Here is a 115,343-nt window from a genome sequence, read left to right as displayed (position 1 = left end):
GTTAATGCTCTAGCAGCATCAAGTTCAGTGGTAGAACGTTGACCATACATAAAACTGATGGCAATACATTCATAACGTGCTTGCGCCCAAGCCAAACAAGTTGTTGAGTCCAAGCCGCCAGATAACAAAACTATGGCACGAGAGCGCATATCCAAATCTCCAAACAAATATAGGTATTCAAGAATAGAAAAATTAACGACCAGTTTCATCGTTCCAGAGTAATTTATGCAATTGCAACTGGAAACGAACCGGGAGATGGTCTTCTAAAATCCATTGTGCTAAATCACGCGCAAGTTGAGGCAAACGAACCACACCTTTTTCAACTGCAAATGCAGGAGAGAACCACACGGTGCTGACCTTGTCGGCAAGTTTGTATTGTTCAACTTGCTGTTTTGACCATTCATAGTCCTCACGATTACAAATCACAAACTTGATTTGGTCGTGCTGAGTTAAGTGATCAAGATTACTAAGCAAATTTCGTGCAACTTCACCAGAAGTTGGGGTTTTTAAATCGAGTACTTTGGAAATGCGCGGATCGACTTTAGACACATCTAAAGCACCACTGGTCTCAAGTGAGACCTCACAGCCCAGATCGGCTAAACGTTGCATTAGAGGTAGGGCATTTGGCTGAGCAAGCGGCTCACCACCCGTTACGCAAATATAGGGGGTTTTAAAATCTAGCGTCGTTTTAATAATGTCGTCTAATGATTGACGTTCGCCACCTTCAAAAGAATAAGTGGTATCACAATAAGTGCAGCGTAAAGGGCAACCGGTTAAACGAATAAACACCGTCGGTAAACCCGCAGCGTTGGCTTCACCTTGTAATGAATAGAAAATCTCCGTGATGCGTAAACCCGCAGACGGATCAGAAACAGGAATAGCAGAAGATCGAAGAGTATTCATAACAAAAAATTACCGCATCAAAAAACAAGAGAGTACAAAAAACAAAAATCTCTACGATCATGTCTGACCGTAGAGACGAGGAGCGACTAAAGCTCCGAGGAACACAAATGTTCCGTGTAAATTAAAGACTTAATCTTCGCGTAATAAATCGTTCAAGCTGGTTTTTGCACGCGTTTTCGCATCAACTTTTTTCACGATGATTGCAGCATATAAGTTGCAAGTACCATCTTTAGAAGGAAGGCTACCAGAAACGACTACAGAGCCTGCTGGTACACGACCATAGTGAATTTCACCAGTTGCACGGTCAAAGATTTTAGTCGATTGACCAATGAATACGCCCATTGAAATCACAGAACCTTCTTCAACAATCACGCCTTCAACGATTTCAGAACGTGCACCAATGAAGCAGTTGTCTTCAATAATCGTTGGGTTTGCTTGTAATGGCTCAAGAACGCCACCAATACCTACACCGCCAGACAAATGCACATTTTTACCAATTTGTGCACATGAACCTACAGTTGCCCATGTGTCAACCATTGTACCTTCGTCCACATATGCACCAATGTTGACATAAGATGGCATCAATACAACATTCTTAGCCTGGAAGCTGCCTTTACGTGCAACTGCAGGTGGAACAACACGCACGCCAGCAGCTTTAAACTGTTCTTCAGTCCAATCGCCAAACTTAGTATCTACTTTATCGTAGAAACGAAGATCACCAGACTCAATGGCTTTGTTATCGTTTAATTTAAAAGATAATAAAACTGCTTTTTTAAGCCATTGGTGAACAATCCACTCACCATCAATTTTTTCAGCTACACGAAGTGAGCCGTTATCTAAGCCGGCAATAGCTTCTTCTACAGCACTACGAACTTCAGCAGGGCAATCAGCCGCTGTAAAATTTGCACGATCTTCAAAAGCCTGTTCAATGATTGTTGAAAGCTGAGACATGATCTTCCATTTCCAAAAAAAATTTTCCAAGATTTTACACTATATTGAGATAAAAATAGATGAAAAAGTGACTTTAGATCGGAATTAATTATTAAAGATCCATAAATGGCTTTGCTAATCAAAATGCCAGGGGCTTATTTGAGAGGTTTGTAAAGTATCCATGCGTTAACACAACGCAAACAATACAGTGAATAATGCAATATCTTATTAAGCTAAATATATCGATTTAATCGAATAATATAAAATTTCATATAAAAATAATTATTATTAATCAATGATGAATAGCATTTGTATCAAAATTTAACAAAAGTAAGCAAATCTTGAATAAAACATAAACTCTTTATATTTTATAGTTTAAATACGAAAAAAACATTAATGATGAAATAAGCCTATTTTGAGGAGAGACACGATGAAAACTTTAAGTACGATTTTAGCAGCAGCTGTATTGACTGCTATTGCTGGTACAGCGATGGCTGACGATGCAGTAATACAAGATGGTTATGCATTTGATCGCAATCAACTTATTCCAACTGGTGTTCGTGCTGAAGTAGGTACAACAGGTTATGGTGGTGCGTTACTTTGGACTGCAAACCCATACGTAGGTTTAGCGCTTGGTTATAACGGTGGTGACATTTCTTGGTCTGATGATTTATCTGTAGATGGCGTAAAATATGACGTTGATATGGATAACAAACTTGCATATTTAAATGCAGAAATTCGTCCTTGGGGTGCAAGTGAAAACCGTTGGGCACAAGCTTTCTATATGGCTGCAGGTGTAGGTTATCTAGATAATGAATACGAGCTAAACTCTAGAACCGGCTCAGGCACAATTGAAATTGATGGCAATCCGACTAGCTTTAGTTCGGTAAATGGTAATGTGTCATATGAAAATGATATTGCTCCATACCTAGGTTTGGGTTTCGCTCCAAAAATCAATAAAAACTGGGGTGTGTTCGGTGAAGTCGGCGCTTACTATACTGGCAATCCAAAAGCAAGCTTAACAGGTGTTGGTGGTACACTTGCAGACCAAGCTTTATTAGCTGAACATGAACGTAATATTGAACAAGATGATGAATATGAATGGTTACCTGTCGCTAAACTAGGTGTTAGCTACCACTGGTAATTTAAAGTTACCATTCTTTAAAAAAACGAGCTTCGGCTCGTTTTTTGTTTTCGAAGATTAAGTTCGAAAAATTAATTTCGGAAGATTAGTTTTAAAAATTCCATCCCTTTAATTAAAAGCGATAACCCAGTTTGATGCCATAAGCAAATGAATCATTATGGTTTACCAAAGCTAAAGGCCCAAACAAACTGCCTGAACCATTTTGATCTTGTTAAATCTTGGCTTTATTAAATTTTAAGTATTTTATGCCGCTAGCAATAAATAAATCTGCGTAAACGTTATAGAAATTCCCCAAACCAAAACTATAAAAACCTTCTGTATGACTCAGCGTAGAAGCAGGATTACCACTAGCTGAATCTAGTCCCATATCCATCGTTGAGGTGAATTTGTTATTAAAGACATGGGCAATACCTAAAGTGGTGCTCGATTGATCTGTTTGATAACCCACTAAAGGGACAGGCGCATCGCTATTTGAACTCATCAAGGGTGAAACAATTTTAAAATTTTGCCAATTGACCCAATGTGCTGATCCATAAATTAAATTATTAGCCGTTATGTCAGATTGAAACTCAGGGTTAACGGATTGAGGGGTTTCTATAGCCGTGTTTTGGTCGGATGCTAAATTGAATAAAGGGATAATTGAAACTGTGCTTTCTTGCTTATGAAATTGTTGCGTATGTCGAATTTTAGAACGATAAGTCAGAAAGGTTTTAAGTGCATATTCAAGTCGTTAATCACTTCTCCCAGTAAGCCAACCACTCGCCGGAATCTTTTTTTATGTCCCCGATATGACTTGGCTGGTAGCCGACAAGAGCCGTGAGATTGTTGCTATCTAATTTAAAGCGTACTGCATTGTAAATTATTTGGACTTGTGGCAATAGGATCTAAAACCTAACTGACATCCGTACCAAAAGGTTAGTCATAAATTAGACCTACGGACCAATTGGAATCGAGCTGTAATTTTAAGGCCGCATTGGACAGATAAAAGTGATTCACGAAATCTTGGGTAGAGGTTTTGGTATATATCGCGGGATTGTTCGCTTCAGGCCGATAGGTATTTTCTGAAATATGAGCATCAATAATGACAGTTGAAAATTCAGCATAATTGTTGGGTTCTAAAAATAGAGCAATACTTTGGTTTGGCGTTTCAAGTGCTGCGGAAAATACTTGCGTAGGCAAAAAAAATGCAGACACTGCTGCCAAAGGCCGAAGCTTTCAGGGATAACTCCAAATTAAATGATGATTTTGTTTATGTATTTTGTGTGTAAAACCTGTTGGCTCACTCGGTATTTGAATTTTTTTTATTCAGTATGAATACTTTATGTTGTTTTATTCAGAATGAGCAAGCCTAATTTAAGATTATTTATGCTTTAATTTTTTAATGGATAAAAATCTTTATATGACTGATAAGTAATAAAATAGATAACTTGCATATATCAAAAAATGTTCAATATTCGATTCTTTAAAACCAGCACTGCCTCAGTTTATTGATTCAATTCTTATGCCTTTGCATAGGCATTACCTCAACTTTTGAAAGGTCAAAATGAGGATCTCAAAATATATTTTGAGTCCCTGCAAGAAAAACCTTTCTCCCCATAAACGACATCCTGAGCAAGTTTTAATGCACTGCTTTAAAATGCAGCGCAAGGATGGAAAACATGTGGCACCCATGCCACACTCATGAATCTCAGGCTTTCTAAAATTTATTTTTTTATTTTAGCTTTACGAACGATTTGTATTGATCAAAAAATGATTGGTGAAAGAAGTCTAATAGAAACAGTTAATTAAAATTAAAAAAGGGATATTATGATATCCCTGATCTAAATAATTATGTGATTTTTAATCTTCTGGATAAGCCAATCTTTTTAGGGCTTTAATATCCGCTTCTGGTGAGCAGAGTGAAATAAACTCATAACCGTAGCCGCGAAGTAAATGACCTTTACGTACAGCAATCCAGGTGGTATTCACTCCAAAAATATCAGTTGGGATTTGTTTTAAACGGTAGTCACGTTCTGCATCATAAGCGACATTATTGACAATACCGACACCCATATTCAGTTCAACATAGGTTTTGATAACGTCGGCATCAAGTGCTGACATCACAATATCAACATCAATTCCTGCTTCGTCAAAGGCTTTATCAATTTTTGAACGGCCAGTGAAACCGCCATGATAAGTAATAAGCGGGTATTGCGCCAAGTCTTCTAAAGTAATATCGGTTTTGCTGGCTAGCGGATGATTTTGTGGGGTGAGAATACTGTGTTGCCAAGTGTAAAAAGGCACACTTGCAAGGTTATCTTCAGTGGTTAAAGATTCGGTTGCAATACCGATATCCGCTTCGCCCTGAAGTAGCATTTCAGTAATTTCAACCGGACTTGCCTGTTGTAAAATCAAATGTACTTTTGGAAATTCTTTTTTAAATTGATTTACAATCGGCGGTAACACATAACGTGCTTGAGTATGTGTAGTTGCGATCGTGAGCGTGCCTTCATCGACACGGTTAAAGTCATCTGCAAGACGTTTAATGTTGTCTGCATCGACCAGCATGCGTTCAACAATACCCAGCAAAGACTGACCCGGCTCAGTTAAACCTAACAAACGTTTACCTTTACGGATAAACAGTTGCACACCCAGTTCATCTTCTAAATCTTTAATGTGTTTACTCACCCCCGATTGGGATGTATAAAGTGCTGCTGAAGCTTCAGTTAAATTAAAATTTTGTCTAACGGTTTCTCGAATAATTCTTAATTGTTGGAAATTCATAATTCTGTATACCTTAAAAGGGGATGGGGCTGTTTTGCCCCATCTGTTTGTTCTTAAGCGACGTCATTGGCAAATAAATGCAATGCGGTTGGGCTTAACCACACAGTTTGATTCGGTTTAAATTGATGCAGTTTCGCCTCTTCAGAGCTAAGCGAAATTTCAATTAAATTACCTTGGCGATCTTGAAGTTCTGCAAGCACTTTACCGGCAATCCAGATTTCACGTAAGAAAGTGGCTTGAATGGCATTTTCTTGCGGAGCGGCATGAATGCTGAGTTCGTTTGGACGCGCAAATGCAATAATTTCACCTTGGGGTGCATCTTTCACTTGTGGCAATTGAATGCGGTCTTCACCAAGATGAATAATACCTTGCTGATTCTGACCTTCGAAACGATTCGCTTGACCCAGGAAGTCGAAAACAAACGGTGTTGCCGGTTTTTCATAAACTTCACGTGGTGAACCAATTTGCTCTACATTACCTTTGTTCATCACGATAATTTGATCCGCCACTTCTAAGGCTTCTTCCTGATCGTGGGTTACAAAAATAGAAGTGATATGCAATTCATCATGCAACGTACGTAACCAGCGACGCAGTTCTTTACGCACTTTGGCATCGAGTGCACCAAATGGTTCATCCAGTAATAGTACCCGAGGTTCAACAGCGAGTGCACGAGCCAATGCAATACGTTGACGTTGACCACCCGATAACTGAGCCGGGAAACGATCTGCCAAGAAACCGAGTTGAACCAGATCCAGCAAACGGGTTACACGTTTTTTAATTTCAGCTTCAGAAGGACGCGTCGAGCGCGGACGAACACGTAAACCAAAAGCAATGTTGTCAAATACGGTCATATGACGAAACAAAGCATAGTGTTGGAAAACGAAGCCCACTTGACGTTCGCGAACATGCACATCAGTTGCGTCTTCACCTTCAAGAATCACCTGACCGCCATCAGCGGATTCTAAACCAGCGATGATGCGGAGCAGGGTGGTTTTACCGCAGCCTGATGGACCCAATAATGCCACCAACTGACCATCTGGAAAATCCAGTGAAATGTTGTTAAGTGCATGGAATGCACCAAAGTGTTTTTCAATATTTTTAACTTGAATACTCATGATGTCATTCCTTAAGAAACTTGTGAATCTTCATTACGTTTGTTTTGCTTTTCTTGGCGTATTTCAACCCATGTTTTTAAAATCAGGGTCACAATGGCAAGTAAAGCCAACAGCGAGGACACCGCAAACGCAGCACTAAAGGTATATTCGTTATAAAGAATTTCTACGTGTAACGGTAAGGTATTGGTTTCACCACGAATGTGACCAGACACCACCGATACTGCACCGAATTCACCCATCGCACGGGCATTACACAGAATCACTCCGTAAATCAGACCCCATTTAATATTCGGTAAGGTCACTTTACAGAAGGTTTGCCAGCCTGAAGCACCGAGTACAATCGCGGCTTCTTCTTCTTCAGTACCTTGCGCTTCCATTAAAGGAATCAATTCACGCGCCACAAAAGGAACGGTAATAAAGATGGTGGCAAGCACAATGGCAGGAACGGCATATAATACTTTAATATCATGATCCATCAGCCAGCTGCCCATCCAGCCTTGAGTACCAAAAATAAGTACCAACATCATACCTGCGATGACAGGTGACACAGAGAAAGGGATGTCAATAATGGTGGTTAAAATGGATTTACCACGGAAGTTGAATTTTGCAACCGACCAGGCAGCAGCGACACCAAACACCACGTTTAATGGCACGGCAATCGCAGCGGTTAATAAAGTCAGTTTTACTGCAGATAAAGTATCTGGATTGATCAAGGCTTGGAAATAAACCGCAACACCTTGTTTAAAGGCCTCAACAAAGACCAAAATTAAAGGCAGAATCAGGCAGCTTAAGAAAAAGATCAGCGCAATGATAATCAGAAGATTACGCACCCATGTCGGTTCACGGGTTGCATCACGAGATTGCAGTTTTTCTGCTAAAGCATTGCTATTGGTGATTAAGCTCATGGTGCAGTTCTCCCTGTACGACGGCTTGCCCATGCTTGTAGCAAGTTAATCAGGAATAAAATCGCAAATGACAGCACCAACATCACAACCGCAATCGTGGTTGCACCTGCATAATCATATTCTTCTAAACGAGAAATAATCATCAGGGGCGCGATTTCAGTTTCATATGGCTGGTTACCGGCAATAAAGATGACTGAACCATATTCACCGACTCCACGTGCAAACGCCAAGGCAAAACCAGTCAGTAGTGCAGGAAATAGAATCGGCATAATGATTTTGGTAATAACCTGAAAACGGTTGGCACCCAATGCAGATGCAGCTTCTTCCAGTTCGGTTTCTAGGTCACTTAAAACTGGTTGTACCGTACGAACCACGAAAGGTAAACCAATAAAAATTAGCGCAAGCGTGATCCCGATCGGGGTGTAAGCCACTTTAATACCAATCGGTTCTAGGTACTGACCAATCCAGCCTGTAGGTGCATATAAAGACGTTAATGCAATACCTGCAACTGCTGTTGGCAGGGCAAAAGGTAAATCCACTAAAGCATCAATAATCCGTTTACCAGGAAAGCTGTAACGAACCAAGCACCATGCCAGTAATAAGCCAAATACCACATTGACTAAGGCTGCAATAAGTGCGGCACTAAAACTTAACTGCAAAGATTTTAGAATACGTTCTGAACTTAAAATTTCCCATAAACCGTCCCAGCCAATTCCCAGCGATTTAATAAACACTGCAGAAAGTGGAATAAGAACAATTAATGACAAATACGCTAGGGTAAAGCCTAGAGAAAGACCAAATCCTGGCAGCACTCGGGATCGCTGCGACATGATTACTCCTCAAAAGAGAAAATGCTGACCAATAAAGTCAGCAAAAATAAAAATTTAATTCGGCACAAGCATAATTTGCAGACTTCAAATTGCAAATTTAAAATAATACTTGCTCTCATCAGAAAAATTGATATGTTGCAGTACATTTTCTGAAATCAAATAATCATAAATTTCAGGAAACGGACCAAAACCGGAAGCAACATTAATATGTCCGACTTGACCCAGGTTAACCGGATTGAGCTTCCATGCTTGGGCTAAGCATTGGGCATCTTCAAAATTTAACCAAGGATCATTTTCACTAATCAGTAGAGTGGTCGGTACGGCAATTTTCAGTTGGTGGAAATACGCGCTGTAATCTGATTGACTATCACGTGCGAAACCCGCTTCACCAAAACGTGCAGGATTTGCTGGGGCAACCAAAATCAAATTTTTAATTTTTTGATTTAATTCCGGATGCTGAGTCAATGCTGCAACGGTGGTTAGGCAACCAAAGCTATGCGCAACGATTTGGATCTGACCTTGAATCGGAAGAACCATATTTACAAATTCGCTTATCCAGTCTTCAAGTACCGGGTTATTCCAATCCTGTTGCTGTACACGAGAGCATGACATGAGTTGTCGTTGTAACCAGGATTGCCAGTGAGCATGTTCACTGCCACCTACGCCCGGAACAATTACGGTATGAATCATGTCGGTGCTCCTCTATCTTTGCAGCACGATTATTTCGCGCTATTTGCCTTTACGATTTGGTCAAAGATGCCACCATTTTCAAAGTGAGCTTTTTGAACTTTATCCCAACCGCCAAATTCCTGGTCAATGGTGACAAGTTTAAGTGGCTTGAATACATTGCTATATTTTGTTAACACTTTTGCATTACGTGGACGGTAAAAGTTACGTGCTGAAATTTCTTGACCCAATGGAGAGTACAAGAAGTTCAAGTAACCTTGTGCCAAGTATTTGTTGCCTTTTTTCTCGGCATTTTTTTCTACAATCGCAACGGGTGGCTCAGCCAGAATAGACAAGCTTGGTGTTACGATTTCGAATTTACCCGGTTGTTCACGAAGCGCTAAGTGCGCTTCGTTTTCCCAAGCCAGTAATACGTCACCAATGCCGCGTTCAGCAAATGTGGTTGTTGCGCCACGTGCACCAGAATCGAGAACTTTGGTATTTTTATAAATTTTACGCACAAATTCTTGAGCCATTTTGTCGTTACCACCGGCTTGGTGTTTCGCCCAAGCCCAAGCTGCTAAATAGTTCCAGCGTGCACCGCCAGACGTTTTAGGGTTTGGCGTGATAATGCCGACACCTGGTTTAACCAAGTCGCCCCAGTCTTTTAGACCTTTAGGATTGCCTTTACGTACCAAGAATACGATTGTAGAGGTATAGGGGGTTGAGTTGTGAGGAAGTTTCTTTTGCCAATCAGCTGGAAGCAGTTTTGTTTTTTGTTCAATCACGTCAATATCAGCAGCCAAAGCAAGCGTCACGACATCAGCATCTAAACCATCAATCACTGCACGTGCTTGTTTGCCAGAACCACCGTGAGATTGTTTGAAGTTGATTTTTTGACCTGTACGGCTTTCCCAATATTGGCCGAACTGTTTATTGACATCTTCATAAAGTTCACGCGTTGGGTCATAAGAGACATTTAAAAAGTCTTTTGCCAGAGCGCTAAAAGATGTTGCAGAGATAACTGCGGCTAAAACCCCTAACTTTAATTTTGCTGAAATACTCATACCAACCTCAATATTCTTAACTATTTTTTAACATGAGTGCAGAATAGCGCCATACTTTATGCATAAAAAATAATAAAAAATGAATTTTATATGAATAAAAGAGATAAATCAGCCCTGTTCTGTACCCAAAGCACTGGCCTTATGAATAAAGCCAGTACTGCTCTCGGACTTCTAAGATTATTTCGTGCTATTGGCTTTCACGATTTGGTCAAAAATGCCGCCATTATCAAAATGTTGTTTCTGAACTTTGGTCCAGCCACCGAATTCTTTATCAATGGTCACCAGCTTCAAAGGTTTGAATATGGATTTGTATTTTGCCAATACAGCCGCATTGCGCGGACGATAAAAGTTGCTGGCAGCAATGGTTTGGCCGGCAGGTGAATACAGATAGTTTAAGTAAGCTTTTGCTATGTTCAGATTGCCATCTTTCTGTGCATTCTTTTCGACAATCGCTACAGGCGGTTCTGCCAAGATAGACAAGGATGGTGTGATAATTTCAAACTTGCCCGGCTGTTCACGTATCGCCAAGTGTGCTTCATTTTCCCAAGCCAGTAATACATCGCCAATACCACGTTCAGCAAATGTTGTGGTTGCACCACGTGCACCAGAATCAAGAACTTTGGTATTTTTATAGATTTTGCGTACAAATTCTTGGGCTTTGGCATCGTTGCTACTCGGTTGGTGTTTCGCCCACGCCCATGCTGCTAAATAGTTCCAGCGTGCACCACCAGACGTTTTAGGGTTGGGTGTGATAATGCCGACATCGGGTTTAACCAAATCGCTCCAGTCTTTAATGCCTTTCGGGTTGCCTTTATGTACAAGAAATACGATGGTTGAGGTATAAGGGGTAGAGTTATTGGGAAACTTTTTCTGCCAGTTTTTTGGCAGAAGATTTGTATTTTCTGCAATGGCATCAATATCTGCAGCCAGTGCTAAAGTCACAACGTCTGCATCAAGGCCATCAATGACTGAACGTGCCTGTTTGCCGGAACCGCCGTGTGATTGCTTGAAGTTAATCTCTTGACCTGTGGTTTTCTTCCAATATGCACCAAACTCTTTATTATAGTTTTCATACAGTTCACGGGTTGGATCGTAAGAAACGTTTAAAAAGTCTTTTGCAAGCGCACTAAAAGATGTTGCCGAAATAAGTGCTGCTAAAACCCCGATTTTTAATGAGCGCATTTTTACTATCCTTTACATTTGAATTATTAATGTTTTGTAACAAGACAAAGGATAGCGTCATCTTTTTTATTAAAAAAATAATAAGAAACGAATTTGATATGAATAAAAAAGCTATCAATCTAAGGCTGCTGTTTTAAACTAAGTCATCATTCACAGGATGTTTTGATATGCCATGTTTTAAGAATGCACAGGAAATAAACGAAATTTCATTACTGGATCGGGCCTTCCATTATGGTGATGGTTGTTTTACGACTGCGCGGGTTCGGCATGGCAAAATTGAGCTTGAAGCATTACATATGGCACGGTTGCATCTAAGTTGTGAACGACTGTTGTTAAAAGCAGATTTAAGTCTGGTTCAAAAAACTTTGGTTTTACTGCAACGGCAATTTCTAGAAGTGAATGGCACACTTAAAATCATCATTAGTCGTGGTGAAGGGCAGCGCGGATATAGTTTGCCTGAACATTCTGCTGATGTATGGGTGTTTTTTTATCCTAAGGTTGTTGATGATTTTCAAATTGAAAAAATTAAATCGGGTGTACTACAACAGGCACTAGGACTCAGCATGCCAACCTTGGTTGGTTTAAAAAGCCTGAATCGTTTGGAGCAGGTATTATTAAAAAATGAGGCCGATCAAAAAGGATGGGCGGAAGCACTGGTGACTGATGTGCAAGGCACTGTTGTTGAAGGAGTAAGCAGTAATTGTTTCATTCGTTTAAACAATACATGGATTACTCCAGAACTTCGTTATAATGGCGTCCATGGCGTGATGCGTTCAGAAATTTTATCTCGTATGCAACAACAGCGTATTCATTGCGAACAGCGCTTTATTGATATGGAAGAAATTTCAAAATTTGAAAGTCTGTTTTTCTGTAATGCCTTAAGTCCAATGAAAGTTGTGACTGAACTTAATCAGCAAACTTTGAATGTTCAAGCCTGTATTGAACTGTTTAATATCCTTCACTTGAATCAGATTCGTTAATATGTCCACCACAAAGAAAAATTCAAAAAAGAAAGCCACAAAAGTATTTCCATTGAAAGGTTTCATCATTCTATTCATGGGTGTTGTGGTCATGGCTTTAGTCATCTTATGGTCAAGCTTATTTAAGGCTTACCCAGTTGAAGGCAAAAAGCAGATGCTGGCAATTGGAACTGGAGATACCTATTCCGGCTTTATTGATCGTTTAGTTAAGGAAGATAAAGTCAGTTTCCCAATTGTATTGAAGCTTTATCAAAAAATTATGATTCATGACACCATGAAAGCCGGTGTATATGAAGTGCGTCAGGGCATGACGATTCGTCAAGTGATGGATATGGTGGCGAATTCTGAAAATGCGCAAATGAATCGTATTTTAGTGATTGAAGGAACAACCTTTAAGCAGTTAATTGAACTTCTAAAGAAAGATGATTTAGTCACGAAAGAAGTGCTGAATCTTCCTCAAGATCAAATGCTGCAAGCGTTGAATATTCCGTTTAATCATCCTGAAGGCCTGTTTGCTCCAGATACGTATTTCTTTGCCAAAGGCGAAACAGATAAAAAGATTCTGACAAATTTGTATAATCGTCAAATGAAAGCTTTAGATGCTGCGTGGGTAAGTCGTTCTTCTAACCTACCTTATAAAGATAAATATGAAGCTCTGATTATGGCTTCAATTGTTGAAAAAGAAACCAGTCTCGACCGTGAACTTGAACAAGTTTCTGGTGTGTTTGTACGCCGTTTAAAAATGGGCATGCGTCTGCAAACAGACCCGACCGTGATTTATGGTATGGGCAATAATTATAAAGGTAATATTACCCGCACAGACTTGCGTACACCGACTTCTTATAACACTTATACCAATAATGGCTTACCGCCAACTCCAATTGCGTTACCCAGTCAAAAAGCCATTGAAGCTGCAATGCATCCCGATGCATCAAATAATATCTATTTTGTAGCGACTGGAAATGGTGGACATAAATTTACGGCAAGTTTAGATGAGCATAATCGTGCAGTGCAGGATTACTTGTCAGTTTTAAAATCGAAGAAGGAGTGATGGATGTTTATTAGTTTTGAAGGCACTGAAGGTGTCGGGAAAACCACACTCATTCGTAAAATTTATGACTATTTAGAACACCAAGGCCAGCAAGTCGTGCTTACGCGTGAGCCGGGTGGCACTCCGATGGCAGAACAGATCCGTTCGTTACTGTTGTCGGTTAATCATGAAGAAAACATGTCTCATGATACCGAGCTGCTTTTAATGTATGCAGCACGTGCACAACATTTACAGCAAGTGATTGTGCCGGCACTGACTGCAGGTAAAACCGTACTCTGTGATCGTTTTACCGATGCCAGTTTTGCTTATCAATGTGCGGGGCGTGGCTTAAATAAAGAAAAATTGCAGTTATTGAATGTAAATTTTGTCTCACATATGCCAAATATCACCTTTTGGCTGGATGCCCCGACGGAACTGGGAATGTCGCGTGCACGTGAGCGTGGGGCACTGGATCGTTTTGAACAGGAGAAAGCCACTTTCTTTGAGAAAGTACGTTCGGGTTATCAGGAACTTTGGGAAAAACAAGGTGAACGGATTAAGCGCTTAGATGCTACACAAACGCCAGAACAGGTATTTGAACAGGCAGCAGCTTATCTGAAATAACTTTTTGAAATTGAAAAAAAGATCAAAAAGATCAGTGCTTAAGGTAGGTTATTCTTTTATATTCAGCATCATCAGGGATGAAGATAAAATATAAATGAAAAGTACCAAGGCAGAAATCATTGCTTTTTTACAGGCTGAATTTCCACAAAGTCTGGAAAAATGCGAAATAGAAACAGTGACTGAAAAAGCTGCATCCATTATTTATCATGTGGGGGCTGCTGATTTAAGACCGGGTGGAACGGTGTCGGGACCAACCATGATGACCGCTGCCGATTATGCGTTGTATATTGCAATACTGGGTGAGATTGGCATTGTCGCGTTGGCAGTCACCACCAATTTATCCATCAATTTTTTAAGAAAGCCTACAGCAGAACAGGATATTCGTGCGGTTTGCCAATTAATGAAAGTCGGTAAGGCACTGATAGTTGGGGATGTATGGTTATATTCTATTGATTCGGAAGAACCGATTGCGCATGCTGTAAGCACCTATTCCATACCGCCTCAGCGATAAATAGACGTTATGCAGCGTTAAAAAAGCCGAACAAACATGTTCGGCTTTTTACTGATTTTACAATTTTTAAAAATTAGGCTTCAGCATTCACCAAAGGTGTTTCTACTTGAAAGCTAGGTGGGATTAGAATGGTTTTACGCAACTCATCTGACAATTCCGGATAGTCTAAGGTGAAGTGCAGACCGCGTGATTCTTTACGCTCCATGGCACAGCGCACAATCATCTCAGACACCAAAACCAGATTACGCAGTTCAATCAGGTTTTTACTGACTTGGTAATCGTGATAATACTCGGTGATTTCCCGTTTCAGCATTTCAATACGGTGTAGCGCACGTTCCAAACGTTTCGTGGTACGAACAATGCCGACATAGTTCCACATGGTCTGCCGCAGTTCATCCCAGTTTTGTAGAATGACTACATCTTCATCCGGATGCATCGCCTGAGAATCATCCCAAGCGGGTACATCGGGAGATTTATATGGGGTATCAAACTGACTTTCAATATGTTTTGCAGCACTCATGCCATACACAAAACATTCTAAAAGTGAGTTACTGGCCATTCGGTTAGCACCATGTAAGCCAGTATACGAGGTTTCCCCAATCGCATATAGTCCTTCAATATCCGTCTGGCTGTGTTCATCGACCACCACACCGCCGCAAGTATAGTGTGCAGCAGGAACGACCGGAATCATTTCTGTGGTGATGTCGATGCCCAGTTCTAGTAGACGGGCATATAAGGTAGGGAAATGTTCCTTCACAAACTCGGCTGGCTTATGCGTGATATCCAGCCAGACATGTCGAATCCCCAAACGCTTGATTTCATAGTCAATAGCACGTGCCACAATATCGCGTGGAGCAAGTTCTGCACGCTCGTCAAAACGCAGCATGAAACGTTCACCATCCGGTAAACGTAAATAAGCACCTTCACCCCGCATGGCTTCAGTAATTAAAAATGAACGCGCTTGAGGGTGATAAAGACAGGTCGGATGGAACTGGTTAAATTCCATATTGGCCACACGACAGCCAGCACGATAAGCCATGGCAATACCATCACCGGTGGCAATATCCGGATTAGATGTATATAGATAGGCTTTCATGGCTCCACCACACGCCAAAGCAGTAGCGGGAGCTAAAAAGGTATGCACTTTTTCAGTTTTTTCATCTAAAGCGTATAAACCCAGAGCACGGTTGTCTTGATCTTTCAGCCCTAATTTTTGGGAGGTAATCAAATCAATGGCAATGTAATTTTCAAAAATAGTAATGTTCTGTTTTTCTTGGGCTCGTTCAACGAAGGTAGTGGAAATGGCACGACCGGTTGCATCTGCCGCATGAATGATACGGCGCTGTGAATGACCACCTTCACGGGTCAAATGCAGTTGCTCTTGTTCGTCTAAGGTGAATTGCACGCCATGCTTTAAAAGGAAATCAACTGAGGGCTTGCCACCTTCTACCGTTTGTTTGACCGCCTCAATTTCACATAACTGCGCACCTGCAATCATGGTGTCATCAATATGCTGTTCAATTGAATCGGTTTCATCTAAAACAGCCGCGACACCGCCTTGCGCATAAAAAGTACTGGCATCGGTTAGAGTCGATTTTGCCAAAACTGCAATATTGAAATGATCGGGTAGCGATAAAGCCAGACTTAGGCCAGCACCGCCACTTCCCACAATGATCACATCAAAATGATGCGTAGTGTTTAAATTAGACATGTCCATTAGCTAATTCGAAAAAAAAGTTTGGTAATGACAACGCTTTTTTGATCAAAAAACAAGAGCTAATATGCTAATGTATGATGAGAAAAAGTAATAAATCAACAAACTTTTAAGGAATCTTTAAGCTGTTGTTTATACAAATATAATCAAACATCTTATTACACCAGCTAAACAATGTTTATGCTAAAAAACTGTCTACACATATTTATAACGAAATGGAGCGAAGGCTTTATATGAAAAATCGCTATGTACAAAATGGAATTTATACTGCGGTATTTACGATGGTGGCAGTGCAAACCCAAGCAGCATCGTCAGTAGACTTTTCTAATTTAGTTGAGCAAGTCAGTCCTGCAGTTGTCAGTGTAAATGTCGTTAAAAAAATGACAGAGCAAGAATTGCTGCAGCAGCAAGTTCCTGAAATATTAAAACGTTTCTTTGGTAACCGAGTAATTATTCCTCAACAACAGGCACCACAGGATAAAACGGCTTTTGGCAGTGCGTTCTTTATTAGCAAAGATGGTTATTTATTGACGAATCATCATGTGGTAGAAGATGCTTCTAAAGTGACCATTATGTTAAATGATCGCCGTGAAATTGATGCGACTGTTGTTGGAAGCGATGAGCGTACAGATGTTGCGCTTCTGAAAGTCAATGGCTCGAATTTCCCTGAATTACGTACGGGTAATGTTGATCGACTCCGAGTAGGAGAGCCAGTACTGGCCATTGGTTCACCATTTGGCTTTGACTACTCTGCATCTGCCGGCATTGTTAGCGCGAAAATGCGCAACATGATGGGGGAAACTTCAGTTCCATTTATCCAAACCGATGTGGCTTTAAACCCGGGGAATTCGGGTGGTCCATTATTTAATCAAAATGGTGAAGTGGTTGGGGTGAACTCGCGGATCTTTAGTGGTACTGGCGGATATATGGGCCTGTCATTCTCTATTCCGATTGATGTGGCGATGGATGTGGCAGAGCAGTTGAAAAAGAATGGTAAGGTGACACGTTCATACTTAGGCGTAATGCTGCAAGATATTGATCGTACCCTTGCAGAATCTTATAACTTATCTAAACCTGAAGGGACACTAGTGACCCAGGTGGCACCCAATTCACCAGCAGCCAAAGCAGGCTTTAAGTCAGGCGATGTAATCTTGAAATATAATGGTTCACCCATTTCAAGAACTTCGGATTTGCTCAATTACCTAAACCGAACCACACCGAATCAAAACATTCAATTACAAATTTTACGCGATGATAAAACCCGTAATATCTCAGCAACATTAACCACTGCTCCAGATGACACGCCTGCAAAAGTGGAACAAACTGCTGAACAAAAAGGTCCCGTTATAGGGGTTAGCATTCGTAATTTAACTGCTGCAGAACAAACGCAGTTGAATATTAAAGGTGGTATTTTAATAGAGGAAGTTAAACGCGGCGGTGTTGCTGCACAATCGCGTATGACTGCCGGAGATATCATTACTCAAATCAATAATAAAACTATTCTGAATAGTAATGATTTTATTAAATCTGTGTCTGAATTGAAAAAAGGTTCAATTGCACGTGTTTCGATTATTCGTCAAGATCAACGTGCCATTTTAGGTATGCGTATTGATTAACCTAAACGAAGCAAGCTCTAAACCACTCTGAAAATGAGTGGTTTTTTTATATTTTGCAATTTTACTTGATCTTGAAATTACGTAGACTGTGTTTCCTTGAACGAAATTTTTGCAACGACTAAGGATTTAAAGAATAGATGAGCACAGTTTTTGATTTAGAAATGACCGTTCAAGCAGATCATATTGACAGTTTGGGGCATGTGAATAATGTGGTGTATATGCAGTGGATACAGGAAGTGGCGACTGCCCATATTGAAGCCTTAGGTTTGGGACTCAAGGAATATCTTGAGCTGAAGCATGCAATGGTGGCAATTGAACATCATGTACAATATCGAAAAGCGGCCTTTGAAGGCGAAAAAATTATCTTGCGTACTTGGTTGAGCGATATCAATGCTCTCTATTCTTTCCGCCAATACGTTTTTTATCGTCCTCAAGACCAAAGCGTTTTATTCACGGGAAATACCAAATGGGCGTGTATTGAAATCGCAACAGGTCGACCAAAACGCATGTCACCGACATTTACCCAAGCCTATCAACCCATAGCTGCTAATATTAATCTGCTGGATTTCACTCATATTAATTCGAAAGGTGAATATTGATCTATCTATTTCTATCCACTAAAGCTTAAAAGACCTGAGTTAATTACTGTCATTACATTCATGGATCAATAGTTGGATGAATAGGATTTATAGCAAAGTTTTGTAGAAGAAACGGACTATTTTTAAAAGCTCTCTGTATTTTTAACTATCTACTGCTTATACTGTGCAACATCTTCGGAATATCCTTTTTTGCACGTCATAAATACTTTGTTCATTCAAGTATGTGATTGTGTGTTTTGATTTAGAGTAGTTTATGGCAGTTGCTAAAAAGTCAGTTAATATCAATAATATACGAAATTTTTCGATTATTGCACATATCGATCACGGTAAGTCGACGCTTGCAGATCGATTTATTCAAACCTGTGGTGGTCTACAAGCCCGCGAAATGCAAGCGCAAGTCCTTGACTCTATGGAGATTGAGCGCGAACGTGGCATTACCATCAAAGCGACTTCGGTAACGCTTTATTATACCCATCCCAATGGTGAAGAATATCAATTGAATTTCATTGATACACCAGGACATGTGGATTTTTCATACGAAGTTTCTCGCTCTCTTGCCGCCTGTGAAGGTGCGTTGCTGGTGGTTGATGCTGCACAAGGTGTAGAAGCTCAATCAGTAGCAAACTGTTATACCGCCCTTGAACAAGGGCTTGAAGTCCTTCCGATTTTAAACAAGATTGATTTACCTCAAGCTGAACCTGAGCGTGTAATTCAAGAAATTGAAGATATTATCGGAATTGAGGCGACAGAAGCTCCTACATGTTCTGCAAAAACAGGTCTAGGTGTTGAGGGCGTTTTAGAAACATTGGTGAATGTGATTCCGCCACCAGTCGGCGATCGTGAAGCGGCCTTGCAAGCCTTGATTGTCGATTCTTGGTTCGATAATTATTTAGGCGTGGTCTCGCTGGTTCGTATCAAACATGGCCGTATCCGTAAGGGCGATAAAATGCTGGTCAAATCGACCGGACAAACCCATATTGTGACCTCAGTTGGTATTTTTAATCCAAAACACACTGAAACAGGCGAGTTAGAAGCCGGTGAAGTGGGCTTTGTCATTGCCGGGATTAAAGATATTTTTGGTGCGCCAGTAGGCGATACCATTACTTTGTCTACGACCCCAGATGTTGCTATTTTACCGGGTTTCAAAAAAGTTAAACCGCAGGTATATGCGGGCCTATTCCCGATTGATGCCAGCGATTTTGAACCGTTCCGTGAAGCGCTGCAAAAATTACAAATTAATGATTCAGCATTGTTTTTTGAACCAGAGAGTTCAGATGCCTTAGGTTTTGGTTTCCGTTGCGGCTTTTTAGGCATGTTGCACATGGAAATTGTGCAAGAGCGTTTAGAGCGTGAATATGATTTAGATCTCATCAGCTCTGCACCAACGGTAATTTATGAATCGTTAATGAAAAATGGTGAAACCATTTACATCGACAGTCCATCGAAAATGCCTGATGGTTCAACGGTTGAAGATTTACGTGAGCCGATTGCTGAATGTCATATTTTGGTTCCTCAAGAATACTTGGGTAACGTCATGACTTTATGTGTTGAACGCCGTGGTGTGCAAAAGGAAATGAAATTCTTGGGTAAGCAAGTATCGCTGACTTTTGAAATTCCATTGGCTGAAGTGGTGATGGACTTCTTTGACCGTTTAAAATCATGTTCACGCGGTTTTGCCTCGCTCGATTACAACTTCGTGCGTTTTGAAAGTTCGTCTTTGGTCAAAGTAGATGTACTGATCAATGGTGAAAAAGTTGATGCATTGGCGATGATTGTTCACCGTAATGATGCACGTCACCGTGGTATTGCGCTGGTCGAAAAAATGAAAGAGCTGATTCCACGTCAAATGTTTGATGTTGCAATTCAAGCAGCGATTGGTGCACAAATTATTGCGCGCTCAACCGTAAAAGCCATGCGTAAAAATGTATTAGCGAAATGCTATGGCGGTGACGTTTCACGTAAGAAGAAACTGTTATCGAAGCAAAAAGAAGGTAAGAAACGCATGAAACAAGTGGGCAGTGTTGAAATCCCGCAAGAAGCGTTCCTGGCTGTATTGAAAGTAGAACGATAATAAAATTGAGGATATAAGCCCATGGATTTTGATTTTAATTTAATCCTTGTACCAGCGACGCTAATTTTCTTTTTGCTGTGGTTGTTGGATAAGTTGGTCTTGAAGCAAAGACAAACGCGGGGCAAGGGTAATGAAAATTTCATTATTACATGGGCTTATGATTTTTGGCCGGTTTTGGCTGTGGTCCTGATCTTACGTTCATTCTTATATGAGCCTTTTAATATTCCTTCAGATTCAATGGTGCCGACCTTAGAAACTGGCGATTTTATTCTGGTCAATAAATTTACTTATGGAATGCGATTACCTATCGTAAATACCAAAGTGATTGACGTCGGTGAGCCAGAACGTGGTGATGTGATTGTATTCCGTTATCCACCGCAACCAACGATTAGTTATATTAAGCGTGTGGTGGGCTTGCCAGGCGATCACATTGTTTATGATCACGGGCAACTTTCCATTAACGGTAATAAGGTGGCTAAAGTTCCCGTGGAATTTAGCCGTGAAAAAGATATCTTAGATACCCCAACATCGATTTATCATAAAGAAACCTTAGGTAACCATACCTTTAAAATGCGTGAGCTTGAAGGTGTGAATGTTGCACGCCAAGCCCCATTTATTAATTATGTTGAAAATGGCAAATACTCAGCTGAAAATGGTTTATATTGGGAAGTCAAAGTTCCACAAGGTCATTACTTCGCGATGGGGGATAATCGCGATCAAAGTGCTGACAGTCGTTTTTGGGGTTTTGTACCAGAAGAGAACTTAACGGGCCGTGCATTCTATATCTGGATGCATAAAGAGCCTGGTTTTAAATTACCGTCATTTAATCGTAACGGTAAAATTGATTAAGCATGAATGGAAAATAAAAAATGCGTAAAAATCAACAAGGTGCATCTTATATTGCAATTTTGATTGCAATTATTGGTTTTGCTTTTTTAGTAAAAATTGTTATTGCGGTTTGGGGACCGTATGTAGATGATCGGATGATCGATAATCAGATTACGGAATTAATGCAAAGTAGTCCAAAAAACATTGCACCTTCTGAGTTTGAGACAAAGATGGGGCAGCGTTTCGATATGAATGGCGTACGTGATATCAATTTTAAAGATATTGCAAAAGTCGTCAATATCGATGGACTACAAGTGAAAAAAGAGTATGAGATAAGAAAGCCATTCTTACTCAATATAGATTTAGTATTAAAGTTCGAGAAAAGTTTTGATCAAAGGTCAGTCCAAACCAAGTGATATGCACTTGGTCAGCCGTATCGGTTACCAGTTTAAACAGCCAGAATTATTGCGGCTTGCACTGACACACCGGTCGGTGAGTCATAAATCTAACTACGAGCGTCTGGAGTTTTTAGGTGATTCGTTGTTAGGGATGATCATTGCCCATTATTTGTATCAAGCCTACCCGCATGAAAATGAAGGGCGTTTAACGCGTATGCGTGCCACATTGGTTCGTCAAGAAGCATTAGGCAAAATTGCAAACGATTTGAAACTTGGTCCGTGTTTAATCTTAAGCACAGGTGAGTTGAAATCGGGTGGACATCATCGAGAATCTATTCTTGCTGATACTGTAGAAGCGATTATTGGTGCAATTTATGTCGACTGCAATGATTTAAAAATCTTGCAAGAGATCGTACTGAAATGGTACGTGCCATATTTAGACCATATTGAGCCTACAGACCAACTCAAAGATCCCAAATCACGCTTACAAGAATATTTGCAAGCCCGTAAAAAGCCTCTCCCTGTTTACGACGTTGTGGATATTCAAGGCGATGCCCCGAATCAGCATTTCAAAGTGGAATGTATTATCGAGGGTTTGCCTGTATTATATGGTGAAGGATCCAGTCGTCGCTTTGCTGAACAAGCAGTAGCGGCAGATATTTTAAAACAATTGGAGCAGTAATCTGCATGACTACACATTCTGATCACATTGATGCTGATCACGAGCCGCAAAGCAACGGCAATGACCTGGTTAATGAATTTTTCAGTTCACAAGGCACAACTATTCCTGCAGATTTTAAAAGCGGATTTGTAGCTATTGTTGGACGTCCAAACGTGGGTAAATCTACGTTAATGAACCATATTTTAGGTCAAAAACTTTCCATTACTTCACGTAAGCCACAAACCACACGTCACAAGATTGTCGGTATTGATACGCGTGAAAAATCTCAGGCGGTCTTTGTTGATACGCCAGGGATGCACAAAAAAGAAGTACGTGCCATCAATAAAATGATGAATCGTGCAGCATCTTCTGCACTACGTGATGTGAACTTGGTGTTATTTGTTGTCGATGCTCAAAAGTGGACTCAAAATGATGAGCTGGTTTTGGAAAAACTGAAAAATGCTGAAATGCCAGTAATTTTAGTGATCAACAAAATTGATACTTTTGAAAATAAGAACAGTGCTTTGCCATTGATTCAAGAACGCGCAAAATTAATGAATTTCGCAGAAATTGTTCCTGTTTCAGCTTTGCGTGCTTCAAATCTTGATCATTTGCGTGACACGATTGAAAACTATTTACCGTTCCAACCCCCATTGTATGCCTTGGATCAAATTACCGATCGTTCAGAGCGCTTCCTTGCGTCTGAAGTGATTCGTGAAAAGATCATGCGTCAGTTAGGTGAGGAATTGCCGTATGATTTAACAGTACAGATTGAATCGTTCAAGACTGAAGATGCCACTGTTCATGAAAAAACCGGTCGTCCAAAACCAGCATGTACCTATATTGATGCGACTATTTTTGTTGATCGCCAAGGCCAAAAAGCCATCGTGATTGGTGAAAAAGGCGCGAAGCTGAAAAAAATCGGTATGGATGCGCGTGCTGATATGGAAAAAATGTTTGAACAAAAGATCATGCTGACACTTTGGGTTAAAGTGAAAGGCGGTTGGTCTGATGACGAACGCGCATTGAAAAGTTTAGGTTATAGTGATATCTAAGCATTTAGATAAGTAACTCTTTTATAGGGAATAGTGATGATTAAAGTATTGGCAGTTGTAGCATGTGTTTTATTTCTGCAAGGCTGTATTCATAAACTTGTCACTGTCCCTGTAAAAGTCGCTTATAAAACCACGAAGGGCGTGGTTAAAGGCACTGCAGCCGTCGTAGGTGCCGTCATTCCGGATGGGGATGATGAAGAAACAGACTCTAAAAAGAAAAAAGATTAGACTCGATTATTCATGCGAAATGAAGAGTTGCATGGTTATTTAATCCATCATCGTAAATACCGTGAGCGCAGTCATATCGTGCATTTGTTTACGCAGGAGCATGGCCGTGTTGATGGAATTTTAAGACAAACGCCACCTCCGCAATATCAACCGATTTGCTTGCAGGCTTCTGGAAAGTCTGATCTTAAAAATTTCACTAAACTTGAAATCGTCAATCAGCCGGTTTTTTTCTTTGGTAATGCCTTCTTTTCTGGCTTCTATTTAAATGAACTTATTCTTCGTTTGTGTCCAGTTGAGGTCGAAATGCCACAAACCTTTGTGCAATATCATCAGACCTTACAACAACTGCAACAATTGGCACAGCACGAAAATCCTCATCTTTTTCTCAGACAAATTTTGCGTCAGTTTGAACATGCTTTATTAGAAGAACTGGGTTATGCACTCGACTTTAGCACTGATGCTCAGCAACATCAGATTCAAGAAACCCAACACTATTTTTTTCAGCTCAATGAGGGCTTTATCCCAACCGCACAACAGTCACGCTCAACTTTATCGGGACAGCAAATTCTGTCGATGTGTGATTATGAAAAGGGTAGGGATTTTAACCCGGAGCAGTTACAATTGTTGGCTCAACTGTATCGGCAGATGATCACTTCTCTGTTGGGAGACCGACCGCTGAAAAGCCGTCAATTGTGGGTTCAAAATACTCAATCTAAATCTTAATTTTTAATCATGGTTAGGAAACTGTTATGGCTGCATTGCTTGGTGTAAATATTGACCATGTGGCGACATTGCGACAGGCGCGCGGAACCACTTATCCAGATCCAGTCAATGCTGCATTGATTTGTGAACAAGCGGGTGCAGAAGGGATTACCTTACATTTGCGTGAAGATCGTCGTCATATTCAGGATGATGATGTGCGTCGTATGCGTCCATTGTTGAAAACGCACATGAATCTGGAAATGGCTGTGACCACTGAAATGGTTGAATTCGCCAAAGAAATCAAGCCGCATCATATTTGCTTCGTGCCAGAAAAACGTCAGGAAGTAACCACTGAAGGCGGCCTGGATGTTTTAGGACATTTTGAAGATGTCAAAGCAGCAACCCAAGCCTTAACTGCGATTGGTTGTGAAGTGTCTTTGTTCATTGATGCTGATATTGCACAAATTGATGCTGCAATTGCCTGTGGTGCACCGACCATTGAAATTCATACCGGTGCTTACGCAGATGCAAAAACAGCAGAAGCACAACAGCACGAACTTGAGCGTATTGTTAAGGGTGCAGAATATGCGGCTTCTAAAGGTTTGCTAGTCAATGCAGGACATGGTTTAAACCTTGAAAATGTCACGCCGATTGCAAAAATTCCACAAATTCATGAACTCAATATTGGTCATTCCCTTATTGCCGATGCTGTATTTGTCGGTTTAACGCAAGCGGTTCAACAAATGAAAGCTGTGATTAAAGCAGCAAGATAAGTTTTTAGAATTATGTCGTCAATAAACTATGATGATCTCATGAAGCCCGTTCTGGGCTTTTTGGGATGTGAAACACCTCAAGCATGGTTAGATGAAGCAATGAATAACCTCGAGTTACTCATGCAGGATCATGCCAATTGTGAAAAAAAAGCAGCAGGTACAGCCATGAACCTGATGTTTCGCTATACCTTTTTTACCGATTTGCAGGTTAAATTGGCACAGTTGGTGCGCGAAGAAATGCTGCACTATGAACAAGTGCTTGAACTGATGACCAAGCGTGGTCAGGAATGGCAATCGATTAGTGCCGGTCGTTATGCAGGTGGCTTGCGTAAAGAAGTAAGGACGTATGAGCCTGAAGCTTTAATCGACATTATGATTATTGGTGCTTTTGTAGAAGCACGTTCCTGTGAACGTTTCTATGCACTTGCACCATTTGTAGATGAAGATTTGGGTAAATATTACCGTTATCTTCTGAAATCTGAATCGCGGCATTTTGAGGATTATTTGGCATTGGCCTTAGATGTCGCTCAAACCTCAAAGTTAAAAAACCCTAAAGAAGATATTCAACAGCGTATTGCGCACTTTCGTGAAGTTGAAAAGAGTCTGATTTTAAGTCCAGATGAATTATTCCGCTTTCATAGTGGTGTACCGAGTAAAGCGGCTTAATCTATAGCTTTTCATCTATAATTCTTTAAAAAAATTCTCTATTTGAATAGGGGATTTTTTATATCTGATCATTTTTGAAATCTTAAAAAAATGCCAATCTAAATGGATTAGATTGGCATCACTACATCAGACTAATTTTTTATTTAAAATTAATTAAGCTTCAATGGTTTGAACTGCAATTTTTTTGGCAGGATCGGCTTTACGACGTACCGCTGGAACGGGTTCGCCATAGTATTGACGGTCGGCAAAGTAGCTTGAACGAACCATCGGTGCAGCCCAGATATTTCTGAAACCGAGTTTTTGACCATGCGCTGTATAACGTTCAAATTCTTCCGGTGTTACGAAGCGGTCAATCGGTGCATGCTGCTTGGAAGGCTGTAAATACTGACCGATGGTGATGTAATCCACATCATGTGCACGCAAATCATCAAGTAGAGCCAATACTTCTTCTTCAGTTTCACCTAGACCGACCATCAAACCACATTTGGTTGGAACGTCAGGGCAGTACTCTTTAAACATTTTAAGCAGGTCTAATGAATGCTGATAGTCAGAACCTGGACGCATGGCTTTATATAAACGTGGCACAGTTTCAATGTTGTGGTTGAATACGTCTGGCGGGCATTCCGTCATAATGCGTAACGCCACATCCATACGACCACGGAAATCTGGAACTAGAATTTCAAGTAATGTTTTCGGACTTAACTCACGTGCTTCTTTAATGCAGTCTACAAAGTGCTGAGCACCACCATCACGAAGGTCATCACGGTCAACAGAGGTAATCACTGCATATTTCAGACCAAGATTGGAAATCGTTTCTGCCATATGACGTGGTTCATCAGGATCAAGCGCATTTGGACGGCCATGTGCAACATCACAGAATGGGCAACGACGGGTACAGATATCACCCATGATCATAAAGGTTGCTGTACCGCCACCAAAACATTCTGGCAGGTTAGGACAAGCCGCCTCTTCACACACTGTATGTAGTTTTTGTGCGCGTAACGTGGTTTTAATCCGTTGAACTTCATCAGGAGCCGCCATTTTGACGCGAATCCAGTCCGGTTTGCGTGGCGTTTCAACCGTAGGAATAACTTTTACAGGAATACGAGCGACCTTCTCTGCGCCACGAAGTTTGACACCCTGTTCTGGTTTACGGTTTTCAGACATATTCAACTTTTCCACTGTTTTTGACGGGGGAGGTATTAGCCATAATAGCGCTTTTATTATAACGGACTTGAATCTAAATGGGGTAAAAAGCATATTCATTTAATAAATGTAGTCATCATTTAATATATGTGAGGTAAATACAGCAAATTGCTACCAATTACGTCATAATATAGTGAAGATAGACTAGGATTAAATAGGAGCGTTGAATGCCACGTAAGAAAGAGGTCGTTAGTGGAACTTTCGTCAAGTACGATGCGGTAGTTCTCGGTTCAGGCCCTGCGGGTGAAGGCGCGGCAATGAAACTTGCCAAATCTGGCAAGCGTGTTGCAATTGTTGATATACGTGAGCAGTTAGGTGGTAACTGTACGCATGTAGGAACCATTCCAAGTAAAGCATTACGTCAAACGGTATCGAGCATTTTACGTTACCAGCGTGACCCGATGTTCCAGAAAGTGGGCGACTGGAAACAGTTCACCATGAAACAGGTATTGCGTAATGCCCATAAAGTCATTCAGCAACAGGTTGAAACCCACTCTCGTTTTTACGATCGCAATAAAATTGATATTTATCATGGTCGTGCATACATTCAAGATAAAAATACCGCACTGATTTTCAGTGATGATGGGATTAAAGAAACCATTATTTTTCAACAGCTGGTGATTGCGACAGGTTCGCGTCCATACCGCCCAGCGGCGCTTGATTTTAATCATCCACGTGTATTTGATTCAGACAAAATTTTGGAGCTGGATTTTTCAATCCAAAAAATTATCATTTATGGTGCCGGTGTTATTGGCTGTGAATATGCATCGATCTTTATTGGTCTGGACCATAAAGTTGATTTGATCAATACACAGCATAAGTTACTCAGCTACTTGGATGATGAAATTTCTGATGCGCTGTCTTACCGTTTACGTGAGCAGGGTGTATTGATTCGTCACAATGAACAACTGGATCATCTTGAAACATTTGATGATCACGTGGTCATGCATTTGCAAAGTGGTAAGAAAATTAAAGCCGATGCCATTTTATGGTGTAACGGCCGTTCGGGTAATACCGATGGCCTAGGTCTTGAAAATGTAGGGATTAAGCCAAACAGTCGTGGTCAATTGACGGTGAATGATCAGTACCAGACAGAAGTGGAAAATATCTACGCTGCCGGTGATGTGATTGGCTGGCCATCGCTTGCTTCTGCTGCTTATGACCAAGGTCGTTGCGCCGGTTCAAACATGAGCGGTGAAGAAAATGTTAAACCGGTAAAGGATATTCCGACAGGTATTTATACCATTCCGGAAATTTCATCAATTGGTAAGACGGAACAACAATTGACTGAAGAAAAGATTCCTTATGAAGTGGGTCAGGCATCTTTCCGTCATTTGGCTCGTGCGCAAATTACGGGCGACACTGTGGGCGAGTTGAAGATTCTATTCCACCGTGACACTCTGGAAGTTTTAGGGGTGCACTGTTTTGGTAATAATGCTTCGGAAATTATTCACATTGGTCAGGCAGTCATGAACAGTGGTAACAACACGATTAAATATTTTGTTGAAACGACATTTAACTATCCGACCATGGCGGAAGCCTACCGTGTAGCAACATTGAATGGTATGAACCGTTTGTTCTAAGCCTGATTTAATCCCAAGATTGAAAACCCGTAAGTGAGCTTGCGGGTTTTTTTATAGAAAATATAAAGCGAAATTTTGATAATTATAAAATGAACCTTCTGAATTAGAATTTATCCACTCTGTTTAACATTTCTACTCAATTGTATGGTTTGCAATAACCCACTGGAAAATTAATTTGACCCAATTTCTTGGGGGTTAAATGACAATAGGCATAAATTTTTAATGCTTTTTGCTCATCTCAGATAATAAATCGAGCTGTATTTCTTGTATTTGGGCCAGCCTATCCCACTGATGCATCAACAGATGATCTAATTTTTCATGCAAATGTTGAATTTCAAGTTCGGCTTTTAAGTTAATTTGATAATCATTTTGTGAACGCACTCTATCTTTTGCTTCCTGTCTATTTTGGCTCATCATAATCACCGGTGCCTGAATAGCCGCTATGCAGGACAGGATTAAATTTAACAGGATAAAAGGATAAGGATCAGCAGGACGTGAGACCATAACCACGGTATTCACAATAATCCAAATGGCTAAAAAAATAGCAAAACAAATCAGAAAAGACCAGCTTCCGCCAAAAGACGCAATTTTATCTGCCAGTTTTTCGCCAAAAGTCCAGTTTTGATCTAGCTTGGTTTCAACATTTTTTGTGATAAGTTCCTGCTGTCGCATACTGTTAATTACTTCATACTCAAGATCAGTCACTTCACCTCTTTCGGACTTTAATAATGAATGAACATACTGAATTCGATACTTGGTTAAATCTGCCTGACAAATATAACTATGAGGTGACCATTCTGGAAAATCCTGTGAAATCTCTTCGGTAATGACTTTGCGTACTGTACCCATCGGGATAAGACTTTTTAACGGAAAATGTTTTCCACAAACCATACATATATAACATTCATTTTTTTCATTCATGACTGTTCCCTTTTATAATAATCCGGAATTATTGAATAGATATTTTTGACTGTATTTTAACCGGTTTTGGGGTTTTCACTGTCTATATTATTAATTTTCTATACAGCAAATGTTAGATTCAGTAAGTTTCTTAGAATGTGGTTTAGTCATTTTATGGCAATGGGTAAATTCATTTAAAGCTGGACCATATCCAGTGCATCTCGGGTTGGGGGAAATCTTTGGGATGAGATTCTTTATGTAAAATGTCTTTACCGGCAGTCATCCATTGCATTCTATTTTTACTATAATTGCCTTTAGAATCGTGATGCTCTGACTCACTATCATGAATAATGATTACAGTCTCAAAACTACGATATGGATGCATAATCAAGTAACCGGACCAGGGCAGTTAGCTATAGTGTAAAGTCTGCTGGAATATTGAATTGAACGATTTATATAGTTAGACGTGCAGAATAAAAAATTTGAACATCTTGAATCTTAGTTATTGTTATTTCAAGATGTTCAAAACTGGGTGTTTTTTATTATTTTTATTTACATACTTTTTAGAAAGGACGACCTCCTGCAAGACTGCTGCGTTTGAGTAAACGGCGTTGGTCGGAAGGAAAAGGGCGCCGTGAATGTAAGGTGACCTGATTGTCCCAGAATACGATATCTCCTTCTTCCCATTGATGTTCATAGCGGAATTCAGGTTTCAAGATATGTTCACGTAATGAAGCGATTAATTCACTTCCAGCTTGATCATCATAATTCACCAATTCCACTTCACTTCGTGTATTCAGCCAAAGCGCTTTGCGACCACTTTCCGGATGTGTGCGTACTAATGGATGCGGATAAGCGTGCCCAATAATCGGTTGATCTTTAAAACGATATAAAGGACTTGTGCCATAGCCATTGTTATCATTGTCTTTAAAGTGTTGTCGACGGGCAAAGGGGTTGTAGGTAATCAATTGCAACTCATCAATATGTTTTTGAGTATCCTGGTCTAAAGCCTCATAAGCTTTAATGGTATTAAACCATGAGGTTTGACCGCCATCTTCTGGAAGTTCAATGGCATAGAGTAATGAACCGATAGAAGGTTGTGGCGTCCATTGATGATCCGCATGCGGCGAAAGTTCCCCATGGCCGGTGTAATCACCTTGACCAACGGCATTAGATACAGGAACGACATCGGGTGGAGTGCCCGTATCTGATTGCGTTGCCAGTACAGGATTATCTGCACTTGGACGGAAAATAGAGCCAAAATAACTGGCAAACGCCAAATATTGAAAATCATCTGAAATTACAATAAAAATTATTAAATGAATGATTATTAAACTTTTAATATAAACAGCAAAATAAATCGGTTTTTTTGCTGTTTAAGTGCTGCTTTTTAAACATTAATGTGGACAGAATGCTTGATTGAAATATTCAAACAGTTGTGGGGTTTTGAACCACAATAGAATGGCTAAACTGAGTAATCCAATCACTGCCAAAGCAATCATGGTTTTTAATCCAAGTAGAGAATCAGTCATGAATCACAGCCTCCTCATTGACGAAGAAATGAACCAGTACACCCACCAGACTGAGCACGATCGAAAACGTCCAGACCATATTGTAGTTGCCTGTCATGTCGTGATTGACACCACCGAGCCATCCGCCAAAAAATGAACCGACTTGATGGGTAAAAAATACCAGACCACTCAGCATGGAGAGATATTTCACTCCGAACATATTCGCCACAATACCATTGGTGAGTGGTACGGTAGAGAGCCATAGTAGTCCCATAATCACACCAAAGCCATAAATTGTCCATGTGCTTAAAGGCAGCGCCAAAAAGCTAATAATGGCTATTCCACGTAGGCCATATAACCCCATTAATAATCGAGGCTTGGAATATTTTCCACCCAGCCAGCCTGCACTATAGGTTCCGACAATATTAAATAAACCGACTAAAGCCAGGAAAATGGTGCCAGTGGTGGCATTAAAACCATGATCAATCAGATAGCCGGGTAAATGAATCCCAATAAACACCACTTGGAAACCACAGACAAAAAAGCCCAAAGCCAAGAACCAAAACGGGGTATGATTTTTGGCAATTACCAATATTTTTTTAAAGCTTAAAGCAGGTTTAGTGGCAAGGTTGGATGCATTAGAAGCCACATACATTGGGGCTTTTAACATCCAGGCCAACGGAATAATCAGTGCAATGAAAAGGGCACTCACCACCAAGGCTGCTGACCAACCAATGTTCTGTAAAAGTAAGAGGGTAGAAGGCAACATAATAAATTGCCCAAAAGAACCTGCAGCACTGGCAATCCCCATCGCAAGGCTACGCTTTTCAGGATGTGCGGCACGTCCTACAGCGGAAAGTAATATCGGGAAAGATGTCGCAGATAGGGCCAGACCTAAGATTAAACCCACGCTTAAATTTAGCATTAAACCTGTGGAGCTGACTGCCATGAGCAATAAACCTATGCTGTATAAAGCACCCCCTACAGCCACCACAATTTTACTGCCATATTTATCTGCAAAAGCCCCGGTGATGGGTTGTACTGCACCCCAGATTAAGTTCTGCATGGCAATAGCCAGACTAAAGACATTATGTCCCCAACCAAACTCATGACTCATGGGCACAAGATATAAACCAAAGGCATGACGCACACCGAGGGATAACGCCAGAATCAGCGCACTTCCAATTAACATGTAAATAAGAGGTTTGGAAAAACGTGTGTCTGACATAATTCATCCCTGAGGCAATTGCAATTGTCGCTATGGTATTCGATTTTGAAAAGGGAAACGATTCAATAAAACTTAAACAAACGATAAAATTAAGTTATAGAAAATTTTATAAAATCAAAAAAAAGACGACATAAAGCCGTCATTTTTTCAATGAGAGATTAGAAGCGAATACCTACACCCGCATATGCCAATATTGGGTTGATTTCAATATCGGCTTTAGATCGGATTAGTTCACCGTGGGTCGCATCTGTCACGGTAATCGTGGTTTCATTTTTCATATGCGCATACGAGACTGAACCGACCGCAAACCACTTGTCATTAAAGTCATAGGTGAAACCAAGCGTTGCAATAGGTGCAATGGCATCGGTTGCTTTCAGATCCACTTGAGGGTTGGCTTTACTTTTTTTGCCTTCCAACGAAGCACCTGCATTACCTTCTTTAATATTGGCAATCATATGACCAGCGGCAATCAGGTCCTGTTCAGTACGTGGGTTAATTTCCAGTTCATTAAAATAAGCGTACATAACCCCTAAACCGACATAAGGGCGGAATTTATTGACACCTGTTTTCCCAAAGTGATATTGGAATTCAAAAGCAGGCGTCCAGGCACGTGCTGTGGCGGCAGCGCGATGTGCTTCCAAATCTGTAATAAAAATATCGTTTTGCAAATCAATATTGAGGAATTCTAAAGGTAAATTACCAATTTGTGGTGTGGCTACAGCAGAGAAAGGTGCATAAATTTTGCCTTTACCCCGTAAGTCTACTTTAGGGGGAATACCGGCTTTCATTTCAAAAGAAACGTTATCGGTAAAGAAGTAGTTGGTCATGATACCCAGCGTAGTGACATCATCTGCTTCAAGTCCCGTTCCTTGGGCTTCCCAACTCTCTAAACTATTAATTTTAGAAGAGCCACTGAGTCCACTGTCTAACTCGCCACCAGTAAAAAACCCCAGCACTTTTAATGCCGCTGCAAGACCCTTTTGATCAACATTGGGGTTGAGATTATTTAATACAGTATCGACTTGAATATCGCCATTTTTGGAAACTTCAGCATCTTTAACAGCCGTATTAATTTGGAACGGTTGGGCTTTACCTTGCGGCATAACATGTAGCGCACCGACAGAAATAGAAAAGCGTTTAAAGCCATCTCCGTCTTGTAAACTAAAATACGGTGAATCGGCATAGCTTATGGCAGGAACCACAGCAAGAGACGACATAATACAAAGTAACGACTTGTTCATTCAGGGACTCCATGTCCATTTTACGTTTATAAGTTTTTTTCTGGTTTCGATTATATGGTTGATAAATCATCTAATTGTTACTAAAAAATATAAGTCTGGTTGTATTCATGTAAATAATTAGATGATTTTTTTCAATAAGATAGCAAGATTATCTATTGGTAATAGAAATATTTTTGCAAAATTAATTAGTTTTAAATATAGTTAAATGTTGGATAGTTAAGAAAATATTCTTCTATTTTTAGAATATTTTGGACGTTTTAATAATCAGATTATCGTTATATAAAGTCATTGCCAATACAGTCAGCATGCTTGTTTGAATCTGAAAAAGCAGAACATTAAACTGTTTAAAAAATCCGATCTCGCACTTGCGGGCATTTTTCCGTACAATATGTCTCAGAAATCCTTGAGTGAATCACATGAGCACCCAAAATACTCCCAAGAAAAAACCGTTGGTTAATTTGCCTTTCCCGATTAAAAAAGAGAATGCGCAAAATGCCGATGAAGTGTTAGAAGAACTGCGCCCACGTCCACAGCGCTATGCTGATCGTACATGGATGCCACCTCGCGGTACGCGCCGTTCAATGGGAAAGCGTTAAGCTTTCAAATAAAAAAGCCATGGTTTTGCCATGGCTTTTTTATTTAGGTACTACACTTTGCATAATTAAATATCATTAAGCGTTGGTTTTCTTCTATTGTGCTTAAGGTAATAATTTCTTTTGTTCTGATACATGGCCATGTCAGCACGTTTTAGCATATCTTCCATACTTTCCCCATCTTGGTTGGTGGCAGAGCCAATAGACAAGAGAATGGGTTGGCTGGAGTAAAATTGGTTATCTACTAATAAAAGTTCTTCTAGGCTTTGCAAGCAATTCTGTAGTGCTGCCTCATCGGCACCGGGTAAAAGTACTACAAATTCATCGCCACCAATCCGACATGCAGAATAAGGGGTTTGTTGAACCAATTGATTTAATACGTTGCCTATACGCTGCAATACACTATCGCCCGCATCATGCCCTAAACTATCATTTATTACTTTTAAACTATTCATATCCATAAAAATACAAGAAACAGGACGTTGTCTATTACGTTGTAAGCAGTTTATTTCAGTTGTATAAAAAGAACGGTTATAGAGTTTGGTCAAGACATCATGTTTACCTAAATATTCAAGATATTTTTCCGCTTTTTTACGTGCAGTGATATCTGTGAGGGCAACCTGAACCATGCCCCAATTATCAAGGTAATCGGGGAATACGGTAAATTGCAGAAGGACGTGACGGATGCTGCCGTCAAGGGCATAATTCACGGCTTCACGTTGGTGATGAATATTGCCATTCCACAGTTCAATTAATTGCTCTCGAAAGGTTTGAATCATTTCCTGAGCAAAAAGTTTATGCAGGTTTTTAAATAAAACGTCTTTGGTTGGGGCACCAAATAACTCCAGTGTTGCCTGATTGACATCAATCATCACAATATCTTTGATGCATTCATTGATGAAATCACCATGAACATCCAAAAAAGTACTGAAGTCTTCAATCCCTAAATCCCGTAATTGATCTAATTTAATTTTGATCCGGCTGAAATCTTCCACCCAAAGTGAGGTCGGTGAATAAATAAAACGGGCTTCGGCGAGATGTCGGCTTTTTTCTTCAAGACGGCAGGCTTCAATATAAGGCGTAATGTTTTCGGTGGTAATTAATAGTAACGATAAATCATGTTCATGATGCGGCAGGACAATACCTTTAAGCTGAATATCCAGACGCTCTCCAGTCAGGGTGTAGTTCACTGCAGAATTGGAAAAATGAGTTTCGCCATTCCACAAAGCAAGCAGTTCCTTGACATGGGTTTTGCTCATATCTTCTTTAAAAATTAAATCAAGATTTTGATGCAAATGTTCAAAGTCTTTGGCTTGATACAGTTCAAGGGTTTTAGAGTTTACTTTTAATAATTTTATTTTTCTTGCACATTCAAGAATACGGGATTCATCTTGTTGTAGAAAATCCAACAAATCTTGAACACCCTGGTCGCGCCAGAGATCAAATTGTTTTTTGACTTCACTAAAGTCTTCTAGCCACATGGCAATGGGAGACAGTTCAAAAAAGGGAGAATCCGACATTTCCATTTAAGAAGCTCAGCATATTTATTTAAATTTAAGACTGCAGTATAAAGATAAAAAAATGATTTTAAAATAACGTGATAGGTAAATAATATTTTTGCTTAATGGTGGTTATATCACTAACTACAATTCAGCAGAGCTAAAAAAAGCCAATTCAGAAATTGGCTTTTCAAAAAGAAATATCAAAATTAACGACTTTTTTTACGTGCTTTATTTTCCGGTTTGGGTGCAGGAATTTCCCGTTCGCCTAGCCAAACATCTATAAAATCTTTTTCATTGATATTATATAATTCGAGTAAAGCCAAAATAACGCCACCGAACAGCATTGGACCTTCAGCGTTACTTTGCCATTCAAATATTTTCCCGTTTAAGACATGCAAAATATCTGAAACTTCAAAACTACGATCACGGCCATTACTATCGGTTGGGTAAATTTCTGTATTTAAAATAATTCTTGCAGCACTTTTTTCACTTTCTGATAAATCTAGGTGGGTAATAACGTCATCATCACGGGTTGAAAAAATTACTTCATCGGTAAAAACTGTTCTTAGGAAATGACGGGTCAGTTTGGGTAAGGCTCTTTCTACAAAAGGCCGGAATGAACTTGGGAAAATCACATTATGTGAAATACCTTTAAACATTGGTGCAATTTCTTCGGTTTTATAGCCCGCAATCCCACAGCCAATTGAAGTAATAAAATACTTGGTTTTGGGATGGTTTTTAGTATAAACCTTGAAATCATCAATATAGTGCTGAATTTGCGACAAAGGCATTTGTTGTAAATGCTCATTCATGGTTGGAATGGCATAGCTTTGACCTGACCAACCGCGACCGACACCTGTGATCGCACCAAAGTGCTCAAGCGCAGTGCGTGCAGCTCCACCTGCATGCTGTCCTGCCATATTACTGCCAAAAACAAATACAGTGTCTTCAGGCAAACTTTTTACAATATTTTCATCGTGATAGTGATATGACATAAGCGAATACAATCGTGATGGTCTTTCATTCATGTTGCAATTGAAATAGCAGATGGTCAAGTGAAAGATCAGCATTTTTAAATTTAGAATCAAAGATAAAGTCTTTAATTGCTACAAAGGTGATTTTGCGCGAAAAAAGTAATGCACCACCTCAATCTTGTCCAAGGCTATTTGAGCAAAGCATTTAAAGAGTAAAAGCAAGCGAAGCAGTCTGAGATTTAAAGTTGGGAAATACATAAATATAAATATCCCAATATTGCATGTTGAGCTTTAGCCCTCATATTATTGAAACTGTATTATTGTATAGAAGCTGAAAAATATGTCGGATAGTCAACAACCTTTTGAGTTAGTGACCAGCTATCAACCTGCGGGCGATCAGCCGCAAGCCATTGAGAAATTAGTCAAAGGTATTCAAAAAGGCTATCACGATCAGTTGTTATTAGGGGTAACGGGTTCGGGGAAAACCTATACCATGGCCAATGTCATTGCGCAGACACAACGTCCAACCATTGTCATGGCGCATAATAAAACCTTGGCAGCCCAGTTGTATGGTGAATTTAAGTCATTTTTTCCAAATAACGCTGTTGAATATTTTGTCAGTTATTACGACTACTATCAGCCTGAAGCCTATGTCCCATCTTCCGATACCTTTATTGAAAAAGATTCAGCGATTAATGATCACATTGACCAGATGCGTCTTTCGGCCACGCGTTCATTACTAGAACGTCGCGATGCCATTATTGTGGCTTCGGTTTCTGCGATTTATGGTCTGGGTGATCCGAATGCCTATATGAGCATGTTGCTGCATATTGTGCAGGGTGACCGAATTAGTCGTGATGACATTATTCGTCGTCTGGTTGAAATGCAATATACCCGCAATGAACTGGAATTCTTACGCGGTACCTACCGTATTCGCGGCGAAATTATGGATATTTTCCCGGCTGAATCGGATCAAAATGCCATTCGTATTGAACTGTTTGATGATGAGGTTGATTCCATCCGCTGGTTTGATCCATTAACAGGCAAGATGGTACGTAAAGTACCGCGTGTCACGATTTATCCCAAAAGTCACTATGTCACCCCGAAAGACAACTTGCAGCGTGCCATCGGCACCATTCGTGAAGAACTGAAAGAGCGTTTAGTATTCTTTCGCGAGCATGACAAATTACTTGAAGCGCAACGCATTGAACAGCGTACCCGTTATGACTTGGAAATGATGCAACAACTCGGTTATACCAACGGAATTGAAAACTATTCACGTCATTTGTCTGGTCGTCCATCGGGTGAAGCACCACCAACCTTGTTCGATTATATTCCGGATGATGCTTTACTGATTATTGATGAATCGCATGTCACCGTTCCGCAAATTGGTGCGATGTATAAAGGTGACCGTTCGCGTAAAGAAAATCTGGTCAATTATGGTTTCCGTTTGCCGAGTGCACTGGATAACCGTCCAATGCAATTTGAAGAATGGCAGCGTATTGTTCCGACCACGATTTATGTCAGTGCCACACCGGCAAAATATGAGCTGGAAAGATCTGAGCAAATTGCCGAGCAGGTGGTTCGTCCAACCGGTCTGATCGATCCTGAAATTGAAGTTCGTCCGGTTTTAACGCAAGTTGATGATGTGCTTTCAGAAATCAATCTGCGTAAAGATTTGGATGAACGTGTCTTGGTCACCACACTCACCAAGCGAATGGCGGAAGATTTAACCTCCTATTTAAAAGAATATGGGGTGAAAGTCGCTTACTTGCATTCAGATATCGATACCGTAGAGCGGGTAAAGATTATTCATGAGTTACGTTCCGGTGTGCATGATGTGCTGGTGGGGATTAACTTGTTACGTGAAGGTCTGGATATGCCGGAAGTATCTTTGGTGGCAATTCTGGATGCCGACAAAGAGGGCTTCTTGCGTTCTGAACGCTCACTAATTCAGACCATTGGCCGTGCCGCGCGTAATGTAAAAGGTAAAGCGATTCTGTATGCCGACCGTATCACCGATTCGATGCGAAAAGCGATTGATGAAACTGACCGACGTCGCGCTAAGCAGATCGAGTTCAATACGCTACATGGAATTACGCCGCGCAGCACTAAGCGTCAAAACAATAAAGATATTGATACTGGCGAAGTGCTGACTGATGATCAAATTGATGAAAATATCTCGGATCAGGCCCGTGCTTTAAGTGCAGATGAACGTCATATTCTGGCCGATCCTAAATTGCTGGCGAAGCACATGTCTAAACTGGAAAAAGAGATGTTGAAAGCATCGAAAGAATTACAGTTTGAGCAGGCAGCACGACTGCGCGATGAGATTGTCCGCCTAAAAGCACAGCTGCTAAGTTAAGTAGGAATGAAGTAGAAAATTAATTTTTTACTGCAAAATCATTACATAACACTACAGTATCACTCAGCTGGAATGGTTATTTTTAAATTGAGATTCACTTTATAACTCTTAAATTTTGACTTAAAAGGTAGCTTTATGACAACGAATGATCTTCCTAAAGCCGGCTTTAAACTGGCTAAAATTGCGTTAGGCGGAGCCGTACTCATTGGCTTGGGTATGGCAACCATGGCTTATGCACAAACCAAGCCTTTGCATACTGTCGAGAAAGTCGAATTAGATAAATATTTAGGCGTTTGGTATGAAGTTGCGCGTAAGCCGATGTACTTCCAAAATAAGTGTGATCGGGATGTAACTGCTACTTATACCTTAAATGAAAATGGTAATGTTGGGGTAGATAATCGCTGCTATAGTAAAGATGGAAAATTAAACCATTCTGTTGGTGAGGCATTCATTCAAAATGCGCCATTTAATACCAAGTTGAAAGTCAGTTTCTTACCGGAATCTGTTCGCTGGTTGCCGGTAGGGCGTGGTGATTACTGGATTTTAAAAATTGACGATGCTTATCAAACGGTATTGGTCGGTGAGCCACGCCGTAAATATCTGTGGGTATTGTCTCGTTCAGCACACCCAGATCAAGCGGTGGTCAAGGAATATCTGGATTATGCCCAATCTATTGGTTATGACATTAGTGATGTAATTCATACCAAACAAACCCAGAAATAATCTTAAAACATTGACGGATAAAACCATGCTTCGGCATGGTTTTTTTATTGAATGGTTAAATTGGAGAGTGGATTATAAAGTTTTCTTGGCGTGTAATGTTTATAATGCCAGCGAGATAAATCCAGAGATGCAAGATGTATAAAGGCGTAGCTTTGTCTGTATTGGCATCGGTCACTTTTGGGGTTTTGTATTTCTATACACAATTTTTAAAACCTTTAGATAGCGAACAGACTTTTGCTTGGCGTATGTTGGCCACACTGCCATTTTTAACTTTGTTTATGTGGTGGACCGGAGATTTACAACATGTTGCAGATATTCTTAAACGGATTTTTAAGCAACCGACTTTTTTAATCTGGCTGGTTATCAGTTCAATTTTATGTACCACCCAGCTTTGGTTATTTCTATGGGGACCGATTAATGGCCGGGGACTGGAAGTCTCTTTGGGGTATTTTTTATTGCCACTGGTGATGGTGCTGATCGGTTGTGGGCTCTACAAAGAAAAACTGTCTCGTTGGCAGATTGCTGCAGTTCTTTTTGCCAGTCTCGGTGTTGGGCATGAATTGTGGCGTATTGGCAGTATTGCTTGGGAAACAGTATATGTTGCCGTAGCCTATCCAGTTTATTTCTTTTTACGACGGGCTTTTAAAACTGACCATTTGGGTGGTTTTTGGTGGGATTTATTTTTAATCCTTCCGGTCGCTATCTATTTATCAACAGTGTATAGCGACTCTTTGGCTTTAATTGGACAATTTCCCCACTTAATCTGGGCGGTTTTAGGGTTAGGCTTTTTAAGTGCCTTGGGACTGGGAAGTTATATTCTGGCGAGCCGTTATTTGCCTTTTGTTATATTTGGATTGTTAAGCTATTTAGAACCGGTATTACTTGCCTTTGCATCCATTGCTTTAGGTGAAAGGGTAGAAACGGCAGAATGGTTGACCTATATTCCAATTTGGTTTGCGGTGTTATTGCTGGTATTAGAAGGTTCAATTCATCTGGTTAAGCAACAGCGGAAGCAAAAGGCTTTAGCTCAAAATCTGGGAAATTATCAAGATCGCTTAAAGTAATCAGTTTCATGCTTTGACCGTTGTCGGATAAAGCAACATTTGCACCGAATTTATTGTTTTGGTATGAAATATGAGGGTGTATGACTTTCAATATGAAAATCATAAAAATAATTACAACTATTTTGTCAATTAATAGTGAATATATAGCAAAATTTGCGGGTTAAAATCAGCTTTTGATTCAAACTTCCTGATAATTCCTTTACAATTGTGGGGTTTTGAAATTCATGCCTAGATATACAATTAATTAGAGGACGTATCTGTGAGCAAAGACACTATCATCGCCCTACATGCAGATCACCAAGGTCGCTGGAAAAACCGTGAAGAAATCGCGGAACATATGATTGCCTTAATTGGTCAGTTGTATCGTGAAAAAAATATCGTGACTTCTGTATTCGGTCGTTCTTTAGTTAACCGTTCAGTTATCCAGATTTTAAAAGCACACCGTCGTACACGTGTGATGGATGTTGAACTTTCTGTGGTTAACACTTTTCCAATCTTAGAAGCTTTGGCTAAAGTTGAGAAAATTGGTTCTGCTGAAATCGATCTAGGTAAACTTGCGGTTGAATTTAAAGAAAAAGGCGGCGACATCGATGCATTTGTTGCAGATGCTGTTAAATCTTTAGAAGGCAATCCTGCAAATGTTGAACCTAAAGATGTCGTTCTTTACGGTTTCGGTCGTATCGGTCGTATTCTTGCGCGTTTGATCATTGGTCAATCAGGTTTGGGTCGTGGTTTAAGCCTAAAAGCCATTGTTGTTCGTAAATCATCTGACGGTGATTTGGAAAAGCGTGCATCTTTACTTCGTCGTGACTCAATTCACGGTCCATTTGCAGGCACAATTTCTGTAGATGAAGAAAACGAAGCAATTATTGCCAACGGTAACTTCATTAAAGTCATTTATGCTTCAAGCCCAGCTGAAGTGGATTACACTGCTTTTGGTATCAATAAGGCTTTAGTGATTGATAACACGGGTAAATGGCGTGATGCTGAAGGTCTTGCTGAACACTTGAAATGCCCAGGCGTTGCTCGTGTGGTATTGACTGCTCCAAGCAAAGGCGAAATGAAGAATGTGGTGTATGGCGTAAACCATACTGACATTTTAGATGAAGACAAAATCATTTCTGCTGCGAGCTGCACAACAAATGCAATTACTCCAGTATTAAAAGTGTTAGATGACAAATACAAAGTGCTTAATGGGCACGTTGAAACTGTTCACTCTTTCACAAATGACCAGAACTTGATCGACAACTACCACAAGGCAGATCGCCGTGGTCGTGCTGCGACTTTGAACATGGTGATTACTGAAACTGGTGCTGCGAAAGCGGTTGCTAAAGCTCTTCCTGCGCTTAAAGGCAAGTTGACTGGTAACTCTGTACGTGTTCCAACGCCTAACGTATCGCTTGCTATTCTGAATTTAACCCTTGATAAAGAAGTTGATCGTGAAGAAGTTAACGAATACATTCGTCAAATCTCTATCAACTCAAGCCTTCAAGGTCAAATCGGTTATACAAATTCGACCGAAGTTGTGTCGAGTGACTTTATCGGTTCACGTACTGCAGGTGTATTTGATGCGCAAGCAACAATCACTTCAGGTACTCGCTTAACAGCGTATGTTTGGTACGATAATGAAGTGGGCTATAGCTGCCAGGTATTGCGTATCGCTGAACAAATGTGTGGCGTAAGTTATCCGAAAGTTCCTGCTGAAACAAATGCATAATTTGTAAAGTAGTAAAAAAGAGTCTCATTTGAGGCTCTTTTTTTTGTTTTTCTAAAGTTGAGAATTGAGCTGTTATCTAAGTTTTCTCATTTAAATTAACTCCATTCGCTTTTGAATAAATATGATTTTTCTTTCAAATAGTCATTAGCAGGCTTTGTGATCTAGTCAGAGGTGGTTATGAGTTTCTTTTATGAAATTTGATACACTCAATTGTTTTAAAATAATTACATTTTTTGTTAACCAAGCATTCTTTTAAATCTTATGTCTCATAATCTTTATTCTAAAAAAACAGTAAATTGATGGTTTTATATATTTGAATAACTTATCTTGTTATATTGGCTTGCTTAAGGTAAGTATATATATAAAAGTAAGTTAATAATAAAATTGGAGAACATGGATGAGCACCTACGCAACCAGTCATTTACTTGGACAAGTTTTATCCAATGAGTGTCCTTCACGTAAAATATTGGAACATTTAACCACCAAGTGGTCTGTATTAGTTTTACGCTGTTTAAGTGAGGGAGTGCATCGTTTTAGCGAATTAAGGCAGCGTATTGAAGGGGTAAGTGAAAAAATGTTGGCGCAAACGCTAAAGGTATTGGAAAAAGATGGTTTTTTGATTCGTACGGTTTATCCGGTTGTACCGCCTAAAGTGGAATATCAGCTGACGATATTAGGGGCGCAGGCAGCTGAAAAAATGACAATGCTTACGGGTTGGATTGAACGAAATTTGCCTGAAATTTTAGAAAATAAACCATCTCCTGTTAAATAAAAATACAGAGTCATTTAAATGCTTTATGAGCTATCTAAGTGAAGAGATTTAATCTAAAAGAGTCTATTTGTTGGAATAAATTGAAGGGTGAATTTAAAAAATGATAAAAGGAACCTTACTTTTTTATTAAACTTTTTAAAAATCTAAACGGCAATTTTATACTTCACGAAATATAAGAAGGGAATCTTAAAAGCAGAGGAAAGTTATTTAGAAATAATTAGGTAAAATACCGCTTTATATTTTTTATCAATTTTTTCAAATCTGTGTACTTAAAGTTTGGATTGAGATTTATTTGAATAATTTAAGAAAATACATGAAATTTAATTTAAAAATCAGATTAATAAAGGTAAGTGTATGGTTATTTTTAATTTTATGAGTGAATAATTGAACTCAGCTAAGCAATATGAGCTCAGTTCAAGCCAAATTTATCTGAACAATGCTAAAAATCATGTAATGCTGAATAATTCTATTCGAGAAATTTTGTAAAATATGGCAGAATATGCGGTTTTAAAGTATTTAGAGGATTGGCAGCATGCGCTTTGTTGATGAAGCAGTCATTACCGTAGAGGCTGGCGACGGTGGCAATGGCGTAGCCAGTTTTCGCCGTGAAAAATTTGTACCATTTGGCGGTCCAGATGGTGGTGATGGTGGACGTGGCGGTAACATCTATGTTGAAGCTGGTAACGACACCACCACTCTTGTAGATTATCGTTATACACGTAGATTCCGTGCAGAACGTGCTAAAAATGGTCGTGGTGCAAACTGCTCAGGCCGTGGCGGTGAAGACACCGTATTAAAGGTTCCAGTAGGAACAACAATTGTCGATACAGAATCAGGCGATATCATCGGCGACTTGGTCACTAATGGTCAGCGTGTATTGGTGGCAGCAGGCGGTGAAGGTGGTTTGGGTAATACTCATTTTAAATCATCTACAAATCGCTCGCCACGTAAGTGCACAACGGGTACCAAAGGTGAATACCGTGAAATTCGTTTAGAGCTTAAAGTTCTTGCGGATGTGGGTTTGCTTGGTATGCCAAATGCAGGTAAATCGACCTTTATTCGTGCAGTATCGGCAGCGAAACCTAAAGTTGCAGATTATCCATTTACCACCATGGTTCCAAACCTGGGTGTAGTCGATGCGGATAGCCATCGTTCATTCGTCATGGCAGATATTCCAGGATTAATCGAAGGTGCGTCAGAAGGTGCGGGTCTGGGTATTCGTTTCCTTAAACATTTGGCACGTACCCGTATTTTGTTGCACATTGTTGATGTACAACCGATCGATGGTTCAGATCCTGCTCATAATGCAAAAGCGATTTTAAAAGAGTTAGAGAAATTCTCTCCAACGCTTTCTAAATTGCCTGTGGTTTTGGTATTAAACAAAGTTGACCAGCTTGATCCGGACACCAAAGAAGAATGGTGTAACCATCTTCTGCAAGAAATGCAGTGGGAAGGTCCTGTATTCCAAACTTCTGGCTTAATGTCGGAAGGGACGAAAGAAGTTGTGTATTACCTGATGGATCAAATTGAACAACAACGTGAACGCGAAGTTGAAGATCCAAAATATGCAGCAGAAATGAAAGCATTCCGTGATCAGCTGGAAGCTGAAACACGTGAACAGACTATTGCAGCGAAAGAAGCTTATCGTGAAATGCGTCGTCAACAACGTCTTGCTGGTCTATTGGCTGAAGACGATGAAGATGATGATGAAGACGACGATAACGATGTGGAAGTGTTTTACGTACGTTAAGCTCTTGGGATAGAGTACTGAGGACAAGATGATAGAAGTGGTAGATGGGCAACGTCAGCTCAAGGGTTGTAAACGAATCGTTGTTAAAATCGGATCATCTTTACTCACAGCAAATGGGCAAGGTTTAGATTTGGATGCAATTTCGCATTGGGCGAAACAAATTGCAGATCTACACAATGCAGGACACGAGATTATTCTGGTGTCATCCGGTGCTGTGGCTGAAGGCATGGTTCGTATGAAACTTGAGAGCCGACCCACTGATCTACCCAGTCTTCAGGCGTGTGCTGCCATTGGTCAGATGGGCCTGATTCATACCTGGTCGAGCGTACTTGAGAAACATCAGATTCGAACTGCGCAAGTTTTATTGACGCATGATGACTTGGCAGACCGTAGACGTTACTTAAACTCTTGCGATGCATTACAGAACTTGATTGACTGGAAAGTGATTCCAGTCATCAATGAGAATGACACGGTATCAACGGATGAAATTCGCTTTGGCGATAACGATACTTTAGCCGCTATGGTGGCAGGTCAGGTTCATGCAGATTTGTTGATTATCTTAACCGATCAGCAAGGCATGTTTGACTCTGACCCGCGTTCTAATCCAAATGCAAAACTGTTCCATACAGTGCGTGCTTTAGATGAAAGCCTGTTTGATATGGCGGGTGGTGGCGGAAAATTTGGTCGTGGCGGTATGTTGACCAAAGTTCGTGCAGCACGCTTGGCAGCGAAATCAGGTTGTCCAACACTGATCGCAAGTGGTGAAAGTGACAATGTCCTTGCCCGCTTAATGTCTGGTGAATTGCTTGGAACATTGTTTATTACTGACAATGACCGTATTACCGCACATCAGCAATGGTTGGCTGCACATCTGCAAACTGCAGGGCGTTTAGTCTTAGACGATGGTGCAGTGAAAGCCATTAAAGAAAACCATCGCAGTTTGTTGCCTGTTGGGGTGAAAGCGGTGGAAGGGCATTTCGACCGTGGTGATGTGGTTGAATGTGTTGATTCACAGGGTGGTCGTATTGCGGTTGGTCGGGTCAACTTTAGTTCGCGTTCGGCTGAAATTGTGAAGGGTTTATCTTCCGATAAAGTGCATCAAGTTTTAGGTGAAGCGCGCTCACTCGAGATGATTCATCGCAATCATATGGCGATCTACTAGGAAAAACATGCAACAACGATGAATATAAAATTCGTTTGAAAAGCATTGAAGTATATGGGTTTTGCTGTTTTACGAGTGTTTTATAATAACTTGGAAAGACATTGAAACACCATGCAGAGGGAGGTTAGACTGGAGGTTATTGGTCTAACCTCTTTTTTATTGTCAGGTGCTAACCTCCATGCTTAACAAACAACAGATTGATGCTTTAAAGCCGAAGGATAGGCTATTCAAAACTAGTGACGGCGATATGCTTTATATCTTTACGTCACCGGCTGGTCGTAAGTCTTGGAAGGTGCTTTATACCTTTGAGGGAAAGAAAGGCACTATAACTTTGGGTGAGTACCCGATTGTTTCAATTAAAGACGCGCGGTTGAAGCGGGATGCGATTAAGGCACAGCTTGCCAATGGAATTAATCCCAATCAAGAAAAGAAATTAGCCAAGCAGAAAAGACTTGTCAGCATGAGCTTTGGTGAGTTACTTGGGCGATACCTTGAAGTAGTTACACCTACTCACAAAGGCGCAAAACAGGAAAAGAGTGTTATCAATAGTTACATTCGTGACTTTCCCAAGCTAATGCTTAAATCGGTAAGTGAGCTTAGTCAGTTGGATATGATCGAATTTAGGAACGAAAGGCTGAGAAAGGTTAGCGAATCAACCGTAGCAAGGGATTTAGGGGTTCTAGGTGGCGTGTTCCGTTACGCACGACAGGAACTTAGGATCATGTCTGAATCACCATTGACGGACGTTGCTAAACCTCGGCAGGCAGAGAGTAGAGAGAGACGCATCTCTGAGGTGGAAATAAATAAAATCCTAGAAGCATTTAGCTATCAGCCAACATTTCAGCCTATCAATAAAAAACAGCAGACCGCTTGGGCATTTTTATTTGCTATCGAGACAGCTATGAGGGCAAGTGAAATAACGGGACTGACTTGGGCGAATGTCTTTGATGACTATGTACTGCTACCGGATACAAAAAACGGCACTTCGAGAAAGGTGCCTCTTTCGACTAAAGCAAAAGAAATGCTAGAGCTAATGCGGGGCCTCAATAGCGAAACGGTTTGTACGCTTACAAGCGCAAATACACTTTCGCAATATTTTTGGCAAGTTGTAACCGAGAAATTAAAAATAGAGAATTTAACCTTTCACGATACACGACACGAAGCCACTACACGTTTAGCGCAAAAGTTACAGATTCAAGACTTGGCCAAGGTTACAGGGCACAAGGACTTAAAAACACTTATGCGATATTACAATCCGACTGCAACAGAGTTGGCAGATAGAATCAACCAAGTCGATGAACCAAACCTAATTAGATTTAAGAAGGCGCAATAGGTATGACGCACCTTACAATTGACGAAGTAATTAAAGTAATCAATAGAAAAACCGACCGGACTTTAACGCGCCGTGAAATAGCGCGATTATGTGAAGCGCGAGAGTTACAAGTATGTTTTGAATGTCAGACGCATAATTGTCATTTGGGTATATGCGACGAGAACGCCCCCTTCGATTTAATTTCAGAAGTAAAACTGATTGGTATACGGGGAGTAAATAACCGTGAGCCATTATATCTAGCCCCTTCATATGATCACAAAGATGCTGTATTTGATGCAATTACGGGTACATCTAAAGGTTCGATAGAAATACAGCTTGTGCGGAATCTGAGTCACCAGCGTCAGCGAATGCTTTTAATACGAGACGTTGGAGACCAATACTTATATGACATTGATTCAAAGCACAAGAACGGTTGGCAGCTGTTTGATTCACCTAAATACTTCTTTGAGTTCGAGCGGGAGAAGGGCGCATCGGCATCTTACACGATCACGGCCGATGAGCTGCTAATTACCAGAGATTCGCTGAACGCATACATCGCTAAAACAAAAGCAAAGCCAAAAAAAGAAATAGATAAATACAGTCCCAATGAAACAAAGAAACTCGTTATAAGATTGGCACGTCATATCATCGCTAAAGACCATGTTGGCATTGTGAGTAAGGCGCAGTTAGCGAGATCGATCATCAAAGAACTTAAAGACACAGAACATAATAAAAATATAAAAGGCTGCGATGAAAAAGCCAAAGTAGAAAACGTCGGGAACTGGATAAAAGAATTAAAAAAAGGGGAGGTGGGGCGCAAGTTAAATAATCAGAATGAAGAAATGCAGGCTTTGATCAGTGAAGCTATTGCTGATTTTCCTGAGGATATAAATAGGGAAATATAAATAGGGAAATTATCTTTTCCAATTTCGGACGTGATTCTATTACCAAAATTAAAGCATGTTCATAATCGCAACATCCGAGCACACAGAGACACGATTATGAACATTGCACAACTGCCAAGATTCCCAAAGGTAGAGCACTTAACATCATCCAAAGCATTGCCACAAAGAACATACATAACTAAAACAGGCGAAAACGCGGGTAAGGTTTGCATTAAGCGTGAGCAGCCCGCACGTAATGGTTTATTGCCAATCACTTCTAAGACTCTATGGACTTGGGTTAGAGAGGGAAAATTCCCAAAGCCAATAAAGATGAACGGGGTGACTGTTTGGAATTCTGCCGATGTTGAGAAATGGCTCGAGCAGCAGGGGGCGAAATGAAACACTTAACACAATGGCAGGGGGCCGAACTTCTCGCAAGCCTTCTAAACGGGGATGCTAAAAAATGGTATGGGTTTTTAGCCAAAAATAGCCGTCACCATGCGAACCAAAGCAATGGCTACAAGATCACAACCCATATTGTGAATGGAAAACTGGCATATACCGAGGCAGCCTTACTTGAGTTTGTACGCCTAACCCTGACGCCACACAAGGAGACATCAAAGTGAACCAACTCCCGAGCCTAAGTGATGAGTCTATTAATGAGATTGCATTGAATATCATTGACGAAAATGATGGCGATTTTGATTTGAAGACAGAGGCGGGTATTGATGAGGCATGTCACCGCGCAATCTCCTACTACAAGTTTCATGGCTTTGAACTTACGTATGCCGACATTAAGGGCGAATTAGGCAGACAAATAAAAGCGCTGAAAGAACTCCAATTGATGTGACTACATCAGCAGGTATCAAAAAAAGGGGGCACTAAACGGCCCCCTTTAATTTAGGAATCAATCAAGATGAGATTAACTTCCAAACAAATCGAGATATTGCAAAAGGTTGAAAGTGGCAACCTAGACGGCTCATTGATTGACCTTACTCAGTTAAAGCAATCACTGAGTTATACCGCAACAAAGCAAGCCGTCTTATGTAGCATCAACCACCTTGCCAAACGCGACTTGATAGAGCGTATAGGGCGCGAATCAAGAAACGGCTCCCTATGTACTACGCTTACTCTTACAAGCAATGGCAAGGCGCTCTTAAACACCTATGCCCCTTCTTTAAAGTCAGTTTTGATTGAAGCGGACGAGCAAGACTTCGACAAACTTGATCGGATATTCATATAAATAAAAACGGCGCTGTGAGCACAAATCACAACGCCGTCGTACGTCATACAGAGCTTAAAATATGAACGCAATTTACACCCCTGATTATACGGCTTCATCCAATCACGTCAATTCGATTTATGAAAGCGAAGCCGAGACCTTAAGCAAGCTAGACAGCCTATATTCTGGCCAAGATTTGGTTAAGTCTTCAATGGGAAAAGCTGTGTCGGTTGGTGGCAATGCCCAAGAAGTATTAACGGCAAGACTTGATGATGAACTTGACCAATTGCTACTAGAGTCATTGGCAGACGAACGCAACATCACCACCGTATCACCCAAAATATCAGATGAAGACCTAGAGCAACAATTGCAAGGCATGCACCTACGTTATGCCGACAATGCCAAACGTGCGGATGATTGGGAAGCGGAGATTTATAGCGACATTCACAGCTACGATTTTAAAGCGATGGGCATTGAGATCAAGCCAGTCATTGACTTCATCACTTTACAGTTTGAAGTAAACAAACCGACTACGCGCCACTGTATCAAAAAGCATTTAACCGAAAAGACTGGCACACGCTACTACATTCAAAATGACGAGGGCGGGATTGAGCAATCCGGCAACGTGTTCACCATTAAGCAGGTGCATGACGTAAGGTCGAGAAAGGACTTAAAAGCCATCATCCAATGTTTGGAGCGTTACGGGATGACATACGGTGACATCAAAGTAACCCGCATAGAGGTTTCACTCGACTTCTACAACGCAAGAAGCAAAGCATTGTTGACGGCGCTTTATAAGTCATTGGCCTACTTTGAGGACTCGATCAATGAACGGATATACAAGACCGAAAATGTTTTTACGCCAATTCCAAAGACTCCCATTGACCTCCTAAGGAAGCTTGAGGATGGTTATTGTATCGGGGTGAATCCTGACGGCTCCCTTGCATATCATACCTCGTACCACAAGATGACAGACAGAGGCTTAAACCTTCCTGAGAGCGAGCACCGATTTAGAACAGAAGTGAATTGCGCCGTTTCAGAATTTGGAGTGAATAACAGCCTAAGCAACCTTCCCGAAATCATTCAATGCGCCTTTAATCGTTTGAAGTTTACGCAACTCAGCAAGAGCGCAACCGGAGAGGATAAAGAGCTGTATCAGAAATCGGTGGCAATGTTTGGCAAGCGGGTTAAGGAGCATTACAGCGGAAGCAGACACAAGCGGAACTTCAATCAAGTGATTGTCAAAAATGGTGAATTGAACAAAGCAATTAGCCGAAAAGTGAGTGACCTCAAGCGGAACTTTAAAAAGTGACTTCGCAAAAAGTACGCACTTTTTAATGTATTCATTTTCGCAAAAAGTACGCACTTTTCATGATGCTGATCTTCGCAAAAAGTACGCACTTTTTTTTAGAAGCAAAAACGCTGTAAGGCTTGGCGGGCCATTCCTAGAGGGCAATATTGACGCCGTTGTCTGCCTATTAACTTATATAGCTCTATATAACCTATATAGGACTGTTCAATGACACAGGTAATGACAGCGGTACTGTCCAATCATATTTCAAGAGGGGGAGGAAGTGAGCGAAGCGAACTGACGGACCAAGAACAGGGATAGATTAATAAAAAAATTGGGCGAAATTTCTTTAATTCACACCTTTTACTTTTTTAATCGACATAATCAATCGAAACACCATCCCAATTGATCAGTAAATCAACATGTTAAGTCACCGCTTAACAAACTTTTATTGATAGCATTGATTACAAGACAACCAATATTCACTTAAACACAAAATTGGAAGCAATCATGACTGTAACGCAATTAACCGAAGAACAATTTATCACCCTAACAGAAGCAGCGGTTCAAGATGACTCTATCAACTTAACTTCAATGACCGTTCTCAACTCAATACAGGGGACAATCATTCAAAGTGTAAGCGGTGAGTATTTGCTAATCAGCGAATAAGCTTTAATCACAAAAGGCGAAGTCTTAGAAAATTCGCCTTTTGCCCAGAGTATAGCGTGTGTAGTGCGTGAGCTTATTTTCAACTAACCTTGTCTCAAGCGATATCGCTCCAATTTGCCCCGTAGTTGATTTTAATTACCTGAATGTAGGGTTGTTGTTTTTATAATTTAAATGCAGTTTGAAGCAAGCCAGAGCGAAACAGACCGCTATTGCGGGTATACCTGAGAAGAATATGTTTATAGAACTTATTGAAGCATTTAAAAAATGGGGTGGGTTATTTATTTTTGCGGTAATAATGCTAGTTATCGTTCGAATTTTTAGTTCCCCAGTTGAACAAAATGTTTATCGCGCCCCTAGTCTATACCACCCTAAAAATGATGAAACTAATCAAAATGTCGAACCGAATGAAATTCAGGCTCTAAACACTGTAGCGGAAGAGCTTTCCGAAAAGGAAATACAAGAATTTGAAGCCAAGATTGATAAGCTATGGGATAACAAATTAGCTTATGCGAACTTTTTACCATCATTTAATTCAAGCGTAGGCTTGGGGGATTACATGAAGGCAAACAAGTTAAAATTTTCGCGTGTGGAATACGATTGCGATTCTGATACAAAGAATTGTACGGTTACTGCTTGGCTTACACAAAAATCAAACCCTTCAAAAGGCGCTGATACTCATTGCGGAAAAATGGCAGTATGGAAAAGTGCAGAAGGCGATCTTGACAAATGGAATCCGGTACAAGGTTTGGCTGAAACAATTTATGCGTACGATAAAAAGGTAGTATTTATGCTTATCGATGAAGAAAATCAACGTTGGGCAGGTTGTTATTGATTAACCTGCAACATGGTTAGACGAATCCTGAGCGGTGGTTAAGCGAGAGGTTAATTGTCTTTAATTGATATTTTATATTATAAAAAACAATAGTTTGTTTTGATATTGCATCGCAATCATATGGCGATTTACTAAAAGATTTTCGTAATAAAAAAGTCCCGCTTTCGAGCGGGATTTTTTATGTATTTTTATTTGAGTTATTTAATCAGACCTTTTTGAATGAGGGGATGAAACAACTTTTGATAAATCCACATCACCCAAGACATCGGTTTTGCCTGATAATGATTCCATAGTTTTAAGCCTGCAAGATTCACAACCCAAGACAAAATAAAAGCACCCAGCATATCAATTGGAAAATGCACACCAACATAGACTCGTGACCATGCAACTAGCCAGGCGACCGCGAGTAAAAATCTGCCAATGTCCCGCCGTGCCGACAAATAGTAAGCAAATGCAATACTGCTAAAAATGGTCATGTGATTACTGGGAAAAGACCCTGTTGCTTCATGTGCAATTAAAGTATGACCGACATGCATTACGAAAGGACGTGGAGTATTCAATAGATAGGACATCAACTCACTAATTGAAAGAGCAATACAACAAAATATAAAGGCTTTTACAATCAGGGTTTTCGAGTTGTTACTGCCATAAAACCAAAACAAGGCAAAGCAGCCAATCAGCAGATAAACTAAATCACGGGCGATAAAAATCGCGTAGTGCATTATCACAGGAGAAGCCTGTTGTGGCACATTCAGCAGGCTAAACAAATCAAGATTTAAACTTTCAATGGACATGTAGGAATGGCGAGATCACAGCGTAAGGATGGGGTGATTTTATAAGAAAAATAAAATGAAACACGCGACCGGTTTGTCGTCATATTGTTGTACATACTATATTTAGCTTATTAAAAAACCGTGTGTGAACACGGTTTTTTATTTAAATCACGATTCAATTATTTAAACTGAATCGCACCATTGGCGTTTACAGTAATTTTAGATTCACCCGCTGCAACATCTTGAGCATCTACAGCTTCAGCACCTGAAAATTTAGCCATACTGGCACGCATCATGATGGGCTGCGGATATTGATTGCTGGTATTCAAATTGAGATTAATCAGGTTATACCCTGATTTATTCCATGCCTGACTGAGCATTTGTGCACGTTGTTGAAAGTTTTTGGACGCTTCAACCATCAGTTCATTTTCTACTTTTTTTCGTTGTGCATCTGAAACGCTAAAATTAATCGATTGTGTCTGGAAGTTTTGTTGAAGTTCACCAATCAATTGGCTGGCTGCTTTAAAGTCAGTACTCTCAATTTGAATTTCTGCACGACCACGCCATTCTTTCAATTTACGATTCTCGTTATCATAAATTGGATAAGTGGTTTGAGAGCCTGTTTCTACTTTAACTTGTGGATATTTCTTCGCTAAAGCCATGGCTTGATTCATTAGTTGCGTGATTTGTGAGGCAAGTTCAGCAGGTTGTTTGTTGCTTTTTTCGATGTATAAAACCGCATGCATTTCATCGTTCGATACTTTGCGTGCTGCTTCTGCTTGTACATTGATGACGTTGTAATTAAGTTGTTCATTTTGTTGAGCAAAGGCAGTTGCACTGAAAGCAGAGGCTAAAACCAGAGTTGAGAGAGTTAAATAACGCATTTTTTTGACCTGTTTTTGTAAGTAAAATTTGAATCTATACGGATGATATTAAAGTGTGTTTATGGTGAATTTTAGTAGAGTTTGTGGTGGGATTGTAAAAATAAGCTCAAAAAAGTCTATTCATTTTTATTTATGAAATTTAAGAAAAATTATACACTTATAAATTAATTTGCAAGAAGTTTTACTTTATGACACGACTTTACCCATAAAAGCATAAGAAAATAAGGTTTTCTTTCCCCTGTCACAATGTAAGATGATAATCCAACCTATAGATTAGCTTGATTTTTTTTTCGATGAATTAAGGTAGATAAAGTGCCGAAAGTTGTTTATTTTTCAGAAAAAGTCGGTATCATCCGCCCTTTAGTTATGACAAACAAATTCAAGTCTGGCTAGATTCTATAAAGCACCGAGTCAAAGGACCGAAAGTCACCCGACTTATTTCTTTCAACCCATATCAGAGATGGTAATTCGATATGAGCGTTTCTTCTGTAAATCCTGCTCCTAATTCTACTAACGAATACTATTTGACTCGCCAAAGCCAAATGGAATCCAATGTTCGTAGCTATCCTCGTAAATTACCGTTAGCGATAGCAAAAGCTTTAGGCTGTTGGGTTACTGATGTTGAAGGTACAGAGTACCTCGATTGTTTAGCTGGGGCAGGAACATTGGCTTTGGGCCATAACCATCCTGCGGTCATTCAAAGTATCCAAGATACACTTGCAAGTGGTCTCCCATTGCATACTTTGGATTTAACCACACCTTTAAAAGATGCTTTTACTGAGGCTTTACTTGAGCAATTACCGGGTGGTAAGGCTGAGTATTGTTTACAGTTCTGTGGCCCGTCTGGTGCAGATGGTACAGAAGCAGCAATTAAATTAGCAAAAACCTATACAGGTCGTAGTTCAGTGATCAGCTTCTCAGGCGGCTATCACGGAATGACGCATGGCGCTTTGGCCATGACAGGTAACTTATCTGCAAAGAATTCGGTGAATGGCTTAATGCCTAGCGTACAGTTTATGCCATATCCGCATGAATACCGTTGCCCATTGGGTGTTGGCGGTGAAGCAGGGGTAGATGCCTTAACTTACTACTTCGAAAACTTTATTGAAGATGTTGAAAGTGGTGTAACCAAACCTGCAGCTGTCATTCTCGAAGCAATTCAGGGTGAGGGCGGTGTGGTTACAGCGCCAACCAAATGGTTGAAAAAAATCCGTGAAGTGACTGAAAAGCACAACATCGTACTTATTCTTGATGAAGTTCAAGCCGGTTTTGCACGTTCAGGCAAAATGTTTGCTTTTGAACATGCAGGGATTGAACCTGATGTTGTGGTGATGTCAAAAGCAGTGGGTGGTAGCTTACCGCTTGCGGTACTGGGTATTAAACGTAAGTTTGATGCTTGGCAGCCTGCTGGTCACACAGGAACTTTCCGTGGTAACCAATTGGCGATGGGTACTGGTCTTGCAACAATCAAAACCATTAAAGAGCAAAATCTTGCGCAAAATGCCCAAGAACGTGGGGATTTCCTGCAAGCTGAATTGAAAAAATTAGCGGCTGAATTCCCATGCATCGGCAACGTACGTGGTCGTGGCTTAATGATTGGTGTTGAAATTGTAGACGAGCGCCAAAAGGCAGATCACATGGGTTCATTGCCAGGTGATTCTCAATTGGCTGCTGCGATTCAAACTGCATGTTTCGACAATAAATTGTTGCTCGAAAAAGGTGGTCGTAACGGTACAGTGATTCGTTTACTTTGCCCATTGATTATCACACATGATGAATGTGTGGAAGCTGTTGCTCGCTTTAAGAAAGCAGTGGCTGAAGCTCTTGTTGCTACTCGAGGCGCATAATACATGGTAGATTTTGCAGAACATCGTAAAGCGTTACTCTGCAATGATGCTCAATCCATTGCTGACTATGAGTCGGCAATGGGTGAGGCTACAAAAGCTGTAGCGGCATGGTTGCATAACGATAAAATGTATACTGGGGGCAGCATTAAAGATTTGCGCAATGCGATTTCTTTTCATGCCACTAAACAAGGCTTGGGCGTACATAAATCGCTTGAGCGTATGGTTGAGCTTTTTTTAAATAAAAGCTTAAAAGTACACCATCCCCATTCTTTAGCACATTTGCACTGCCCAACTATGGTAGTGAGCCAGATTGCTGAAGTTTTAATTAATGCAACCAACCAGTCTATGGACTCATGGGATCAAAGCCCTGCAGGTTCATTGATGGAAGTTCAGTTAATTGACTGGCTTCGTCAAAAAGTCGGTTATGGTGCAGGTCAGGCAGGTGTATTCACCTCTGGCGGTACACAATCGAACTTGATGGGCGTTTTGCTTGCACGTGATGCTTGTATCTCGAAAAACTGGAAAGACGAAAACGGTAATCCGTGGTCTGTTCAGCGTGATGGTATTCCAGGCGATGCAATGCGCAACGTCAAAGTGATTTGTTCTGAAAATGCACATTTTTCTGTGCAAAAGAACATGGCAATGATGGGCATGGGCTTCCAGTCTGTAGTCACTGTTCCGGTGAACAGCAATGCACAGATGGATGTGGCTGCTCTAGAAGCGACAATGGCTCGCCTGCAAGCAGAAGGCAAAATCGTTGCATGTGTGGTTGCGACTGCGGGTACAACCGATGCCGGTGCGATTGATCCATTAAAAGAAATTCGTGAAATCACCAACAAATATGGTGCGTGGATGCATATCGACGCAGCATGGGGTGGTGCACTGATTTTATCGAATGACTATCGTTCGATGCTGGATGGAATCGAGTTGTCGGATTCGATTACGCTCGATTTTCACAAGCATTATTTCCAAACCATTTCGTGTGGCGCGTTCTTGTTGAAAGATGAAGCGAACTACCGTTTCATGCATTATGAAGCTGAGTATTTAAACTCGGCTTATGATGAAGAACACGGTGTACCGAACCTGGTATCTAAGTCACTGCAAACAACCCGTCGTTTTGACGCGTTGAAATTGTGGATGACAGTTGAAGCACTGGGTGAAGAGCTTTATGGTTCGATGATCGACCATGGTGTGAAGTTGACGCGTGAAGTGGCTGACTACATCAATGCCACGAACGGTTTAGAGATGCTGGTTGATCCACAATTTGCTTCTGTATTGTTCCGTGTGATTCCTGAAGGCTATCCAACAGAATTGCTTGATACACTGAACCAGAACGTTGCAGATGAATTGTTTGCACGTGGCGAAGCAAATATTGGTGTCACTAAAGTAGGTCAAAATCAATCCTTGAAGATGACCACTTTAAGTCCAGTTGCGACTCTGGAAAACGTAAAAAACTTGCTTGATCTGGTATTTGCTGAAGCTGATCGTATTAAAGGTCCGATCGCGGATGGTACATATGTGACTGCGCTTGATTAATAGGTGTTTTCATAAAAAGGGAGATCAATAGATCTCCTTTTTTATTTTGCAGATAAACTTATTATTCATATAGAAAAATATTAATAGTACTATCATAATTTACGCTGAATTTTTTGATTGATTTGCGTATGCAAGCCTTACTTTGAAGGATCAAAAGTAAGTAAAATCCTTTGTTGCACTGAAGGGACTTCCTTGTCCCTCAGTGCAACGGCGACATCCATGTCGCCAATCCCGATTCTAGATATCAATGAAAAATACCTTTTGTAGAATAGAAAATTTATCTTTAGATAAAAATTCAGCTGCAAATAGTGGGCTACGCTCCATCTTTCTCAAAAGTTTCAGATATATACTCGAACTGCTTTCCCAAGGGAAATCTACCTCTATTGATAAATCAAACGGTAAATTTCAGGTTTCTGATTTGCAGCGATAGGTCGATTTTCCTCGAAAATTTTTAAGTTGAAGTCATATGCATGTTCAACCGGACAGCCATTGTCATAATTTCGACAAATAGCTGCAAATAACCGTGTCGAAAGCGCTGTCATCGGAGATGCTGCAGATCGCCCAAAGTAGCGGAATGTACCCAGGCAAAATGAGCTACATCAATAAAACCTTCTATTTGCCGACCAGCAAGACATTGTATAGCGATTTTTGGGTAAATCAGTTGTTGGTATTTAGCATTATCCCAAAAAGGGCATGAGCCAAATATTCGGTTCAGCGTCTTTTGATGTAGTCAGTGAACACCAGATCAATCCGCACCTATCTACAGCAGCATAAGTTTTTAGATTAAAGCGTTCAGATATTTTATGCTCTGGATGTGCAGGAATACGATTGCATTTGCCTTCACTGCCAAATCATAAACCATGATAACGACAAGCCATGCCTTGACCATCATTTGTCCCTAACTTTAAAGGAACGCCAGAATATGGACAGGTATCTTTGGCAATAACTAGCTTATCAACCATTTTATAGATTACAAGTGGTATATCCAGCAACATGATACCTGTTGGCTAATTTATAATACTGCGGGCAAGAGCAATCAGATGCCAATGTAGTACTAATAAATGCCAGTCATATTCTTCAAATGTCATATATACGGCTAAATCAGGGTTAAAAGTTGCAATGTTTTACTATTCATCACTGAATCTTTTTCTTGAGTTTGAATATAAAACAGAGGGATATTCTACGAAGTTTCAATTAACTGGCTTTGGATTGCAAAAAATAGAACAGTAGGGATGTTGAAAATAAAATGAGTGAAATGAAATAATTCGTCATGGTTCATTTAGCGAACTATGCACCGGCATCGACTCATTCATTGTAGTGTTATTAAAAGAGTTTTTTAGGTCTTTCTTTGAGAATCTAAGACTGTAAAAAATTGAATTATAGACGAGTTCTGAGCTCAAGAAAAAAAATAATTCTGACTTAAATTGGTCAAAATGATCAGACACATAAATCAAGGATTAAATAATAAGCAGTGGTTTTTGATGACAGTAAATGAATTATTACAATTATAATAACTCGAAAATAAAAAAATTATAATCTTAAATGGGATGTTATTAATTGATTTTTATAAATTTATAATTACAAAAATATGTTCATATTAATTATCATAAAAACGTCACATAGCTGTAACTTCTTTGTCATATTATAAAATCAAAATGCAACTATCGAAAAAGTACAACACTTTATAAAAAGTAGCGTACTTCAATATTGCATCTAATGAAGAGAGAAAAGAATGCGCTTAAATCACATCGCACTTGCTTTAGCAGTTTCTGGGGCAGCTGTAGCAACAACAGCAAATGCAGCTCGTGACACCATCCAAATCGCTGGTTCTTCAACTGTACTGCCTTACGCAAGTATTGTAGCAGAAGAGTTTGGTAACACTTTCCCGCAGTTTAAAACACCAGTTGTAGGTTCTGGGGGTACATCTGGCGGTTTGAAGCAATTCTGTCAAGGCGTGGGTGACAACACCATCGACATCGCCAACGCATCTCGTAAAATTAAAGATTCTGAATTAGCTGCATGTAAAAAAGCAGGCGTGAATCAAGTGATTGAAGTTAAAGTAGGTTATGACGGTATTGTATTTGCGTCTAACTCAAAGAAAGCCGCTTATAAACTTCGTCCACAACATGTATTTGCAGCACTTGCAGCAGAATTACCTTCAAATGGTAAATTGGTTGCAAACCCGTATACACGTTGGAATCAAATTGACAAATCACTTCCAAATGAACCAATTACATTGGTCATCCCAGCTTCTAACCACGGTACACGTGAAGTGTTCCAAGAAAAAATGGTTGAAGCGGGTTGTGAATCTTACGAATACTTCAAAAATTTAGATAAAGATGCACAGAAAAAAGCATGTTCTACTTTCCGTAAAGACGGCAAAGTGATTGAAATTGCAGGCGACTATACTGAAACACTGGCACGTTTAAAAACTTCTCCAAGTGCGGTAGGTGTATTTGGTTTAGGTTTCTATGATCAAAACCGTGACAAATTACGCGTAGCGACAGTAAACAATGTTGTGCCATCAGAAAAAACAATTTTGAATGGTTCTTACCCAGTATCACGTCCATTGTACTTCTACGTGAAAGGTGAGCACCTTAAATCAATCAAAGGCTTACAACAATATTCTGAATACTTTTTAAGTAAAAAAGTTTCAGGTAAAGGTTCTAAGCTGGAAAAAGCGGGTTTGATTTCAATGTCTGATAAAGAACGCGCAAAAAATCTTGCAGATTTAAAAGCAGCTAAAGCGGTTAAGTAATTAGGATAAATGAGCTGATGCTAGGAGAGTTCCTAGCATCAGCTTTTTTGCAAAGACAAGGTTTTCAAAGCATGAAAATTGAAAAAATGCCGGAGAATACATGAATCTGCTACTTATAGGTGTGTTATTGGCGTTGATTGCCGTAGCCTATCAAATCGGGTTATCTAAAAGTCGTAACCTAGCAGGTAAGGGAAATAACTCTGCGAAATTGCATTCACGTCCCGGATATTACGGTGCGTTGGTGGCTTTATGGTGTGGTATCCCTGCTTTTTTGATTTTATTGGTTTGGAATATTGTTGAACCAAATATCTTGCGGCACGTGGTTTTAGCGAGTGTACCTGCAAATATTGCAGCGACATTAGATCAAGCGAGTATTGAAGTTTTAATTGATCGTGTTCAGGCCATTGCTTCTGGTTTTGGTGTGAGTGATCAAGCAGCAGCATATGAAATTGCAGCAGCACAACAACTAGCAAAAATTGAAAATATCAGTTCCTTTGCTAAATTGGCAGTGGTGATCTGTGCCGCTTTAGCGGGTCTGGTTCTGGCAAAAAAACGTGTAGCCCAACAATTTCGTGCACGTAACCAGGTCGAAAAAACCATTAATGTCGCTTTAGCCTTATGTTCTGGTGTGGCTATTTTAACCACCATCGGTATTGTGATGTCGATGTTTAGTGAAGCTATGCGCTTCTTCAACTTCGTCAGTCCACTCGATTTCTTCTTTGGTACAGAATGGAATCCAGGTTTTAGTACATCAGGAAATGCTGAAGGTAGTTATGGCTTGTTGCCGCTGCTTTGGGGCACGCTGATGGTCAGTGGTATCGCTTTATTAGTCGCAGTACCAGTTGGTCTGATGATTGCAATCTATTTGGCTGAATATGCATCATCTGGCTTTCGCTCTTGGGCAAAACCGGCGATTGAAGTTTTAGCCGGCATCCCGACCATCGTTTATGGTGTGTTTGCGCTGATGATTATTGGTCCATTCTTTAAAATGCTTGGAGCAAGCGTTGGGCTAGAAATTAATGCCACCAGTGCCTTAACCGCAGGTTTCGTGATGGGGATTATGATTATCCCATTTGTATCTTCACTTTCAGATGACATTATTACCCAGGTGCCTCGCGCACTACGGGATGGTTCTTTAGGACTCGGTGCAACCAAGTCTGAAACCATTCGTCAGGTAGTATTGCCTGCAGCCTTGCCGGGCATTATTGGGGCATTTTTACTTGCAGCATCTCGTGCCATTGGTGAAACCATGATCGTGGTTTTGGCCGCAGGGAATAGTCCATTACTGCATGCTAATCCGTTGGAAGCGATTTCAACCGTGACCATTACTATCGTCAATCAACTTACAGGTGATACTGACTTTGCCAGCCCACAAGCGTTAGTGGCATTTGCATTGGGTTTAACCTTGTTTGTGATTACTTTAGGTTTGAACATCGTTGCACTGTATATCGTGCGTAAATATCGCGAGCAATACGAATGAGTACTTCTAATACATCTTCCATGGACCAGGCACGTGATCCACGCGCTTCTGCTGAATTGCGCGAAAAACGCAAACAAAAGATTGCCAGTTCTTTAGCAAAGCGTCATCGCAAAGAAAAAATGTTTCGCATATTTGGCTTCTCTGCAGTCATTACCGGTCTGTTCTTTGTGGTACTGCTATTCGGAAGTATTCTGGCAAAGGGTTTGCCGGCATTCTGGCAATCCAGTATGACGGTTCCGGTCTATTTTGATCCGACCATAATTAATGCGGGCGCGAAGCCTATCAAAAAAGCAGGCGAATCTCCTGCCCATTTTCAAGAGCGCTTTATTGCTTGGCAAACTGAAATGGGAATGGTCGACTGGGATGCTTTAATCGTGAATGGATTAATCGCAAAAGACCCGAGTATTGCTTCACAGCGTGATGAACTTGGCAGCTTGTATACTAGCTCCGAAGCCTACCGCTTACGTGATTTGGTGCTTGCAGATCCTGCATTGATTGGTCAGAAAAAAGACTTAAATATTTTGGCTGATGCCAATGTAGATGTGTGGTTGGCAGGAAATATTGATCGAAGTTTACCGGATGACCAACAACAATTAAGTCCGGAAGTTCGTCAACTTGCCGATGATTTAGAAGCTAAAGGCGTGATTGAAAATACCTTTAATACCAATATTTTTACCAATCCCGACTCGCGCAGTTCTCCAGCAACCTCTGGTTTAGCCGGTGCAATCATGGGCTCGTTGTTCATGATGCTGATCGTAATTTTTATCTCGATTCCAATCGGCGTGGCATCTGCCATTTATCTGGAAGAGTTTGCACCGAAAAATTTCATTACCGATGTCGTGGAAGTGAACATCAATAACCTTGCAGCTGTACCATCGATTGTGTTTGGTTTGCTGGGTGCTGCCATTTTTATTGGCTGGATGCATTTACCGATTTCTGCACCTTTGGTGGGTGGTCTGGTATTAAGCCTGATGACTCTCCCAACCGTGATTATTACTACACGGGCATCGCTTAAAGCTGTACCACCGTCGATTCGTCAGGCGGCATTGGGCTTGGGCGCTTCTCGTGTACAAACAGTATTTCACCATGTATTGCCACTTGCGATTCCCGGGATTTTAACGGGTGCCATTATTGGTGTCGCACAGGCCCTAGGTGAAACAGCGCCATTACTCCTGATTGGTATGAGTGCCTTTGTGGCGAGTGTTCCAGCTACACCATTAGATCAATCCACTGCTTTACCGGTACAAATTTTCTTATGGCAAGGCAATGAACTACGTAACTTCTTTGAAGGACGTACTGCTGCGGCAATTATTGTCTTACTTGCACTGATGGTCGGCTTAAATAGTCTGGCAATTTGGTTACGCAAGAAATTTGAAGTGCGCTGGTAAGAGAGGGTAAAATATGAATACTGTAACAGCGATGTCAAAAACAAATTCCTTACAACAGGATCAAACCGTGAACCAAGATCAGAAGCAATTTACCTCACCCGAAGTAGATAAAAAACGTCAAGGGACTTCATTTGTTTCTCAATTTGATACCAGTCCTTCGGCTAAAAAAGAAAATAACACATCCAATGTTAAAATAAGCACTTCGGATGTCCATGTTTACTATGGCGAAGCAGAAGCAATTAAGGGTATTGATTTAAATATCTACGAAAATGAAGTGATTGCTTTTATTGGGCCGTCTGGTTGTGGTAAATCGACTTTTCTACGTACTTTAAACCGTATGAACGACACTATTGATTCATGTCGTGTGGCGGGTAAAGTAATGCTGGATAATCAAGATATCTATGATCCAAATCTAGATGTCGTATTGCTTCGTGCGCAAGTGGGTATGGTATTCCAGAAACCCAATCCTTTCCCGAAATCAATTTTTGATAACGTGGCTTACGGTCCAAAACTGCACGGTTTGGCACGCGACAAATACGACCTTGAGGAAATTGTTGAAAATAGCCTGCATAAAGCTGGTCTTTGGGATGAAGTAAAAGACCGTTTAAATCAGCCGGGTACAGGGCTTTCTGGTGGTCAGCAACAGCGTTTATGTATTGCACGTACCATTGCGGTTAGCCCGGAAGTGATTTTGATGGATGAGCCGTGTTCTGCGCTAGATCCAATTGCCACGGCAAAAATTGAAGAACTGATTTCAGACTTATCCACTCAATACACCATTGCCATTGTGACGCACTCAATGCAACAGGCTGCACGTGTATCTGACCGTACTGCTTACTTCCATTTGGGTGATTTGATTGAAGTCAATGCGACTGAAAAAGTATTTACCCAGCCGGATCATCAGTTGACTGAAGCCTATATTACCGGCCGTTTTGGTTAATGAAATGATAGTGTTAAAAAAGAGCCGAAAGGCTCTTTTTTATTTAATCATCAATTTTTTTACCTAAACAAGCTATATGATGTGTTCAGCTAGCAATCATTTAAACTTTATTTTCATCCAATTATGATCCTTAACTATATGTTCTTATAGTGAGGAAATGACTTAATACAGGAAGCGCTTAAAGGATAAGAATCTATACAATGAGATGATTAATAAAATTCATATTGAATTTTCAATCTTTTGACCTCATGTTAAAGACAACTGCAGATACAATTAGAGAAATCATTTTATATGTTATTCCATACCCCTAAATTACCGGCTGAAATTCGAATCAGCCATTTAAACGCGCGCCTAAATGAACAACGTAAAAAAATTGCGCAAACCACAGCGTCTAGATTTGAACTCTTGCAACTCACTCAACAGCTTTCAAAAGAAGCCAAGTTACGTAGAAAGAATAATCAAAAAATTTATGTACTCGATTTTAAAGGTGATACTGCTGCATCTGCGGTAGAAAGTTTACGTGAAGAAATTACCCTGATTTTAGCGACAGCAAAAGCAGGACGTGACCGTGTGGTTGTTCGTCTGGAAAGTCCAGGCGGTATGGTGCATGGCTATGGTCTAGCTGCTGCACAACTGGTGCGTCTGCGTGATGCTGGTTTTAACCTGACGATTTGTGTTGATAAGGTTGCAGCAAGTGGCGGTTATATGATGGCGTGTATTGCCAACGAAATTGTTTCTGCACCCTTTGCAGTGGTCGGTTCAATTGGTGTGGTTGCTCAAGTGCCTAACTTTAATCGTCTGTTAAAAGAAAAGCATATCGATTTTGAACTTTATACCGCAGGTGAGTTTAAACGTACTGTGACTCTCTTTGGTGAAAATACTGCTGAAGGTAAAGCCAAATTTGAAGAAGAGTTGCAACAAACCCATGAGTTGTTTAAGCACTTTGTTGAAAAATACCGTCCACAACTCAATATTGAAAAAGTCGCAACAGGTGAGCATTGGTATGGGAAAGATGCGCTTGAAATAAACCTAGTGGATAGACTGCAAACTTCAGATGAATATTTGCAGGGTTTATTGGCACAGCATGATGTGTATGTGATTGATACTCGTCGCAAACCAACTTTGGGGGAAAAACTGGGCTTACAGGCAGCTCAAATGGCAGATGGTCTAGTACCTGCAGTGATAAATAAGGTGATGGAAACTTTGTCAAAAGCGAGTGCGAATGTCATTCAACTGCGTGATCCTAAGCTTTAATTTAAAATGATCTTCTAATTTTAAAATTGCGCTCTAATGAGCGCAATTTTTTTGACTGTATTTTAATATTCAACTCAGCTTAAGCTGCTATGTTGCAACTAAAATACAGTCAACAAAGATTTTTTATGGCTCAGAGCACAACAACATCTTCTATAGATTTACTGATTCGATTTTTGCATATCGTGATCATTTTGAGCTTTAGTGGGGCTTATCTTATGGGAGATGCAGAAGAATGGCATCAAGTGCATATGGCATTTAGCTATACACTCGGTATTAGCCTGATCTTAAGGATTTTATGGCAATTTTTTGCTCCTCGATTTGCCACTCAGCCTTCGGGAGTAAGCCGTCGATTTCATGTGATCAAGCCATTTGTGCAGCGCTATTGGGCGAACCCGCAGCAATCGCTTTCCCCGACGTTTTTTAAAGCAGCCAGTTCCAGCCTGTTTCAGCTGAGCATACTGGGTATTTTTGCCTGCTGTCCTTAACAGTGCTGGCAGGTTCTTTAACAGACTATACGCATAGTCACAGTTTAAAAGAAGTACATGAGCTATTCGCCAATCTGTTTTTAGTCAGTGTGTTACTACACTTGGCAGCACTGACACTGAATAGCGTTCCGCTTAAAACATGGCTAGCAAAGCGGATGTTCTGGAGTACAGAATCACATTCATGGTTCAGCCTGTTTGCCTTAGTTATTTCACTAGGCGTGTTTGTCACTTTCTGGCTGTGGTATTTTAACTAAGCTTTTATGAGAGCAGCACAGATGAAGCACGCCATAGCCTGCAGCCCCCAGTGTTGCAAGCAGCATATCCATATGCGCATCCCACATATCTCCTTGCTGTCCATTATAATTTTCTGCTTCTTCTGGGGATAAACCAATTGCAATCAGCCATTCAAGCCATTCATAAATTAAACTGGCGGCCATAATAAACTGAACCACCAATAAAAATAGCGTGAAGGGTTTAGCTCCAGGCAGCCACACCTGAAACAGTCGCAGCAACACTGGGTAGAGCAGTAAACCACAGGAAAGATGCACCAGACGGTCATACATATTGCGCGACCAGCCCATAGACTGGTTTAAATCAAAATTGAACAGCTGAATCAGCCACTCATTATAGGGTACATAGGAATAGAGATAATGTGCACCCAAAATGTGAATCAGTAAAAAGACCAGATAGAGTGTAAAACTGTAAAAACTCAGGCCAATTTTCTTCTGGGTAAACAATAAGGCAGCAAGCATAAAGACTGTGCCGACCTGATGCAGCAGATATGCTTCAAATTCTAAAGGACGAATACTTGCGATTATTATCGCAACAGTGATAACGGCAAGTGCAAGCCAGTGTTTGATACTCAATTGATGTTCAATCATTTCTTATATTTGCAAAAGTTTTATTGGGCGTGTTGAAATTTTATGAATGACTTGTGTTGTCGCAAACATAGATGAATTGTCAACAGATTCTATTCTAATAAAAAAGCGAAGCCGAAGCTTCGCTTTTTCTGATTAAAATTTAATTAGATTTTAGCAATTAAATCTTTAATTTGTTTCGCTTGCTCAGCTGCATTACCTGTATAAGTTGCAGGTGTCATTGTCGCAAGACGTGCACGATCTGCAGCAGGAACAGCTTCAAGTTCATTACCATTTACGAAGTTCACCATCATTTCGCGAGTCATTGCCTGACCACGAGTTAGGGCTTTTAATTTTTCGTATGGTTTTTCTACATTGTAACGACGCATAACGGTTTGAATTGGTTCAGCCAATACTTCTTGAGCATGGTCTAAATCTTCAGCAATACGTACAGCGTTAAGCTCTAATTTACCAATCCCTTTTAAGCAAGCATCAAAAGCAATCAAGCTTTGTGCAAAACCAACACCCATGTTACGAAGCACAGTAGAGTCAGTTAAGTCGCGTTGCCAGCGAGAGATTGGAAGTTTTTCGCCCAAGTGAGCCAATACAGCATTGGCCAAGCCCAAGTTACCTTCAGAATTTTCGAAGTCAATTGGGTTTACTTTGTGCGGCATAGTTGAAGAACCGACTTCACCTTCTTTCAAACGTTGTTTGAAGAAACCGAGTGAGATGTAGCCCCAAACGTCACGGTTAAAGTCGATCAAAATCGTATTGAAGCGACGTAACGCATCAAAAAGTTCCGCCATGTAATCATGTGGTTCAATTTGAGTGGTGTACGGGTTGAAAGCTAAACCTAAAGATTCAACAAAAGCTTGTGAATGTGCAGGCCAGTCAATATCTGGATATGCTGAATAATGCGCATTGTAGTTACCTACAGCACCGTTAATTTTACCAAGCAATTCAACGTTATTAAATTGTTTGATTTGGCGTGCAAGGCGGTAAGCCACGTTTGCCATTTCTTTACCCAAAGTGGTTGGGCTTGCAGTTTGACCATGCGTACGAGACAACATTGATTGTTCAGCATGCGTTTCCGCCAGAGTCGCAATTGCATCAATAATGCTTTGCATTGAAGCAACCAGAACATCACGACCATTTTTTAACATCAAGGCGTGAGACAAGTTGTTGATGTCTTCAGAAGTACATGCAAAGTGAATGAATTCACCTGCATCTTTCAACTCATCAATGTGGGCAATTTTTTCTTTCAGAAAGTATTCAACCGCTTTTACATCGTGGTTGGTGGTACGTTCAATGTCTTTAATGCGGTTTGCATCATCTTCAGAGAAATCAGCCACAATTGCATCTAAAGCAGCATTAGTGGCTGCTGAAAAAGCTGGAACTTCAGTGATTTCAGGACGGTTTGCAAGCGCTTGTAACCAGCGCACTTCAACAGTCACACGAGCATGGATTAAACCAAACTCAGAGAGGAAAGGACGGAGAGCATCACATTTGCTCGCGTAGCGTCCATCTAATGGAGAAAGTGCGGTTAAAGCGTTCATAGCGATTCCTTAGACATTGGAATTAAACGTAAAACAAAGCCTGCACAGCATCAGTTAAATCACCTGATACTGTAAACGGGCAAGATCTTGAATATCTTGGAGCAGCTTACGCTTGCTGAAAATCATGCCCCATGAACTGCCACCCATTTGGCGCCATAAGTGCGCCAGTTGTAAGCCAGTAAATAGGGAAGCGCGAATACGATTGGTATGAGAAGTATCTTTAAATGCTTGAGCGTTGCCTTTAACCATAATGCGAGGATTAATTTGTCCTGCAGTTTCGACATAGGTTTGGGCAAGATTGGCAATAATGCTGGGGTGCAGATAATTATTATCAAAAAATGAAAGTTGCTTTAATATTTTTTGTTGTGACTTTTCAATGATTTCGACAAATTTTGGATTGCTATAAACTTTTTTCTCTAACTGTAACAGTGCCATGGCATAGCTCATCGGCAATTTGGCGCTAGATAATTTGGGTAAACGAGATTTTGGGGAGGTATTAAATGGTTGGGTAATACTATTTTCTAAAGTTTTCAAACCGAGAGAAATATCGGCAAGCTGATTAAAAAAATCTAAGGTTTGGCAGGATTCATTGGCGGTAGGGCGGATATTCAGGCTGGCTTTAATGAGTTGCTCTAGATAGAAGCTACCGCTTTCACCAATACTCTGCTGTCCGGACATGGCGGTCATGTGGGTCAGCTGTGTCGATTGAAACACAGCTGCCAACGCCAAAGCTCGGTTTTGGCGTACATTCAAAGTTTGAGGCTGTTGAAAGGGTAACTCAGCCATGCCTATCGCTTCCTTTTAAATAAAATCAGGTTTTGGTGCATTGGTATGATGAATCACACCGCCACCTAAACAAACTTCATCTGCGTAGAACACTACACTTTGTCCTGGAGTCACCGCACGTTGCAGTTCGTCAAATTCAACACGTACACCATTTGGCATATCGGCATCTTTATAAATAACACAGTCTTGATCGGGTTGGCGGTAACGCGTTTTTGCAGTGCAGCGGAAACCGGTCTCTGGAATCTCTTGTTCACCCGCTACCCAGTCAATTGCTTCACTCCAAAGTATAGTACTTTGCATCAGTGGATGCTCATGACCCTGACCAATGACGAGGCGGTTGTTTTCAATATCTTTATAAAGAACAAACCATGCACCTTCAGATTCGCCCTTAAGACCACCTAAGCCAATGCCGCCACGTTGACCGAGCGTATAGTACATTAAGCCGTGATGTTCACCAACCTCTTTACCGGTATCTAGATAAATTTTTCCAGCTTGAGCAGGCAAGTACTGTTTTAAGAAGTCATTAAAACGACGTTCGCCAATAAAGCAAATGCCGGTTGAATCTTTTTTCTTCGCTGTAGCTAAACCCAGTTCTTCAGCAATACGACGAACTTCCGGTTTTTCAATTTCACCGACCGGGAACAAAGTCTTGTTAATTTCGCGACCATGTACTGCATGCAGGAAATACGTTTGATCTTTATTTTGGTCAAAACCGCGTAATAAAGGCGCATATTCTTCACCGCGCGAGTTGGTCATGGTTTCACCACGACGGCAGTAATGACCCGTGGCAATAAAGTCTGCGCCCAGGTTCACGGCATGGTCTAGAAAGGCACGGAATTTGATTTCTTTATTACATAAGATATCTGGATTCGGTGTGCGACCCGCAGCATATTCGGCCAGGAAATGTTCGAATACGCGATCCCAATATTCCATAGCAAAGTTGGCTGTATGCAGTTTGATGCCAATCTTGTCGCAGACTGCTTGTGCATCGGCAAGGTCTTCCATGGCCGTGCAATATTCCGTGCCGTCATCTTCTTCCCAGTTTTTCATGAAAAGTCCTTCAACTTGATATCCTTGTTGAAGAAGAAGTGCTGCAGAAACAGAAGAATCTACACCACCAGACATACCGACGATGACACGTTGTTGCATAGGATTAAGCATCCAAAGTTGAAATTAAGGGAGAGTTTTGGTGCTCGTAAATGAGCGATAAAGGGTGTTTTTTGCCTGAAAGAGCATCTTCAATGGCTTTAATTACCAAGGGACTACGCGCACGAGCCGACTCGATCAGTTCGTCCAAAGTCATCCAGACTGCGCCAATAATTCCTGTATCTAATGTTGCATATTCATCATGCGCAATCGATTTTGCTAAAAAGCAGAAACGGAAATAGGTACGATCTGGAAACATCGGCGGGGTATAGGTATAAATACCTAGCAGTGCTTCAATACTCACTGTATGTCCGGTTTCTTCCCTGGTTTCGCGAATGGCAGCATCAATAATGGTTTCGCCACATTCGACATGACCCGCAGGCTGATTAAACACAGTATGTGTTACACCTTCTGTATGTTCTTCAACAAACAGAAATTTTCCATCTTTTTCGACAACAGTTGCAACAGTAACGTGAGCAGTCCAAGCGGTCATTGAAAAGCACCAGGGAATAAAAGAGCTATTCTACAAAATTTAGGACGTGGTGGCTATGTTGATGAGGGATTTCTTTGGCGGTTTATAAAATTGCAATGAATTGATGTCTATTTTTAGAATTTCCTTTTACAGATAAGTTGCATAAATATAAATTATTAATAATAGCTAACAAGAAAAATGATCAAAACTTAATTAAATTGAAACTTTTTTCAATGTTAGCAGCCTGCCCCAAGGCAGAAAATATCCCCAATTTCTGCGGATAAACCCGGGGACAGTTTTTAGCCCATCTTGTACGCATTTGCTCACATCAATCTCAGCCCTTTGCGGCTATACCAGATAGTGGAAATTTCATATGATAAGGATATAAAGAGCAGGATGCTCCAGATAAGAATAACAAGATCAGATACAAGGAATGTGAGGTACGACAGGAGTTATACCTAAGCATCAAATATGTAAAAAAGCCCAACAGGATGCTGGGCTTTTTTATTGTTTATGTTTTCGCTTTAAATCATACTTAGATGTGCATCCAAAATCTGAATAAGGGTTGATGCTAGCTAAAAATTAAGATTTCAATTAATAAGTTTTTTCTTTTCCCTATGGGATATTTATTTTATAAAATATAAACTTACTAGATAATTTTGATATGTGTCATAATTAAACTATGCAAAATATATGAAAGGTTAGAATGTTCCATACCACTTCTTTGATAACTATAGAACAAATTTATAATTTTTTAAAAGAATCTCCAAATTTCACGAATAGTAACCAATTTGAAAAGTTGAAAGTTTTTTTCTTTGAACTTCATGACCATAAAATTAGTGACTTTGAAGCGAAGGAACCATTAAAATTTACACTAAATTTTAATAAAGCTTGGTTAGTAATAGATGCTATAGCGGCACCAAATTTTAATCATAAAGAATTATTTTTAAATTGGGTATGTATAAGATTTAATATCACAAGTTAAATTAAAAGGACTGATTTTTGTAAAATATAAAAATCAGTCCTTAAAACTCAATTAATTAACCATCCAACTTTCCTAATACCGCTTAGAATGTGTGATTAATAATGGCCTATAATTGAATTCTGATTATCATTCATAGAATATAAGAGCTGAAACAGAATTCAGCTTATCTATACAATTTTGAAAATTTTTCCACTTAATGTGCTTTGAAAAAACATTTCAAAATTTGGCCTAATATCTTCACCATCAACGGTGATATGTTTGACATTAGAAGAACATTGCGTAGTAGCAAAATACTTATCAACTGTTGCTTGAATGGCGTGTTTAACCCCAAATTGATCTTTCACACTGATACTTTGTTTAAGCATTTATATACCTTTAATAATATTGTAGTAGAAAAAATAGCGAGATAAATGCTTGATATAGAAATCATTATCTATATAACTCTTTGATTTAGCTTAAAAAGTTGATGTAAAGAGGTATAAAAAGTACGACCATCTAAATTTAAATCAACTACACTTCCAGACTGAAGCAAAACTCTTTTACCTACTTTTCAATTTGTTGTAAACCTTGACGGGTATTCTGCATTTTATTTAATGGAATTAACGATACAATAATTTCAGTACCATTTTTTGATTTTGCAATTAAATCATTTATTTTTAACAACTTATATCCTGTTTTTGAATATTTCCAGATCTGGAAAACAACTTTAAAATTAAATTTTAAATGATAAAAAAGCACTAATTAGTGCTTTTTTTATTACTGCCTATTATTACTTAGATAGCAATAATATTTACAGCATTCGGTCCTTTTTGACCTTGGGTAATACTGAATTCAACCATTTGACCTTCAAGTAAGGTTTTGAAACCTGAACTAGCGATCTCGCTGAAATGAGCAAAAACATCTGGGCCATTTTCTTGTTGAATAAAACCAAAACCTTTAGTTTCGTTGAACCACTTTACAGAACCTTTAACGATATTTGAGTTTGACATAATATATCCTACTAATTTTTGATAATTTTTAGCCATTTTATTGACTGAGTATAACTTTGAAAATAATAAAGAATGGAACTTAAAATCTAAAAAAACGAAGGATTATGACTAAAACTGCGATACTTAAAGAAGATTTCTGGAAACGAGACTTTTTTCTAGTTGAGTTAACTATACACTAAAAATATAATTAATCAAGTTTTCTTATATATATATTTGTTAATCTTATAAAAAATAAAATATCTTTGAAAATATAATAAATTCAACAATTTGAGACTTTAATTGTAATTGTAACAAAATAAAGTTAATCTGCTGGCCTAGTAGGTTTGATAAGTAATGAATGAGATTATATAGTTCTGTAATAACAATATTGGCGTTTTTAATTTCGGGAATGATGATTTTTTCCCATATGCAAACCGTATATCACCCTCCAAATTTGACCACCTTATTTATGGCTGAATAATTAAAAATAATAAAAAAAAACCGCATATTAGGCAGTTTTTTCTATTAGCCATACTGATAAAATAATAAACAATATGTCTCTTTATTTAACATGAAATCTCTTATACGAGGTTAACTTTGATCTAAATAATTCCCCGCCACCTTCACATAATGCCGTGCTGAATAAGGTAAAAATTCCTTTTCTTTATCTGTTAAAGGGCGGACTTTCTGTACCGGACTGCCCACATATAAATAACCACTTTCCAGACGTTTACGTGGGGGAACTAAAGAGCCTGCACCAATCATCACGTCATCTTCAATAATCACATCATCTAAAACAATGCTGCTGATGCCCACCAGTACACGATTGCCAATGGTACAGCCATGTAGTTTTACGTGATGTCCAATGGTGACATCTTCACCAATAATCAGTGGCGAGCCTTCGGGCTTATCGGCTTTTTTATGACTGACATGCAGCATCGCATGATCTTGGACATTACTGTTTTTACCAATATGAATATGATTGACATCGCCGCGAATCACGGCAAAAGGCCAAACCGATACATTTTCAGCTAAAGTCACGTCACCAATCACCACAGACATTTCATCAATATAGCAAGTGGCATCAATTTTAGGATGATGGTCCAAATAAGGGCGAATATTCTTTTTCATCATTAGAAGTCAGGGCAAGGGTGTGGAGTAATTATAAAATAAAAAAGCACCTAGACCGAAGTATAGATGCTTGAACTTAAGTCTAAAGTTTTAAATTAGAATAAGTTAGAGAAAAATTGTTTGATATGGTCGATCATTTTTGCAAAGAAACCTGCTTCTTCAACATCTTGAAGTGCAATAAGCGGTTTTTCTGAAATCACTTTACCGTTAATGCTGGCCACATATTTACCAACCACCTGACCTTTTTTAAGTGGTGCAGTCAGTTTTGGTTGAACAACCAGTTGTGTTTTGATCGCGTTAGCCTGACCTTTCTGCAGGGTAACGTTAAAGTTTTCAGCTAAGCCAATTTGAACGTCATTGCTTTTACCATACCAAACTTTCGCTTTAGCCAAGACCTGATTGCCAGGCTGTACTTTAACGGTTTCAAAGTTGGCATAACCCCAGGCCAGGATTTCACGTGTCTGAGATGCACGCTCGTTCATGCTTGGCGCACCAAAAATTACTGAAATTAAACGCAGTGGGCCGCGTTTGGCAGAAGTGGTTAAACAGTAACCTGCTTCGTCAGTATGACCGGTTTTTAAACCGTCTACACTTGGGTCGGTATAAAGCAAGGCGTTACGGTTACCTTGTTTAATGCCATTAAAAGTAAATTCTTTTTCAGAGTAGATTGGGTAATACTTTGAACTGTCATGAATGATATGTTGCGCAAGCGTTGCCATATCTTTTGCAGTCGAGTAGTGACCTTCAGCAGGCATACCTGTTGAATTGATGAAGCTGGTATTGGTCATGCCAATACGTTTTGCTTCTTCATTCATCATGTGGGCAAAAGTGCCTTCATTCCCGGCAATATGTTCTGCCATGGCTTTAGAAGCATCATTACCTGACTGGATGATAATCCCACGAAGCATTTCCAATGCTGTTGCAGTACCGTTCAGCGGTACATACATACATGATTCCGTGCTACTACCACGACACCATGCCGACTCGTTCATACGAACTTTTTCATCTTCCGTAAGATCACCGCTCAACAACTTCTGTTCGATGATATAACTGGTCATCATCTTGGTCATTGAGGCAGGTGCTAATTTTTCGTTTTCATTTTTAGATGCGAGGATTTGCCCCGTCTCATAGTCCATCAAAACATAAGATTTATTATTGAGTTCTGGCGGTGCAGATAAGACAGATGCTGCGAATGTGAAACTAGGCAAGAGTAATAATGCAGCAAGGGCGCTTTTGTGGGTCATTCTAGGTGGTTCCAATATCTTGATATAAGCACAAAGAGCCTAGCATTCTAGGATAAAGCTAGACCGACTTCTACGGAGAAATCGGCTTATTTTAAAAGTATTGTAACCAATTGGTATTATTTGCTGTATGCAGTGAGTTCCTGACAAATTTCTTTGTTTTTAGCATCACCTGCATTTTTCGCATCACTACGTGCTTCAGCTAAAATTGATTTAAATTTTTTCTCTTTGCTGAGCTTGTTTAAAGCTGAAACCGCATCTTTTTCCTGAGGTAAATATTCATGCGCAAGTTTGGAATATCCTTTCGAAAACTGAGCATCATCTTTTACCAAGCTTGGGCATACTTCCGAGAGTACATAAATTGCAGCAAGTTCTTGTTGAGTGACTTTTTGAATGGGAGTAACTTCAATATTTTCGTCTTGTTGTTTGGCAGCATGAGTCACTGAAAATGACATTGCAGCAGTGGTCAATAGACCCAAAGAAAGAGATTTGAACAGAGATAATTTCATTTAAGCAGACCTAAATTATTTAAAAACATAACAATATAAATAAGCTTAACGATATTTTTAGTAATTGTAAGTACACAAATGTATTGAAGCTGTTGAAAATTGAAGAATCAATGAATCGACTTTGAGAGGTGAATTTGACTTATATTTATTTTATAAAAACAGGGCATGAAGGTGGATAATCTTCATGCCCACATATAGGATGCTCACTAGGTTGAGTATTCTATATCAATGATCTGTTGTGACTTATGCTTCGTAATTTACGACCTCATCACACACTGATTTTTGTTCATCTTTACTGGTTTCTTTGGCAGCTTGACGCGCTTCATCAAGAACAGATTTATATTCTGAATCTGCCTGAATTTTATCGTAAGTCATCGATTTATCTGAATAGTCTTGCAGATAATCCTGAATCAGTTGCTGAATATTGTGATTAAATTTTGCATTTTTACCCAGAATCGCAGGGCACACTTCAGCCATAACCTGAGTTGAAGCAATGTCCTCTTTAATCAGGGTATTGGCTTCTGCTTGAGTTAGGCCTTCATCGGCTAAAACAGCTTGTGATAGTAATGCTGCAAAACCTAAACCCAAGAAGCCACGAAGTGAGATCGTTTTAATCATTTTTTAGTCACACATTTTGAATGGATGTCGATCGTTAAATATATATAATTCTTTATATTATTCAATCAAATGTTCTGACCAGTCATTTTCTACACCGTTACGAGATTTTAAGTGAATATATTAATTGCCAATGATGATGGTGTTTTTGCTCCCGGTATCCAAGCGCTTGCGCATGCTTTAGCGCCTTTGGGGCGTGTAGTGATTGTTGCGCCAGAAAGCGAGCGCAGTGGTTATTCCAGTGCTTTGACTCTAGATCGACCATTACGTCCTATCCAAATTTCCCCCGATGTTTGGGCAGTCAATGGAACACCAGCAGATTGTGTTTATCTGTCTATGAATGGGTTATTTGATTTTGAATTTGATCTGGTGGTTAGCGGTATTAATAGTGGCGCTAATCTGGGCGATGATGTGCTTTATTCTGGAACAGTAGGGGCAGCATTTGAAGGTCGCTTAATGAAACAGCCCGCAATTGCCGTGTCGATGGCAGGCCAAAACGTCCGTTCATACGAAAACCCAAAAGATTATGCTGTCGCTGCACAATGGGTGCATGATTTTATTGCTTCAGGTTTACCGGTTTTACCTCCACGTCACATTTTTAATGTCAATATTCCTGATGTGCCTGAATTACAAGGTTCGAAAATTACTTATCAGGGCCGACGTAGTCAATCAAAACCCATTACCAGTCATGTAGACCCACGTGGCCGTCAAGTCTATTGGATTGGGCTTTCTGGCGAAGCTGTGGCGGATCCCAAAAAAGGTTTAACTGAAATAGAGTCGGATTTTTTTGCAGTCGCGAATGGGTATGTCAGTATCACACCTATTCAAATGGATGCTACCAATTACGAGATTTTGAACACATTGCATGCACAGTTTTCTAAATAGGCTGAAGTAGTGTTATAACTTTGTGAAAATGTAGTGTTGAAATAATTTTTTATATACTTTTTTGCTAATCTTAGCGCAATTCAATAAATACATTTATATGTAGAGAGGAAGAGTAATGCTCTTGGTGTCATCTTATCGCTTATTAGCTACGCCTTCAGCCTTGCTGAAAACCATTGTGTTGTCTACAGCGGTTATTTCCACTGTTATTTTGAGTGGTTGTGCTTCAAAACCACAAATTCATAATTCAACACGTTATGCGGCTGCACCAGACTACTATACGGTTCGTTCTGGTGATACTTTAAGTGGGATTGCTGCACGTTATGGTTTAGCCTATACCAGTGTTGCGGATATGAATGACATCACGCCGCCGTATCGCATTTATGTGGGGCAATCTTTGCGTTTAAAAGATTCAGGTTCACGCCGTACCACCACGACTCAAGCTGTGACACAAGCTGCGCCGATTCAACGTCAAACCGTACAACTTCCAACCAGTCCAGTGAAACCTACTGCACCTGTTGTAGCGAATGTTCCAACTGCGCCTGTGGCATCTTCTAAAGCATCTGCATTACGTTGGGTTAAACCAAGCAATGGAGCAGTGCTGCAAAACTTTAATTTAGCCAATAATATTAAAGGGATTCGCTATACCGGTAATGTGGGTGATGCCATTTATGCGGCCGCAGATGGGCAAGTAGTTTATGCAGCAGACGGTTTAAAAGAATATGGTAATTTGATTCTGATCAAGCATATTAATGGTTACATTTCAGCTTATGCACATAACAGTAAAATGAACGTGAAAAGTGGAGAGAATGTGACGGCTGGGCAGAAGATTGCAGAGATGGGTTCATCAGGTACAACCCGTACCATGCTTGAGTTCCAGGTTCGTCTAGATGGTAAGCCTATTGATCCGACCAAGGTATTACCTATTAATTAAATAAATTGATGCATTACTTAAATTTCACCGTATAATACAATGAGATGATTTTATCGGAAGATAAAAGCATCTCATAAGTTAGAGGGAAATTTATGTTAGATCAACTTCGAGCAATGGGTGTCTTTGCTTGTGTTGTAGAAAAAAACTCGTTCAGTGGTGCTGCCCGTGATTTAGGCATCACCACCAGCGCTGTAAGTCAGCAAATTCGTTCTTTAGAACATGAGATGGAAGTTACACTTTTACATCGTTCTACCAGAAAGTTGAGTTTAACTGAAGCGGGACAAGCTTTTTTCCACAGCTGTCAAGAGATGCTTGCTGCTGCAGAGCGTGGAAAGGTAAGGATTAATGAACTGCGTGATGATCTTGTTGGGGATTTACGTATTGCAACTACACCAGAATTAGCTGCAAATCATGTCATTCCAGCATTGTCACATTGGATGTCTGCTCATCGAGGGCTGGCCGTTCATGTAGAAGCTGACAATCAATATATTGACCTAATTGAAGGTCGTATTGATATTGCGTTGCGCATAAGTTCAAAAATTGAAGATAATAATTTGCATGTTGTGCCGCTTGCTCGAGTTGAGCAGGTTCTGGTTGCTTCACCGCGTTATTTGAATCAGTCGACACCTATTTCACGTCCCGAGGATTTAAAGCATCATGATTTAATTCCAATGAATGTGATCAAAAATTATCAATATTTGTCATTCCAGCATGGTGTGACAAGTGAAGACATCAGTTTAGAAATGAGTTCGAGATTGACCTCAAATAATGTTTTGGTTGCCAAAGCATTATGTCAGCAAGGGCATGGTATCGCTCGAATTTTATATCTAGATGCACAAAAAGATTTAATCAATGGTGCTTTGGTTGAGGTTTTACCGGAGTGGAAATTACCTAGTTTCACCTTGTATGCCATTATTTCAAAACATGAACAACAGCCAATGAAAATTCACCGTTGTTTAGAGGCATTAAAACAATATTTCTGCCAGTTACCCGGTGGCCGAAGTTCTCAAGAAGCTTCATAAAAGCCGATCAGTATGAAAAAAAGCCGCTATCAGCGGCTTTTCATTTTTTCAACGATTAAAGAATTAAGCCAAAAAAGCCTTAATCATTTTTACCAGGCGAGAAATCAGTTGATCCGCTTGTTCTTGAGTAATATTAAGTGTTGGCAATAAACGAACCACCGAACCTGCAGTCACGTTAATAATCAAATGATATTCATCACGGGCAATATTCACCAGTTCACCACAGTCTTTTGGTAATTCAATACCAATCATTAAACCGAAACCACGGACTGTTATGTTTTGATCGTTTAGTTGTTGAGCCAGTTGATCAACGATATAACTCCCCATTTTCGCAGCATTTTCAACCAGATTTTCTTTTTGAATAAGATCAATTACAGTATAAACAACGCGTGAACCCAATGCTGTACCGCTATAGGTTGAACCATGGTTGCCTGCAGTCAGTACACCGACACCACGACCTTGAGTCATCACCGCACCAATCGGGAAGCCGTTCCCTAAGCCTTTTGCCGTGGTTAAAACATCGGGAACAATGTTGGTATGCTGGTAAGCAAAGTATTTACCGGTACGACCATTCCCTGTTTGAACTTCATCAAGCATCATCAACCAGTTATGCTGATTACAGATTTGACGAATTTCTTCGAGGTAGCTAAAACCTTGAGGGGCAGTATTTACACCGCCTTCACCTTGAATCGGTTCAACAAAAATAGCCACGATGTCCGGATGGTTAATTGCTGCTTCTTCAATGGCTTCAATATCACCAAAAGGTACACGAATAAAACCTTCAACCAGTGGTCCAAAACCTTCCTGAACTTTTTTGTTGCCGGTTGCAGCAAGGGTCGCCATGGTACGACCATGAAAAGAACGATCCGCAACAATAATTTTTGGAGTGGCAATACCTTGCATTGAGCCAAATTTACGGGCAATTTTAATTGCCCCTTCATTAGATTCTGCACCACTGTTCGAGAAGAAAATTTCTTCCATGCCTGACACTTCAGCTAATTTTTGCGCTGCAGCTGTTTGCCAAGGCACTTCAAATAAGTTACTGGTATGAATCAGGGTTGCAGCTTGATCGGCAATGGCTTCAGCAATAACAGGATGAGCATGACCTAGACCACATACGGCAATTCCTGTAAGTGCATCAAAATATTCAGTGTCATCTTCTGTATAAAGATAAGAACCTCGACCGCGAACAAAGCTGATCGGCTGACGGCCAAATACTGGCATCAAGTGTGAAGGTTGATCAGATTGCACCGGGGCAAGGGTAATGTTATTCATGACTAACTCTTATCTGTTAGGGGGGGAAATAAAGGTTTATCTAAGCAAAAACTGCTACAGAATAAAAGCCCAAATGGAAATAAAAATGGAAATATTGCTTTAGTCATACTGTTTTGTTAAGTTTTGGGTATAATGCGAGGCAGATTAGTTGAGGATTTATCAATGACTGAACAAGCACGCGACACTGAAGCGTTAATTCGCGACCAAATTGCTAAACATGCAGTACTTCTTTATATGAAGGGTACGCCGCAATTCCCACAATGTGGTTTCTCTGCACGTGCGGTAGAAGCACTCAGTCAAATTGGTCGTCCATTTGCTTATGTAAACATTTTGGAAAACCAAGACATTCGCGCAACTTTACCACAAATTGCAAATTGGCCTACCTTTCCACAATTGTGGATTAATGGCGAATTAATTGGCGGTAGCGATATCATGCTAGATATGTTCCAAAAAGGTGAGTTAAAAACCTTGGTAGAACAATACAGCCCAGCAGCTGAAGCTTAATTCAGTTGTGAAGTGATTAAAAAAGCGCCTTAAGGCGCTTTTTTAATGGAAGTTTTGAATGAAGGTTTTTTACTAAAGGCTTTTTAAAGAAGCAGATTACTCTGCTTCTGACTTGTCCTTGCTGGCCTTTTTAGATTCGACTACATCAGACGGAACAGGTTGTTTTTCTGCTTCCTCTTTTAGCTTTTTCTTGGCTTTTTTCTTTTTCTTTTTTTTCTTCGAGTCATCTTCAAACTCTGCACCATCTTCAATGGCCTGCCAATATTCGAGTTGCTCCATAACAGCAGCATAAATTGAATTTTTGCTATAGCGACCTTTCTTGTTTAGGGTGCCGACAGGGCGCGCCATCAGAATTTCCAAAGCCTGATCGATGGTCTGAATGGCATGAATATGGAATTGACCTTTTTCAACTGCTTCAATGACATCGTGTCGTAGCATTAAATGTTGCATATTTTGACGTGGAATAATCACACCTTGTTTGCCAGTTAAGCCTTGTAATTTACAAGCATCGAAGAAACCTTCAATTTTCGCATTCACGCCACCAATTGGTTGAACTTGACCAAGTTGATTCATTGAACCAGTAATTGCCCAGGACTGGTCAATCGGCAGTTGGCTAATCGCAGACAATAATGCAGACAGTTCAGCCACGGTTGCACTGTCACCATCCACCTGACCATAACTTTGCTCAAAGGCGAGGGCAGCAGAAAAATGTAGAGTCTGTTCACGACCAAAATGCGCCTTTAAGAAACTCGACATCAATAACACACCTTTGGCATGTAAGGAGCCACCGAGTTCTACACTACGCTCAATATCCAGAATATCGCCACCACCCTGATAAACCGAAGCAGTTAAACGCGAAGGCAAACCAAATTCAACATCTGCATACTGAATTACAGACAGGGCATTGATCTGTCCTAAACGATGCCCTTTAGTTTCAATCAACTGTGTACCACGAGACAAATCTTCCCAGTACAATTCACGTAAATAACCTAGGCGGTACTTACGATGATCGAGTGCGGTATTGATATGTTTATCGGTAACGATTTTATCACCCGATTTTTCAGCATGATGATGGGCTTCACGAATCAAATCACCCAAAGTTAAAGCATGTAATGACAATGAACTTTGATCTTCAGCTTGACGACTCGAGTCTGTCAATAGTGCAGCCAAAGCAGAGCGCTCAAAAGGCAGTAATTTATCTGCTTGCACATAATCGGCAATCAGCTGCATATATGCCTGCTCATTGCTGTCATTACGTTGTAATGTATCTGTAAAGTCAGCACGAATTTTAAATACACTGCCCAGTTCTGGTTCTACTTCTAGAATTTCATAATAGACTTCAGGTTCAGCAAGTAAAACAACTTTTAAATTCAATGGAATAGATTGAGGTTCGATCGAAATACTGCCGGTTAAAGTCAGCATATGTTCCAGTGAAGATAATTTTAGCTGCCCTGATTTTAAGGCACGTTTTAAACCTTGCCATGCATAAGGCTGTTCGAGCAACTGCTCAGCTTCCAGCATTAAAAAGCCACCATTGGCTTTGTGCAATGTGCCTGGGCGAATCAGGGTGAAGTCTGTGGTAATGGTGCCGTTTTGGGTAAGCTGTTCGACATGGCCCAATAAATTGTAATGCGTTGGGAAGTCTTCAAAAATGACTGGTGCGCCAGAATTTGGCTTATAGGAAACAATGATATTGGCTTGATAACGCGCAGGCACTCGGCTAAATAGGCCTGGCGTAAAGTCATCTTCTTCTTGCTCAAGCACGATTTCGACATTGTTAATAATATCTTCGGCATAGTATTTGAGATAGTCCTTTAAACCTTCCACTTCACCAAATTTATTCAGGATCTGCTCGATACGCGGCATCACCACTTGTTTTGCGATATCTCGATTTAAGATTTGCACTTTGTCGCGTGCATCATCTTCCAAATCGCCTAAATGTAGGCCTAAGCGTTCCAGTTTTTTGTCCATGTAACGCATATTGGTTGAAATTTCAGCACGCGCTTTGCTGTTGAGCGCATTAATTTCCTCTGGGGTCATTTCTTGAGGGGAATCATTAATGAAATGCACAGGTACAAAACAATGTTCTTCATGACGTGTAATCAGTTTCAGATCAAGCGCTTCACCTTCTTTAGTGAGTTCTATTAACGCTTGCTGTTGCTCATCCCCAATTTGCTGACGAATCAGTTCAATACGATTGTGATAAATTTCTGCAGTAAAACGGCGTTCTAATTGCTTTAAAATGGTTTGCCAAGTCTGATGCAACAGTGTTTGAAATTTCGCTGCTTGACCGGATGGAAGCTCTAGCGCAATCGGTTGGCGTGGCAGTTTGAAATTATTGACATACACCCAGTCGTTTGGTGTCGGCATGGTTTTGGCGTGTTGTCGCAATAAACGCTTAATCATGGTGCGTTTGCCGAGGCCCGCCGTACCCACAGCAAAAATGTTATAGCCTGAATAAGGTAAAGCAATACCTGCTTCTACAGAGGCCCGCGCGCGATCTTGCCCCAGAAAATTATTTAGGGGTTTAAGACGACGTGTTGACGCAGGAATTTTATCGTAATTAGGAATATGCGTCAGTTGTTCAGATTTCAGTTTGGTTTTTTCTAAAGTGCTTTGTATTTCTGGTTGTTCAAATGCTGAAGTTAAAATGTTTTGGCTCGGTTGTTCAATGTTGCTGATAATATTGGCGGATAAAGAAGAGTTCATTTGCTCGAGTCTTTGGGTCACTGTGAAAATCCAAAACGAAATATTGCGGTAGAGGTTTAAAGGTATACAGGTTTGTTTGAAAAATTCAAGCGGACATGCTGCTTTAATCGATAAAATAAAATAATGATTTCGTAAATATTGTTGAAACCTATCGCATTACGCGTTTGAATAGCGACATTGAGTTTTTGCAGAACATAATAAATCAATGACAATACAATCTACTGGATGGAAATCGGCCTTTACGGCATTTCTTGATCGCCGTGCCCTCATTATGCTGTTTTTGGGTTTTTCCGCAGGTATTCCGATATTACTGATTTTTTCAAGCCTGTCTTTATGGCTGGGAGAAGCCGGAATTGATAAAAGTGCGGTGACTTTCTTTAGCTGGGCCGCACTGGGTTATTCTTTCAAGTTTGTGTGGGCGCCGTTAATTGATGAATTACCGGTTCCGGTACTAACGAAAATACTCGGTCGCCGCCGGGCATGGTTGCTGATTGCACAAGTACTGATTATCTGCGCCATTTGTATTATGGCATTTTCAAACCCTGCATTAGGGCAAAGTTATTTGTACCAAATGGCGGTGGGGGCAGTGTTGCTGGGCTTTTCTGCGGCAACACAAGATATTGTCATTGATGCTTACCGTATTGAACTTGCAGAAACTCAAATGCAGACCGTGCTTGCTTCTACCTATAATGCAGGTTATCGCATCGGGATGATTGTCGCGGGTGCAGGGGCGTTATTTTTAGCGGCATCCTTGGGTACAGCGAAAGGTAACTATATCTATAGCGCATGGAAAATCACTTATTTGGCCATGGCTGCAGTGATGGTGGTGGGGATTATTACCACATTGGTTATTCGTGAACCACAAGTGAATCGGGTCTATAAAGATTATAAACGTACCGATTACTACCGTTTGGTCGCGGTATTCTTTGTGGCCGTGATCAGTTTTGTACTAAGCTATATTTTCTCTGGAAATTTAACCGAAGCGATTAAATCACAATTTGAAATTTCAGATTCTTTCTTATTGTTTTGCTTTGAAGCATTACGTTTTATTGGCTCTGCTGCTGTTGCCTTATTGATTGGTACCTTGCTGGTGAAAATGGGTGCTGTCAACAAGCAAATGGCATTTGAAACCTGGGTCAATCCGATTGCAGATTTCTTCAAACGTTATGGTGTGAAACTGGCATTAGTGCTGTTGCTGTTAATTGGTTTTTACCGTATTTCCGACATTATTGCCGGTGTAATCTCCAACGTGTTTTATCAAGATTTAAACTTCAGCAAAGAGCAAATTGCTGAAGCAGTTAAAATTTATGGTGTAATTTTTAGTTTGGTCGGTGGTTTCTTGGGTGGTTTACTGGCACAACGCATGAACATTATGAAGTTAATGTTTGTCGGTGCAATTTTGGCCAGTTCAACCAATCTAATTTTTATTGGCTTGGTAAAATCAGGGCAACAAGTCAATGATGTCAATGTCACAGTAGGGCAGCACAGTTATAAAGTGCAGTCCGATGAAGTGGGATACTGGAAACTCAAAGTACCCAGTCAGGTGTTAGCGCAAGCGGATGAATTGCAAGTTACGGCACAATATCAGGATGGTTCTCAGAATCCAGCGATGACCAGGCTGCCATATTTAAAGCAGGATGCGGAACAATCCAGCATGCAGATATTGCCTGTGACCAGTGACAATACCATTGCTTTATATGAGAAAAATAACAGTTTGGTGATTCGGGGTCAGTATTTTGGATCGCCATTAACTGAATCTCAAAAAATTGTTTTAGGTTTAGATGGTCAGAAATTTGATGCAAATCTGGATAAAACAGGCGTGTTTAGTGCAGCAATTTCGGCTGAGGTTTTGATCAATTCAGCTTCTAAACAGCTCGTTGCTGAAGTGATTGAAAATAATCAAGTCTTGTCAACCACCCAGCATCGCTATACGACCAATATGAATTTGAGCACCGCCAAAGATTTAGATGTCGATGTTCAGCCTTTACCAGTCATAAATGCCCAATCCACTGACGAAGTTGAAATTACAGGCAAGGTGATTAAACCGTACAGCTCCGTGTGGTTATATTTTGCCATTATTGTCGATAATCTGGCATCAGGACTTGCAGGTGCAGCATTTATTGCGTTCTTGTCGAGCTTGACCAGTGTGTCATTTACCGCAGTGCAATACGCGATTTTTAGCTCACTGATGACTTTAACTCCTAAAATTTTAGGCGGTTATTCGGGTACGATCGTAAGCAATATTGGTTATCCGAATTTCTTCCTCATGACCACGCTGATTGGTGTTCCCATTTTAATTTTAGTGGTATGGGTGGCGAAGTTGTTAAAGGAACATTCCGCTCAACAAAGCTAAACAAGCCTGTTCAAGTAGATTTAGCGATTAAAAGCCTATTTTATCTTTTTGATGAAATAGGTTTTTTCTTTTTAGAGTGTGATTGAACTACAAATAAAACCAGGATGAGTGATCGGGTTTTTATAATTAAATTATTATTAATCAGTGATTTATGGTAATTAAAGCCTTTGGTTTTTAACCGAGGGGAAATTATGAAAATCAACTTTTGACCATTGCGTCAAGCGACATAAGGTTTGTCATCTACGATACATAGAATGTCATTGAACGACACATAAGTTGTTATTGATAAAAAACCGCCAATAAATATGGCGGTTTTTAAATATTTATAATTTTGAAAGAGTTAATATCCAGTTAGAGATATCTTTTATAACTTCTGAATCAACTTTTGCAAAGGTATGTTTTTCTGCACATTTGGAGTCTACGAAACAATGCTCTAAGTTTTCATAAAGCTTAAAAGTCACATTTTTATTTATACTTAATCCAACTTCCCACTCAACAAAGTCTTTATTTTCCAAAACCTTATAATCTCCTTTTCCCTGTAATAAAAGAGTTGGAATATTAGCTTTTCTAATTACATCAATTGGATTGTAAGCATCCAAATAGCTTAAATATTCTATAGAGTAGTTGAATATCAATTTTATATTTTTAACTCTCTCTGGAGTATGACTTTTCCAATTAGTCAAAGACTCTCTAACTTCATTTTTCATTTTTAAAAGGGAATCTTCATTCTCAGAATTTTTTTGAATTAGATAATCCAGTTGATCAATCAATCTTGAATGTAAATCGTTAGAACTCGGAGCTGCGAGTAAAATGAAACCATGAGGAAATATGTCTAATCTTTCTGCTACTTGGGTTACAAAAGTTCCCCCCTGACTGTGTCCTAGAATAATTAAAGGTAGATTAGATGCTTTAATTTTTTGGCGGATTAAATTTGCAGCGCAAACAGCATCATTAATAACTTCATCTGTAGGATCTTTAACACTAATAAAAGGGTATGCCCAAGAACGCTTATCAAAACGAATACTTGAAATATTGTTTTTTGCTAGCCCTACTGCCAAATCAAAGAAAGGAGTGCAGTACCCCATGTTCTCATTTTTATCAGAAGCTCCACTGCCCTGAATAAATAAAACTAATGCAGTAGGCGTTTGTTTTTTTGGAGAGGTTATACATGCCTCTATACCTAGATTATTAGTGATGTTAATTTCGAAGTATTCTTCTCTTACGAACTCATTTAACTCTTCTGATATTGCCAGATGCTGACTCATTGCCCGACTGTTTGGCGTTAATAAAATGCTTGAAATCTGATTGTTTTTATTAAATTTTATGCTTAAAAACCAGTTGCCTGATGCATATTCAAGATCGACAAAATAGGTGTATAAGTCATAATTTTTTACTTTTCCTACTCTATAAAGGCTACCTAAGCTAAGGAATTTTTCATAGACTTCTTTTTGTTTTTCTAAATCTAATATTTTAAGTAGTTCTAGGCTCCATTCAGACCTGTCTAATGGCTCTTTGCCTTGCAACCAGTCAATAATATTATTAAGTGTCGAAGTAGCTAAATTTATGGTGTCAGTCATCGTTATTCTGTTATGAGCATTTTTAGAGTAATTCATAGCTTACTATAAAAAATTCTTTGATAAACATAGAAGTCTAACCCACTTATTGGAAACTCATTTTTCAGAAAAAGACACAGGTTGTGTCGCGAAACTTTAAAAATGACATTAGTTATGTCGTTGCTTAATAATATTACGTATCGCAATGGTATCTAAGTTTCTGAATTCTAGTTACTGATAAAGACAACTTATGTGTCGTGTGACGCATTGGTTGAGGAGTAGTCTTTGCTTTATCAGGTTGTGGAGGGGCGGGTGAAGAGAGGGGAAATGCATCTGGCGAAACTGGACAAGTAACATCGTCTGGATTAATACCACCATCGCTGAGTGAGGGAAGTTCATCCAATCCTACGGAATAATCATTTGTTTAAAAAGCAGCGTCCTTCGCTGCTTTTTAATGGGTAAAATTTGAATTATCGCGCTGCATTGCCTATATTGGCAGTAAATAAGGAATGAATAGGAAAATCAAAGATGCGCATGCTGCATACCATGTTACGTGTAGGCAATTTGGAACAGTCGTTAAAGTTCTATACTGAAGTGCTCGGTATGACTTTGCTTCGTAAACGTGATTATGAAGAAGGTCGTTTCACTTTAGCGTTTGTGGGCTATGGCGATGAAAAAAACAATACTGTGTTAGAGCTGACACATAACTGGGATACTGCAAGTTATGAGTTAGGGAATGCATATGGTCACATTGCCATTGCGGTGGATGACGCTTATAAAGCCTGCGAAGAAATTAAAGCACGAGGTGGTAAAGTTGTACGTGAAGCCGGGCCAATGAAAGGCGGCGTAACAGTCATTGCTTTTGTTGAAGATCCAGATGGTTATAAAATCGAGCTGATTCAGCAAGATGTAAATGCCAGAAATAACTAATAGACTTCTTCATCATTGTTGACACCCTTTTTATTTTTCTTCTATAAGGGAGAAATAAAAGGGACTTATGAAAGAAATCCAATCATAAAGTGATATAGATAAACTAAATATTCAACATTGCATTGAAAAACTGGTTTTATTTATTCAGCCCAGTAAGATGAAACTTTACCACTAGGTAAATTCACTTATTGGGCTTTTTTATATTTTTTAATAATTACAGGACGTAGCAATGTTAAAACTGTTGGCATTGGACCGCTTTACTATTTTGCTGATTATTATGGTGATCTTGGCAACAATAGTTCCAGTATCAGGTTCTGCTGCAAATATTTTTGGGGTGATTACCTCGAGTGCAATTGCAATTTTATTCTTTTTGCATGGCGCAAAGCTGTCTAGAGAAGCTGTAGTTCAAGGCATCATGCACTGGAAATTCCATGTGGTGGTGTTTGCTTTCACATTTGCACTCTTTCCGCTTTTAGGTTTGTTGGCGAAGCCTGTTTTATTGCCCTTGTTGGGGCGCGAATTATACTGGGGTTTCTTGTTCATGTGCTTTTTGCCCTCAACCGTTCAGTCCTCTATTGCCTTTACCTCTGTTGCAAAGGGAAATGTGGCCAGTGCCGTGTGTAGTGCCTCATTTTCCAATATTGTCGGGATGTTTATTACTCCGGTACTGGTCAGTTTTTTTATTTTAGGTCAGTCACAACATGGCTTTGATCCGACCTCATCCATAATTCAAATTACCTTATTATTACTGGTGCCTTTTGTATTGGGGCAGTTATTACGTCCGTATGTTTATCCGTTTATGTTGAAATTACCCAGTATCGTCAAGGCTTTCGATCAGGGCACTATTCTCATGGTGGTCTATGGTGCTTTTAGCGGGGCAGTAGTTGCAGGATTATGGGATGTGGTCAGTTGGCAAACCTTATCAATTTTAACAGTGGCATGCTCGGTATTTTTAACTGTGATTATGCTGTTGGCTTTCTACATTCCAAAATGGCTGGGTTTTAACCGGGAAGATCAAATTGCGATGTTTTTTTGCAGTTCCAAAAAAACTTTGGCCAGTGGTGTACCGATGGCACAAATCTTATTTATCGGACAGCCTTTAGGGATGATTGTTTTGCCGATTATGATTTTCCACCAAATTCAATTGATGGTGTGTGGTGTGATTGCCAACTATTGGTCAAAGCACCCTGTAGATGAATTTAAAGCTGTAGATGAGTTGAAAGAATAATTCGCTATCTGATCTTTTCTGCCGTATAATTACGCCCACTTGTTGTGCTTAGCTCTGGCGGTATCCGTCTCGGTGGGCCAAAAGAATGGTCTGTTATGGTGTTGATCTGGCTTTTCCTTGGATAGGCTTCTCCTCATGAATCATGAGAGTGATCAATTGCGATGACAGCATAAGCCTTTCTTAACTTAGGAGTAATCGACGATGCGCGCCGATATTCATCCAAAATATGAAACATTAGTTGCTACTTGTTCATGTGGTAACGTAATCGAAACTCGTTCAGCGATTGGTAAAGAAACTCTTTACCTTGACGTATGTTCAGCTTGCCACCCTTTCTATACTGGTAAACAGAAGAATGTGGACACTGGCGGTCGTATCGACAAGTTTAAACAACGTTTTTCTGGTATGTCACGTTCTATCAAACGTCCTGACTAATACCGTTAAATGTAAAAAAACGGGCCAAATGCCCGTTTTTTTATACCTGAAATTTGTGTATGTTGCAGCAAGAAAATATGTACAAGACCTATTGGTCTTGCACATCAATCAGGTGATCCAGTTTTTTCTGGAAATAATCACCTTGAATAAAGCGGGCATCTACATTCCAAGCGTTTGCGAACAGCGTCATATCATTTAATTCGCGTAGCATAATTTCAACAGGTTTAATTTCATGGAAAATTTTAATTTTTTCCTGTAATTCCTGAGTAGATTGTTCTGTACTTAACATTTCAGTCAGTGTACGGTGCAATGTCAAGCAGTTGATATCCAGTTGACGTACAGCAGATTCACTATAAATGGTATTACCAAAGTCTCTTAATGATACTTCAGCACCAAACTGGCGTAATTGAGTAATATGCTTGTGTGCATCTAAAATATTCTGGGTAAGGTCTTCTTCTGAAAATTGTAAAATAAGCGGATGCGTTAATTTACTGCGTACAATCGTGATCAGCTTAGAAATAAATTCAGGGAAGGTTCGATCGTGAAATAACACTTCTTTATTCAAATTCACAATCAACTTGGCTTCAGGATACTGCGTAATAAAATTATGTAACTGTTTACATGATTCAACTAATATCCAGCGATCCAGTTTAATTGATAATTCCGGGTCCTCTGCCAATTCTCTTAAGCTGGATAAATCTTTCCAGGAATTTTCAAAAATAAAGCCACTGGTGACTTCATAAGTATATAAATTTGTGTCTTGTTTATCATAAAGTTGTTGATATTTAAGATGAATCTCTCCGCGATCCAAGCTTTTTTCTAAGGCTCTGATTAATGAAGATTCAGGCGAAGAATTTAACGGCTTCATTTCTGGACGGTGAAGTTCCATCGTTGGAATATCTAAATGCGTTTTTAACTCAAGCTCTGCGGTCGGTGCATTTTGTGGTAAAGCCGTGTTGTAAGCTGAACTAATAAATTGTTCAAAATGGCTTTCGTCACGAATTTCACCACCTAAGATCACATATCCAATTCTCAAATTAAGCGGATAACTTGATTGATTGACTGTTAATAATTGCGGCTTGGTGAGTGAGCTTAACCCAATAAGCTTGGATTCTAATTTAGCTTGAGATTCTGCCTGGAATAAGCCAGTAAAAATACCGGGTGAAACTTTAAATAATGGAACATGGGTTTGTTCTTTTAAAAACTCTTTTATCTGACTGAAATAGTTTTTTGAAGTGACCCAATTAGCTTCGAAAATATTTTCAGGACAAGAGGCTAAAGAGAACAGAACCAACGCATTAATATTAGCAGGCTGCTTGGTAAGAGCGCGATTAATTTGCTGATAGGTATTAGGTTTCTGTATACTTTTTTCAGTTGCTACAGATGTTATATTACCCGGTTCAGAAGTTTCAATATCAATGGTAATTTGTAATGCATCTTCATCCGTAGCGGGTAAAAATTCGATTTTAAGCGGATTCGGAATAGAAACATGGTCATTTAATGTGGCGATTTCTAATCGGCCTAAATCAAACTGACCTTGAGTGATTTTTTTAAAACGTAATTTAAAGTCGTTCAAATCTTTCGGTTGTAACAGGTCAAGCAAAGGAAGACCTACGATATCTTCCTCGTTTTTAATCCCAAATAGTTGTAAGTATTCAGGATTAGCCTGAATATGAATGCCTTCTTGAATAAGTGCAATGGCTTTATTGCTATCCTGTACTAAAGATTGTGCATGGGTGTGGGCAGACTCTAACTCATCCATTAAATGTTGTTGAGTGAGCAATAAACGACTTAATGAAAGTGCACGGAGCAAACCAATATAAAAACGATCTGGATAATCCAGATTTAAAATGTCGTAAACGCCTTTACGAATATAACCGGCATATTGATCTGCCTGATAATTCTCTGGTTTTAGAAGAAGAATAGGTAAGTTGGGTTGTTTGGATAATTGGATTAAACTTAATGCCTGTTCGTATTTTAAGTCATAAGCACGGCCAAAAATGACCAGATCCCAGTTTTGATGTAATTGTTTTTCAAAATTTTGTAAATCATCCAGCAATGCTGCATGTACAACATGTCCACTCGATGTTAAAAGGTCAAGAATTTGGTTAAAACGTATTTGATTATCATCGATAATGAGTAAACGTGTCTCGGTACGTTTTAACTTTTTAGACAATAATGGATTTCTCACTTCAATGCTTCCCATAAATCATGATTCTTGATTTCATTCATTCGTTTGTTGATAAAGTTGTTAATCAGGCTTTCTTGCTGATCATTAAGCAACTCAAATTCAAAACGGATAAAACTTTGAGTAATAAGTTGTGCTTTGGTCAGGTAAATTTTTAATTCTTCTTTTCCTAATCGCAAATGAATGGTCTGTTTTTCTCTAAACATATGCGAGCCCGATACAATTAAACTGGTTGAAACATTATCAAGTTGAGAGGTTTGAACGATAAGCGCAGGTTGGTAGTTACTGCTGTTACGCTCAGTTTTTACCATGACGGAGCAGGGGAATAAATCTTGCGCCAATACTTCAAGCCCCAGTTCCAAGCTTTTTTCTGTTGACTGTTTAATCCAGCGAACCACACCGCCGCGCCAAGGGCTATTGGTATTTTCCTGCATTAAAATAAATTCCCCGGTTTTTAAATTTGAGGGTGTAACACCAGTCCATTTAATTCTGTAACCATTGACACTAATATCCAGAACTTCAGCTGGATAGATTTGTTTTGCTTCCCGATCCAGAACTTTAGCTGTGGTGATTTCAGCGGGAATATTTGAATTCATTGAATTGATAAATGTACTTTCATTTTGGAAATGATAGTTATTTTCTACCTCTAAGGTTTCGTGAAAGTTTTTACCTTTAGATAAGTAAAAGTGGGCCACAGAAAGACTAAAACAGATCTGCAATTGTGCTGAATATTCGTAGCGCTCATGGCGACGTTCAATATTGGTTGTAAGTAAATTATGAATATGGAAGTGTAATGCGGGAGTCAGGAATAACTTTTCATTACGCGATAAATAACCCGCTTTTTTAGTTTGGGTTTCAGATAGATGATCTAATAAATGTTGCGTTGAAATGTAGATTGTCGGTTTATATAAACTGGATTGATTGACATTGAAAACCGGTGGATGATCTTTATTGGTATCTACAATATAGCGAGAAAGCGTGGTTTCTTTAGGTAAAATGTGAACCAGTTTTGCCCAGTCAAAACTACATAAATATAAGCCTTGCATTTCTGATGGACGAATTTGATGGGTATTGAAAATATCCAATAAAATGAGTTGGGAATAAGCTTGAGTAATGGTCTGTAATTGATGCTGCGTATCTAAAATTTGATTGATATTGGTTTGATAAAAATTATTCTTAATTGCACATTCAAGTAATTGATGTGCAACCAGCCATTGACCAAATAACGGTGTGCTATAGAGCAAATGTTGTTGATAAAGTAATAATGAAAGTTGCTGCAACGCGTAATAAGTCGAAACAATTCTGGCGGTCTGCAAACTTTTCTTTTGATTAAACGCAAAAATAGAAAACTTTTGCAGACTTAATTGGGTGTTACAACGTTTTGAAATGTCGATATAAATCTTAGCGAAATGGCTACGTAAAAGCATAGCCAATTCAATAATTTGATCACTACGATCGTTTGTAATCAAGCCTTGATTAAAAAAATGCTTTTCCAGGCTGATCAATACATTATCAATAGTCGGATGTAGGATTTGAATTAAATCGAAACGCAGCATTTCTGGGCATTTCAGTTCTGATATCTCCAATAACGCATTGAAAAGTTCTTTTGAAGAATTTCCGAGTTGCAGAATGGATAAATTAGACACCCACTCTTGTAATCCTTTGGCATTAGATGGGCAAAAGCTCAGTTGTTCCAACTTTAATTCTGTTGGCATTTGGAAGATGTCTGAATTGCTCATAATCATCGTTATTATTTAACTCAAAAAGTTGAAACTCCAAAAAGCGGTGTTTTATTTTTTTCGCCCGCTATTTCCCTAACGAGTTTAGGAACCAAATATCCTGGAAGGTTCTCTAAAACATCTTTATATATAAGATTAATCTGCTCCGGACTCAAGTCAAAATGATGCGCACCTTTTACTTTATCTAAGACATGTAAATAGTATGGCATCACGCCTGCATCAAACAGACGGTAACTTAAATCCACTAAAATCTGCGCAGAATTATTGACCCCATTTAATAAAACTGCCTGATTGAGCACGGTGATTTGTTGTTGAACCAATACTGAAAGTTTAGCGCACGTAAAATCATCAAGCTCAGCCGCATGATTTGAGTGTACCACTAGAATAATTCGTAGCCTACTGTTTTTTAATAGAGAAACCAGTTCTTCATCGACACGGTTGGGGATTACGATAGGAACCCGTGAATGAATTCTCAAAAATTTAATTTGTGATAGCGATTCTAAGCGTTCTATCCAGAGTTTTAATTTTCGATTGGATAGAGTCAGGGGGTCTCCACCACTAAAAATGACTTCATTGATATCGGGTTGACTTTCGATATAGCTTTTAATATTTAGCCAGTCTTCATTTTTTGGCAGGTTTTCCTGATAAGGGAAATGACGACGAAAACAATAACGACAATGCACCGCACAAGCGCCTGTTAAGGTGAGTAAAAAGCGCGATTTGTATTTATGTAATACCCCTGGTTGCTGATTGGCTTGTTCTTCACCTAAAGGGTCTGTCACAAATCCGATATGTTCTTCAAGTTCCAGATGATGGGGTAAGACTTGTAGTAGAAGAGGATCAAGAGGGTCACCAATGTTCATTTTTTCGACGAATGCACGAGGAACACGCAATTTAAATTGTTCAGAAGCCAGAATTGCCCCTGATAATAATTGATCAGGCGAGAGCTGAAGTGCCTCAAGTAACTCTAAAGGATCTGTAATCAGGTCACTGAGTTGAGATTGCCAGTTTTGCTCTTGATATAAATAGTTTATCATGCCGCATGTAAAAAATAATGCTAGTCTAGCATTAATAGATTTAAGTTAGTAAGTTTGGAGTGAGCCTTTCATGGCCAATTATTCTACAAATGACTTTAAGCAAGGCTTAAAGGTTATGCTTGATGGTAACCCATGTTCAATCATGGAAAATGAATATGTGAAGCCTGGTAAAGGTCAAGCATTCAACCGCGTAAAATTACGTAATCTTAAAACTGGTAAAGTTTTAGAAAAAACATTCAAATCCAATGAAACACTGGAAGGTGCTGACATTGTTGAAGTTGAAATGGATTACCTTTATAACGATGGCGAACTTTGGAACTTCATGGATCCAGTGAGCTTCGAACAAATCACAGCTGACAAAACTGCGATGGGCGATGCTGCCAAATGGTTGAAAGACGATTCAAACGAAAAATGTACAATTATGCTTTTCAATGGTGTTCCATTGTCAGTAAGTGCACCAAACTTCGTTGTATTGAAAATCGTTGAAACTGATCCAGGCGTACGTGGTGATACTTCTGGCGGTGGCGGTAAGCCTGCCAAACTGGAAACTGGTGCTGTAGTACGTGTACCATTATTCGTACAGCAAGAAGAAAGCGTTCGTGTAGATACCCGTACTGGTGACTATTTAGAACGTGCATAATGGTTTTAAAATAGACTATTATCGAAAGGGATGATTTAAATCATCCCTTTTTTTATGCCAAAGTATTAGATGAAAAAATAATTGTGAGGAGTAGAGTCGCAAAGGAACGAACAGCAGTATACCGAACAATAAAAAATGAACGCTGATTTATGCATGATATATGAGGGATTTACATGGAAACAATTCAACCGAAGTTAACCCTAACTTCAAAAATAGTGTGGCTTCTAGTCGCGATTTTAGGCGCGGTATCATTCGGGATACTCGCAATCAGCAGAGGAGAACATGTTAATGCAGTCTGGCTCGTTCTGGCTGCCATCTGTGTATATAGCATTGCTTATCGCTTCTATAGTTTATTTATTGCCAATAAAGTCTTTGAACTCAATGCCCGACGCTTAACACCAGCGCATCGTTTAGCCGATGGTCTGGATTATGTTCCCACCAATAAATATGTCCTGTTTGGTCACCACTTTGCAGCTATTGCAGGTGCCGGACCATTAGTCGGTCCTATTCTTGCAGCGCAGATGGGTTATTTACCTGGCACCATTTGGCTATTGGTGGGTGTGGTCCTCGCGGGTGCTGTTCAGGACTTTTTGGTGCTGTTTATCTCTACCCGCCGTGATGGGCGTTCACTCGGTGAAATGGCCAAGCAGGAGCTAGGTTCTTTTGCGGGTATAATTGTGATGCTAGGCGCCTTGGGCGTTATGATCATCATTCTTGCAGTACTTGCATTGGTAGTCGTGAAAGCGCTGACCAACAGTCCATGGGGTGTGTTCAGTATTGCTGCAACCATTCCAATTGCATTGTTTATGGGCGTATATATGCGTTATATCCGTCCAGGGAAAATTGCCGAGGTTTCAATCATTGGTTTTGTGCTGATGATGCTGGCGATTGTTTACGGTGGAAATGTCGCAGCTGATCCTTATTGGGGACCGATCTTTACACTGTCTGGTACGCAACTGACTTGGTGTTTAATTGTTTACGGTTTCGTTGCTTCAGTCTTGCCGGTTTGGTTGCTGCTTGCGCCACGCGACTATCTTTCTACCTTCTTGAAGATTGGTGTGATTGCAGGTCTTGCAGTCGGTATTATGGTGGCATTACCTGAAATGAAAATGCCTGCGGTAACGCATTTCATTGATGGTACGGGTCCTGTATTTGCAGGCTCAATGTTCCCATTCTTGTTCATTACCATTGCCTGTGGTGCAATTTCCGGCTTCCATGCCTTGGTTTCTTCAGGAACAACACCGAAACTCATTGAAAATGAAGTCGATATTCGTGTAATTGGTTACGGTGGTATGTTGATGGAATCTTTCGTTGCTGTCATGGCGATGATTTGTGCCACCATTCTTGAACCAGGAGTCTACTTTGCAATTAATGCACCCGCTGCCGTATTAGGTACCACAGTAGAAAGTGCTGCTGAAGCGGTGCGTAATTTAGGCTTTGTGGTCACTCCTGAAGCATTGACTTTACTGGCTCAGGAAGTCGGTGAAAGCTCGATTCTTTCACGTACGGGTGGTGCGCCAACATTTGCGATTGGTATGGCGCACATTATTACGGAAATTTTTAACAACCGTTCCATGATGGCGTTCTGGTATCACTTCGCGATCCTGTTTGAAGCTCTATTCATTTTAACTGCGGTAGATGCGGGTACACGTGCTTGCCGTTTCATGGTTCAGGATACTGTCGGTATCGTGATTCCTGCGTTGAAACAATCACACAATTTCTTTGGTAACCTGGTTGGAACCGCAGTGGCTGTTGCAGGTTGGGGGTTCTTTGTTTATCAAGGTGTGATTGACCCACTTGGTGGTATCAATAGCCTATGGCCTTTATTTGGTATTGGTAACCAAATGCTTGCTGCAATGGCACTGATTTTGGGTACTGTCATCTTGTTCAAAATGAAAAAAGAGAAATATGTTTGGATCACTATTTTTCCAACCATTTTCTTGTTTATTACCTGTATGACGGCAGGCTGGCAAAAAATCTTCCATGAAAATCCAAAAATTGGTTTCTTGGCACAAGCCAACCGTTTCTCTGATGCAATTGCGCGTAATGAAATTTTAAAACCAGCCAAAGACGTTGCTGAAATGCAAACGATTGTATTCTCCAATCAAATCAATGCGATTCTATGCGGCTTCTTTATGATTGTGGCGATTGTGATGGTGTTTGCTGCCATTGGTGTGATTCGTCGTGCATTGGCAGATCCTAATCCAAGTGTGCATGAGTCAGAGGCTATTTACAGTGACGAGATTAGCCCAAATGAAGTGGCAGGAGAGGTGAAATGAGTTTAAAAGATCAAATTCGCCAAAAACTGGCTTTAGGTAAGATCATTAAATTTACTGTGTTGGCACAACCGAAAAAGTTTTTGATGATGAACGGGATTAAAACTATTCAGATGATTTGGCAACGTCTACAGCAAAGCTTTCGCCTGATGGTCGGTGTGCCGGATTATCAGACCTATTTGGAACATATGAAAAAGAATCATCCAGACTTGGTCGCAATGGATGCCAAAACATTTTACCGTCACTGCGTGGATGTACGTTATCCAAGCGCGGGCGGTGGAATGAAGAAATGTCCTTGCTAGCCTGAATATGTATTTGTCAGAAATCTTCTGATTTCTTTGGAAAAATCACAAAACGGTGTATGTTAATCATGCACCGTTTTTTATTGGGAATAAGCTGTGATTTGGGGTACGAATAAGGTTCAAAAACAAGAACTCACACACGAACAGCAACAACTGAATGATCAAGTTAAATCTTATGCTACAAAAATTCAGGCATTCTTGAATCAAATCAATAGCATCATTTTAGATAAACAACATCAGACCAAACTGGCTTTAAGTAGTTTGTTAGCCGGTGGACATGTATTGTTTGAAGATTTACCAGGATTGGGTAAAACGACATTATCCAGTGCCTTATCTCATATTGCAGGGCTGAAGTTCCAGCGCATTCAATTTACCAATGACATGCTCGCCAGTGATGTGATTGGCGTAAATATGTTTAATCAAAAACAGCATCAGTTTGAGTTTAAACACGGTCCCATTTTCACCCAAATATTGTTGGCAGATGAAATTAACCGCTGTAGCCCAAAAACCCAGAGTGCGTTACTAGAAGCGATGGAAGAAGGGTTGGTGACGGTAGATGGGGTTCGTTATGAATTGCCGAAACCTTTTTGGGTGATTGCAACGCAGAACCCGCTGTTTCAAAGTGGTACTTATAGCTTGCCAGAATCTCAACTTGACCGATTCCTGATGCGTTTGTCACTGGGTTATCCATCACGTTCTGCAGAAAAACTGTTGCTACAACAGGCTTCCCGCTATACCTTGATTTCAACCCTGAAACATGTTTTTAACGAGTATGAAATTTTAGATATTCAACAACTCGTCACGCAGATTCATATTGCTGAGGTGGTGCTGGATTATCTGCTGGATTTGGCCAGTGAAACACGTAAAAGTCGTCATGGATTATCCACTCGCGGTCTATTGGCTTTGAAAAAAGCAGCACAAGCACATGCTTTTATTGAACAGCGTAGTTATGTAACCCCAGATGATGTTCAAGCGGTGTTTGTTGCCGTGGTTTCACATCGGATTGGATTAAGTGAAGCAGAAACCTTGCAGTTGATGCAGCAAGTCAATATTAGCTAAAGGAAGATCAAATTGAGCAAGCCTTGGCAAAAATGGTTAGCAAAACGCTTTCAATTTGAAAAAGTAAAACAGCTCTCGCAAAAAGACATTTTGATTTTTATCTATCAGCAGGGCTATCTGTATTTAGTATTGATCTTGATTACTTTTATTGCCGGGATCAATTATGCCAATAACCTGATTTTGGGTTTTTGCTTTCTGATTAGTGCGATTTTATGTATCAGTTTTTATGTCACTTTTAAACAATTACATGATTTAAGCATTGAAATTTCAGTGAATGAGATAGGGCAAGCAGGGGATAATCTTGATTTACACCTCCATTTTCAGCAACGACAAAAGCAATCGCGTTATTTATGGATTAAAACCGATCAGCATTTAGAAAAAGTCTCGATTGCGGAACTTAAGCAAAAAATTACCTTGTCTTTTTTTATGGATAAACGAGGGAAGTTTCATTACCCGACTGTGCAAATTTATGCTGTATATCCCTTTGGGCTGGTTCGTGCATGGACCTATTTTTATTTAAAAGAATATTCGTGGGTAGCTCCTAAAGCTGAATTTTATAATGCAGAAAATAAACAGCATCAGCACAGTTTTGAACCGGATATGGATGAGTTTCGTGAACTGCGTAATTTCAAGTTGGGTGATACCTTGCAAGCCGTGTCATGGAAGCAGGCGGCACGTGGGCAAGGTTTATATATCAAGGTCTTTGAACAGCATAATGATCAACCGAGTGTGGAAATCAGTTATGCCCTTATGCCCAGTACCGAGCATGAAGAAAAACTGAGTTTGATGATGGGGCTGATTGAGCAATGTGAGCAACTGCAATTTAGCTATGCTGTATTTCTACCTCAAGCTGAATTAACGATAGGTGTGGGTGCAAAACAGTTGCTTCAGGCGAAAAAACTTTTGGCGCAGGCTTAAATTATGATTCATGCTGACGTTAGAACATCGATTTTAATCACTTTGTTATTATTACTCATTGCACAAGTATTTTTTAATCCTGCTCTGTTAAGTGCAATTTTCGCCCTTATTCTTCTGTGTTTGTTTTTTAGTTTCAGAGAAGAGTTCAAGGCAGTATCCAAAATCTGGACATTTGCCCTGACAATTTTGGCATTGGCGACCATTTATTTCAGATATCAGAGTTTTATTGGGATAGAAGCAGGAGTTGCTGTTTTATCCACTTTTTTGTTTGCCAAAGCTTTGGAAACCAAGACTAAACGCGATGTCATTATCCTGTTTAATTTTGCCTTGTTTGTCGGAGCAAGTTCATTTTTATATAGCCAATCTATCTGGATGGCAATTGTCATTATACTGTGTTTATTCAGTTGCCTGATCGGGCTTTATCGTTTACAAACCAGTGAATTTAAACAAGCAAAAAATCAATCATCAACATTAAAAAACGACGCTAAGCATGTGGGTAAATTCCTGATTTTGGCTTTGCCTTTTTTTATTTTGCTGTTTATCTTTTTTCCGCGTTTACCGCCACTGTGGCATATTCCAATTCCAGAACAAAGAGGTGTCACTGGAATGAGTGATAGCATGTCACCTGGTGATATTGCCCAACTTTCGCAATCAAGCAGTTTGGCTTTTCGCATTATTGGCAATGTCAATAAACTACCTTCCCGAAATGAGCTTTATTGGCGGGCAATGGTTCTGGACCAATATGATGGTAGAACTTGGACCAGTAGTTTTGTGAATCAACAGCCCGTATTGACTAATACGATTTCGAGAAAAACAAAACAGGGTTTTGATTATCAATATTTAGCTGCAGATTCGCGTGTCATGTGGATAATGGGGCTGGAAAAATCCATCCCAAAAGACCCTCAATACCAATTAAAGCAGGATTGGGGGATTAGCCCGATCCGTTCCATAACACGAAATCAACCTATTAATTTGCATTGGTTAGGCGATGCACAGCTGCAAGGACAGGGATCATCCAAAGCAAATTTACTGGAAAAAATCACGACTCAAATTCCTGAACAACTTGATGCACAATCACGTCAATTTGCTCTGGAAATGTTTCAGCAAAGTGAACATTTACCAGATCAATATGTCCGTAATATTTTACAGTGGTATAAGAAAAATGATTTTGTATATACCTTAACGCCGGGTTTATTGGGTGAAAACCGTATTGATGAATTCCTGTTTCAATCTCGGCAGGGGTTTTGTGAGCATTATGCTTCGAGTTTCGCCATGTTGATGCGATATGTCGGGATTCCTGCACGTATTATTATCGGTTATCAAGGCGGCCAACTTGCATTGGATCGAGCAAGTTGGGAAGTTCGTCAACTTGATGCCCATGCTTGGACAGAAGTATACTTAAATGGAAAATGGCAGCGTATTGATCCAACCGCAATTATTGCACCGCAACGTATAGATGGGGGAATGCAAAATTATATTGAAAATGATCGAACTATCTTAGGAAATAAAGAGCAGAAGTGGAAGTATCGCCAATTCACAGTGATGAAAAACCTGCGAATATGGAGTGATTATGCAAGTTATCAGTGGCAAAGCAAAGTCATAGGATACGATGCTGAAAAGCAGCAAAGCTGGTTATCGAAATTAGGTCTGAAAACTGCTTATGCCAGTACACTGATATTGCTCTCAAGCATTTTATTGGTGGTGATGGTTTATTTCGTGTGGATTTATTATCGTCATAGACAGTACGCTTCTGCATATGAACATGCGATTCAACAGTTCTCTAAGCAACTCGAAGAACCCTTACGTAAGCAGCCTGCTGAAACCTTTTTTGCCTGGATGCACCGATTAGCAAAGGCAACTGAACAAGATCAGCATAGGATATTTATGCAAGCAGCTGAGCACTACCAACAACAACGATTTTCTGCAGCACCAAATAGCTCTCACATCAAACAATTCAGGGAAATGCTGAAAACTTGTACATCTGCTTTAAAAAAGAGAAGAAAGCACTTGTCTTAAAAAATAAAAATGAATATGATTCACAGCACTTAGGTGTATAGCTCAGTTGGTTAGAGCGCTACGTTGACATCGTAGAGGTCAGCAGTTCGAGTCTGCTTATACCTACCAAAATTATGAATTAGTATAAAGCAATATGACTGTATACTAAAAAAAAGCCTCAAAATTCAATGTTTTGAGGCTTTTTTATTGCGTTTGATAACGATGTATAACGCTATATACGACTGGTATTTTTGTATCACAGTACGTATCATAAAAATAAATCGTACTCGTGATACAAAAATAGATGAAAAGAAGTGAAATAAAAAAGAAACCACTATCAGATACGACATTGGCTAATCTAGAGCCTGAAAATGTTGATTACAGGATCAATGATAATGGTAAGTTATATTTTTTTGTAAAAAAAGATGGAAGCAAATCTTGGCAATATCGTTCTAAAAATGAATTAGGAAAAGATGGTTTTCAAGGTTTGGGGAGTTATCCTAAGGTAAGTGGTCACTTTGCTAGAAAAAAAGCCATTGAATTAGCAATGAAAGAATCTAATGGTGAGATTGTTAGATTTAGTAAACATTATAAAAAACATGTAGATAGTAAAAATAACTTAACTTTTTCTGTAATTATCAATGATTGGTTAGAAACTAAAAGAGGTGTATGGAGTGAAACAACATTTTCTAAAGCTAAAAGTTCAATTGAAAGACATGTGATAAATGAATTTGGACATAGAGAATGTATCACAATTAAAAAGAAGGAATGGTTTGACTTTTTTCAAGGGCTAAGAACTCTTAATAAAATTAATAATCAAGTAGATAAGTTAATTTCGTATTGTACAAATGCTTATGATTTAGCAAATATCAAAGGACTAATTGAGGAGAATCCATTAGTAAGAATGTCTAGGCATATTACTCGGTTTACACAGGGCAATATGAGCCATGTCGAACTTAATGAATTACCCGAATTAATAAATAAAGTAAGAAATTATCCAAGTAGAGTAATGGTCATTGGCATTGAACTAGCAATTTTACTTTTCCCAAGACCAACTGAATTACGTTGTGCCACATGGGAGCAGTTCGATTTTAAAAAGAAATTATGGAATAGACCTGCTGAGGTTATGAAAGGGGGTATAGCACATACAATACCTTTACCTAAACAGGCAATTACACTTTTGAAAGAGTTAGAAACATATAAAACTGAATCACCATATCTATTCCCTAGTCGTAGGACTTATCAAGAGCCTGTATCAGATGGGACGTTTAATACCGTCTTAAAACGCTGTGGTTACACAGGAAAGCAAACTATGCATGGATTTAGGCATAGAGCGAGTACGGCGCTTAATAACCAATTCAGTGACAAAGAACAAGTGATTGAGGCATGTTTAGCACATAAGAAAAAAGGTGTTAAAGCTGTATATGATAAAAGTAACCATCTCGAGGAAAGAAAGTTAGTTATGCAATGGTGGGCAGACTATATAGAGGGCATAGTATAAAATGAAATTACTATCATATTATAAAGATAAGGACTCCAATGAATTTGGATTAAGGGTCTTAAGTCTTAAAGACAGCGAAGAATTAGAAAATCAGATAAATGAGTTTGAACCACAAGTATTGGTTGCAGAACTAGAATCTGAAAATTTACGAGTTATTAAATTAGCAGAAAAAAATTGGTATGGATTTGGATTTTACCAACCAAAGGATGAAATTATAGGTGATCTGGAAAAGTTAAAAGATATACCAAAGGTTATTTGTCTAAGTGAAAATAGCGACTTAAAATCCAAGTGGAAAGAGAATGGATGTTTAGTTTGTACTGATGACGAATATTATAAAGAATGCAGAAATATGCTATTTAACTCATTAGTATGAATTTGATTTTTTAGTAATAAAGTGCTATAATAAGATATATTATATATTAAGACCACATTTGTACAAAAGTTAAAAAAATATAACTTATAAATTAAAAAAAATATTTAAAATTTTTTTCATCTAACTATTTTTGATGAATTTATTTTTTTCATAATCCTAAAAATTATTTTATTTTCTGTTTTTTTTGAAAAATTATTTTTAAAATTTTTACGTAGTTTATTTTGCCTTTTTAATTTCTATTATATAAATGTTTTCTTAAATATTTTTTATTAAAAAATTTAACAAAAGGAGAATTTATGCTAGAGAAAAATTTTGAAATCGATATGCTTGAGGTGAATTTATATGTAGATCATGATGCAGAAAAACTTTCAGATGGAACTTATATTTATTCAAAAAATTATTTAAAAAATTTGAATGAATTAGAAAATATTTCAGATAATGATGTTGTGCTTAAAAATAAGCCAAAATGGTTAAGCTCTGAAGATGGAAAAAATATTAAAATCACATCATTAAGTAGTAGTTGTATTAATGTAAGTGGTAATATTTATAAGTGGTTGAAAAATGAGAATATTCTTGGTGAAACAGACTTAATTAAATTGGTTTATGAGTTTGTACAAGTATTGCAAACTATGAATTTAGTTCATCCTACATCAGCACAAATTCAGAGAATTATTGAAGGTGATTATAGAGTTTATAAAGCTGATGTTAAAAGAGATTTGATATTTGAAAACAAGGATCGTTCATTAAGATATTTAGACCACATTCAACGTATTGGTTACTTTCCAAATAAGGCTAAAGAGAAATATCCAAATGGTGCATATTTTGGTAAAAAAAGTAAAACAAGATGGTCGATGTGCTATTACCATAAAGGGATTGAATTAAAAGACAAATTACAAAAATTTAGCACTGATCCTAAGCTGTTTGAATTAGCTGAAAGAATGATAAGAGCAGAGGCTAGTGTACATAATGATCAACTTAAAGAATGGCAGTTATCATATGGATATCAATGGAGAAACGAATGGTATGTAAATAATTTGTTTAAGGAAAAATTTTCAAGACTACGTTTACCTGATCAAGATAAAAGAGACAAAGTTCTTGATATTTTAGATAAAAATGACAGGAAATTTTATACATTATTAATAGAGGGATGTTGTATAGAAGATTATTATAGTAGATCGACAATACATAATAAAAGAATGAAATTTTATACAGAGTACGGGATAGATATTGATTTAATTAAGAAGTATAAAAATGTATAAAAAATTCAATAATAAAAACAAACTAGAAAATAAGAATAATTCGACACATGCAGTAATAAAGGAAATGCATTTTATGAAAAATTTAGATATTGGGGAGAATAATAAAAATGAAAAAATTAAGACTAACAAAAAAAGAAGTATGCCATATTTTGTCGATAAAGAGTGATAAACTAGATAAGTTGATTAAAAGTGATATTTTATTTCCTAAGCCATATAAAGAGGGAAATCAAAGGCAGTCACCAGTATATTTTGACGCCGTTGCAATAGAAACATGGTGGAATCAAAAAATAAATTTTAATTAGATATAATATTTTAAAGCGATACCTTGAGTATCGCTTTTTTTTAACTATTTTTTAACACTCTATAGACTGTTGCAATTCCACACCCAACAGCTTTAGCAATTTCTTCTTTTGTTAATCCTTTAATATTTAGTTCTTTTATTCTTTGGTGTTTAGTTAAGTCTGCTTTTTTGCCTGTTGGGATATAACCACTTCTTTCTAAACCTTGTTTGATACGTTCTCTACGTTTTTCATTGTCAAGTCGTGCCATAGTAGCAAGAAGATCAATCAACATATTATTAATCAAATTTAAAATAGAGCTAGTTATGCTTTGATCTTCATCAAATTTCATATGTGTTGTAGGTAAATCAGCCACAACTAATCTTAAACCTTTTTCTTTAATACGATTTTTCAGAATTTCAAAATCATTTTGTGATAATCGTGATAAACGATCTACACTTTCAACAAGCAAGATGTCTCCGTGATCAGATTCTTCTAATAGTTTATTTAGGATAGGGCGATTTAGTTTTGTACCTGATTCATTCTCTATGTATTCCACATGTTCATGATCATTGTAATTTTTTGAGAACAATTTTAAGTCATCTAAAGCACGCTCGGCATCCTGATCTTTAGTACTAGCTCTTACATAAATTCGAATAGTCATTATCATATACCTATATTCTTTTAAGTATTATGATAAATCTATCTTTTAGTTATTACCAGAGCTTAAATGATAGAAAATTCAGGATGATAAGAAATTATTTTCTAGGTATAGTGCTATAAGAGGTTTTTAATAAAGTATGAGTCTATAGAAGGTTATATGTCTGCAACATATTCTAGAACTGATTTAATGAAGCTGGCTATAGAAGAACATCTAAAATGTACTGAGTTTCCTAGAGTAGGCGCATTAATAACTAAAAATGGTAAAATCTTAGCTTCTGGTTATCGAGGAGAAGTGAGAGGTGTACATGCAGAACGTGTAGCAATCAGAAAATTAACTCCTGAAGAAGTAAAAGATTCAATTGTGTATACAACACTAGAGCCATGTGTATCTCTTCATGAAGGTCAAGAAGTAGAATCCTGTGCTGATCTTTTAATAAGAAGAGGGGTTAAAGAGGTAGTAATAGGTGTATTAGACCCTAATGGTACAATCTATTCTCAAGGTTTTAGAAAGCTATTAGAGAACAATGTTAGTGTGAGTTTTTTTAATAGAAAGTTAAGAGAAGCTGTTGAAGAAGAAACATTTGATTTTGGTAATGTTCATAAGATTTATGGGTCAAATAAGAGAAGAGTACCTGTAGTACACAGCGGAACAGAGCTTGTAGTACAGTTTAGTCAGCAAGATACTAGAACCATTAATATAAGATGGACTACCTTGCAAATTAACCATGGATGCGTTGATCTAATAGGGGAGAACGGTTCGGTTAGAATTGCATCAGGAGTACGAAATTTCGGGGATATTACAGATCCAATGGTATTCCGTTTTGAGAGTCATGTAGCAAGGATGAGAAAAGATATGATTGCAATCGTAAAACCTCATAATTCTACTTTTTATGTACTTATTCAATTACTTGATATATTTCAAAATGACATACTGTTTAAATGGGAAGTAAGGAATTATTGATCTAATATGTAACTATATTTCAAGGATTAGTTCGGGATATAGTTACATAATGTAATACACTAGTTCTTCATCTAATAATAAATTTAGATATCTAAAACTTTTATATGTGAAGGACTATTGGATAAAATCTGATACTTTAAAAAACTGATTTCATTGCTAATATTATCTAAAATTGGTAGTCCTCTATCACACTTTTGTACTATATGATTTAGAGTTAGCCAATTCAACATGGCACTAGCTTTTTCAATATTTGCATATTCATAATCACCGCCTAAAAAAGTTACCAAAATACTTTCGTCTCGAAAAATTTTATTCATCCATTTTTGTGCCAACTGATTTTTTTCATCTTGAATATTTTTATAGGCATAGTTAAAGCTACCTGCAATAGCATCTGCTAATTGAATGCCGTACAAACTTTTAGAATCTACCATTTGTATAGGTTGTTTTAAATTAAAGGTAAGAGGTTGTTCTAGGTTGAATTGTTCATAAATTTGAGATTTTCTCTCAGTTCTTCCAACCATACTATTAAAAATTTCTTGATTGGCATTTAATGGCTTTGAGGAATCACAATAAACATCCAATATATCAATTTTCTGTCCCCATTTGCCTAAACTACTAAATAAGCATGTAGTTGTGATATCTAGAATCCATTTTCCTGAACCTTCTCCTAAATAACCATCCATTTCAGATAAAAAGGAGTCTTTATTATAATGAGCAAACTTTTGAATTTGATCTAAAACTAGATCTGATTGGTTGTTAATTATTTGAAATAAAGATTTTGTAGGCGTATCTACTCCTTCTTTCATAACCTTATAAAATTCTTCAAAAATAACTTCAGCTGATTTATCTTGAGTAACTAATTTTAAATGAAGATAATCAGTAATAAATCTGTGAAAATTCATTCCATAAAAAATAGAATTTTTTGCTGCTAGAGCAGGTTCAAAAATATATTCAAAGAATTTACCAGCGATAGTATATTTTTTGTCACAAATGCATATCTTATATCTTCCGTCTAAGATTTCTAGGATCTCATCAAGTGCTCTTAAACCTTTCGGATTTTTTACTAGATTTCCCGATTTAATTTCACCATTTTGAATTCCATAATCCTTGATGATTTTTTCTACAATAAATTGAGCTTCTTCTTCATTTGACGCTACAGATGCAAATGTAAAAATTGGCTGATCTGCATCTAATAACCTATTTCCTGTAAAACCTGATTCATCACAGTAGATTTGCATATTGTTTAAATCATTATTTAATTGCATGGTAAACCTAGTTTATCGAAGAAAGCTCTATTCCGCTCTTTAGCAGAATTAACTAATCTATCAAAAGAAATAACCTCAATATAGCAGTTCAAATTTTTCTTATAACCAAAAAAACCTAGCTTGTCGGAGGTTTCAGTAAGATCATGGATTTCTTTACATCTGTCACTCATACTTGGTGTCAAATCACAGATTACATAACAAAAACCTGGCACATCTTTAGAGTCAGGAATAGGTCTTCCTGTAGCAGTAGTAGCTTTTCCATTTCTTATACGACGTAAATAACCAAATACTTGCTCTATAGGATCTTTATCTTCGCCACTTTTAACATCATTACGCATAGGGCGTTTAATTTCGACAATTGTTAAAGATGCTAAAGGTAGTTTTTTACCTTCTGATATAAGAAGGGGTTCGTCATATACATTCAATGCGCAAAGATCAGGTTCTTTATTTTCATTTGAGTCTGTAATAGGCATTGAGGACAATGTTTTATCTGAAGCCAAATAATCATGGAATGCTAATCTCTCATCTATTAGCCATAGATTACATTTATCTAAACCAATATCTTCAGAAGTTTGACGCATAGGCATTATAAGTTGGTGGATTAAATCCTCTCTTGAATACTTACCATCGGCTCCCCGTTGGATTGCTTTTTCAAGAATGTCTAAAACTACTTTACGGTTGCAAACATAACCAGCTAGGTCAGATTTCTTTATATCATCTACCTTTTGCATATAATCAGTAATTCGAGATTGAATATCTTTCTCTTGTTTATCCACATCTTCAATAAGATCATGTCCTTGAGAAAGAATTTGGCTTTCAATATCAGTCAAATATTTATGTAAAAGTAGATCTAATTCTTTGTCAGAAATTTCTGGATTAACAAAAAAAACTTCGTTCGGAATATATTTTAAAATTGATTTATAGCGAGGAGCTTTAGTTGAAACATAGTTGTGCACTCTTTGACGACCTAACTCTTTATACTGAATTAAAAACTCGTTGAGATGAGCTGTGATTTTCGAGTATACAGTTTCACGAATTTGAACTTCATTTATAGCGTTCGAGTATAAATCGGTTTCGTCTTGATCGAGATTGAAGTCTATTCGTTCAGGTCTGACAACATCATCAAGATATGTAGATGTTAGATAGCAACAGTATGTAAAGTCACCATTTGTGTGTTGAATTTTTCCATGTAAACCTGCAATTTTTCCTATCAGATTTTCTTCTTTAACAACTCGTCCTGCAGCACACCAAGCAATACACGGGGGGCGAGTTTTTGATTTCAATTTAATATGTAGAAGTTCAAATTTAATGCTCGAAACTTCAAAACTTTCTGGGCAGGCAGATTCAAACATTTGTGTATCAAATAATTCATTTAAATTAATAGTTTCATCTTGATCATAGATAGTTATATTTGGAGCTCCACCTTCTCTGACAAAGTACCACAAACAATGTTCTAGGATATGGTTTGCGATTGCACTGCAAGATTTAGGTGATCTTTTTTCATATTTATCGATAAAATCTTCAAGTTTAATGGTTGTACACAGAGCTTCTGTTTTTTCTATTACACTAGTTGATGAAAGATAAATTCCATTTTTCTTATTAAAGTGGAATTTTCTCTTTTGTGCTTCATTTTTTAAATCTATAAAATTACTTTCGACTGATACATTAGTGAAAGCTTTTAGCCACATTAAACGACCTACACCTCGGCATCCTTTCTTTGCTTTATATTCACTGTCTAAAGTTTCAAATGAGTTCATATTAACCTCATTGAATCCGACCCCATTATCAATGATTGTAAAACCATAAATAGGTGAATTGTTTTCAACTATAGTGTCTTGTGCTAGTGTGCTTTGAATATTACGATCAATATAGATTTTTATAGAAGGATCGATATTATTTGTGCATTCATCTATAGAGTGTATTGAATTCACTACGGCTTCAAATAATGGCATTAAACATTGATTGTATGGCAGAGTAGTATTTCTCAATCTCCCTTCAAGTGATGTATTAATTGCCATTGCTGTATCCTAAATTTTATGAGTTGTAAAAAAGAGTTTTAATAATTTCTATTCTAATAATTCTATAAGCTTAACACTATTCAATTTTGCTTCCTCTAGAGCTTTCTTTCTCCTGTAGTCTAATTCGCTTGATTTAACTGTTCTTAAATTAAGATTTATACTTGGATATCGTTTTCTAAGTTTTGGTTCAATATGGTTTCGGAAATTTAAGGCTAGGCGTTTGTTTTCAATGAATTCACACTTAGTTTTTTTTAATTTTCCATTTAGGCTGATGTAGGCATGAGCTTTTTCATTTTCACCTATTCCCATTTCTTCGAAGTGTAATCCGAAACTTGGAGACCAACCTTCACGAAAATTTTTGGGTAAATCACCATAATCTAAGAATGCTTCAATTGTATAAAGTTGTCTTAATTCTTCGTCTTTCATCTTTACTCCATGATTATTAGACTGATTCAATGATGTAATCTACACCTAGTACCATTTGTTTAGACCAATATTCAGCGGTTTCTTTTGCTTCTTCATATTCCTCAAATTGCCCTTCAGAAATTGCTTCTTCTCTAGAGGAAGTTGTGATGATTTCTCCTTCATCACCAATAAAATAATTTCCTGATTCTAATAGCTTTACAATGAAGCCCATGATTACCCCCTTAAAGTCTAGACTATGATTTTAAATTACAATACTTTAGAAGCTATCACCATCAAAAATTAAGATTTTTAGATTCATATAATTCAATATGATTGGATAAGGAAACACAATGAAGTTAAAAGATGCGTTTGACTATATACTTGATAAAAATAATGCTTTAAGTGATTTCAATGCATACATGATAGGGGTGGCATATGAAGATAATGATTCTTTCTTATTCGTTAATCTCACCATAGATGATGAAGAAATAGAAAATAATACGCTTTACTACCATGCTCATGTTACAAGTGGAAAAATTCGAAGTTCAGAGGGAGAAGAGGATTTTTACAGTGCAGAGAGCATTGAGGACTTGCTTGATCAATTGCCCCTGATTGCTTCTGATTTGAGTTATCATGTCTATAAGCTAGATGAGGATGTGTTAGGGTTGAGTAGTGAATATGCGTTAAAAGCACTATTTCCTAGACTACCTAACCCTGACATTCATGATCTAGATGAATTTAAAGTAGAGACAATTAAGTTGGTGTCTATGCTTAACCATTAAGATTATAGAGTTATTTTTTTATTCAAGTTTTTGTAATAGCAGAGTTTTTACTTTTAATAATGAGTACCTTGGTGAGTACCTTTTAATTTTTTATTTTTAATAAGTTCAGTTAAAACAATTGGATATATGTATACATTGATCCCAACCCTCGGAATAAAAGTCATTCTAATAGTTTTTAATTTGTATCACTGTGCGTATCACGGAATTGAATAATTTATAAAAATATAATAAAAACAATAAATTGAACATATTTTTGGTAGTGCTTATACCTACCAATATTTGTTGAAAGGTCAACCCCAAAAAGCCCATCTATTAAGATGGGCTTTTTTGTTAGGGAATCATTAATAGTCAAAGAATTGATCGAATCGGGCAGATTTTTTTTCCGACGGATTGTTATTTAATCGGTATTTAATTCTTTACTCAAAAAACCTGATTGGACTTAATGAAATATTAGATTTGAAGGTATTTCATGAAATTATACAAAACAGGCGATACATCTCTATGAATTAGGTATTTCGTAAAATTGAATACTATTAAAAATTTGTTTAAATCTTGATTCAATTAATATAAAAATAATCTATAAATTGCAAAACACTACATGATATTTTCTATAAAAGCCGTAGTATAAAAATGATTTTATTGAGTTTCTAATATTATGTCACAGATAGATGTTCTTGTTCCTTTGGCTGAAATTGAGGTGAATCGGGCTGAACTTCTCTCCATTCAGCGTAATGATTTAGTGCCTTTGCTGAATGATCAATATCGTCTGAATCATTATGCGGATCAACTTATTCAAGCACAGTCGGTGTTATTAAGTGGTGTTGATCCACATCTCACCCAGCAACTCAGTTCGACGATTGAACAGCTGATTCAATCCTTGGCAGATTCAAAAAAATATTTAAAAGCACGTAAGTTTAATGCGTTGCAAAGGTGGTTGGGTATCGACCTGGAATATGGTTCGGGCCAGGTTGAATATTATAAAAATTTGGATCAATTGCTCAATCGAGCCAATCATTTAAGTCAAAAATTGCAAATCGAGATTCAAAAGTCGCAAGCCCGTTTTCAGCAGTTGCTTGGACATCGCGAGCAAATGGCAAAATATATTATGGCTGCGCAAGAATTCTTGGTGGAATATCCTAATTTTGTAAAGAACCGGCATCCGTTAGACAATTTTTCAGAAAGATTATCGAAAAAAATTAATACTCTGCAAACCTTACAAGCCAGTAATGATATTGCAATTACACAAATGCAGTTATCTCAACAGCTCTCGTTTACCTTGCTGGATCGTTTTAAAGAGGCGCAGCAAGTCTTGATTCCTGCATGGCAATATCATGTTAAACAAAGCAACCAAAGCAATTCGACAATTGAATTGGAAAAGCTGGATAATAGCCGAGAGAATCTGATCCAAACTTTAAGAAAATCCCTTCAGAAACCTACACATTAAACAGAATATTCAGGTGAAGCATGACTGATTTTGAACAGAAAGATCTCCCTGCTGAAGTGAACACTGATATGGTTCAGCAAAAATTTCAGCAATTGAATTTACAAGAAATGGGTTTGCAGCATTCAGACTTTAATGAAGTGATGAATGCGCGTAAAGAGCTGGCTGCAATGAGTCATACAGCAGTTGCTGAATATGGTAAAAATATTGCGACAAAAACATCGACTTATACTGATGAATTGTTGAATCTTGTGCAAAATAAAGATCTGGATGCCACAGGGAAAAAGTTAAATCAGGTGGTGCAAGTTGCACAGCAGTTGAATACCAGCAGTATTTTAAACAAGAAAAAGAGTTCAGGGTTTTTCGGTAGTTTGATCAGTAAAATGAAAGGGGCCAAGCAAAGTTTCGATCAGAATTTTAATAGCACCAAAGAACAAATTGATGTTTTAGTTAAAGAAATTGAAACTTCACAATCGGGCCTCAAAAGTCGCATTGATACTCTGGATAAGATGTTCCACGGTGTGCAGGATGAATATAAACAATTGGGTATTTATATTGCTGCCGGGAAATTGAAAGAGCAGGAAATCCAGCAGGAAATTACAACATTAAGTACCCAATCTCAAGATCAAGCATCGGTACAAAAGGTTTATGACCTGAATCATCTTGCCAATAATCTGGAAAAACGGGTCAGTGATTTACAGGTCCTGCAACAATCTGCGATGCAAACCTTGCCGATGATTCGAATTATTCAGTCCAATAATTTGATGTTGGTCGATAAGTTTTATGCGATTAAAAACATTACTTTGCCGGCATGGAAAAACCAGATCAGTTTGGCCATTTCCCTGAATGAACAGAAAAATAGTGTACAACTTGCCAATAGTATTGATGCTGCAACCAATGATCTGTTGCGCCGTAATGCAGACTTGTTGCATCAAAACTCTGTGGATACCGCTAAAGCCAATCAGCGTTCAGTAATTGATATCGAAACGCTTGAACATGTGCAAAACACCCTCATTAAAACAGTGAACGATGTGATTCAGGTGCAGAAAGAAGGCATGCAAAAACGTGCTGAAGCCACGACACGCTTACGTGCTTTGCAGGAAAATTTGAATCATTTGGTTATAGAATCAAGTACCAGTGGAGTGAATAAATCTTAAGAATACGCTTAAGTTCATTGCCTGCATTTTAGGAGAAACCGTTTGCCTCCCTTAGATGAATATGCTGTGAATCCGCAACAGATTGAATCGGGTGTTGTAGCGCTGAAAAAGCGTCAACGCAATTTAATGTTGTTGGGTATTACCAGCAGCACCGTTTTCCTTGCCTCAGTTGTGGCATTATTTCTACAACATGATTTTGTCTATAGTTTTTTTGGTATTACCACCGAATTGAAACAAATGCATATGCCGATGAGTGTAGATTCGAACCTTGCTGAACTCGGGCAGCATACTGACTATTTTACTAATCTGTTATCATGGTTTGGCTGGCTGATTCTGAAGCTGTTTATTTCTTTTGTTGGGGCATTTTTTGTCATTCATTTTTTGAAAAAAATACGCTTCTTCTATACGCGTTTGCAGTCTTTTATTTTGAAGTTTGTCGGCTGGCTGGTTGCCTTTATTGTGTTGTGGTCAGGCTTAACCTTTCTGCAATACGATTTAAATGATGATAAAAATAATGCTTATAGCGAAGCGATTGAATACGATAAAAATATTCAGCAAAGTGAATTGGCACAGTATTTACAGCAGACCAATTTAGATGAGCCAGTGAAGGCTTATTTACTTGCGCAAGCCGCGTTGTTGCATAAACCAGTCGATAAAGACGCCGCCATTCCACAGGTTCTGGCTTTGGTTAAAGCGGAAAAAACGGATCCCCATTTTATTGAGTATGGCTTCAAGCCCGAACAATTGTGGACCATCCAGCATCAACTTTATGGAAAAACGCTCACCCCAATGGCGGAAAGTGTTTCAAAGCAAGTGGATCAAGCTGAACAGATGAGCGACTGGGTGAATATCTTTATTATTGCAATGCTCATTCTATCTGCAATTTTAAGCTCAATTTTATTTCTTTTATCACAGCATTTGAAAGGGCGAGTGTTAAGAGTTGAACAACGTATTACCTCTTGAATGATGTAATTCAAAAGCCCCGGAAGGGGCTTTTATTGTTTTTATTAACTGTTATTTGATTGCAGTTTTTTTTAGTTTTGAAATGAAGCAAGGTCTAGAGAAGATTAACGCTATTAGATTTGATAATCCGATTATAATAATAAAAACAAACTGTTTTATCTATTCATTCATTTATCTTAGTATAGCCTTATTAAATAAACATTTACTCCCTTGGAGAGGTTAGCCATG

Annotated in this window: 112 protein-coding genes, 1 tRNA gene and 3 pseudogenes (1 of these 116 running past the window's edge); 68 read left to right on the top strand and 48 right to left on the bottom strand. The window is 39.0% G+C overall.

The features are described from left to right. The 3 genes from queC to dapD form a co-directional block, all read right to left on the bottom strand. Nucleotides 1–149 carry the 5' portion of a 7-cyano-7-deazaguanine synthase QueC gene (gene queC / locus ACP69Y_RS00580; protein WP_425915224.1) on the bottom strand. The gene continues 523 nt to the left of window position 1, outside the view, so only the first 149 of its 672 coding nucleotides appear in the window; its start codon is at nucleotides 147–149; its stop codon lies beyond the left edge, outside the window. Between the two features lie 43 nt (nucleotides 150–192). After that, a complete protein-coding gene (queE, locus tag ACP69Y_RS00575; protein WP_425915223.1) occupies nucleotides 193–903 on the bottom strand; it encodes a 7-carboxy-7-deazaguanine synthase QueE in 711 nt (236 codons plus the stop codon). Nucleotides 904–1,032: 129 nt separating this feature from the next. Continuing rightward, entirely contained in the window at nucleotides 1,033–1,854 is an 822-nt protein-coding gene (dapD, locus tag ACP69Y_RS00570; protein ID WP_425915221.1) for a 2,3,4,5-tetrahydropyridine-2,6-dicarboxylate N-succinyltransferase, read from the bottom strand. Nucleotides 1,855–2,263: 409 nt separating this feature from the next. Between dapD and carO the strand changes: the two genes are divergently transcribed. After that, nucleotides 2,264–2,977: an ornithine uptake porin CarO gene (carO, locus tag ACP69Y_RS00565; RefSeq protein ID WP_425915219.1), complete on the top strand. Its 714-nt coding sequence runs from the start codon at nucleotides 2,264–2,266 to the stop codon at nucleotides 2,975–2,977. A 211-nt stretch (nucleotides 2,978–3,188) separates the two neighbouring features. On the opposite strand, the gene ACP69Y_RS00560 is transcribed toward carO, so the two are convergent. The 9 genes from ACP69Y_RS00560 to ACP69Y_RS00520 all read right to left on the bottom strand — a co-directional run bounded on the left by ACP69Y_RS00560 (nucleotide 3,189) and on the right by ACP69Y_RS00520 (nucleotide 11,505). Next, nucleotides 3,189–3,458 carry a hypothetical protein gene (locus ACP69Y_RS00560; RefSeq protein WP_425915217.1) on the bottom strand — a complete coding sequence of 90 codons (270 nt, stop codon included), beginning with the start codon at nucleotides 3,456–3,458 and terminating at the stop codon, nucleotides 3,189–3,191. A gap of 434 nt (nucleotides 3,459–3,892) precedes the next feature. Next, on the bottom strand, nucleotides 3,893–4,171 hold the full coding sequence (locus tag ACP69Y_RS00555) for a hypothetical protein (RefSeq protein WP_425915215.1): 279 nt from the start codon (nucleotides 4,169–4,171) through the stop codon (nucleotides 3,893–3,895). A gap of 645 nt (nucleotides 4,172–4,816) precedes the next feature. Further along, nucleotides 4,817–5,740, bottom strand: a complete 924-nt coding sequence (locus ACP69Y_RS00550) for a CysB family HTH-type transcriptional regulator (RefSeq protein WP_425915213.1) — start codon at nucleotides 5,738–5,740, stop codon at nucleotides 4,817–4,819. Nucleotides 5,741–5,793: 53 nt separating this feature from the next. Continuing rightward, nucleotides 5,794–6,855: a sulfate/molybdate ABC transporter ATP-binding protein gene (locus ACP69Y_RS00545; RefSeq protein WP_425915211.1), complete on the bottom strand. Its 1,062-nt coding sequence runs from the start codon at nucleotides 6,853–6,855 to the stop codon at nucleotides 5,794–5,796. 11 nt (nucleotides 6,856–6,866) lie between these two features. Next, on the bottom strand, nucleotides 6,867–7,760 hold the full coding sequence (gene cysW / locus ACP69Y_RS00540; protein ID WP_425915209.1) for a sulfate ABC transporter permease subunit CysW: 894 nt from the start codon (nucleotides 7,758–7,760) through the stop codon (nucleotides 6,867–6,869). Then, complete coding sequence (gene cysT / locus ACP69Y_RS00535) at nucleotides 7,757–8,590, bottom strand: sulfate ABC transporter permease subunit CysT (protein WP_067724989.1); 834 nt, start codon at nucleotides 8,588–8,590, stop codon at nucleotides 7,757–7,759. Before cysT ends, cysW begins: the two co-directional genes overlap by 4 nt. Before the next feature lie 84 nt (nucleotides 8,591–8,674). Beyond that, on the bottom strand, nucleotides 8,675–9,280 hold the full coding sequence (locus ACP69Y_RS00530) for an alpha/beta hydrolase (protein WP_425915207.1): 606 nt from the start codon (nucleotides 9,278–9,280) through the stop codon (nucleotides 8,675–8,677). Nucleotides 9,281–9,309: 29 nt separating this feature from the next. Continuing rightward, complete coding sequence (locus tag ACP69Y_RS00525) at nucleotides 9,310–10,323, bottom strand: sulfate ABC transporter substrate-binding protein (protein WP_425915205.1); 1,014 nt, start codon at nucleotides 10,321–10,323, stop codon at nucleotides 9,310–9,312. A 177-nt stretch (nucleotides 10,324–10,500) separates the two neighbouring features. Beyond that, nucleotides 10,501–11,505 (bottom strand): sulfate ABC transporter substrate-binding protein, encoded by a 1,005-nt coding sequence (locus ACP69Y_RS00520; RefSeq protein WP_425915203.1) that lies wholly within the window; start codon nucleotides 11,503–11,505, stop codon nucleotides 10,501–10,503. A 167-nt stretch (nucleotides 11,506–11,672) separates the two neighbouring features. Here ACP69Y_RS00520 and pabC point away from each other — a divergent pair, with 167 nt between their 5' ends. From pabC to ACP69Y_RS00500, 4 genes are all read left to right on the top strand, one after another. Then, on the top strand, nucleotides 11,673–12,485 hold the full coding sequence (pabC, locus tag ACP69Y_RS00515; RefSeq protein ID WP_425915201.1) for an aminodeoxychorismate lyase: 813 nt from the start codon (nucleotides 11,673–11,675) through the stop codon (nucleotides 12,483–12,485). A 1-nt stretch (nucleotide 12,486) separates the two neighbouring features. Beyond that, the gene (gene mltG / locus ACP69Y_RS00510) at nucleotides 12,487–13,536 is read left to right on the top strand and encodes an endolytic transglycosylase MltG (protein ID WP_425915199.1); all 1,050 of its coding nucleotides are present in this window, start codon (nucleotides 12,487–12,489) and stop codon (nucleotides 13,534–13,536) included. Between the two features lie 3 nt (nucleotides 13,537–13,539). Further along, the gene (gene tmk / locus ACP69Y_RS00505) at nucleotides 13,540–14,139 is read left to right on the top strand and encodes a dTMP kinase (RefSeq protein ID WP_425915197.1); all 600 of its coding nucleotides are present in this window, start codon (nucleotides 13,540–13,542) and stop codon (nucleotides 14,137–14,139) included. A 94-nt stretch (nucleotides 14,140–14,233) separates the two neighbouring features. After that, on the top strand, nucleotides 14,234–14,650 hold the full coding sequence (locus ACP69Y_RS00500) for a PaaI family thioesterase (RefSeq protein WP_425915195.1): 417 nt from the start codon (nucleotides 14,234–14,236) through the stop codon (nucleotides 14,648–14,650). 73 nt (nucleotides 14,651–14,723) lie between these two features. Here the strand turns inward: ACP69Y_RS00500 and nadB are convergent, their stop codons facing one another. Further along, the gene (gene nadB / locus ACP69Y_RS00495; RefSeq protein ID WP_425915193.1) at nucleotides 14,724–16,367 is read right to left on the bottom strand and encodes an L-aspartate oxidase; all 1,644 of its coding nucleotides are present in this window, start codon (nucleotides 16,365–16,367) and stop codon (nucleotides 14,724–14,726) included. A gap of 230 nt (nucleotides 16,368–16,597) precedes the next feature. Between nadB and ACP69Y_RS00490 the strand changes: the two genes are divergently transcribed. From ACP69Y_RS00490 to ACP69Y_RS00440, 11 genes are all read left to right on the top strand, one after another. Beyond that, a complete protein-coding gene (locus ACP69Y_RS00490; RefSeq protein WP_425915191.1) occupies nucleotides 16,598–17,980 on the top strand; it encodes a Do family serine endopeptidase in 1,383 nt (460 codons plus the stop codon). A 137-nt stretch (nucleotides 17,981–18,117) separates the two neighbouring features. Then, nucleotides 18,118–18,579 (top strand): acyl-CoA thioesterase, encoded by a 462-nt coding sequence (locus tag ACP69Y_RS00485; protein ID WP_425915189.1) that lies wholly within the window; start codon nucleotides 18,118–18,120, stop codon nucleotides 18,577–18,579. A gap of 253 nt (nucleotides 18,580–18,832) precedes the next feature. Further along, entirely contained in the window at nucleotides 18,833–20,650 is a 1,818-nt protein-coding gene (gene lepA, locus ACP69Y_RS00480; protein WP_425915187.1) for a translation elongation factor 4, read from the top strand. 21 nt (nucleotides 20,651–20,671) lie between these two features. Next, nucleotides 20,672–21,499, top strand: coding sequence for a signal peptidase I (gene lepB, locus ACP69Y_RS00475; protein ID WP_425915185.1), 828 nt, complete (start codon nucleotides 20,672–20,674; stop codon nucleotides 21,497–21,499). Between the two features lie 20 nt (nucleotides 21,500–21,519). Then, entirely contained in the window at nucleotides 21,520–21,894 is a 375-nt protein-coding gene (locus tag ACP69Y_RS00470) for a DUF4845 domain-containing protein (RefSeq protein ID WP_425915183.1), read from the top strand. Further along, entirely contained in the window at nucleotides 21,866–22,558 is a 693-nt protein-coding gene (gene rnc / locus ACP69Y_RS00465) for a ribonuclease III (RefSeq protein ID WP_131214808.1), read from the top strand. Before ACP69Y_RS00470 ends, rnc begins: the two co-directional genes overlap by 29 nt. A 5-nt stretch (nucleotides 22,559–22,563) precedes the next feature. After that, complete coding sequence (gene era / locus ACP69Y_RS00460) at nucleotides 22,564–23,592, top strand: GTPase Era (RefSeq protein WP_425915181.1); 1,029 nt, start codon at nucleotides 22,564–22,566, stop codon at nucleotides 23,590–23,592. Nucleotides 23,593–23,628: 36 nt separating this feature from the next. Then, a complete protein-coding gene (locus ACP69Y_RS00455) occupies nucleotides 23,629–23,820 on the top strand; it encodes an NF038104 family lipoprotein (RefSeq protein ID WP_067725017.1) in 192 nt (63 codons plus the stop codon). A 12-nt stretch (nucleotides 23,821–23,832) separates the two neighbouring features. Next, nucleotides 23,833–24,543, top strand: a complete 711-nt coding sequence (gene recO / locus ACP69Y_RS00450; RefSeq protein ID WP_425915179.1) for a DNA repair protein RecO — start codon at nucleotides 23,833–23,835, stop codon at nucleotides 24,541–24,543. A gap of 26 nt (nucleotides 24,544–24,569) precedes the next feature. After that, on the top strand, nucleotides 24,570–25,295 hold the full coding sequence (pdxJ, locus tag ACP69Y_RS00445; protein ID WP_425915178.1) for a pyridoxine 5'-phosphate synthase: 726 nt from the start codon (nucleotides 24,570–24,572) through the stop codon (nucleotides 25,293–25,295). Nucleotides 25,296–25,307: 12 nt separating this feature from the next. Then, nucleotides 25,308–25,961, top strand: a complete 654-nt coding sequence (locus ACP69Y_RS00440; protein WP_425915176.1) for a tRNA-(ms[2]io[6]A)-hydroxylase — start codon at nucleotides 25,308–25,310, stop codon at nucleotides 25,959–25,961. Nucleotides 25,962–26,114: 153 nt separating this feature from the next. On the opposite strand, the gene lipA is transcribed toward ACP69Y_RS00440, so the two are convergent. Continuing rightward, complete coding sequence (gene lipA, locus ACP69Y_RS00435) at nucleotides 26,115–27,128, bottom strand: lipoyl synthase (protein ID WP_425915175.1); 1,014 nt, start codon at nucleotides 27,126–27,128, stop codon at nucleotides 26,115–26,117. Nucleotides 27,129–27,334: 206 nt separating this feature from the next. Between lipA and sthA the strand changes: the two genes are divergently transcribed. Beyond that, nucleotides 27,335–28,750: a Si-specific NAD(P)(+) transhydrogenase gene (gene sthA / locus ACP69Y_RS00430; protein ID WP_131214795.1), complete on the top strand. Its 1,416-nt coding sequence runs from the start codon at nucleotides 27,335–27,337 to the stop codon at nucleotides 28,748–28,750. Between the two features lie 219 nt (nucleotides 28,751–28,969). On the opposite strand, the gene ACP69Y_RS00425 is transcribed toward sthA, so the two are convergent. The 6 genes and pseudogenes from ACP69Y_RS00425 to ACP69Y_RS00400 form a co-directional block, all read right to left on the bottom strand. Then, nucleotides 28,970–29,671, bottom strand: a complete 702-nt coding sequence (locus ACP69Y_RS00425) for a DUF1003 domain-containing protein (protein WP_425915174.1) — start codon at nucleotides 29,669–29,671, stop codon at nucleotides 28,970–28,972. 169 nt (nucleotides 29,672–29,840) lie between these two features. Beyond that, nucleotides 29,841–30,035: a pirin family protein gene (locus tag ACP69Y_RS00420; protein WP_425915173.1), complete on the bottom strand. Its 195-nt coding sequence runs from the start codon at nucleotides 30,033–30,035 to the stop codon at nucleotides 29,841–29,843. 178 nt (nucleotides 30,036–30,213) lie between these two features. Next, nucleotides 30,214–30,975, bottom strand: a pseudogene (locus ACP69Y_RS00415) (TauD/TfdA dioxygenase family protein); the annotation flags it as partial. Nucleotides 30,976–31,047: 72 nt separating this feature from the next. Further along, nucleotides 31,048–31,182, bottom strand: a complete 135-nt coding sequence (locus ACP69Y_RS00410) for a hypothetical protein (protein ID WP_265733074.1) — start codon at nucleotides 31,180–31,182, stop codon at nucleotides 31,048–31,050. Next, nucleotides 31,175–32,389 carry an MFS transporter gene (locus ACP69Y_RS00405; RefSeq protein WP_425915171.1) on the bottom strand — a complete coding sequence of 405 codons (1,215 nt, stop codon included), beginning with the start codon at nucleotides 32,387–32,389 and terminating at the stop codon, nucleotides 31,175–31,177. Before ACP69Y_RS00405 ends, ACP69Y_RS00410 begins: the two co-directional genes overlap by 8 nt. 158 nt (nucleotides 32,390–32,547) lie before the next feature. Then, nucleotides 32,548–33,630: an OmpW/AlkL family protein gene (locus ACP69Y_RS00400; RefSeq protein ID WP_425915169.1), complete on the bottom strand. Its 1,083-nt coding sequence runs from the start codon at nucleotides 33,628–33,630 to the stop codon at nucleotides 32,548–32,550. A 416-nt stretch (nucleotides 33,631–34,046) separates the two neighbouring features. On the opposite strand from ACP69Y_RS00400, the gene ACP69Y_RS00395 reads away from it, so the two are divergent. Then, on the top strand, nucleotides 34,047–34,226 hold the full coding sequence (locus ACP69Y_RS00395) for a hypothetical protein (protein ID WP_425915167.1): 180 nt from the start codon (nucleotides 34,047–34,049) through the stop codon (nucleotides 34,224–34,226). A gap of 65 nt (nucleotides 34,227–34,291) precedes the next feature. Here ACP69Y_RS00395 and ACP69Y_RS00390 read toward each other — a convergent pair whose 3' ends face one another. Both ACP69Y_RS00390 and ACP69Y_RS00385 read right to left on the bottom strand, forming a co-directional pair. Further along, a complete protein-coding gene (locus tag ACP69Y_RS00390) occupies nucleotides 34,292–35,749 on the bottom strand; it encodes a diguanylate cyclase domain-containing protein (protein ID WP_425915165.1) in 1,458 nt (485 codons plus the stop codon). 182 nt (nucleotides 35,750–35,931) lie between these two features. Beyond that, entirely contained in the window at nucleotides 35,932–36,720 is a 789-nt protein-coding gene (locus ACP69Y_RS00385) for an A1S_2505 family phage non-structural protein (protein ID WP_425915163.1), read from the bottom strand. A gap of 319 nt (nucleotides 36,721–37,039) precedes the next feature. Here ACP69Y_RS00385 and uvrB point away from each other — a divergent pair, with 319 nt between their 5' ends. The 16 genes from uvrB (at nucleotide 37,040) to ACP69Y_RS00305 (ending at nucleotide 52,462) form a co-directional block, all read left to right on the top strand. Further along, a complete protein-coding gene (gene uvrB, locus ACP69Y_RS00380) occupies nucleotides 37,040–39,064 on the top strand; it encodes an excinuclease ABC subunit UvrB (RefSeq protein WP_425915161.1) in 2,025 nt (674 codons plus the stop codon). A gap of 135 nt (nucleotides 39,065–39,199) precedes the next feature. After that, entirely contained in the window at nucleotides 39,200–39,787 is a 588-nt protein-coding gene (locus ACP69Y_RS00375) for a lipocalin family protein (protein WP_425915159.1), read from the top strand. Between the two features lie 134 nt (nucleotides 39,788–39,921). Then, nucleotides 39,922–40,851, top strand: coding sequence for an EamA family transporter RarD (gene rarD / locus ACP69Y_RS00370; RefSeq protein ID WP_425915157.1), 930 nt, complete (start codon nucleotides 39,922–39,924; stop codon nucleotides 40,849–40,851). A 259-nt stretch (nucleotides 40,852–41,110) separates the two neighbouring features. Continuing rightward, nucleotides 41,111–42,568, top strand: coding sequence for a glyceraldehyde-3-phosphate dehydrogenase (locus tag ACP69Y_RS00365; RefSeq protein ID WP_425915155.1), 1,458 nt, complete (start codon nucleotides 41,111–41,113; stop codon nucleotides 42,566–42,568). 397 nt (nucleotides 42,569–42,965) lie between these two features. Beyond that, nucleotides 42,966–43,340: a winged helix-turn-helix transcriptional regulator gene (locus ACP69Y_RS00360; RefSeq protein WP_425915153.1), complete on the top strand. Its 375-nt coding sequence runs from the start codon at nucleotides 42,966–42,968 to the stop codon at nucleotides 43,338–43,340. A gap of 532 nt (nucleotides 43,341–43,872) precedes the next feature. Then, on the top strand, nucleotides 43,873–45,090 hold the full coding sequence (gene cgtA / locus ACP69Y_RS00355) for an Obg family GTPase CgtA (RefSeq protein ID WP_425915151.1): 1,218 nt from the start codon (nucleotides 43,873–43,875) through the stop codon (nucleotides 45,088–45,090). Nucleotides 45,091–45,118: 28 nt separating this feature from the next. Then, the gene (gene proB / locus ACP69Y_RS00350; protein WP_425915149.1) at nucleotides 45,119–46,252 is read left to right on the top strand and encodes a glutamate 5-kinase; all 1,134 of its coding nucleotides are present in this window, start codon (nucleotides 45,119–45,121) and stop codon (nucleotides 46,250–46,252) included. Between the two features lie 178 nt (nucleotides 46,253–46,430). Beyond that, a complete protein-coding gene (locus tag ACP69Y_RS00345; RefSeq protein ID WP_425915147.1) occupies nucleotides 46,431–47,585 on the top strand; it encodes a tyrosine-type recombinase/integrase in 1,155 nt (384 codons plus the stop codon). Between the two features lie 2 nt (nucleotides 47,586–47,587). Then, nucleotides 47,588–48,469, top strand: a complete 882-nt coding sequence (locus ACP69Y_RS00340; protein WP_425915146.1) for a hypothetical protein — start codon at nucleotides 47,588–47,590, stop codon at nucleotides 48,467–48,469. Between the two features lie 96 nt (nucleotides 48,470–48,565). Beyond that, nucleotides 48,566–48,847 (top strand): helix-turn-helix transcriptional regulator, encoded by a 282-nt coding sequence (locus ACP69Y_RS00335; RefSeq protein WP_425915144.1) that lies wholly within the window; start codon nucleotides 48,566–48,568, stop codon nucleotides 48,845–48,847. After that, nucleotides 48,844–49,074, top strand: a complete 231-nt coding sequence (locus ACP69Y_RS00330; protein ID WP_425915142.1) for a hypothetical protein — start codon at nucleotides 48,844–48,846, stop codon at nucleotides 49,072–49,074. The genes ACP69Y_RS00335 and ACP69Y_RS00330 overlap by 4 nt, the downstream gene beginning before the upstream one ends. After that, nucleotides 49,071–49,298 (top strand): hypothetical protein, encoded by a 228-nt coding sequence (locus ACP69Y_RS00325; protein ID WP_425915141.1) that lies wholly within the window; start codon nucleotides 49,071–49,073, stop codon nucleotides 49,296–49,298. The genes ACP69Y_RS00330 and ACP69Y_RS00325 overlap by 4 nt, the downstream gene beginning before the upstream one ends. Nucleotides 49,299–49,364: 66 nt before the next feature. Beyond that, nucleotides 49,365–49,691, top strand: coding sequence for a hypothetical protein (locus tag ACP69Y_RS00320; RefSeq protein ID WP_425915140.1), 327 nt, complete (start codon nucleotides 49,365–49,367; stop codon nucleotides 49,689–49,691). A 61-nt stretch (nucleotides 49,692–49,752) separates the two neighbouring features. After that, complete coding sequence (locus ACP69Y_RS00315; protein WP_425915139.1) at nucleotides 49,753–50,982, top strand: hypothetical protein; 1,230 nt, start codon at nucleotides 49,753–49,755, stop codon at nucleotides 50,980–50,982. Between the two features lie 489 nt (nucleotides 50,983–51,471). Then, nucleotides 51,472–51,630, top strand: a complete 159-nt coding sequence (locus ACP69Y_RS00310; protein ID WP_425915137.1) for a hypothetical protein — start codon at nucleotides 51,472–51,474, stop codon at nucleotides 51,628–51,630. Nucleotides 51,631–51,862: 232 nt separating this feature from the next. Beyond that, nucleotides 51,863–52,462, top strand: a complete 600-nt coding sequence (locus tag ACP69Y_RS00305; protein WP_425915136.1) for a hypothetical protein — start codon at nucleotides 51,863–51,865, stop codon at nucleotides 52,460–52,462. A 197-nt stretch (nucleotides 52,463–52,659) separates the two neighbouring features. Here the strand turns inward: ACP69Y_RS00305 and ACP69Y_RS00300 are convergent, their stop codons facing one another. Both ACP69Y_RS00300 and ACP69Y_RS00295 read right to left on the bottom strand, forming a co-directional pair. Next, on the bottom strand, nucleotides 52,660–53,256 hold the full coding sequence (locus ACP69Y_RS00300) for a phosphatase PAP2 family protein (RefSeq protein ID WP_425915135.1): 597 nt from the start codon (nucleotides 53,254–53,256) through the stop codon (nucleotides 52,660–52,662). 158 nt (nucleotides 53,257–53,414) lie between these two features. After that, nucleotides 53,415–54,119 carry an SIMPL domain-containing protein gene (locus ACP69Y_RS00295; RefSeq protein WP_131214765.1) on the bottom strand — a complete coding sequence of 235 codons (705 nt, stop codon included), beginning with the start codon at nucleotides 54,117–54,119 and terminating at the stop codon, nucleotides 53,415–53,417. A gap of 473 nt (nucleotides 54,120–54,592) precedes the next feature. Here ACP69Y_RS00295 and ACP69Y_RS00290 point away from each other — a divergent pair, with 473 nt between their 5' ends. Both ACP69Y_RS00290 and ACP69Y_RS00285 read left to right on the top strand, forming a co-directional pair. Further along, nucleotides 54,593–55,966, top strand: a complete 1,374-nt coding sequence (locus ACP69Y_RS00290; RefSeq protein WP_425915134.1) for a diaminobutyrate--2-oxoglutarate transaminase — start codon at nucleotides 54,593–54,595, stop codon at nucleotides 55,964–55,966. A gap of 3 nt (nucleotides 55,967–55,969) precedes the next feature. Continuing rightward, entirely contained in the window at nucleotides 55,970–57,502 is a 1,533-nt protein-coding gene (locus tag ACP69Y_RS00285; protein ID WP_425915132.1) for a pyridoxal phosphate-dependent decarboxylase family protein, read from the top strand. A 297-nt stretch (nucleotides 57,503–57,799) separates the two neighbouring features. On the opposite strand, the pseudogene ACP69Y_RS00280 reads toward ACP69Y_RS00285, so the two are convergent. Beyond that, nucleotides 57,800–58,637: pseudogene (locus ACP69Y_RS00280) on the bottom strand (Rieske 2Fe-2S domain-containing protein); the annotation flags it as partial. Nucleotides 58,638–59,234: 597 nt separating this feature from the next. Between ACP69Y_RS00280 and ACP69Y_RS00275 the strand changes: the two are divergent. The 7 genes from ACP69Y_RS00275 to ACP69Y_RS00245 all read left to right on the top strand — a co-directional run bounded on the left by ACP69Y_RS00275 (nucleotide 59,235) and on the right by ACP69Y_RS00245 (nucleotide 66,061). Further along, nucleotides 59,235–60,260, top strand: coding sequence for a substrate-binding domain-containing protein (locus ACP69Y_RS00275; RefSeq protein ID WP_131214757.1), 1,026 nt, complete (start codon nucleotides 59,235–59,237; stop codon nucleotides 60,258–60,260). A 100-nt stretch (nucleotides 60,261–60,360) separates the two neighbouring features. After that, nucleotides 60,361–61,740: a phosphate ABC transporter permease subunit PstC gene (gene pstC, locus ACP69Y_RS00270; protein WP_425915131.1), complete on the top strand. Its 1,380-nt coding sequence runs from the start codon at nucleotides 60,361–60,363 to the stop codon at nucleotides 61,738–61,740. Beyond that, the gene (gene pstA, locus ACP69Y_RS00265) at nucleotides 61,737–63,128 is read left to right on the top strand and encodes a phosphate ABC transporter permease PstA (protein WP_425915130.1); all 1,392 of its coding nucleotides are present in this window, start codon (nucleotides 61,737–61,739) and stop codon (nucleotides 63,126–63,128) included. Before pstC ends, pstA begins: the two co-directional genes overlap by 4 nt. Nucleotides 63,129–63,141: 13 nt before the next feature. Then, on the top strand, nucleotides 63,142–64,068 hold the full coding sequence (gene pstB / locus ACP69Y_RS00260) for a phosphate ABC transporter ATP-binding protein PstB (protein WP_425915128.1): 927 nt from the start codon (nucleotides 63,142–63,144) through the stop codon (nucleotides 64,066–64,068). A gap of 291 nt (nucleotides 64,069–64,359) precedes the next feature. Then, nucleotides 64,360–65,322 carry a protease SohB gene (gene sohB, locus ACP69Y_RS00255; RefSeq protein WP_425915127.1) on the top strand — a complete coding sequence of 321 codons (963 nt, stop codon included), beginning with the start codon at nucleotides 64,360–64,362 and terminating at the stop codon, nucleotides 65,320–65,322. Between the two features lie 125 nt (nucleotides 65,323–65,447). Beyond that, on the top strand, nucleotides 65,448–65,807 hold the full coding sequence (locus ACP69Y_RS00250) for a hypothetical protein (protein WP_425915126.1): 360 nt from the start codon (nucleotides 65,448–65,450) through the stop codon (nucleotides 65,805–65,807). Nucleotides 65,808–65,809: 2 nt separating this feature from the next. Next, on the top strand, nucleotides 65,810–66,061 hold the full coding sequence (locus tag ACP69Y_RS00245; protein ID WP_425915124.1) for a hypothetical protein: 252 nt from the start codon (nucleotides 65,810–65,812) through the stop codon (nucleotides 66,059–66,061). Here the strand turns inward: ACP69Y_RS00245 and ACP69Y_RS00240 are convergent. The 5 genes from ACP69Y_RS00240 to ACP69Y_RS00220 form a co-directional block, all read right to left on the bottom strand. After that, nucleotides 66,020–66,688, bottom strand: coding sequence for a DUF2238 domain-containing protein (locus ACP69Y_RS00240; RefSeq protein WP_425915122.1), 669 nt, complete (start codon nucleotides 66,686–66,688; stop codon nucleotides 66,020–66,022). The genes ACP69Y_RS00245 and ACP69Y_RS00240 overlap by 42 nt on opposite strands. Before the next feature lie 143 nt (nucleotides 66,689–66,831). Beyond that, on the bottom strand, nucleotides 66,832–68,220 hold the full coding sequence (purB, locus tag ACP69Y_RS00235; RefSeq protein WP_425915120.1) for an adenylosuccinate lyase: 1,389 nt from the start codon (nucleotides 68,218–68,220) through the stop codon (nucleotides 66,832–66,834). A gap of 54 nt (nucleotides 68,221–68,274) precedes the next feature. After that, a complete protein-coding gene (hflD, locus tag ACP69Y_RS00230) occupies nucleotides 68,275–69,006 on the bottom strand; it encodes a high frequency lysogenization protein HflD (RefSeq protein WP_425915118.1) in 732 nt (243 codons plus the stop codon). Nucleotides 69,007–69,021: 15 nt separating this feature from the next. Then, nucleotides 69,022–70,155, bottom strand: coding sequence for a tRNA 2-thiouridine(34) synthase MnmA (gene mnmA, locus ACP69Y_RS00225; protein ID WP_425915117.1), 1,134 nt, complete (start codon nucleotides 70,153–70,155; stop codon nucleotides 69,022–69,024). Between the two features lie 4 nt (nucleotides 70,156–70,159). After that, a complete protein-coding gene (locus tag ACP69Y_RS00220; protein WP_425915115.1) occupies nucleotides 70,160–70,645 on the bottom strand; it encodes an NUDIX hydrolase in 486 nt (161 codons plus the stop codon). Nucleotides 70,646–71,330: 685 nt separating this feature from the next. Here ACP69Y_RS00220 and ACP69Y_RS00215 point away from each other — a divergent pair. Further along, the gene (locus ACP69Y_RS00215) at nucleotides 71,331–71,609 is read left to right on the top strand and encodes a hypothetical protein (RefSeq protein ID WP_425915114.1); all 279 of its coding nucleotides are present in this window, start codon (nucleotides 71,331–71,333) and stop codon (nucleotides 71,607–71,609) included. Between the two features lie 167 nt (nucleotides 71,610–71,776). Here the strand turns inward: ACP69Y_RS00215 and ACP69Y_RS00210 are convergent, their stop codons facing one another. From ACP69Y_RS00210 to ACP69Y_RS00180, 7 genes and pseudogenes are all read right to left on the bottom strand, one after another. Then, the gene (locus ACP69Y_RS00210) at nucleotides 71,777–71,974 is read right to left on the bottom strand and encodes a hypothetical protein (RefSeq protein WP_425915113.1); all 198 of its coding nucleotides are present in this window, start codon (nucleotides 71,972–71,974) and stop codon (nucleotides 71,777–71,779) included. 68 nt (nucleotides 71,975–72,042) lie between these two features. Continuing rightward, nucleotides 72,043–72,272, bottom strand: a pseudogene (locus ACP69Y_RS00205) (hypothetical protein). Between the two features lie 110 nt (nucleotides 72,273–72,382). Beyond that, nucleotides 72,383–72,598, bottom strand: a complete 216-nt coding sequence (locus ACP69Y_RS00200) for a cold-shock protein (protein ID WP_425915111.1) — start codon at nucleotides 72,596–72,598, stop codon at nucleotides 72,383–72,385. 570 nt (nucleotides 72,599–73,168) lie between these two features. Then, nucleotides 73,169–73,708, bottom strand: coding sequence for a gamma carbonic anhydrase family protein (locus ACP69Y_RS00195; protein WP_425916032.1), 540 nt, complete (start codon nucleotides 73,706–73,708; stop codon nucleotides 73,169–73,171). Nucleotides 73,709–73,803: 95 nt separating this feature from the next. Continuing rightward, nucleotides 73,804–74,952, bottom strand: coding sequence for a D-alanyl-D-alanine carboxypeptidase PBP5/6 (gene dacC, locus ACP69Y_RS00190; RefSeq protein WP_425915109.1), 1,149 nt, complete (start codon nucleotides 74,950–74,952; stop codon nucleotides 73,804–73,806). A 116-nt stretch (nucleotides 74,953–75,068) separates the two neighbouring features. Beyond that, complete coding sequence (locus tag ACP69Y_RS00185) at nucleotides 75,069–75,458, bottom strand: MCR_0457 family protein (protein WP_425915108.1); 390 nt, start codon at nucleotides 75,456–75,458, stop codon at nucleotides 75,069–75,071. Nucleotides 75,459–75,701: 243 nt separating this feature from the next. Beyond that, entirely contained in the window at nucleotides 75,702–76,076 is a 375-nt protein-coding gene (locus ACP69Y_RS00180) for an MCR_0457 family protein (RefSeq protein WP_425915106.1), read from the bottom strand. Nucleotides 76,077–76,187: 111 nt separating this feature from the next. On the opposite strand from ACP69Y_RS00180, the gene surE reads away from it, so the two are divergent. The 3 genes from surE to ACP69Y_RS00165 all read left to right on the top strand — a co-directional run bounded on the left by surE (nucleotide 76,188) and on the right by ACP69Y_RS00165 (nucleotide 78,911). Next, nucleotides 76,188–76,958 carry a 5'/3'-nucleotidase SurE gene (gene surE, locus ACP69Y_RS00175; RefSeq protein ID WP_425915104.1) on the top strand — a complete coding sequence of 257 codons (771 nt, stop codon included), beginning with the start codon at nucleotides 76,188–76,190 and terminating at the stop codon, nucleotides 76,956–76,958. A 115-nt stretch (nucleotides 76,959–77,073) separates the two neighbouring features. Continuing rightward, nucleotides 77,074–77,889: a peptidoglycan DD-metalloendopeptidase family protein gene (locus ACP69Y_RS00170; RefSeq protein WP_425915102.1), complete on the top strand. Its 816-nt coding sequence runs from the start codon at nucleotides 77,074–77,076 to the stop codon at nucleotides 77,887–77,889. Nucleotides 77,890–77,981: 92 nt separating this feature from the next. Then, nucleotides 77,982–78,911 (top strand): LysR family transcriptional regulator, encoded by a 930-nt coding sequence (locus tag ACP69Y_RS00165; RefSeq protein ID WP_425915100.1) that lies wholly within the window; start codon nucleotides 77,982–77,984, stop codon nucleotides 78,909–78,911. Between the two features lie 63 nt (nucleotides 78,912–78,974). On the opposite strand, the gene ACP69Y_RS00160 is transcribed toward ACP69Y_RS00165, so the two are convergent. Further along, on the bottom strand, nucleotides 78,975–80,186 hold the full coding sequence (locus ACP69Y_RS00160; protein WP_425915098.1) for an aspartate aminotransferase family protein: 1,212 nt from the start codon (nucleotides 80,184–80,186) through the stop codon (nucleotides 78,975–78,977). A gap of 162 nt (nucleotides 80,187–80,348) precedes the next feature. Between ACP69Y_RS00160 and grxD the strand changes: the two genes are divergently transcribed. After that, nucleotides 80,349–80,690: a Grx4 family monothiol glutaredoxin gene (gene grxD / locus ACP69Y_RS00155; protein WP_425915096.1), complete on the top strand. Its 342-nt coding sequence runs from the start codon at nucleotides 80,349–80,351 to the stop codon at nucleotides 80,688–80,690. Nucleotides 80,691–80,786: 96 nt separating this feature from the next. Here the strand turns inward: grxD and ACP69Y_RS00150 are convergent, their stop codons facing one another. Further along, entirely contained in the window at nucleotides 80,787–83,399 is a 2,613-nt protein-coding gene (locus ACP69Y_RS00150) for a Lon protease family protein (RefSeq protein ID WP_425916030.1), read from the bottom strand. A gap of 205 nt (nucleotides 83,400–83,604) precedes the next feature. Between ACP69Y_RS00150 and ACP69Y_RS00145 the strand changes: the two genes are divergently transcribed. Continuing rightward, nucleotides 83,605–85,752, top strand: a complete 2,148-nt coding sequence (locus tag ACP69Y_RS00145; RefSeq protein WP_425915094.1) for an AmpG family muropeptide MFS transporter — start codon at nucleotides 83,605–83,607, stop codon at nucleotides 85,750–85,752. A 323-nt stretch (nucleotides 85,753–86,075) separates the two neighbouring features. On the opposite strand, the gene ACP69Y_RS00140 is transcribed toward ACP69Y_RS00145, so the two are convergent. Next, entirely contained in the window at nucleotides 86,076–87,329 is a 1,254-nt protein-coding gene (locus tag ACP69Y_RS00140; RefSeq protein WP_425915092.1) for an alpha/beta hydrolase family protein, read from the bottom strand. Nucleotides 87,330–87,833: 504 nt separating this feature from the next. Between ACP69Y_RS00140 and gloA the strand changes: the two genes are divergently transcribed. The 3 genes from gloA to rpmE all read left to right on the top strand — a co-directional run bounded on the left by gloA (nucleotide 87,834) and on the right by rpmE (nucleotide 89,895). Next, nucleotides 87,834–88,235 (top strand): lactoylglutathione lyase, encoded by a 402-nt coding sequence (gene gloA, locus ACP69Y_RS00135; protein ID WP_425915090.1) that lies wholly within the window; start codon nucleotides 87,834–87,836, stop codon nucleotides 88,233–88,235. A 229-nt stretch (nucleotides 88,236–88,464) separates the two neighbouring features. Continuing rightward, nucleotides 88,465–89,463 (top strand): bile acid:sodium symporter family protein, encoded by a 999-nt coding sequence (locus tag ACP69Y_RS00130; protein WP_425915088.1) that lies wholly within the window; start codon nucleotides 88,465–88,467, stop codon nucleotides 89,461–89,463. 201 nt (nucleotides 89,464–89,664) lie between these two features. Next, the gene (gene rpmE, locus ACP69Y_RS00125) at nucleotides 89,665–89,895 is read left to right on the top strand and encodes a 50S ribosomal protein L31 (protein WP_131214716.1); all 231 of its coding nucleotides are present in this window, start codon (nucleotides 89,665–89,667) and stop codon (nucleotides 89,893–89,895) included. Nucleotides 89,896–89,983: 88 nt separating this feature from the next. Here the strand turns inward: rpmE and ACP69Y_RS00120 are convergent, their stop codons facing one another. The 3 genes from ACP69Y_RS00120 to epmB are packed head-to-tail and all read right to left on the bottom strand — an operon-like array spanning nucleotide 89,984 to nucleotide 94,859. Further along, a complete protein-coding gene (locus ACP69Y_RS00120; protein ID WP_425915085.1) occupies nucleotides 89,984–92,101 on the bottom strand; it encodes an EAL domain-containing protein in 2,118 nt (705 codons plus the stop codon). After that, on the bottom strand, nucleotides 92,083–93,828 hold the full coding sequence (locus tag ACP69Y_RS00115; protein WP_425915083.1) for a GTPase: 1,746 nt from the start codon (nucleotides 93,826–93,828) through the stop codon (nucleotides 92,083–92,085). The genes ACP69Y_RS00120 and ACP69Y_RS00115 overlap by 19 nt, the downstream gene beginning before the upstream one ends. Before the next feature lie 14 nt (nucleotides 93,829–93,842). Beyond that, entirely contained in the window at nucleotides 93,843–94,859 is a 1,017-nt protein-coding gene (gene epmB / locus ACP69Y_RS00110; protein WP_425915081.1) for an EF-P beta-lysylation protein EpmB, read from the bottom strand. 70 nt (nucleotides 94,860–94,929) lie between these two features. Between epmB and efp the strand changes: the two genes are divergently transcribed. The 11 genes from efp to ACP69Y_RS00055 all read left to right on the top strand — a co-directional run bounded on the left by efp (nucleotide 94,930) and on the right by ACP69Y_RS00055 (nucleotide 105,484). Beyond that, the gene (gene efp, locus ACP69Y_RS00105) at nucleotides 94,930–95,499 is read left to right on the top strand and encodes an elongation factor P (protein WP_086194499.1); all 570 of its coding nucleotides are present in this window, start codon (nucleotides 94,930–94,932) and stop codon (nucleotides 95,497–95,499) included. Nucleotides 95,500–95,672: 173 nt separating this feature from the next. Further along, nucleotides 95,673–97,778: a carbon starvation CstA family protein gene (locus ACP69Y_RS00100; RefSeq protein WP_425915078.1), complete on the top strand. Its 2,106-nt coding sequence runs from the start codon at nucleotides 95,673–95,675 to the stop codon at nucleotides 97,776–97,778. Next, complete coding sequence (locus ACP69Y_RS00095) at nucleotides 97,775–98,077, top strand: YbdD/YjiX family protein (protein ID WP_425915076.1); 303 nt, start codon at nucleotides 97,775–97,777, stop codon at nucleotides 98,075–98,077. The genes ACP69Y_RS00100 and ACP69Y_RS00095 overlap by 4 nt, the downstream gene beginning before the upstream one ends. Nucleotides 98,078–98,230: 153 nt before the next feature. Next, nucleotides 98,231–99,136: an AAA family ATPase gene (locus ACP69Y_RS00090; RefSeq protein WP_425916028.1), complete on the top strand. Its 906-nt coding sequence runs from the start codon at nucleotides 98,231–98,233 to the stop codon at nucleotides 99,134–99,136. A 12-nt stretch (nucleotides 99,137–99,148) separates the two neighbouring features. Continuing rightward, nucleotides 99,149–100,054, top strand: coding sequence for a DUF58 domain-containing protein (locus ACP69Y_RS00085; RefSeq protein WP_425915074.1), 906 nt, complete (start codon nucleotides 99,149–99,151; stop codon nucleotides 100,052–100,054). Nucleotides 100,055–100,057: 3 nt separating this feature from the next. After that, nucleotides 100,058–102,070, top strand: coding sequence for a transglutaminaseTgpA domain-containing protein (locus ACP69Y_RS00080; RefSeq protein WP_425915072.1), 2,013 nt, complete (start codon nucleotides 100,058–100,060; stop codon nucleotides 102,068–102,070). A gap of 31 nt (nucleotides 102,071–102,101) precedes the next feature. After that, nucleotides 102,102–102,178, top strand: a tRNA-Val gene (locus ACP69Y_RS00075). A 175-nt stretch (nucleotides 102,179–102,353) separates the two neighbouring features. Next, the gene (locus ACP69Y_RS00070) at nucleotides 102,354–103,550 is read left to right on the top strand and encodes a tyrosine-type recombinase/integrase (RefSeq protein WP_425915070.1); all 1,197 of its coding nucleotides are present in this window, start codon (nucleotides 102,354–102,356) and stop codon (nucleotides 103,548–103,550) included. A 1-nt stretch (nucleotide 103,551) separates the two neighbouring features. After that, nucleotides 103,552–103,923, top strand: a complete 372-nt coding sequence (locus tag ACP69Y_RS00065; RefSeq protein ID WP_425915068.1) for a hypothetical protein — start codon at nucleotides 103,552–103,554, stop codon at nucleotides 103,921–103,923. Nucleotides 103,924–104,219: 296 nt separating this feature from the next. Next, nucleotides 104,220–105,182: a phage/plasmid replication protein, II/X family gene (locus tag ACP69Y_RS00060; RefSeq protein WP_425915066.1), complete on the top strand. Its 963-nt coding sequence runs from the start codon at nucleotides 104,220–104,222 to the stop codon at nucleotides 105,180–105,182. Nucleotides 105,183–105,289: 107 nt separating this feature from the next. Next, entirely contained in the window at nucleotides 105,290–105,484 is a 195-nt protein-coding gene (locus ACP69Y_RS00055; protein ID WP_262772516.1) for a helix-turn-helix transcriptional regulator, read from the top strand. Nucleotides 105,485–105,524: 40 nt separating this feature from the next. On the opposite strand, the gene ACP69Y_RS00050 is transcribed toward ACP69Y_RS00055, so the two are convergent. Further along, entirely contained in the window at nucleotides 105,525–106,124 is a 600-nt protein-coding gene (locus ACP69Y_RS00050; protein WP_425915064.1) for a recombinase family protein, read from the bottom strand. Between the two features lie 156 nt (nucleotides 106,125–106,280). Between ACP69Y_RS00050 and ACP69Y_RS00045 the strand changes: the two genes are divergently transcribed. Next, nucleotides 106,281–107,084, top strand: a complete 804-nt coding sequence (locus ACP69Y_RS00045; protein WP_425915062.1) for a CMP deaminase — start codon at nucleotides 106,281–106,283, stop codon at nucleotides 107,082–107,084. Between the two features lie 83 nt (nucleotides 107,085–107,167). Here the strand turns inward: ACP69Y_RS00045 and ACP69Y_RS00040 are convergent, their stop codons facing one another. Genes ACP69Y_RS00040 through ACP69Y_RS00025 form a run of 4 tightly spaced genes read right to left on the bottom strand, consistent with a single transcriptional unit; the run spans nucleotide 107,168 to nucleotide 111,004 of the window. Next, complete coding sequence (locus ACP69Y_RS00040) at nucleotides 107,168–108,349, bottom strand: DUF3800 domain-containing protein (protein ID WP_425915060.1); 1,182 nt, start codon at nucleotides 108,347–108,349, stop codon at nucleotides 107,168–107,170. After that, a complete protein-coding gene (locus tag ACP69Y_RS00035; protein ID WP_425915058.1) occupies nucleotides 108,340–110,367 on the bottom strand; it encodes an ATP-binding protein in 2,028 nt (675 codons plus the stop codon). The genes ACP69Y_RS00040 and ACP69Y_RS00035 overlap by 10 nt, the downstream gene beginning before the upstream one ends. Before the next feature lie 48 nt (nucleotides 110,368–110,415). Continuing rightward, nucleotides 110,416–110,793 (bottom strand): hypothetical protein, encoded by a 378-nt coding sequence (locus ACP69Y_RS00030; RefSeq protein ID WP_425915056.1) that lies wholly within the window; start codon nucleotides 110,791–110,793, stop codon nucleotides 110,416–110,418. Nucleotides 110,794–110,809: 16 nt separating this feature from the next. Further along, complete coding sequence (locus ACP69Y_RS00025; protein ID WP_425915054.1) at nucleotides 110,810–111,004, bottom strand: hypothetical protein; 195 nt, start codon at nucleotides 111,002–111,004, stop codon at nucleotides 110,810–110,812. A 118-nt stretch (nucleotides 111,005–111,122) separates the two neighbouring features. Between ACP69Y_RS00025 and ACP69Y_RS00020 the strand changes: the two genes are divergently transcribed. The 4 genes from ACP69Y_RS00020 (at nucleotide 111,123) to ACP69Y_RS00005 (ending at nucleotide 115,115) form a co-directional block, all read left to right on the top strand. Next, nucleotides 111,123–111,554: a hypothetical protein gene (locus ACP69Y_RS00020; RefSeq protein WP_425915053.1), complete on the top strand. Its 432-nt coding sequence runs from the start codon at nucleotides 111,123–111,125 to the stop codon at nucleotides 111,552–111,554. A gap of 655 nt (nucleotides 111,555–112,209) precedes the next feature. Then, entirely contained in the window at nucleotides 112,210–112,998 is a 789-nt protein-coding gene (locus ACP69Y_RS00015) for a tellurium resistance protein (RefSeq protein ID WP_425915051.1), read from the top strand. Nucleotides 112,999–113,018: 20 nt separating this feature from the next. After that, nucleotides 113,019–114,152 carry a toxic anion resistance protein gene (locus tag ACP69Y_RS00010; RefSeq protein ID WP_425915049.1) on the top strand — a complete coding sequence of 378 codons (1,134 nt, stop codon included), beginning with the start codon at nucleotides 113,019–113,021 and terminating at the stop codon, nucleotides 114,150–114,152. 42 nt (nucleotides 114,153–114,194) lie between these two features. Further along, a complete protein-coding gene (locus ACP69Y_RS00005; protein WP_425915047.1) occupies nucleotides 114,195–115,115 on the top strand; it encodes a hypothetical protein in 921 nt (306 codons plus the stop codon). Nucleotides 115,116–115,343 lie beyond the last annotated feature (228 nt).

Source organism: Acinetobacter sp. TSRC1-2 (genome assembly GCF_049895885.1).
GTDB lineage: Bacteria > Pseudomonadota > Gammaproteobacteria > Pseudomonadales > Moraxellaceae > Acinetobacter.
This window is presented reverse-complemented; position numbering and strand designations above follow the sequence as displayed.

Excerpts from the sequence above, each read along its gene's own strand:
- cgtA (WP_425915151.1), top strand. The coding sequence starts at position 43,873 with ATGCGCTTTGTTGATGAAGCAGTCATTACCGTAGAGGCTGGCGACGGT.
- ACP69Y_RS00250 (WP_425915126.1), top strand. The coding sequence starts at position 65,448 with ATGGCTCAGAGCACAACAACATCTTCTATAGATTTACTGATTCGATTT.
- grxD (WP_425915096.1), top strand. The coding sequence starts at position 80,349 with ATGACTGAACAAGCACGCGACACTGAAGCGTTAATTCGCGACCAAATT.
- mltG (WP_425915199.1), top strand. The coding sequence starts at position 12,487 with ATGTCCACCACAAAGAAAAATTCAAAAAAGAAAGCCACAAAAGTATTT.
- ACP69Y_RS00550 (WP_425915213.1), bottom strand. The coding sequence starts at position 5,740 with ATGAATTTCCAACAATTAAGAATTATTCGAGAAACCGTTAGACAAAAT.
- mnmA (WP_425915117.1), bottom strand. The coding sequence starts at position 70,155 with ATGCAACAACGTGTCATCGTCGGTATGTCTGGTGGTGTAGATTCTTCT.
- ACP69Y_RS00150 (WP_425916030.1), bottom strand. The coding sequence starts at position 83,399 with ATGAACTCTTCTTTATCCGCCAATATTATCAGCAACATTGAACAACCG.
- purB (WP_425915120.1), bottom strand. The coding sequence starts at position 68,220 with ATGAACGCTTTAACCGCACTTTCTCCATTAGATGGACGCTACGCGAGC.
- cysW (WP_425915209.1), bottom strand. The coding sequence starts at position 7,760 with ATGAGCTTAATCACCAATAGCAATGCTTTAGCAGAAAAACTGCAATCT.
- ACP69Y_RS00275 (WP_131214757.1), top strand. The coding sequence starts at position 59,235 with ATGCGCTTAAATCACATCGCACTTGCTTTAGCAGTTTCTGGGGCAGCT.
- ACP69Y_RS00095 (WP_425915076.1), top strand. The coding sequence starts at position 97,775 with ATGAGTTTAAAAGATCAAATTCGCCAAAAACTGGCTTTAGGTAAGATC.
- ACP69Y_RS00180 (WP_425915106.1), bottom strand. The coding sequence starts at position 76,076 with ATGATTAAAACGATCTCACTTCGTGGCTTCTTGGGTTTAGGTTTTGCA.
- ACP69Y_RS00070 (WP_425915070.1), top strand. The coding sequence starts at position 102,354 with ATGAAAAGAAGTGAAATAAAAAAGAAACCACTATCAGATACGACATTG.
- ACP69Y_RS00210 (WP_425915113.1), bottom strand. The coding sequence starts at position 71,974 with ATGCTTAAACAAAGTATCAGTGTGAAAGATCAATTTGGGGTTAAACAC.
- sohB (WP_425915127.1), top strand. The coding sequence starts at position 64,360 with ATGTTATTCCATACCCCTAAATTACCGGCTGAAATTCGAATCAGCCAT.
- uvrB (WP_425915161.1), top strand. The coding sequence starts at position 37,040 with ATGTCGGATAGTCAACAACCTTTTGAGTTAGTGACCAGCTATCAACCT.
- ACP69Y_RS00160 (WP_425915098.1), bottom strand. The coding sequence starts at position 80,186 with ATGAATAACATTACCCTTGCCCCGGTGCAATCTGATCAACCTTCACAC.
- ACP69Y_RS00040 (WP_425915060.1), bottom strand. The coding sequence starts at position 108,349 with ATGCAATTAAATAATGATTTAAACAATATGCAAATCTACTGTGATGAA.
- dacC (WP_425915109.1), bottom strand. The coding sequence starts at position 74,952 with ATGACCCACAAAAGCGCCCTTGCTGCATTATTACTCTTGCCTAGTTTC.
- ACP69Y_RS00330 (WP_425915142.1), top strand. The coding sequence starts at position 48,844 with ATGAAACACTTAACACAATGGCAGGGGGCCGAACTTCTCGCAAGCCTT.
- lepA (WP_425915187.1), top strand. The coding sequence starts at position 18,833 with ATGGCAGTTGCTAAAAAGTCAGTTAATATCAATAATATACGAAATTTT.
- ACP69Y_RS00385 (WP_425915163.1), bottom strand. The coding sequence starts at position 36,720 with ATGTCATATCACTATCACGATGAAAATATTGTAAAAAGTTTGCCTGAA.
- ACP69Y_RS00145 (WP_425915094.1), top strand. The coding sequence starts at position 83,605 with ATGACAATACAATCTACTGGATGGAAATCGGCCTTTACGGCATTTCTT.
- ACP69Y_RS00545 (WP_425915211.1), bottom strand. The coding sequence starts at position 6,855 with ATGAGTATTCAAGTTAAAAATATTGAAAAACACTTTGGTGCATTCCAT.
- recO (WP_425915179.1), top strand. The coding sequence starts at position 23,833 with ATGCGAAATGAAGAGTTGCATGGTTATTTAATCCATCATCGTAAATAC.
- ACP69Y_RS00345 (WP_425915147.1), top strand. The coding sequence starts at position 46,431 with ATGCTTAACAAACAACAGATTGATGCTTTAAAGCCGAAGGATAGGCTA.
- ACP69Y_RS00335 (WP_425915144.1), top strand. The coding sequence starts at position 48,566 with ATGAACATTGCACAACTGCCAAGATTCCCAAAGGTAGAGCACTTAACA.
- tmk (WP_425915197.1), top strand. The coding sequence starts at position 13,540 with ATGTTTATTAGTTTTGAAGGCACTGAAGGTGTCGGGAAAACCACACTC.
- ACP69Y_RS00195 (WP_425916032.1), bottom strand. The coding sequence starts at position 73,708 with ATGAAAAAGAATATTCGCCCTTATTTGGACCATCATCCTAAAATTGAT.
- ACP69Y_RS00170 (WP_425915102.1), top strand. The coding sequence starts at position 77,074 with ATGCTCTTGGTGTCATCTTATCGCTTATTAGCTACGCCTTCAGCCTTG.
- lipA (WP_425915175.1), bottom strand. The coding sequence starts at position 27,128 with ATGTCTGAAAACCGTAAACCAGAACAGGGTGTCAAACTTCGTGGCGCA.
- ACP69Y_RS00520 (WP_425915203.1), bottom strand. The coding sequence starts at position 11,505 with ATGCGCTCATTAAAAATCGGGGTTTTAGCAGCACTTATTTCGGCAACA.
- pstC (WP_425915131.1), top strand. The coding sequence starts at position 60,361 with ATGAATCTGCTACTTATAGGTGTGTTATTGGCGTTGATTGCCGTAGCC.
- ACP69Y_RS00405 (WP_425915171.1), bottom strand. The coding sequence starts at position 32,389 with ATGTCAGACACACGTTTTTCCAAACCTCTTATTTACATGTTAATTGGA.
- ACP69Y_RS00240 (WP_425915122.1), bottom strand. The coding sequence starts at position 66,688 with ATGATTGAACATCAATTGAGTATCAAACACTGGCTTGCACTTGCCGTT.
- carO (WP_425915219.1), top strand. The coding sequence starts at position 2,264 with ATGAAAACTTTAAGTACGATTTTAGCAGCAGCTGTATTGACTGCTATT.
- ACP69Y_RS00010 (WP_425915049.1), top strand. The coding sequence starts at position 113,019 with ATGACTGATTTTGAACAGAAAGATCTCCCTGCTGAAGTGAACACTGAT.
- ACP69Y_RS00485 (WP_425915189.1), top strand. The coding sequence starts at position 18,118 with ATGAGCACAGTTTTTGATTTAGAAATGACCGTTCAAGCAGATCATATT.
- pdxJ (WP_425915178.1), top strand. The coding sequence starts at position 24,570 with ATGGCTGCATTGCTTGGTGTAAATATTGACCATGTGGCGACATTGCGA.
- gloA (WP_425915090.1), top strand. The coding sequence starts at position 87,834 with ATGCGCATGCTGCATACCATGTTACGTGTAGGCAATTTGGAACAGTCG.
- sthA (WP_131214795.1), top strand. The coding sequence starts at position 27,335 with ATGCCACGTAAGAAAGAGGTCGTTAGTGGAACTTTCGTCAAGTACGAT.
- ACP69Y_RS00560 (WP_425915217.1), bottom strand. The coding sequence starts at position 3,458 with ATGAGTTCAAATAGCGATGCGCCTGTCCCTTTAGTGGGTTATCAAACA.
- ACP69Y_RS00100 (WP_425915078.1), top strand. The coding sequence starts at position 95,673 with ATGGAAACAATTCAACCGAAGTTAACCCTAACTTCAAAAATAGTGTGG.
- ACP69Y_RS00360 (WP_425915153.1), top strand. The coding sequence starts at position 42,966 with ATGAGCACCTACGCAACCAGTCATTTACTTGGACAAGTTTTATCCAAT.
- ACP69Y_RS00420 (WP_425915173.1), bottom strand. The coding sequence starts at position 30,035 with ATGCATCCATATCGTAGTTTTGAGACTGTAATCATTATTCATGATAGT.
- ACP69Y_RS00115 (WP_425915083.1), bottom strand. The coding sequence starts at position 93,828 with ATGATTATGAGCAATTCAGACATCTTCCAAATGCCAACAGAATTAAAG.
- ACP69Y_RS00130 (WP_425915088.1), top strand. The coding sequence starts at position 88,465 with ATGTTAAAACTGTTGGCATTGGACCGCTTTACTATTTTGCTGATTATT.
- ACP69Y_RS00320 (WP_425915140.1), top strand. The coding sequence starts at position 49,365 with ATGAGATTAACTTCCAAACAAATCGAGATATTGCAAAAGGTTGAAAGT.
- ACP69Y_RS00490 (WP_425915191.1), top strand. The coding sequence starts at position 16,598 with ATGAAAAATCGCTATGTACAAAATGGAATTTATACTGCGGTATTTACG.
- ACP69Y_RS00060 (WP_425915066.1), top strand. The coding sequence starts at position 104,220 with ATGCTAGAGAAAAATTTTGAAATCGATATGCTTGAGGTGAATTTATAT.
- ACP69Y_RS00305 (WP_425915136.1), top strand. The coding sequence starts at position 51,863 with ATGTTTATAGAACTTATTGAAGCATTTAAAAAATGGGGTGGGTTATTT.
- ACP69Y_RS00500 (WP_425915195.1), top strand. The coding sequence starts at position 14,234 with ATGAAAAGTACCAAGGCAGAAATCATTGCTTTTTTACAGGCTGAATTT.
- ACP69Y_RS00425 (WP_425915174.1), bottom strand. The coding sequence starts at position 29,671 with ATGAATGAAAAAAATGAATGTTATATATGTATGGTTTGTGGAAAACAT.
- ACP69Y_RS00065 (WP_425915068.1), top strand. The coding sequence starts at position 103,552 with ATGAAATTACTATCATATTATAAAGATAAGGACTCCAATGAATTTGGA.
- ACP69Y_RS00395 (WP_425915167.1), top strand. The coding sequence starts at position 34,047 with ATGAGCACCCAAAATACTCCCAAGAAAAAACCGTTGGTTAATTTGCCT.
- ACP69Y_RS00025 (WP_425915054.1), bottom strand. The coding sequence starts at position 111,004 with ATGGGCTTCATTGTAAAGCTATTAGAATCAGGAAATTATTTTATTGGT.
- ACP69Y_RS00400 (WP_425915169.1), bottom strand. The coding sequence starts at position 33,630 with ATGAACAAGTCGTTACTTTGTATTATGTCGTCTCTTGCTGTGGTTCCT.
- ACP69Y_RS00080 (WP_425915072.1), top strand. The coding sequence starts at position 100,058 with ATGATTCATGCTGACGTTAGAACATCGATTTTAATCACTTTGTTATTA.
- queE (WP_425915223.1), bottom strand. The coding sequence starts at position 903 with ATGAATACTCTTCGATCTTCTGCTATTCCTGTTTCTGATCCGTCTGCG.
- ACP69Y_RS00165 (WP_425915100.1), top strand. The coding sequence starts at position 77,982 with ATGTTAGATCAACTTCGAGCAATGGGTGTCTTTGCTTGTGTTGTAGAA.
- ACP69Y_RS00020 (WP_425915053.1), top strand. The coding sequence starts at position 111,123 with ATGAAGTTAAAAGATGCGTTTGACTATATACTTGATAAAAATAATGCT.
- ACP69Y_RS00035 (WP_425915058.1), bottom strand. The coding sequence starts at position 110,367 with ATGGCAATTAATACATCACTTGAAGGGAGATTGAGAAATACTACTCTG.
- epmB (WP_425915081.1), bottom strand. The coding sequence starts at position 94,859 with ATGATAAACTATTTATATCAAGAGCAAAACTGGCAATCTCAACTCAGT.
- ACP69Y_RS00315 (WP_425915139.1), top strand. The coding sequence starts at position 49,753 with ATGAACGCAATTTACACCCCTGATTATACGGCTTCATCCAATCACGTC.
- ACP69Y_RS00310 (WP_425915137.1), top strand. The coding sequence starts at position 51,472 with ATGACTGTAACGCAATTAACCGAAGAACAATTTATCACCCTAACAGAA.
- lepB (WP_425915185.1), top strand. The coding sequence starts at position 20,672 with ATGGATTTTGATTTTAATTTAATCCTTGTACCAGCGACGCTAATTTTC.
- ACP69Y_RS00470 (WP_425915183.1), top strand. The coding sequence starts at position 21,520 with ATGCGTAAAAATCAACAAGGTGCATCTTATATTGCAATTTTGATTGCA.
- ACP69Y_RS00455 (WP_067725017.1), top strand. The coding sequence starts at position 23,629 with ATGATTAAAGTATTGGCAGTTGTAGCATGTGTTTTATTTCTGCAAGGC.
- ACP69Y_RS00140 (WP_425915092.1), bottom strand. The coding sequence starts at position 87,329 with ATGACTGACACCATAAATTTAGCTACTTCGACACTTAATAATATTATT.
- ACP69Y_RS00375 (WP_425915159.1), top strand. The coding sequence starts at position 39,200 with ATGACAACGAATGATCTTCCTAAAGCCGGCTTTAAACTGGCTAAAATT.
- rpmE (WP_131214716.1), top strand. The coding sequence starts at position 89,665 with ATGCGCGCCGATATTCATCCAAAATATGAAACATTAGTTGCTACTTGT.
- ACP69Y_RS00295 (WP_131214765.1), bottom strand. The coding sequence starts at position 54,119 with ATGCGTTATTTAACTCTCTCAACTCTGGTTTTAGCCTCTGCTTTCAGT.
- hflD (WP_425915118.1), bottom strand. The coding sequence starts at position 69,006 with ATGGCTGAGTTACCCTTTCAACAGCCTCAAACTTTGAATGTACGCCAA.
- ACP69Y_RS00290 (WP_425915134.1), top strand. The coding sequence starts at position 54,593 with ATGAGCGTTTCTTCTGTAAATCCTGCTCCTAATTCTACTAACGAATAC.
- ACP69Y_RS00200 (WP_425915111.1), bottom strand. The coding sequence starts at position 72,598 with ATGTCAAACTCAAATATCGTTAAAGGTTCTGTAAAGTGGTTCAACGAA.
- pabC (WP_425915201.1), top strand. The coding sequence starts at position 11,673 with ATGCCATGTTTTAAGAATGCACAGGAAATAAACGAAATTTCATTACTG.
- proB (WP_425915149.1), top strand. The coding sequence starts at position 45,119 with ATGATAGAAGTGGTAGATGGGCAACGTCAGCTCAAGGGTTGTAAACGA.
- ACP69Y_RS00045 (WP_425915062.1), top strand. The coding sequence starts at position 106,281 with ATGTCTGCAACATATTCTAGAACTGATTTAATGAAGCTGGCTATAGAA.
- ACP69Y_RS00390 (WP_425915165.1), bottom strand. The coding sequence starts at position 35,749 with ATGGAAATGTCGGATTCTCCCTTTTTTGAACTGTCTCCCATTGCCATG.
- ACP69Y_RS00440 (WP_425915176.1), top strand. The coding sequence starts at position 25,308 with ATGTCGTCAATAAACTATGATGATCTCATGAAGCCCGTTCTGGGCTTT.
- ACP69Y_RS00030 (WP_425915056.1), bottom strand. The coding sequence starts at position 110,793 with ATGAAAGACGAAGAATTAAGACAACTTTATACAATTGAAGCATTCTTA.
- ACP69Y_RS00300 (WP_425915135.1), bottom strand. The coding sequence starts at position 53,256 with ATGTCCATTGAAAGTTTAAATCTTGATTTGTTTAGCCTGCTGAATGTG.
- ACP69Y_RS00220 (WP_425915115.1), bottom strand. The coding sequence starts at position 70,645 with ATGACCGCTTGGACTGCTCACGTTACTGTTGCAACTGTTGTCGAAAAA.
- ACP69Y_RS00410 (WP_265733074.1), bottom strand. The coding sequence starts at position 31,182 with ATGACTGATTCTCTACTTGGATTAAAAACCATGATTGCTTTGGCAGTG.
- ACP69Y_RS00530 (WP_425915207.1), bottom strand. The coding sequence starts at position 9,280 with ATGATTCATACCGTAATTGTTCCGGGCGTAGGTGGCAGTGAACATGCT.
- dapD (WP_425915221.1), bottom strand. The coding sequence starts at position 1,854 with ATGTCTCAGCTTTCAACAATCATTGAACAGGCTTTTGAAGATCGTGCA.
- efp (WP_086194499.1), top strand. The coding sequence starts at position 94,930 with ATGGCCAATTATTCTACAAATGACTTTAAGCAAGGCTTAAAGGTTATG.
- ACP69Y_RS00285 (WP_425915132.1), top strand. The coding sequence starts at position 55,970 with ATGGTAGATTTTGCAGAACATCGTAAAGCGTTACTCTGCAATGATGCT.
- ACP69Y_RS00340 (WP_425915146.1), top strand. The coding sequence starts at position 47,588 with ATGACGCACCTTACAATTGACGAAGTAATTAAAGTAATCAATAGAAAA.
- cysT (WP_067724989.1), bottom strand. The coding sequence starts at position 8,590 with ATGTCGCAGCGATCCCGAGTGCTGCCAGGATTTGGTCTTTCTCTAGGC.
- nadB (WP_425915193.1), bottom strand. The coding sequence starts at position 16,367 with ATGGACATGTCTAATTTAAACACTACGCATCATTTTGATGTGATCATT.
- pstA (WP_425915130.1), top strand. The coding sequence starts at position 61,737 with ATGAGTACTTCTAATACATCTTCCATGGACCAGGCACGTGATCCACGC.
- ACP69Y_RS00055 (WP_262772516.1), top strand. The coding sequence starts at position 105,290 with ATGAAAAAATTAAGACTAACAAAAAAAGAAGTATGCCATATTTTGTCG.
- ACP69Y_RS00120 (WP_425915085.1), bottom strand. The coding sequence starts at position 92,101 with ATGGGAAGCATTGAAGTGAGAAATCCATTATTGTCTAAAAAGTTAAAA.
- ACP69Y_RS00215 (WP_425915114.1), top strand. The coding sequence starts at position 71,331 with ATGTTCCATACCACTTCTTTGATAACTATAGAACAAATTTATAATTTT.
- ACP69Y_RS00185 (WP_425915108.1), bottom strand. The coding sequence starts at position 75,458 with ATGAAATTATCTCTGTTCAAATCTCTTTCTTTGGGTCTATTGACCACT.
- rarD (WP_425915157.1), top strand. The coding sequence starts at position 39,922 with ATGTATAAAGGCGTAGCTTTGTCTGTATTGGCATCGGTCACTTTTGGG.
- era (WP_425915181.1), top strand. The coding sequence starts at position 22,564 with ATGACTACACATTCTGATCACATTGATGCTGATCACGAGCCGCAAAGC.
- ACP69Y_RS00015 (WP_425915051.1), top strand. The coding sequence starts at position 112,210 with ATGTCACAGATAGATGTTCTTGTTCCTTTGGCTGAAATTGAGGTGAAT.
- pstB (WP_425915128.1), top strand. The coding sequence starts at position 63,142 with ATGAATACTGTAACAGCGATGTCAAAAACAAATTCCTTACAACAGGAT.
- ACP69Y_RS00525 (WP_425915205.1), bottom strand. The coding sequence starts at position 10,323 with ATGAGTATTTCAGCAAAATTAAAGTTAGGGGTTTTAGCCGCAGTTATC.
- ACP69Y_RS00050 (WP_425915064.1), bottom strand. The coding sequence starts at position 106,124 with ATGACTATTCGAATTTATGTAAGAGCTAGTACTAAAGATCAGGATGCC.